Origin of the sequence: Cyanobium gracile PCC 6307, assembly GCF_000316515.1 — a bacterium.
Classification (GTDB): domain Bacteria; phylum Cyanobacteriota; class Cyanobacteriia; order PCC-6307; family Cyanobiaceae; genus Cyanobium; species Cyanobium gracile.
This window is the reverse complement of sequence record NC_019675.1, coordinates 2573046-2686033: the sequence shown is the minus strand read 5'-3', so window position 1 is coordinate 2686033 and position 112988 is coordinate 2573046. Positions and strand designations below refer to the sequence as shown.

General features: G+C 70.4%; 98 protein-coding genes and 2 pseudogenes (1 of these 100 only partly in view). 48 read left to right on the top strand and 52 right to left on the bottom strand.

Features of this window, described 5'->3' with window-relative positions:
- The 3 genes in view from CYAGR_RS12970 to CYAGR_RS12960 are tightly spaced (at most 57 nt apart) and all read right to left on the bottom strand, a layout consistent with a single transcriptional unit that may run on beyond the window.
- A protein-coding gene (locus tag CYAGR_RS12970; protein WP_043325868.1) for a type IV pilus biogenesis protein PilM crosses the window boundary here: on the bottom strand, nt 1-370 show its 5' portion. It extends 509 nt beyond the left edge of the window; 370 of the gene's 879 nt are visible here — the first part of the coding sequence; the start codon lies at nt 368-370; its stop codon lies beyond the left edge, outside the window.
- A 57-nt stretch (nt 371-427) separates the two neighbouring features.
- Complete coding sequence (locus CYAGR_RS12965) at nt 428-1615, bottom strand: quinone-dependent dihydroorotate dehydrogenase (RefSeq protein WP_015110287.1); 1188 nt, start codon at nt 1613-1615, stop codon at nt 428-430.
- A 10-nt stretch (nt 1616-1625) separates the two neighbouring features.
- Nucleotides 1626-2435, bottom strand: a complete 810-nt coding sequence (locus tag CYAGR_RS12960; protein WP_015110286.1) for a ribonuclease H family protein — start codon at nt 2433-2435, stop codon at nt 1626-1628.
- A 73-nt stretch (nt 2436-2508) separates the two neighbouring features.
- Here CYAGR_RS12960 and CYAGR_RS12955 point away from each other — a divergent pair, with 73 nt between their 5' ends.
- Nucleotides 2509-3261, top strand: coding sequence for a DUF3747 domain-containing protein (locus tag CYAGR_RS12955; protein WP_015110285.1), 753 nt, complete (start codon nt 2509-2511; stop codon nt 3259-3261).
- 288 nt (nt 3262-3549) lie between these two features.
- On the opposite strand, the gene rplL is transcribed toward CYAGR_RS12955, so the two are convergent.
- From rplL to gloA, 9 genes are all read right to left on the bottom strand, one after another.
- A complete protein-coding gene (gene rplL, locus CYAGR_RS12950; protein ID WP_015110284.1) occupies nt 3550-3936 on the bottom strand; it encodes a 50S ribosomal protein L7/L12 in 387 nt (128 codons plus the stop codon).
- 62 nt (nt 3937-3998) lie between these two features.
- Nucleotides 3999-4526, bottom strand: coding sequence for a 50S ribosomal protein L10 (rplJ, locus tag CYAGR_RS12945; RefSeq protein WP_015110283.1), 528 nt, complete (start codon nt 4524-4526; stop codon nt 3999-4001).
- A 261-nt stretch (nt 4527-4787) separates the two neighbouring features.
- Nucleotides 4788-5435, bottom strand: coding sequence for a GDSL-type esterase/lipase family protein (locus tag CYAGR_RS12940; RefSeq protein WP_015110282.1), 648 nt, complete (start codon nt 5433-5435; stop codon nt 4788-4790).
- 9 nt (nt 5436-5444) lie between these two features.
- Complete coding sequence (gene rplA / locus CYAGR_RS12935) at nt 5445-6152, bottom strand: 50S ribosomal protein L1 (RefSeq protein WP_015110281.1); 708 nt, start codon at nt 6150-6152, stop codon at nt 5445-5447.
- A 76-nt stretch (nt 6153-6228) separates the two neighbouring features.
- A complete protein-coding gene (gene rplK, locus CYAGR_RS12930; RefSeq protein ID WP_015110280.1) occupies nt 6229-6654 on the bottom strand; it encodes a 50S ribosomal protein L11 in 426 nt (141 codons plus the stop codon).
- 159 nt (nt 6655-6813) lie between these two features.
- Nucleotides 6814-7524: a transcription termination/antitermination protein NusG gene (gene nusG, locus CYAGR_RS12925; protein ID WP_015110279.1), complete on the bottom strand. Its 711-nt coding sequence runs from the start codon at nt 7522-7524 to the stop codon at nt 6814-6816.
- Nucleotides 7524-7856, bottom strand: coding sequence for a preprotein translocase subunit SecE (gene secE / locus CYAGR_RS12920; protein WP_015110278.1), 333 nt, complete (start codon nt 7854-7856; stop codon nt 7524-7526). Before secE ends, nusG begins: the two co-directional genes overlap by 1 nt.
- 10 nt (nt 7857-7866) lie before the next feature.
- Nucleotides 7867-10764 carry an ATP-dependent Clp protease ATP-binding subunit gene (locus CYAGR_RS12915; protein ID WP_015110277.1) on the bottom strand — a complete coding sequence of 966 codons (2898 nt, stop codon included), beginning with the start codon at nt 10762-10764 and terminating at the stop codon, nt 7867-7869.
- Nucleotides 10754-11155: a lactoylglutathione lyase gene (gene gloA, locus CYAGR_RS12910; RefSeq protein WP_015110276.1), complete on the bottom strand. Its 402-nt coding sequence runs from the start codon at nt 11153-11155 to the stop codon at nt 10754-10756. The genes CYAGR_RS12915 and gloA overlap by 11 nt, the downstream gene beginning before the upstream one ends.
- A 102-nt stretch (nt 11156-11257) precedes the next feature.
- On the opposite strand from gloA, the gene eno reads away from it, so the two are divergent.
- Nucleotides 11258-12553, top strand: a complete 1296-nt coding sequence (eno, locus tag CYAGR_RS12905; protein ID WP_015110275.1) for a phosphopyruvate hydratase — start codon at nt 11258-11260, stop codon at nt 12551-12553.
- 34 nt (nt 12554-12587) lie between these two features.
- Here eno and CYAGR_RS12900 read toward each other — a convergent pair whose 3' ends face one another.
- The 4 genes from CYAGR_RS12900 to argJ are packed head-to-tail and all read right to left on the bottom strand — an operon-like array spanning nt 12588 to nt 16542.
- Nucleotides 12588-14285: an ABC1 kinase family protein gene (locus CYAGR_RS12900; protein ID WP_015110274.1), complete on the bottom strand. Its 1698-nt coding sequence runs from the start codon at nt 14283-14285 to the stop codon at nt 12588-12590.
- Nucleotides 14285-14626, bottom strand: coding sequence for a hypothetical protein (locus CYAGR_RS12895; protein WP_015110273.1), 342 nt, complete (start codon nt 14624-14626; stop codon nt 14285-14287). Before CYAGR_RS12895 ends, CYAGR_RS12900 begins: the two co-directional genes overlap by 1 nt.
- A gap of 34 nt (nt 14627-14660) precedes the next feature.
- Complete coding sequence (locus CYAGR_RS12890) at nt 14661-15266, bottom strand: hypothetical protein (RefSeq protein ID WP_216593350.1); 606 nt, start codon at nt 15264-15266, stop codon at nt 14661-14663.
- Between the two features lie 46 nt (nt 15267-15312).
- Nucleotides 15313-16542 carry a bifunctional glutamate N-acetyltransferase/amino-acid acetyltransferase ArgJ gene (argJ, locus tag CYAGR_RS12885; protein ID WP_015110271.1) on the bottom strand — a complete coding sequence of 410 codons (1230 nt, stop codon included), beginning with the start codon at nt 16540-16542 and terminating at the stop codon, nt 15313-15315.
- Nucleotides 16543-16628: 86 nt separating this feature from the next.
- Between argJ and coaE the strand changes: the two genes are divergently transcribed.
- Nucleotides 16629-17243 (top strand): dephospho-CoA kinase, encoded by a 615-nt coding sequence (gene coaE, locus CYAGR_RS12880; RefSeq protein WP_015110270.1) that lies wholly within the window; start codon nt 16629-16631, stop codon nt 17241-17243.
- Here the strand turns inward: coaE and gatB are convergent.
- Nucleotides 17221-18717, bottom strand: a complete 1497-nt coding sequence (gene gatB / locus CYAGR_RS12875; protein WP_015110269.1) for an Asp-tRNA(Asn)/Glu-tRNA(Gln) amidotransferase subunit GatB — start codon at nt 18715-18717, stop codon at nt 17221-17223. The two genes, coaE and gatB, sit on opposite strands and share 23 nt — an antisense overlap.
- A 110-nt stretch (nt 18718-18827) precedes the next feature.
- Here gatB and CYAGR_RS12870 point away from each other — a divergent pair, with 110 nt between their 5' ends.
- Nucleotides 18828-19976, top strand: a complete 1149-nt coding sequence (locus tag CYAGR_RS12870; RefSeq protein ID WP_015110268.1) for an FAD-dependent oxidoreductase — start codon at nt 18828-18830, stop codon at nt 19974-19976.
- Here CYAGR_RS12870 and CYAGR_RS12865 read toward each other — a convergent pair.
- Genes CYAGR_RS12865 through ndk form a run of 3 tightly spaced genes read right to left on the bottom strand, consistent with a single transcriptional unit; the run spans nt 19973 to nt 23011 of the window.
- Nucleotides 19973-21814, bottom strand: coding sequence for an adenylate/guanylate cyclase domain-containing protein (locus CYAGR_RS12865; protein ID WP_015110267.1), 1842 nt, complete (start codon nt 21812-21814; stop codon nt 19973-19975). The genes CYAGR_RS12870 and CYAGR_RS12865 overlap by 4 nt on opposite strands.
- Nucleotides 21814-22518: a FecR domain-containing protein gene (locus tag CYAGR_RS12860; RefSeq protein WP_015110266.1), complete on the bottom strand. Its 705-nt coding sequence runs from the start codon at nt 22516-22518 to the stop codon at nt 21814-21816. The genes CYAGR_RS12865 and CYAGR_RS12860 overlap by 1 nt, the downstream gene beginning before the upstream one ends.
- Nucleotides 22519-22552: 34 nt before the next feature.
- The gene (gene ndk, locus CYAGR_RS12855) at nt 22553-23011 is read right to left on the bottom strand and encodes a nucleoside-diphosphate kinase (protein ID WP_015110265.1); all 459 of its coding nucleotides are present in this window, start codon (nt 23009-23011) and stop codon (nt 22553-22555) included.
- A gap of 263 nt (nt 23012-23274) precedes the next feature.
- On the opposite strand from ndk, the gene speA reads away from it, so the two are divergent.
- Nucleotides 23275-25287, top strand: a complete 2013-nt coding sequence (gene speA / locus CYAGR_RS12850) for a biosynthetic arginine decarboxylase (protein WP_015110264.1) — start codon at nt 23275-23277, stop codon at nt 25285-25287.
- Here speA and CYAGR_RS12845 read toward each other — a convergent pair.
- From CYAGR_RS12845 to CYAGR_RS12830, 4 genes are all read right to left on the bottom strand, one after another.
- The gene (locus CYAGR_RS12845) at nt 25272-27170 is read right to left on the bottom strand and encodes an adenylate/guanylate cyclase domain-containing protein (RefSeq protein WP_245552522.1); all 1899 of its coding nucleotides are present in this window, start codon (nt 27168-27170) and stop codon (nt 25272-25274) included. The genes speA and CYAGR_RS12845 overlap by 16 nt on opposite strands.
- The gene (locus tag CYAGR_RS18535) at nt 27170-28252 is read right to left on the bottom strand and encodes a hypothetical protein (protein ID WP_156818477.1); all 1083 of its coding nucleotides are present in this window, start codon (nt 28250-28252) and stop codon (nt 27170-27172) included. The genes CYAGR_RS12845 and CYAGR_RS18535 overlap by 1 nt, the downstream gene beginning before the upstream one ends.
- A gap of 7 nt (nt 28253-28259) precedes the next feature.
- A complete protein-coding gene (locus CYAGR_RS12835) occupies nt 28260-28979 on the bottom strand; it encodes a FecR family protein (RefSeq protein WP_015110261.1) in 720 nt (239 codons plus the stop codon).
- Nucleotides 28980-29054: 75 nt separating this feature from the next.
- Nucleotides 29055-29759, bottom strand: coding sequence for an SIMPL domain-containing protein (locus tag CYAGR_RS12830; RefSeq protein WP_015110260.1), 705 nt, complete (start codon nt 29757-29759; stop codon nt 29055-29057).
- A gap of 87 nt (nt 29760-29846) precedes the next feature.
- Here CYAGR_RS12830 and CYAGR_RS12825 point away from each other — a divergent pair, with 87 nt between their 5' ends.
- Together CYAGR_RS12825 and CYAGR_RS12820 are read left to right on the top strand one after the other, a co-directional pair.
- A complete protein-coding gene (locus tag CYAGR_RS12825; RefSeq protein ID WP_015110259.1) occupies nt 29847-31328 on the top strand; it encodes a mechanosensitive ion channel family protein in 1482 nt (493 codons plus the stop codon).
- Nucleotides 31328-33280, top strand: a complete 1953-nt coding sequence (locus CYAGR_RS12820) for a CHASE2 domain-containing protein (RefSeq protein ID WP_015110258.1) — start codon at nt 31328-31330, stop codon at nt 33278-33280. Before CYAGR_RS12825 ends, CYAGR_RS12820 begins: the two co-directional genes overlap by 1 nt.
- Here CYAGR_RS12820 and CYAGR_RS12815 read toward each other — a convergent pair.
- Genes CYAGR_RS12815 through CYAGR_RS12805 form a run of 3 tightly spaced genes read right to left on the bottom strand, consistent with a single transcriptional unit; the run spans nt 33234 to nt 38441 of the window.
- Nucleotides 33234-33929 carry a hypothetical protein gene (locus CYAGR_RS12815; protein ID WP_015110257.1) on the bottom strand — a complete coding sequence of 232 codons (696 nt, stop codon included), beginning with the start codon at nt 33927-33929 and terminating at the stop codon, nt 33234-33236. The two genes, CYAGR_RS12820 and CYAGR_RS12815, sit on opposite strands and share 47 nt — an antisense overlap.
- 42 nt (nt 33930-33971) lie before the next feature.
- Nucleotides 33972-34331 carry a DUF3307 domain-containing protein gene (locus tag CYAGR_RS12810; protein ID WP_043327214.1) on the bottom strand — a complete coding sequence of 120 codons (360 nt, stop codon included), beginning with the start codon at nt 34329-34331 and terminating at the stop codon, nt 33972-33974.
- 45 nt (nt 34332-34376) lie between these two features.
- On the bottom strand, nt 34377-38441 hold the full coding sequence (locus CYAGR_RS12805) for a CHAT domain-containing protein (protein ID WP_043325863.1): 4065 nt from the start codon (nt 38439-38441) through the stop codon (nt 34377-34379).
- Nucleotides 38442-38735: 294 nt separating this feature from the next.
- On the opposite strand from CYAGR_RS12805, the gene CYAGR_RS12800 reads away from it, so the two are divergent.
- A complete protein-coding gene (locus CYAGR_RS12800) occupies nt 38736-40463 on the top strand; it encodes a ShlB/FhaC/HecB family hemolysin secretion/activation protein (protein ID WP_015110254.1) in 1728 nt (575 codons plus the stop codon).
- A gap of 3 nt (nt 40464-40466) precedes the next feature.
- On the opposite strand, the gene alaS is transcribed toward CYAGR_RS12800, so the two are convergent.
- Both alaS and CYAGR_RS12790 read right to left on the bottom strand, forming a co-directional pair.
- Nucleotides 40467-43148 (bottom strand): alanine--tRNA ligase, encoded by a 2682-nt coding sequence (gene alaS / locus CYAGR_RS12795; protein WP_015110253.1) that lies wholly within the window; start codon nt 43146-43148, stop codon nt 40467-40469.
- A gap of 259 nt (nt 43149-43407) precedes the next feature.
- Nucleotides 43408-45216 carry an HD family phosphohydrolase gene (locus CYAGR_RS12790; RefSeq protein ID WP_015110252.1) on the bottom strand — a complete coding sequence of 603 codons (1809 nt, stop codon included), beginning with the start codon at nt 45214-45216 and terminating at the stop codon, nt 43408-43410.
- Between the two features lie 241 nt (nt 45217-45457).
- Between CYAGR_RS12790 and CYAGR_RS12785 the strand changes: the two genes are divergently transcribed.
- Nucleotides 45458-45907, top strand: a complete 450-nt coding sequence (locus CYAGR_RS12785) for a hypothetical protein (protein WP_015110251.1) — start codon at nt 45458-45460, stop codon at nt 45905-45907.
- Entirely contained in the window at nt 45904-49002 is a 3099-nt protein-coding gene (locus CYAGR_RS12780; RefSeq protein ID WP_015110250.1) for a DEAD/DEAH box helicase, read from the top strand. The genes CYAGR_RS12785 and CYAGR_RS12780 overlap by 4 nt, the downstream gene beginning before the upstream one ends.
- Nucleotides 49003-49024: 22 nt before the next feature.
- On the opposite strand, the gene CYAGR_RS12775 is transcribed toward CYAGR_RS12780, so the two are convergent.
- A complete protein-coding gene (locus CYAGR_RS12775) occupies nt 49025-50185 on the bottom strand; it encodes a fatty acid desaturase family protein (protein WP_425386783.1) in 1161 nt (386 codons plus the stop codon).
- Between the two features lie 70 nt (nt 50186-50255).
- Between CYAGR_RS12775 and CYAGR_RS12770 the strand changes: the two genes are divergently transcribed.
- The 3 genes from CYAGR_RS12770 (at nt 50256) to CYAGR_RS12760 (ending at nt 52217) form a co-directional block, all read left to right on the top strand.
- A complete protein-coding gene (locus CYAGR_RS12770; protein WP_015110248.1) occupies nt 50256-51122 on the top strand; it encodes an SWIM zinc finger family protein in 867 nt (288 codons plus the stop codon).
- On the top strand, nt 51109-51630 hold the full coding sequence (locus tag CYAGR_RS12765; RefSeq protein WP_015110247.1) for an MEKHLA domain-containing protein: 522 nt from the start codon (nt 51109-51111) through the stop codon (nt 51628-51630). The genes CYAGR_RS12770 and CYAGR_RS12765 overlap by 14 nt, the downstream gene beginning before the upstream one ends.
- Nucleotides 51631-51767: 137 nt before the next feature.
- Nucleotides 51768-52217, top strand: coding sequence for an Hsp20/alpha crystallin family protein (locus tag CYAGR_RS12760; protein WP_015110246.1), 450 nt, complete (start codon nt 51768-51770; stop codon nt 52215-52217).
- A gap of 14 nt (nt 52218-52231) precedes the next feature.
- Here the strand turns inward: CYAGR_RS12760 and CYAGR_RS12755 are convergent, their stop codons facing one another.
- Nucleotides 52232-52597: a PilZ domain-containing protein gene (locus tag CYAGR_RS12755; RefSeq protein ID WP_015110245.1), complete on the bottom strand. Its 366-nt coding sequence runs from the start codon at nt 52595-52597 to the stop codon at nt 52232-52234.
- Nucleotides 52598-52773: 176 nt separating this feature from the next.
- Here CYAGR_RS12755 and CYAGR_RS12750 point away from each other — a divergent pair, with 176 nt between their 5' ends.
- Both CYAGR_RS12750 and CYAGR_RS12745 read left to right on the top strand, forming a co-directional pair.
- Entirely contained in the window at nt 52774-54528 is a 1755-nt protein-coding gene (locus CYAGR_RS12750) for a diflavin flavoprotein (protein WP_015110244.1), read from the top strand.
- A pseudogene (locus tag CYAGR_RS12745) lies at nt 54528-56344 on the top strand (diflavin flavoprotein). The gene CYAGR_RS12750 and the pseudogene CYAGR_RS12745 overlap by 1 nt, the downstream one beginning before the upstream one ends.
- Nucleotides 56345-56352: 8 nt before the next feature.
- On the opposite strand, the gene CYAGR_RS12740 reads toward CYAGR_RS12745, so the two are convergent.
- The 4 genes from CYAGR_RS12740 to CYAGR_RS12725 form a co-directional block, all read right to left on the bottom strand.
- Entirely contained in the window at nt 56353-56586 is a 234-nt protein-coding gene (locus CYAGR_RS12740) for a hypothetical protein (RefSeq protein ID WP_015110242.1), read from the bottom strand.
- An 86-nt stretch (nt 56587-56672) separates the two neighbouring features.
- Nucleotides 56673-59564, bottom strand: coding sequence for an aminomethyl-transferring glycine dehydrogenase (gene gcvP / locus CYAGR_RS12735; RefSeq protein WP_245552676.1), 2892 nt, complete (start codon nt 59562-59564; stop codon nt 56673-56675).
- Between the two features lie 95 nt (nt 59565-59659).
- Nucleotides 59660-60049, bottom strand: a complete 390-nt coding sequence (gene gcvH, locus CYAGR_RS12730; RefSeq protein ID WP_015110240.1) for a glycine cleavage system protein GcvH — start codon at nt 60047-60049, stop codon at nt 59660-59662.
- Between the two features lie 27 nt (nt 60050-60076).
- Entirely contained in the window at nt 60077-61309 is a 1233-nt protein-coding gene (locus CYAGR_RS12725) for a methionine gamma-lyase family protein (RefSeq protein WP_245552675.1), read from the bottom strand.
- A 305-nt stretch (nt 61310-61614) separates the two neighbouring features.
- Here CYAGR_RS12725 and CYAGR_RS12720 point away from each other — a divergent pair, with 305 nt between their 5' ends.
- A complete protein-coding gene (locus tag CYAGR_RS12720) occupies nt 61615-62487 on the top strand; it encodes an acyl-CoA desaturase (protein WP_083891446.1) in 873 nt (290 codons plus the stop codon).
- 9 nt (nt 62488-62496) lie between these two features.
- Here CYAGR_RS12720 and CYAGR_RS12715 read toward each other — a convergent pair whose 3' ends face one another.
- Nucleotides 62497-63306: a hypothetical protein gene (locus tag CYAGR_RS12715; RefSeq protein ID WP_015110237.1), complete on the bottom strand. Its 810-nt coding sequence runs from the start codon at nt 63304-63306 to the stop codon at nt 62497-62499.
- A 56-nt stretch (nt 63307-63362) separates the two neighbouring features.
- On the opposite strand from CYAGR_RS12715, the gene CYAGR_RS12710 reads away from it, so the two are divergent.
- The 4 genes from CYAGR_RS12710 (at nt 63363) to CYAGR_RS19430 (ending at nt 67261) form a co-directional block, all read left to right on the top strand.
- Nucleotides 63363-64379 carry an acyl-CoA desaturase gene (locus CYAGR_RS12710; RefSeq protein WP_015110236.1) on the top strand — a complete coding sequence of 339 codons (1017 nt, stop codon included), beginning with the start codon at nt 63363-63365 and terminating at the stop codon, nt 64377-64379.
- A gap of 42 nt (nt 64380-64421) precedes the next feature.
- Nucleotides 64422-64883 (top strand): 50S ribosomal protein L9, encoded by a 462-nt coding sequence (gene rplI, locus CYAGR_RS12705; RefSeq protein WP_015110235.1) that lies wholly within the window; start codon nt 64422-64424, stop codon nt 64881-64883.
- Nucleotides 64884-65001: 118 nt separating this feature from the next.
- Nucleotides 65002-66411, top strand: a complete 1410-nt coding sequence (gene dnaB / locus CYAGR_RS12700; RefSeq protein WP_015110234.1) for a replicative DNA helicase — start codon at nt 65002-65004, stop codon at nt 66409-66411.
- 130 nt (nt 66412-66541) lie between these two features.
- Nucleotides 66542-67261, top strand: a complete 720-nt coding sequence (locus tag CYAGR_RS19430) for a sterol desaturase family protein (RefSeq protein ID WP_015110233.1) — start codon at nt 66542-66544, stop codon at nt 67259-67261.
- Here the strand turns inward: CYAGR_RS19430 and CYAGR_RS19425 are convergent.
- Nucleotides 67188-68225, bottom strand: coding sequence for an FUSC family protein (locus tag CYAGR_RS19425; protein WP_015110232.1), 1038 nt, complete (start codon nt 68223-68225; stop codon nt 67188-67190). The genes CYAGR_RS19430 and CYAGR_RS19425 overlap by 74 nt on opposite strands.
- Complete coding sequence (locus tag CYAGR_RS12685) at nt 68219-68803, bottom strand: cysteine hydrolase family protein (RefSeq protein ID WP_015110231.1); 585 nt, start codon at nt 68801-68803, stop codon at nt 68219-68221. The genes CYAGR_RS19425 and CYAGR_RS12685 overlap by 7 nt, the downstream gene beginning before the upstream one ends.
- A 91-nt stretch (nt 68804-68894) precedes the next feature.
- On the opposite strand from CYAGR_RS12685, the gene mnmG reads away from it, so the two are divergent.
- The 4 genes from mnmG to CYAGR_RS12665 all read left to right on the top strand — a co-directional run bounded on the left by mnmG (nt 68895) and on the right by CYAGR_RS12665 (nt 72936).
- Nucleotides 68895-70850: a tRNA uridine-5-carboxymethylaminomethyl(34) synthesis enzyme MnmG gene (gene mnmG / locus CYAGR_RS12680; protein WP_015110230.1), complete on the top strand. Its 1956-nt coding sequence runs from the start codon at nt 68895-68897 to the stop codon at nt 70848-70850.
- Between the two features lie 26 nt (nt 70851-70876).
- Entirely contained in the window at nt 70877-71710 is an 834-nt protein-coding gene (locus CYAGR_RS12675; protein ID WP_015110229.1) for a hypothetical protein, read from the top strand.
- A gap of 18 nt (nt 71711-71728) precedes the next feature.
- Nucleotides 71729-72340 carry a chorismate lyase gene (locus CYAGR_RS12670; RefSeq protein WP_015110228.1) on the top strand — a complete coding sequence of 204 codons (612 nt, stop codon included), beginning with the start codon at nt 71729-71731 and terminating at the stop codon, nt 72338-72340.
- 77 nt (nt 72341-72417) lie between these two features.
- Nucleotides 72418-72936 (top strand): hypothetical protein, encoded by a 519-nt coding sequence (locus CYAGR_RS12665; RefSeq protein ID WP_015110227.1) that lies wholly within the window; start codon nt 72418-72420, stop codon nt 72934-72936.
- Here the strand turns inward: CYAGR_RS12665 and CYAGR_RS12660 are convergent.
- The 3 genes from CYAGR_RS12660 to CYAGR_RS12650 form a co-directional block, all read right to left on the bottom strand.
- Nucleotides 72857-73378, bottom strand: coding sequence for a DUF1269 domain-containing protein (locus CYAGR_RS12660; RefSeq protein WP_015110226.1), 522 nt, complete (start codon nt 73376-73378; stop codon nt 72857-72859). The two genes, CYAGR_RS12665 and CYAGR_RS12660, sit on opposite strands and share 80 nt — an antisense overlap.
- 68 nt (nt 73379-73446) lie before the next feature.
- On the bottom strand, nt 73447-74181 hold the full coding sequence (locus CYAGR_RS12655) for a hypothetical protein (protein ID WP_051017141.1): 735 nt from the start codon (nt 74179-74181) through the stop codon (nt 73447-73449).
- Between the two features lie 138 nt (nt 74182-74319).
- Nucleotides 74320-74862 carry a SprT family zinc-dependent metalloprotease gene (locus CYAGR_RS12650; protein WP_015110223.1) on the bottom strand — a complete coding sequence of 181 codons (543 nt, stop codon included), beginning with the start codon at nt 74860-74862 and terminating at the stop codon, nt 74320-74322.
- A gap of 61 nt (nt 74863-74923) precedes the next feature.
- Between CYAGR_RS12650 and CYAGR_RS12645 the strand changes: the two genes are divergently transcribed.
- The 4 genes from CYAGR_RS12645 (at nt 74924) to CYAGR_RS12630 (ending at nt 80017) form a co-directional block, all read left to right on the top strand.
- A complete protein-coding gene (locus CYAGR_RS12645) occupies nt 74924-75346 on the top strand; it encodes a hypothetical protein (protein WP_015110222.1) in 423 nt (140 codons plus the stop codon).
- A gap of 3 nt (nt 75347-75349) precedes the next feature.
- Nucleotides 75350-77464, top strand: coding sequence for an NAD-dependent DNA ligase LigA (gene ligA, locus CYAGR_RS12640; RefSeq protein WP_015110221.1), 2115 nt, complete (start codon nt 75350-75352; stop codon nt 77462-77464).
- Nucleotides 77465-77532: 68 nt separating this feature from the next.
- Complete coding sequence (locus CYAGR_RS12635; protein ID WP_015110220.1) at nt 77533-78639, top strand: endo-1,4-beta-xylanase; 1107 nt, start codon at nt 77533-77535, stop codon at nt 78637-78639.
- Nucleotides 78640-78709: 70 nt separating this feature from the next.
- On the top strand, nt 78710-80017 hold the full coding sequence (locus tag CYAGR_RS12630; RefSeq protein WP_015110219.1) for an HlyD family secretion protein: 1308 nt from the start codon (nt 78710-78712) through the stop codon (nt 80015-80017).
- On the opposite strand, the gene CYAGR_RS19285 is transcribed toward CYAGR_RS12630, so the two are convergent.
- Nucleotides 79978-80502: a hypothetical protein gene (locus CYAGR_RS19285; RefSeq protein ID WP_245552521.1), complete on the bottom strand. Its 525-nt coding sequence runs from the start codon at nt 80500-80502 to the stop codon at nt 79978-79980. The two genes, CYAGR_RS12630 and CYAGR_RS19285, sit on opposite strands and share 40 nt — an antisense overlap.
- Before the next feature lie 15 nt (nt 80503-80517).
- On the opposite strand from CYAGR_RS19285, the gene CYAGR_RS12625 reads away from it, so the two are divergent.
- The 4 genes from CYAGR_RS12625 (at nt 80518) to CYAGR_RS12610 (ending at nt 87230) form a co-directional block, all read left to right on the top strand.
- Complete coding sequence (locus tag CYAGR_RS12625) at nt 80518-82200, top strand: glycosyltransferase (RefSeq protein ID WP_245552520.1); 1683 nt, start codon at nt 80518-80520, stop codon at nt 82198-82200.
- Between the two features lie 85 nt (nt 82201-82285).
- Nucleotides 82286-83095, top strand: coding sequence for a peptidylprolyl isomerase (locus CYAGR_RS12620; protein ID WP_245552519.1), 810 nt, complete (start codon nt 82286-82288; stop codon nt 83093-83095).
- The gene (locus CYAGR_RS12615; protein WP_015110216.1) at nt 83092-86061 is read left to right on the top strand and encodes an ABC transporter transmembrane domain-containing protein; all 2970 of its coding nucleotides are present in this window, start codon (nt 83092-83094) and stop codon (nt 86059-86061) included. Before CYAGR_RS12620 ends, CYAGR_RS12615 begins: the two co-directional genes overlap by 4 nt.
- The gene (locus CYAGR_RS12610; protein ID WP_015110215.1) at nt 86061-87230 is read left to right on the top strand and encodes an HlyD family secretion protein; all 1170 of its coding nucleotides are present in this window, start codon (nt 86061-86063) and stop codon (nt 87228-87230) included. Before CYAGR_RS12615 ends, CYAGR_RS12610 begins: the two co-directional genes overlap by 1 nt.
- Here the strand turns inward: CYAGR_RS12610 and CYAGR_RS12605 are convergent.
- A complete protein-coding gene (locus CYAGR_RS12605; protein WP_015110214.1) occupies nt 87196-88095 on the bottom strand; it encodes a class I SAM-dependent methyltransferase in 900 nt (299 codons plus the stop codon). The two genes, CYAGR_RS12610 and CYAGR_RS12605, sit on opposite strands and share 35 nt — an antisense overlap.
- A complete protein-coding gene (locus CYAGR_RS12600; RefSeq protein WP_015110213.1) occupies nt 88046-88732 on the bottom strand; it encodes a TVP38/TMEM64 family protein in 687 nt (228 codons plus the stop codon). The genes CYAGR_RS12605 and CYAGR_RS12600 overlap by 50 nt, the downstream gene beginning before the upstream one ends.
- A 51-nt stretch (nt 88733-88783) precedes the next feature.
- On the opposite strand from CYAGR_RS12600, the gene CYAGR_RS12595 reads away from it, so the two are divergent.
- The 4 genes from CYAGR_RS12595 to CYAGR_RS17405 all read left to right on the top strand — a co-directional run bounded on the left by CYAGR_RS12595 (nt 88784) and on the right by CYAGR_RS17405 (nt 92822).
- On the top strand, nt 88784-90334 hold the full coding sequence (locus CYAGR_RS12595) for a jacalin-like lectin (protein ID WP_015110212.1): 1551 nt from the start codon (nt 88784-88786) through the stop codon (nt 90332-90334).
- Between the two features lie 27 nt (nt 90335-90361).
- On the top strand, nt 90362-91219 hold the full coding sequence (locus CYAGR_RS12590) for an NAD(P)-dependent oxidoreductase (RefSeq protein WP_015110211.1): 858 nt from the start codon (nt 90362-90364) through the stop codon (nt 91217-91219).
- Nucleotides 91220-92407: 1188 nt separating this feature from the next.
- Nucleotides 92408-92530 carry a DUF4160 domain-containing protein gene (locus CYAGR_RS19280; protein ID WP_245552674.1) on the top strand — a complete coding sequence of 41 codons (123 nt, stop codon included), beginning with the start codon at nt 92408-92410 and terminating at the stop codon, nt 92528-92530.
- 31 nt (nt 92531-92561) lie between these two features.
- On the top strand, nt 92562-92822 hold the full coding sequence (locus tag CYAGR_RS17405; protein WP_015110209.1) for a DUF2442 domain-containing protein: 261 nt from the start codon (nt 92562-92564) through the stop codon (nt 92820-92822).
- Nucleotides 92823-92957: 135 nt separating this feature from the next.
- On the opposite strand, the gene CYAGR_RS18530 is transcribed toward CYAGR_RS17405, so the two are convergent.
- Nucleotides 92958-93719, bottom strand: a complete 762-nt coding sequence (locus CYAGR_RS18530) for a DUF5672 family protein (protein ID WP_156818476.1) — start codon at nt 93717-93719, stop codon at nt 92958-92960.
- A 514-nt stretch (nt 93720-94233) separates the two neighbouring features.
- Between CYAGR_RS18530 and CYAGR_RS17890 the strand changes: the two genes are divergently transcribed.
- Nucleotides 94234-94419, top strand: a complete 186-nt coding sequence (locus CYAGR_RS17890) for a hypothetical protein (protein ID WP_015110207.1) — start codon at nt 94234-94236, stop codon at nt 94417-94419.
- A gap of 63 nt (nt 94420-94482) precedes the next feature.
- Here CYAGR_RS17890 and CYAGR_RS12585 read toward each other — a convergent pair whose 3' ends face one another.
- The 5 genes from CYAGR_RS12585 to CYAGR_RS12565 form a co-directional block, all read right to left on the bottom strand.
- Nucleotides 94483-97302, bottom strand: coding sequence for a valine--tRNA ligase (locus tag CYAGR_RS12585; RefSeq protein WP_015110206.1), 2820 nt, complete (start codon nt 97300-97302; stop codon nt 94483-94485).
- Between the two features lie 104 nt (nt 97303-97406).
- Complete coding sequence (locus CYAGR_RS12580) at nt 97407-98135, bottom strand: inorganic phosphate transporter (protein WP_015110205.1); 729 nt, start codon at nt 98133-98135, stop codon at nt 97407-97409.
- An 89-nt stretch (nt 98136-98224) separates the two neighbouring features.
- Entirely contained in the window at nt 98225-98887 is a 663-nt protein-coding gene (locus CYAGR_RS12575) for a DUF47 domain-containing protein (RefSeq protein ID WP_043325854.1), read from the bottom strand.
- A 192-nt stretch (nt 98888-99079) separates the two neighbouring features.
- On the bottom strand, nt 99080-99748 hold the full coding sequence (locus CYAGR_RS12570; RefSeq protein WP_015110203.1) for a hypothetical protein: 669 nt from the start codon (nt 99746-99748) through the stop codon (nt 99080-99082).
- A 5-nt stretch (nt 99749-99753) separates the two neighbouring features.
- Complete coding sequence (locus tag CYAGR_RS12565) at nt 99754-102108, bottom strand: arylsulfatase (RefSeq protein ID WP_043325852.1); 2355 nt, start codon at nt 102106-102108, stop codon at nt 99754-99756.
- Between the two features lie 642 nt (nt 102109-102750).
- Between CYAGR_RS12565 and CYAGR_RS12560 the strand changes: the two genes are divergently transcribed.
- From CYAGR_RS12560 to CYAGR_RS12550, 3 genes are read left to right on the top strand one after another with little or no spacing between them, the layout of a single operon-like run.
- Nucleotides 102751-103914, top strand: coding sequence for a DUF2157 domain-containing protein (locus CYAGR_RS12560; RefSeq protein WP_015110201.1), 1164 nt, complete (start codon nt 102751-102753; stop codon nt 103912-103914).
- Nucleotides 103911-104420 carry a hypothetical protein gene (locus tag CYAGR_RS12555; protein WP_015110200.1) on the top strand — a complete coding sequence of 170 codons (510 nt, stop codon included), beginning with the start codon at nt 103911-103913 and terminating at the stop codon, nt 104418-104420. The genes CYAGR_RS12560 and CYAGR_RS12555 overlap by 4 nt, the downstream gene beginning before the upstream one ends.
- 50 nt (nt 104421-104470) lie before the next feature.
- Nucleotides 104471-105847 (top strand): lysophospholipid acyltransferase family protein, encoded by a 1377-nt coding sequence (locus CYAGR_RS12550; protein WP_015110199.1) that lies wholly within the window; start codon nt 104471-104473, stop codon nt 105845-105847.
- Nucleotides 105848-105863: 16 nt separating this feature from the next.
- Here the strand turns inward: CYAGR_RS12550 and CYAGR_RS12545 are convergent, their stop codons facing one another.
- Entirely contained in the window at nt 105864-106508 is a 645-nt protein-coding gene (locus tag CYAGR_RS12545) for a 2OG-Fe(II) oxygenase family protein (protein ID WP_015110198.1), read from the bottom strand.
- A gap of 131 nt (nt 106509-106639) precedes the next feature.
- Between CYAGR_RS12545 and CYAGR_RS12540 the strand changes: the two genes are divergently transcribed.
- Complete coding sequence (locus tag CYAGR_RS12540; RefSeq protein ID WP_015110197.1) at nt 106640-107977, top strand: ScyD/ScyE family protein; 1338 nt, start codon at nt 106640-106642, stop codon at nt 107975-107977.
- Here CYAGR_RS12540 and CYAGR_RS12535 read toward each other — a convergent pair.
- Complete coding sequence (locus CYAGR_RS12535) at nt 107892-108377, bottom strand: hypothetical protein (protein ID WP_015110196.1); 486 nt, start codon at nt 108375-108377, stop codon at nt 107892-107894. The genes CYAGR_RS12540 and CYAGR_RS12535 overlap by 86 nt on opposite strands.
- A 62-nt stretch (nt 108378-108439) precedes the next feature.
- Here CYAGR_RS12535 and CYAGR_RS12530 point away from each other — a divergent pair, with 62 nt between their 5' ends.
- From CYAGR_RS12530 to CYAGR_RS12505, 7 genes and pseudogenes are all read left to right on the top strand, one after another.
- Nucleotides 108440-108694, top strand: coding sequence for a hypothetical protein (locus tag CYAGR_RS12530; RefSeq protein WP_015110195.1), 255 nt, complete (start codon nt 108440-108442; stop codon nt 108692-108694).
- 14 nt (nt 108695-108708) lie between these two features.
- Nucleotides 108709-108969 (top strand): annotated as a pseudogene (locus tag CYAGR_RS19510) (SAM-dependent methyltransferase); the annotation flags it as partial.
- A 128-nt stretch (nt 108970-109097) separates the two neighbouring features.
- Nucleotides 109098-109493, top strand: a complete 396-nt coding sequence (locus tag CYAGR_RS19265) for a hypothetical protein (protein ID WP_083891397.1) — start codon at nt 109098-109100, stop codon at nt 109491-109493.
- 9 nt (nt 109494-109502) lie between these two features.
- Nucleotides 109503-110810: an extracellular solute-binding protein gene (locus tag CYAGR_RS12520; RefSeq protein ID WP_015110194.1), complete on the top strand. Its 1308-nt coding sequence runs from the start codon at nt 109503-109505 to the stop codon at nt 110808-110810.
- On the top strand, nt 110807-112039 hold the full coding sequence (locus CYAGR_RS12515) for a mechanosensitive ion channel family protein (RefSeq protein WP_015110193.1): 1233 nt from the start codon (nt 110807-110809) through the stop codon (nt 112037-112039). The genes CYAGR_RS12520 and CYAGR_RS12515 overlap by 4 nt, the downstream gene beginning before the upstream one ends.
- Before the next feature lie 68 nt (nt 112040-112107).
- Nucleotides 112108-112476 carry an AbrB family transcriptional regulator gene (locus tag CYAGR_RS12510; RefSeq protein WP_015110192.1) on the top strand — a complete coding sequence of 123 codons (369 nt, stop codon included), beginning with the start codon at nt 112108-112110 and terminating at the stop codon, nt 112474-112476.
- 279 nt (nt 112477-112755) lie between these two features.
- Nucleotides 112756-112968: a hypothetical protein gene (locus tag CYAGR_RS12505; RefSeq protein WP_015110191.1), complete on the top strand. Its 213-nt coding sequence runs from the start codon at nt 112756-112758 to the stop codon at nt 112966-112968.
- Nucleotides 112969-112988: the final 20 nt, after the last annotated feature.

Here is a 112988-nt window from a genome sequence, read left to right as displayed (position 1 = left end):
GAACCGCCAGATTCAGGGGCGGGTCGATGGTGCGCAGGGCCGCGATGGGATCGTCGGGGATGGCCTCGAAGGGCCAGTCGAGAACCCGCCATTGCGCCGCCCCCTCGGGAAGGGAGGCCAGGACGACGGCATCGAGCAGGCCGTCGCGCACCAGAAGATCGCCGATCAGATCACCGAGGGGCTCCTTTTCCAGGGGCTGGCCATCCAGGCAGGTGAGGGGCGGCAGGGGCAGATCGATACTCACGGCCTCCGGCTCCGATCCCCTCAGCACCTGCCCCTTCAGGGAATCGTCCTGAAGCTCCAGCAGCAACTGGCGCGGGAAGAGCTGAGCGCGGATGGGCCTCAGACGATCCTCCAGATCATCCTTCAAGCCGGCCAGGCCAGAAAAAACCAAGGCTCCGATCCGGTGCCTGCGAAAGTTACCGAATCAAGGGCGCCAAGGCATCCCCGAACCTACAACTTCCGAAAGCGTCCGGCATCCATGGGCGTCCAGCTGCCGCGACAATCCCTCCAGAATCGACGGCACAAGTACGGGGCCTTCGTAGATCCAACCCGTATAGATCTGGATCAGGGACGCTCCCGCGCTGATCCGCTCCCAGGCGGCCTCAGCCGAATCGATGCCCCCCACACCGATCAGGGGCAGGGCCGGGCCGGCGGTCGCCCGCAGCCGCCGCAGCACCTCGACCGCCCGCCGGCGCAGGGGGCGACCGCTCAGCCCACCGGTCTCCTCGGCCAGGGTCCGGCCCGTGGCCACCAGCCGGCGGCCATCCAGTCCGAGCCGATGGACCGAGGTGTTCACGGCGATCACACCGGCCAGCCCCTCCTCGTAGGCCAGCCGGGCGATGGTGTCGATGGCGTCGTCCTCCAGGTCGGGGGCGATCTTGACCAGCAGGGGCGGACAGGCGGGCAGGCGCCGCAGCCGCTCCACCAGACGCCGGAGCTGGGCCTCCTCCTGCAGGTCCCGCAGCCCCGGGGTGTTGGGCGAGCTGACGTTGACCACGGCGTAGTCGGCCAGGGGGGCCAGAAGCTCAAGGGAGGCCGCGTAATCGTCCGGGGCCATCTCCAGCGACACCGCCTTCGATTTGCCCAGGTTGATGCCGAGCACCGCGGGCCGCTGCCCGGGGGGTGGCAGGACCTGGCGTTCCAGGGTCCGGCGCACCCCCCGGGCCCCGTCGTTGTTGAACCCCATGCGGTTGAGGGCCGCCCGTTCCTCGGCCAGCCGGAACAGCCGCGGCCGCGGGTTGCCCTGCTGGGGCTGCCAGGTGATGGTGCCCAGCTCGGCGAAGCCGAAGCCGAAGCGGTGCCAGATGGCCGCCGCCACCCCGTTCTTGTCGAAGCCCGCGGCCAGCCCCACCGGATTGGCGAAGCGACAGCCGAACAGGGTCTGCTCCAGACGGGGATCCCGCCGCTGCAGCTCGGCCCCGAGGCCCTCCAGGCTGCCGCTCACCAGGGGCCAGTTGCGGCGCAGGGCCGCCTGGCCCAGGGCCAGGAGGGTGAGGCGGCTCAGCTGCTCGGCATCGGCGCCGTCGTCACGGCGCAGCAGGGGCCCGATGAACCGGGCATAGAGGGCGCCGGTCCCCACCTGGCCGCCGCTGGTCGTTGGCTCCTGCGGCATCCCTTTCTCCTCACTGCGGCCTGTCCAATCCTCCCGCGCCGCGCTCCAGGCGCCAGCACCCGTTGCCCAGGGGTCTGACGAGCCAGTCGCGCCAGAGCCAGGGCTCCACCTTCCCTTCGAGACCGGCCGTGGGCACCTCCAGCAGCCTGGCGAGTTCGACGGCCCTCAGGCTGTAGCCGCCCGCCGCCAGCCGGTCGGCCAGCTCCAGCCGGGAGAGCAGCTGCTGGAGCGACGGCGGGGCCGGATCGAGAGGGTCGGCGAGCGCCGGGGACTCCGCCGCGGGGACCTCGGCCTCCGGATCGGCGGCGTCAGGGGCTCCCGGCTCCGGCGACCGGCCGGGCCGGGCTTCGGTCGCCAGGGCCGGGGACTGGCCGCGGGAAAAGGCGACCGCGATCGTGTCACAGCGGTCGTTGTCCGGATCCCCGCTGTGGCCGCGCACATGGCGCAGGGCCAGACCGGGCAGCCGGGCGGCATCCAGCCGTTCCCAGAGGTCACGGTTGAGCACGGCGCCACCGGAGGCGGTGCGCCATCCCTTGCGCTTCCAGCCGGCCATCCACTTCTCGAAGCCGTCGATCAGATAGCGGCTGTCGGTGCGAAGCACCAGATCCGGGTGGCGCGGCAGCTCCCGCAGGGCCTCCAGCACCGCCAGGGCGGCGGTCAGCTCCATGCGGTTGTTGGTGGTGGCCGCGTCCGCCCCCCCCAGCTCCCGACGGGAGCCGTCCTCGAAGCGCAGCAGGGCGCCCCAGCCCCCCGGGCCGGGGTTGCCGCTGCAGGCCCCGTCACAGGCGGCAGCCACTACCCGCACCGGTCGATCACCCATGGAGTCGTCTTGACAGCATCGCTTGAATGGGTCCCTCTCTCCCGGAGAACGCCCGGGCCCTGGAGGTGTTCCCATGCAGCGAACCTACCTGGCCCTGGCGGGTCTGGCCCTGGCCGGAGCCGGCCTGCCGATGGTCCAGCCCCGGCTGGCCATGGCCGCCGGCCTTTTCCAGAGCGCCGACGTCGACGCCGAACGCTTCGCGGTGCTGGCCCGCCCGGTGGGCGACAACGACTGGACGCTCCTGGTGCTGGAGCAGCTGACCCCGCAGCCCGCCTGCTGGCAGGCCCGCCCGGACGGCCTGGTGGATCCGACCCTCAACCGGTTCGACTACACCGGCATCTGCAACCGCTACCTCGACAGCAACGGCTATTCCCTGCGGGTCGCCGAGCAGGACCTGGGCACCGCCTACCGGTTGCGGGTGCAGCAGGTGGGATCCCGCCTCGAGCTCCAGGCCATCACCCCCGGCACCTCGGCCATCCTCGTGGTGGGCAGGGCCGACATTCCCCTGCGGGATCGCGACGGCTTCGTGGCCCTCAGGCTCGAGCCGGGCTGGGATCTGAAGCGGCGCACCTACGGGGAACGGGCCCTGAGCCACCTCTACTTCGCCAGCGCCACCCCCCTCGAGCAGCTGATCGCCAACGCCGGCGGCTCCCCCACCTGGCGCCGGCCCCTCGGCCCCGGCCGGGCCCAGCCGCCGGCCCTCTCCCCCATCGAACCGGCCGCAGGTGAAGGTGAGGACACCATGGCGCTGGGCAACTCCGGCCGGGCCGTCGCCCTCCAGGTGATCCCCTACAGCGGCAGCAACAGCAGCGGCGAAGGTCTCTGAGCCACTGGCCGGTTCCGGGCTGTGGCCAGTTGAATCTCCGGACCTCCCAGCCGCCACCCCCCATTCCACCCGCTTATTCTGATCTGGTGAGGAGTGAAGGACGCTCTTCCAGGGTCGAAACGAGGACAGACTCCCGGAATCGTTCCATCTCCAGAGCCCTGCCTTCGGCGGGGCTCTTTTTTTATGCCTGGATCGTGCCGCCATCGCGTGGCCCATGAAAAAGCCGGCCCCGAAGGACCGGCTGAGAACAGAGGCGGTTGCCGGACCCGCAGGCCCGGCGACGGCGGGTCACTTGATGGAGACCTTGCCACCCACTTCTTCAATGCTCTTCTTGAGAGCTTCGGCATCGGCCTTGGAGATGCCTTCCTTGACGGCCTTGGGAGCGGCTTCAACCAGGGCCTTGGCTTCGCCCAGACCGAGGCCGGTGGCCTCGCGGACGGCCTTGAGCACCTTGATCTTGGCGGCCGGATCGAAGCCATCGAGGATGACGTCGAATTCGGTCTGCTCCTCGACCGCCTCAGCGGCAGCGCCGGGGGCGGCGGCGGCCACGACAACGCCGGCGGAAGCGGCGGCGGACACGCCGAAGGCCTCTTCGATCTGCTTGACGAGCTCGGAAGCCTCAAGCAGGGAGAGGGTTTTCAGTTGTTCGAGAATCTGGTCGGTGGTAGCGGACATGGGGGGGAATCAGCAACAGAACGGGAGGATCGGTGGAACCCAGGGGTTCGCGGGGTGCGAACTCAGCCTTCGCCGGATTCGGCGTGCTGCTTGAGCGCCCTGGCGAGACCGGACGGAACCTCGTTGATGCCCACAGCCAGCTTGGTGGCCAGGCCATTGATCGCACCGGCGATCTGGGCCATGAGCACCTCCTTGGAGGGCAGATCCCCGATGGCCTTGATGTCGTCTGGGGAAAGGAGCTTGCCTTCGAAAAGGCCTCCCTTCACATCCGACTTCTTGGTGTCCTTCTGGAAGGACTGCAGGGCCTTCACCGCACCGCCGACGTCGCCCTTGACCAGGACGAAGGCGTTGGTGCCGGTGAGCAGGGAATCGAGATCCGACCAGGCGCTGTCACCATCGATGGCACGGCGCATCAAGGTGTTTTTGGTCACCTTGCACACACCGTTGCTGGCCTGCAGACGGGTCCGCAGATCAGTCATCTCCTTGATGGTCAGGCCCTTGTAATCAAGGACCAGCGCCATTTCGGCTTCACCGAGGAGCCCCTTGAGCTCTTCGACGATCTGTTGCTTGTTCTCCAGCGTGCGGCCCATAGGAGGTGGATCGGATCGGGGGAACAAGCAGGGAACGCGGTCCGGACGGCCTCCCCTTGCGGGTGGGCTTCGAGGCCGCTCATCGCTCCGCTCCGATCTGAAGGACTCCGTTGGAGCCCCCAGCCCAGGCAAAAACCAATCGCGTGAACCTCGGCAGGACTTACGGCAGGGAACGACCGACCGGAATCGGCGACCCTGACGACCTGCTGTCTTGGGTGGGGCGCGTGCCCTTCTGGACGAATCCAGCCCGTTGACTTTACATCACGGCAGGCCCAGCTCCCGCAGCCGTGCCACCCAGCGGCCATAACCGGCGGCATTGAGGTGGACACCATCCACCGTGTAGGCGCGCCTGAGGCCATCGCCATCCGCCATCACCGGGGTGAGGTCAACGAAGTCCCGGGGGGGCGTCTGGCGGGCGAGCAGCGCGTTGAGCTCGGCCACCCGGCGGACCCCGTCGGCACCGCAGCGGAAGCTGGCGCAGGGAATCGTGGACTGGATGATCACCCGGGCCCCGGTGCCGATCTGGAGGCCGGTCCGCAGCCATTGGATCCTGCCGGCGATCCGGCCGGGGTCATAGCCCCAGACGATGTCGTTGATGCCCACCATCACCAGGTAGGTGCCGGCCCCGGTACGGCGGATCTGGGGCAGGCGGGCCATCAACTGGAAGCTGGTGTCACCGCTGATGCCCTGGTTGAACACCACCCGATCGGGGAAGGCCGCCTGCCAGTCGCCCTGGGCCGTGAGCGAATCACCGACGAAGGTGACCGGGGCCTCACGGCGCGGAGCCTGGGTCGGCTCCACAGCCATCGAAGAGGACGGGTGCCTGGAGAACAGGCCCCAGCCCAGCGCCAGCAGGGTGAGCGGCAGCGCCACCCAGCCGGCGATCCGCAGCCATGAGGAGGCAGGCACCGCGGACGCTCAACTCTCCTGCTTGATGTCCTGCAGAGCGGCGAAGTCGACCTGCACCGAGGGGCCCATGGTGGAGGCGAGGTAGAGGCTCCTCCAGTAGCGGCCCTTGGCACCGCTGGGCTTGTTGCGGTCGATGGTTTCCTGCAGGGCCTTGAGGTTCTCCAGCAGCTTGGCGGTGTCGAAGCTGGCCTTGCCGAAACGCACGTGGACGATGCCGGCCCGGTCGGCCCGGAACTCCAGCTTGCCGGCCTTGAACTCGCTGATGGCGCCACCCAGATCGGTGGTCACCGTGCCGGCCTTCGGGTTCGGCATCAGGCCGCGGGGACCGAGCACCCGGCCGAGCTTGGCCACCTTCGGCATCATGTCGGGGGTGGCGATCAGCAGATCGAAGTCGATGGCGCCACCGGCGATCTGGTCGACCAGCTCATCGTCGCCGGCCAGGTCGGCACCGGCGGCCTTGGCTTCGGCCACCTTCTCGCCCCGGGCGATCACGGCGATACGGATGGTCTGGCCGGTGCCGTGGGGCAGGGCCACGGTGGTGCGCAGCTGCTGGTCGGTGTACTTGGGGTCGATGCCCAGGCGCACATGGGCCTCGATCGTTTCGTCGAACTTGGCGGTGGCGTTGTCCTTGACCAGCTCGAGGGCCTCGAGCGGTTCGTAGGCGCGGTCCTCCACCTTGGCGGCGAGGGCGGTGAAGCGTTTGGAGACTTTTGTCATGGCGGTAAGGGGTGCGGACGACCGTGATCGGTCTCCCCCGGAGAGGTGAACGGAATGGAACGACGACCGCTGGCGGTCAGTCCTTGACGGCGACGCCCATGTTGCGGGCGGTGCCTTCGATGATGCGCATGGCCGACTCGACGCTGGTGCAGTTGAGGTCGGGCAGCTTGGTCTTGGCGATCTCCTCGAGCTGGGAGCGGCTGATGGCACCCACCGCTCCCTTGGCGGACGTGGCGGCACCCTTGTCGATGCCGGCCGCCTTGGAGATCAGCACCGAAGCGGGCGGGGTCTTGGTGATGAAGGTGAAGCTGCGGTCTTCGAAGACCGAGATCTCCACCGGGATCACATACCCGGCCTTCTCCTGGGTGCGGGCGTTGTACTCCTTGCAGAACGCCATGATGTTGACCCCGTGCTGACCGAGGGCAGGGCCCACCGGTGGTGCGGGGTTCGCTTTGCCGGCCTGGAGGGCCAGCTTGATCACAGCTACGACTTTCTTGGCCATCGGCTGGGCTGGGGGACGGAACTCCCTTGCGGGAGTGAGGGACGGAACTCCCTCGCGGGAGGCTTGCGGATCGCCGGGGCGGTGACCGGCCCGGCGGGATGGCGGCCCGGTGGGGGACCGCCCAGGGCCGCCCTCCGCAGGGAGGCGGCCGCCGCTCGATCAGCTCTGTTTGCTGATCTGGGAGAACTCGAGCTCCACCGGGGTCTCCCTGCCGAAGATCGACAGGAGGGCCTTCAGCTTGCTGCGTTCGCCGGAGACCTCGATCACCTCGCCCTGGAAGTCCTTGAACGGACCGGCCGTGACGAGGATCTGATCGCCCTCGGTGAGGTCGACCTTGAGGACGGGCTTCTTCTCGGCGGCACGCTTGAAGATGCGATCCACCTCCTGGCGGCTGAGGGGCCGGGGCCGGATGTGCCCCCGGGCCTTACCGGTGGCGCGGCGTTCCTCCTGGCCGACGAAATTGATGACGTTGGGGGTGCTGCGCACCGCCATCATCGTGTCCTCATCGAGGACCATGCGCACCAGCACGTAGCCGGGGAACACCTTCTCCTCGATCGACTGGCGGCTGCCGTCCTTCTTGAGCTTCACGCCGGGGGTCTGGGGGATCTCGATCTCGAGGATCCGGTTGCTCACCCCGAGGGTGACGGCCCGCTGCTCCAGGGTGGCCTTGACCTTCTTCTCGCAGCTGGAGGCCACCTGGACGGCGAACCAGCGGGCCACCTGGGGCTTGGCGGCTTCGGCGGCTTCGGCACCGCCCTCGGCGGCGGGGTCCGTGCCGTCCACAGTGGGGGCGGTGCCCTCAGCGGGGAGCTCCAGCACCTCGGGGGCGTCCGGTTCGATCTCAGGCACGGCAGACAGGGGAAGGGTCATCAACGGAAGATCTGGGTCGATCCCCAGTGATAGAAGCGGTCGATCGCGGCGATCGCGGCGGCCGAAAGGCTCACCATCAGGATCACCGCCACCGATTCGCTGAACAGCTGCTGACGGCTCGGCCAGACGACCTTGCGCAGCTCCGCGAGCGTCACCGCCACGAAGCCGGTGGGCTCCCTCTCCTCGGAGGGGAAGCCGTCCGGGGCCTCGTCCGGTTCGGACGTGCCGTTCCCCCGGGCCAGGGGCCCGTCGGGACTGCTCGTGGTGGTGGTGACGGGGGGAATGGGTTCCACGGTGTGGATTCCGATGGCTGCCCTGGTGTCGGCAGACATCGACAAACGATCACCCTACCGGACGTCCTTCCCCGCCGTCCCCCAGAGGGACAAAGCGGAAGCCCGCCTCGCCGGAGCCGGCGAGCTCCAGCCGCACCCCCCTGGCCGCCGTGAAGTGATCCTCGAGCAGTTCGGTGGCCAGGGGGTTCTCGATGCGACGCCGCAGCACCCGGCGCAGGGGCCGGGCCCCGTACTCCGGCTCGTAGCCCTGTTCGGCCAGGGCCACCACGACGGCCTCGTCGATCTCCAGTTCCAGGTGCTGCTCCCGCAGCAGCAGGGCCAGCTCCGCCAGCTGCAGCCGCACGATCCGCTCGAGATCGGCGCGGGCCAGTGGACGGAAACGGATCACCTCGTCGATGCGGTTGAGGAACTCCGGCCGGAACTGGCGCGCGAGGGCCTCCTCCACCGCCCGATCGAGGCTGCGGTCCCGGGCCTGCTCCCCCTCCTCGGGGCCGGGATCCCCCGGGTCGCCGGGGGAGGGGACAGCGCGGGCCCGCTCGAGGATGGCGCGGCTGGCCAGGTTGCTGGTCATGATCACCACCGTGTGGCGGAAGTCGACCGTGCGGCCCTGGGAATCGGTGAGGCGGCCGTCATCGAGCACCTGCAGCAGCAGGTTGAACACATCGGGGTGGGCCTTTTCCACCTCGTCGAGCAGCAGCACCGCATAGGGGCGGCGGCGCACCGCCTCGGTGAGCTGGCCCCCCTCCTCATACCCCACGTAGCCGGGAGGGGCCCCCACCAGGCGGGCAACGGCGTTGCGCTCCATGAATTCGCTCATGTCCAGCCGCACCAGCGCCTCCTCCTCATCGAACAGGGCCGCCGCCAGGGCCTTGGCCAGTTCCGTCTTGCCGACGCCCGTGGGCCCCAGGAACAGGAACGACCCCACCGGCCGGGTGGGGGCCTGCATGCCCGCCCGGGAACGGCGGATCGAGGCCGCCACCGCCGCCACCGCCTCCGGCTGGCCGATCACCCGCCCGGCGAGCCGCTGCTCCAGCTCCAGCAGCTTCTGCCGTTCGCCGGCCAGCAGCTGCTGCACGGGGATGCCGGTCGAGCGGGCCACCACGTCGGCGATGTCCCCCTCCTCCACCTGCTCCCGCAGCATCGGATCGCTCTGCAGTTCCGCCTCCAGGGCCGCCCGGCGCTGCTGCACCCCGTGCAGCTGGTCGTACTGGAGCCGGGCCGCCTCCTCCAGGTCCCCGTCCCGCTCGGCTTCGGCGATGGCGTGGCGCAGGTCCTCGTCCTGCTGCAGCAGCTCCCGCAGCTCGGCCAGGCGCTCCCTCTCCCCCGCCCAGCGCCGCTGCAGGCGGTCGAGCTGCTCGTGGGCGAGGCGCCGCTGCTCCTGCAGCTGCACCCGCTCCTCCAGGGGCGCCGCCTCGGCGGCCAGCAGCGCCAGTTCCACGCGCCGCAGCTCCGCCTCGGCCGCCTCCACCACCTGGGGCTTGGAGGTGGCCTCCATGCGCAGGTTGGCGGCCGCCTCATCGATCAGGTCGATGGCCGAATCCGGCAGGCAGCGGTCGCTGATGTAGCGGGAGGCCAGCCGGGACGCCGCCACCAGGGCCCCATCGGTGATGGTGACGCCATGGTGGAGCTCGTAGCGCTCCTTCAGCCCCCGCAGGATCTCAAGGCAGGTGGGGCCATCGGGTTCGCGGATCACCACCTGCTGGAAGCGGCGCTCCAGGGCCGGATCCTTCTCGATGCTGCGCCGGTAGTCCTCGGGGGTGGTGGCGCCGATGCAGCGCAGGTCGCCGCGGGCCAGCACCGGCTTGAGGATGCTGGCCGCATCGGCGCCGGAGCGGTCGCTGCCCACCACCGTGTGCAGTTCGTCGATGAACAGCACCACGCCGCCGGCCCGGCCGCCTTCCCCGTCCTCGCCGCGCACCCCGTCGTTGTCGCGGACCTCGGCCAGCACGCTGCGCAGGCGCTCCTCGAACTGGCCGCGGAACTTGGCCCCGGCGATCAGGGCCCCCAGATCCAGGGCCACCAGCCGCAGGCCCCGCAGGGCATCGGGCACCTCGCCGGCCACGATCCGCTGGGCCAGGGATTCGGCCACGGCCGTCTTGCCGACGCCGGGCTCACCGATCAGCACCGGGTTGTTCTTGCTGCGCCGGGATAGCACCTGGATCAGCCGGCGGATCTCGGTGTCGCGCCCCACCACCGGATCGAGTTCGCCGGCCCTGGCGGCGGCGGTGAGGTCGCGGCCGTAGCGGTCGAGGGCGCCGGGTTCAGGCTCCCCCTCCCGCTGCAGGGCCATGGCGGGCTCCTGCGCCGACGGTGGCCGCGGCGGGGCGGGGGCCGCGGCTGCCCGCGAGGGGACCGGCGGTGGCGGGGCCGGGGCCGGCCGGGCCGGGGTCGATGTCGGCGCCAGCGACGGGGCGGGGGCGGCCGACACCACGGCGGCCCCGGCGGAAGCGGCCTCGCCCGCAGCCGGCAGGGGGCGCCACTGGCGCAGCAGCAGGTCCTCGCTCAGCCCCTCCTCCGCCAGCAGCGACGCCCCGATGCGCGGCTCCACCAGCAGGGCCAGCAGCAGGTGGGGCACATCCAGCAGGCGGGATCCCCAGCCGGCCCGGCGCCGATCGGCCTCCTCCAGCAGATCCTCGAGGGCATCGCCGATGTAGAGGGTGCCGCCGCCGCCGTCCGGCTGCTCGGCGCAGAAGGTCTCGAGCCGGTCCAGCAGCCGGTCCTCGTCGAGGGGCAGGGGGTCCACCCAGCTGGCGAAGCGCCGGTTCAGCAGCAGGGTGAGCAGCAGGTGCTCCACGTCCATGGCGCCGTGTCGCCAGCGGCGGGCCTGGTCCTGGGAGGCGATCAGCAGATCCCAGGCGGCGTCGCTGAAGCGGTCGGGGTCGCTGGTGAGGCTGGCCGCAGCGCCCCCCGCGCCCCGGTCGTCACGCAGGCGGGAATCAGTGCGCATCGGAGGGGGACGACGTCTGGATCAGTTCCACCTTGTAGCCGTCGGGATCCTCCACGAAGGCGAGCACGGTGGTGCCGTGCTGCTTCGGGCCGGGCTCCCGGACCACCCGGCCGCCCTTGGCGGCGATCGCCGCGCAGGTGGCGTAGATGTCATCGACACCGATGGCCAGATGGCCGAACCCCGTGCCGATCTCGTAGGCGCTGGTGTCCCAGTTGTGGGTGAGCTCGAGCACGGTGGTGTCCGTCTCGTCGCCGTAGCCCACAAAGGCCAGGGTGTAGGCGCCGCCGGGATAGTCCTTGCGGCGCAGCAGCTTCATGCCCAGCACCTCGGTGTAGAAGCGCAGGGAGCGCTCCAGATCGCCCACCCGGAGCATGGTGTGGAGGAGTCGCATCGGCGGTGCACCAGTGGGGCCATTCTGACGAGAGGGGTGGCGCAGGGAACACAGGCAGGGGCGTGGGGCCCCCCATAGGATTCGCCCACCAGCACACCCCCTGTGTACGACTCCCTCGACCTCGTCATCGACTCCATCGTTGCCCGCGAAGTGCTCGACTCCCGCGGCACCCCCACGGTGGAAGCCGAGGTGTATCTGGAGGGGGGCGCCAGCGGCCGCGCCATCGTGCCCAGCGGCGCCAGCACCGGCGCCCATGAGGCCCACGAACTGCGCGACGGCGAGAAGGCTTACTTCGGCAAGGGCGTCAGCAAGGCGGTGGAGAACATCGAGGAACGCATCGCCCCGGCCCTCTGCGGCCTGAGCGCCCTTGACCAGGGCGCCGTCGACGAGGCCATGAACGAACTCGACGGCAGCGACAACAAATCCGCCCTCGGCGCCAACGCGATCCTGGCCGTGAGCCTGGCCACGGCCCACGCCGCCGCCAAGGCCCTCGGGCTGCCCCTCTACCGCTACCTGGGCGGCCCGATGGCCACCCTGCTGCCGGTGCCGCTGATGAACGTCATCAACGGCGGCGCCCACGCCTCCAACAACCTGGACTTCCAGGAGTTCATGCTGGTGCCCCACGGCGCCGGCAGCTTCCGCGAGGCCCTGCGCATGGGCGCCGAGGTGTTCCACACCCTCAAGGGGCTGCTCAAGGATCAGGGCCTCTCCACGGCCGTGGGCGATGAGGGCGGCTTCGCCCCCGACCTGGCCGGCAACGACGCCGCCGGGGAGCTGCTGATGCAGGCGATCGAGAAGGCCGGCTACCGGCCCGGCGACCAGATCTCCCTGGCCCTCGACGTGGCCAGCACCGAGTTCTATGCCGATGGCCGTTACGCCTTCGGCGGCGGCAGCTACAGCAGCGCCGAGATGGTCGACCAGCTGGCGGCCCTGGCGGGCCGCTTCCCGATCGTCTCGATCGAGGACGGCCTGGCCGAGGACGACTGGGAGGGCTGGCGCCTGCTGACCGAGCGCCTGGGGGGCACGGTGCAGCTGGTGGGCGACGACCTGTTCGTGACCAACACCACCCGGCTGCAGCAGGGGATCGAGCAAGGCATTGCCAACTCGATCCTGATCAAGGTGAACCAGATCGGCTCGCTGACCGAAACCCTGCAGGCCATCGACATGGCCACGCGGGCCGGCTACACCAGCGTGATCAGCCACCGCAGCGGCGAGACGGAGGATGTGACCATCGCCGATCTGGCGGTGGCCACCCGGGCCGGCCAGATCAAGACAGGCTCCCTCAGCCGCAGCGACCGGGTCGCCAAGTACAACCAGCTGCTGCGCATCGAGGACGAACTGGGCAGCCAGGCGGTGTATGCCGGCGTGGAGGACCGGGGGCCGCGGGGCAAGGGCTGAGTCGCAGCTTGCTTGGGTCCGCGCCCGGCCCGGCTCAGTCCGGCCGGGCCGGGGCCGCCACACCGGGCAGCTGATCCAGGCGGCCATCGCGCTGGAGGCGGGCCTGCATCTTCAGCCAGCCGGCGGTGAGGGGCACCGCCAGCACCAGGGGCACGGCGGTGAGCACGGGGCGACCGCTCACCGCCAGCACCGAGGCCGCCACCGCCAGGGCGCCGAGCAGGAACGACTGGCCGGCGCTCTGCTGGGCCAGGGCCAGGCGCCGCAGCAGGCGATCGGTTTCGCCGGCGCGGATCAGCACCTGGAGATCCCCCTGTTCGATGCGGGCCAGGCTCTCGTCCAGCCGCCGGGGGATCCCGAAGGCGCGGCTGCCCACTTCGGCCGCCTGGCGGGAGAGCTCGCTGAACAGTTCGTTGGGGCCGTTGCCGCTGGCGGTCATGAGGGGCAACAGGTAGGGACGGGCGATGGCGATCAGGCTAAAGCCCGGATCGAGGCTGCGGCCCACCCCCTCGAAGGTGGAGAGGGCCCGCATCACGAAGATCAGCTCGGGCGGCAGCCGGAACGGCTGGCCGTAGACGAGTTCGTAGAGGTCACCGGAGAGCTTGTCGATGACGTTGGCGCTGAAGGGTGGCGTGAGGGCTTCGGTGAGCATCACCCGCACCAGCCGCCGCACCGGCCCCTGGTCGATGCCCGCGGCGATCAGCCCGGCCTGCTGCAGCTCATCCACCAGGGAGGCGGCATCCCGGGCCGCCGCGGCCCGCACCATCCGCCCGAGCCTGCTGCGCAGCCGCTCGGAGATCTGGCCCATCATGCCGAAGTCGTAGTAGATCAGCGCCCCGTCGCTGGCGACCGCGAGGTTGCCGGGGTGGGGGTCGGCATGGAAGAAGCCGAAGCGGACCAGCTGCTGCAGGTAGCTGGCCGCCCCCTTCTCGGCAATGGCCGCCGGATCGATGCCGGCGCGCACCAGGGCCTCCCGGTCGTTGATCTTGATGCCGGGGACGTAGTCGAGGCAGAGCACCCGCCGGGAGCTCAGTTCCCAGACCACCGCCGGGATGCGGATGCCGGGGTCGTCGAGGAACTGCTGGCGGAACCGGGCGGCGTGCTCGGCCTCGAGGCGGAAATCGAGCTCCCGCAGCAGCACCCGCCGGCACTCCTTGGCGATGCCCACCCAGTCACGGCCGGCGCCCCAGCGGGGATGGCGCTGCACCGCGGCCGCCACCTGCTGCAGCACCTCCAGATCGAGGCGGAACAGGCGCTCCAGCCCCGGCCGCTGCACCTTGAACACCACCTGGCGGCCGCTGCGCAGGCTGGCCCGGTGCACCTGGGCCAGGCTGGCCGAGCCAAGAGGCATGACCTCCAGATCGATGATCTCGGCCCGCCGCTCCCCCAGCTCCTGCTCCAGCAGGGACTCCACGACGGGGAAGGGGAACGCCGGCACCCGGTCCTGCAGATGGGCCAGTTCCTCCACCACGTCGGCGGGGAGAACGTCGGGGCGGGCCGAGAGCAGCTGGCCGAGCTTGATGAAGGCGGAACCGAGCTCGAGGAACTGGGCCGTGAGCCAGCGGGCCCGACGGCGCTGGCGGATGGCCTGGCGTTCGGGGGTGCGTCCGCCCGGGTAGGTCCAGGGCCGGGCATCCCACCAGAGGCCGGCCAGCAGTTGGAGCACGAGGCGCCAGATGCGCAGCGAACGCCAGAGGCGGGACAGCAGGATCCCGGGGGTGGAGAGGGCCGCCATCAGGGCTGCCCCGGAGACCGCGGCGGACCATCGGGGGCGGCGGGCATCCGGTCGAGGCGCCGGGAGAGTTCGGCCACCTTGGCCCGAAGGGCATCGATGCGCTCCTGGGGATCCTCGGCGGCGCCGCCCCGGGACCCTGCGGCACCGGCGTCGCGGTCGTTCTCGATTCGTTGCGCTTCCATCGACACCTCCTCCCAGAACAGACTCAGCTCCTGCTGCACCCTGGCGGGGGCCTCCTGGGCGAGGGCCGCCAGGGTGGCGGCCACATCGGCCAGGCCGCTGCCCAGGCGGGCGGCCAGGCGGTTCATGGCCGCCTTGGCGAGGGACTGCGGCGCGCTCATGACTTGGCCGGACGGATCACCGAACTGTGGCAGATCAGGGCTGGCTTCCGGGGGCCGGTGGGGCGCTCAGCGGCGGCGGGGCGATCGGCGCCGGGCCGGCCTCCTCCCGCTCGCGGGCCGGTGGCGTGCGCGGCGGCGGCAGGACAGGGACCGCCGGGAGCCCGGCATCGGCGGCCCCGGGCGCGGCCGGCTGGTCGGTCGGGGGCGTCTCAGCGCCCTCGAGCAGGCGCTGGCGTTCCTGGGCGTCCCGCTCCTCCATCTGACGCCGGCGCTCCTCAATCGCGGCCGCCTCCTGCTTCTGCTCCTGCTCCAGCTCAAGCAGGTCGAGATCGCCGCGGATCTCGCGGGCGTCGCCGCCGAAGCGCTGGCGCAGGGAATCGAGCGTCGTCCCCGGGGCGGGCTGCACATCGAAGCGCTGGCTGGCGCCCCCCTCCTCGGGGCCGCCGAGGCTCAGCAGGCGCAGGCTGGCGGCGTAGCCAACCCCGAAGCAGAGCCCCACGATCGCCCACAGCCGCCAGTCCCAGGCGGGGCGGCCCCCCGCCCGCTGCTTGCCCGCGGGGGGCGCTCCCCGTGGAGGGGCACCGCCGGGACGGGAAGGGGGCCTGGCCGTGACCATCGACGTCAGCACATGCGCTGCCATCTTGCCCGGATGGGGCCGGCGCACCAGTCGGCGCGGGCCGGTCGACTCAGGTGGTGTAGTCGGCGTTGATGCGTACGTACTGATCCGAGAGGTCGCAGCCCCAGGCCAGGCCGCTGCCCGGGCCCTCGCCGACCCGCAGCCGGATCGCCACCGTGTCGTCGGCCAGATAGGCCCCGGCGGCCCGGGCCTTCAGGTAGGCGGAGGCGGCCGGGCGGTCGAAGGCCAGGGGCTGGCCCGCCGCCATCAGCTGGTGCTCCCCCAGCCACAGGGCCACGGCCTGCGGGTCAAAGGCCACCCCGGCCCGGCCCGCGGCGGCCACGATCCGGCCCCAGTTGGGGTCGCGGCCGTGGACGGCGCACTTCACCAGCGACGAGCCGGCCACGGTGCGGGCGATGGCGCGGGCGCCGGCGTCATCGGTGGCGCCCTCCACCTGCACCGCGATCAGGCAGGTGGCGCCCTCGCCGTCGCGAGCGATCGCCCGGGCCAGGTGCTGCGACACCGCCGTCAGGCCGGCCTCCAGTGCCGCGAAGTTCTCCGGGCCCAGGGGCTCGCCGGCGGCAAAAGCCAGGTACGTGTCGTTGGTGCTGGTGTCGCCGTCCACCGTGATGGCGTTGAAGGAGCGATCCACTGCCCGCTTCACCATGTCCTGCCAGACATCGGCCGGCACGCCGGCGTCGCAGGTGAGGTAGCCCAGCATCGTGGCCATATCGGGGTGGATCATCCCCGAGCCCTTGGCCATGCCGCCGATCCGCACCGTGCGGCCGCCGAGCTGGGCCTCCAGGGCGATCTCCTTGGCCACCAGGTCGGTGGTGAGGATCGCCTGGGCGGCGGCGCCGCCGCCATCGGGGCCCAGGGCCGCCACCAGGGGATCGAGCCCCGCCAGCAGCGTCTGCATCGGGATCGGCACGCCGATGACGCCGGTGGAGCAGATCAGCACCGCTTCGGGCGCCAGGCCCAGCCGTCCGGCCAGCTCGGCGGTGGCCCGCAGGCTGTCGGCCAGGCCGCGCTCACCGGTGCAGGCGTTGGCCTGCCCCGAGTTGGTGAGCACCGCCCGGGCGTGGCCGCCGCCGGACTCCAGGCGCTCGGCGCACAGATCCACGCAGGCGGCCCGCACCAGCGAGGTGGTGAAGGTGCCGGCGCAGACGGCGCCGGGCGGGGCCAGCAACAGGCTGAGATCCGGCTTGCCGGAGGCCTTGAGGCCGGCGGTGACGGCGGCGGCCAGGAAGCCCTGCGGGGCGGTGACGCCGCCGGGGATCGGGGTCCAGGGGTGGGTCAAGGCGGAGCGGCCACTGGCGCCATCCTGAAACGGCGAGGATCGTGCGCCGCCACCGGCGCCGGCACCGGCCGGCCCAGACTGGCCCGATGGCCCCTCCCCCCCAGCGCCGCATCGGCCTCACCGGCGGCATCGCCAGCGGCAAGAGCACGGTGGGGCGCCTGCTGGCCGAGCGCGGTCTGCCGGTGCTGGATGCGGATGTCTATGCCCGCGAGGCGCTGGAGCCGGGCAGCGCCGGGGCCAGGGCGGTGCTGGAGCGCTACGGGGAGCGGGTGGCGCTGGCGGGTGCGCCCGAACCGGCGCTGGACCGGGCGGCCCTCGGGCGGATCGTGTTCCACGACGCCGCCCAGCTGCGCTGGCTGGAGCAGCTGGTGCATCCGCTGGTGCGCCAGCGCTTCGCCGCGGAACTGGAGCGGCTGCAGCAGGCACCGGCGGTGGTGCTGATGATCCCGCTGCTGTTCGAGGCGGGGCTGGAGGGGCTGTGCAGCGAGACCTGGCTGGTGGACTGCGACGAGGACCAGCAGCTGCAGCGGCTGATGGGGCGCGATCAGCTCAGCGAAGCTGACGCCCGCGCCCGGCTGGCGGCCCAGTGGCCCCTTTCGCGCAAGCGGGCCCTGGCCATGCTGGTGCTCGACAACCGCGGCGGGCCGGACGCCCTGGCGGCGCAGGTGGAGCGGGCGCTCACCCCTTCAGCTGCTCGCTGAGGATCCGGTTGGCCAGCTTGGGGTCGGCGCGGCCGCCGGTGCGCTTCATCAGCTGGCCGACAAAGAAGCCCTGCAGCTTGGTCTTGCCGCCGCGGAAGGCCGCCACCTCCTCCGGGTGGGCCGCCAGCAGCTCGTCGACGATGGCGGTGATCGCCGCCGGGTCGCTGATCATGCCCAGGCCGCGGGCCTCCACGATCGCCGCCACCGAGCCGCCCTTCTCGAGCAGTTCGGGCAGCAGGTCCTTGGCGATCTTGCCGCTGATGGTGCCACCCTCGATCAGCTGCACCATCTCGGCCAGCTGCTCGGGCTTGAGCGGCAGCTCAGCGATCGACAGCCGGTTTGCGTTCACGTGGGCAGCGATGTCGCCGGTGACCCAGTTGGCCACCGCCTTGGGGTCGCCCCCGGCGGCGACGGCCGCCTCGAAGTACTCGGCCATGGGCCGCTCATCGGTGAGCACCCGGGCGTCGTAGATGGAGAGCCCCAGGCTCTCGGCATAGCGGTGGCGCTTGGCCGCCGGCAGTTCCGGCAGCTCGGCGCGCCAGCTTTCCCGCTGCTCGGGGCTCACCTCGATCGGCCCCAGATCCGGGTCCGGGAAGTAGCGGTAGTCGGAGGCCCCCTCCTTGCTGCGCATGCTCCTGGTGAGCTGCTTGGTCTCGTCCCAGAGGCGCGTCTCCTGCACCACCGGCTCACCGGCTTCGTAGGCCTTGATCTGGCGGGCGATCTCGAAATCGATGGCCTTCTGGATCGCCGAGAAGGAGTTCATGTTCTTGATCTCCACCTTCACGCCGAAGGGGGCGTCCGGGCCGCGGCGCACGGAGATGTTGACGTCACAGCGCAGGGACCCCTCCTGCATGTTGCCGTCGCTGACGCCCAGATACCGCATGATGCGGCGGATCTCCGAGGCGTACTCGGCGGCTTCCCGGCCCGTGCGCAGGTCCGGCTTGGAGACGATCTCGGCCAGGGCGACGCCGGCCCGGTTGTAATCCACCAGGGAGTGGGTGGAGCCCGCCAGGCGGTCGCTGCCGGCGTGGACGAGCTTGCCGGCGTCCTCCTCCATGTGCAGCCGCTCGATGCCCACCTTTTTCAGATACGTCTCCTTGCCCTTCTCGGCCACCTCCACCTCGATCCAGCCGTTCTCGGCGATCGGCTGGTCGTACTGGGAGATCTGGTAGTTCTTGGGCAGGTCGGGATAGAAGTACTGCTTGCGGTCGAACTTGCTGTGCTCGGCCACCTGCAGATTCAGGGCCAGCGACGCCTTGACCGCGTACTCGAGCACCTTCTGATTCAGCACCGGCAGGGTGCCCGGCAGACCGCACACCACTGGGTCGATGTGGGTGTTGGGGTCGTCGCCGAAGCTGGTGGAGGCGGCGGTGAAGATCTTGCTGGCGGTGCCCAGCTGCACGTGGGTCTCCAGGCCGATCACGGCCTCCCAGGCCCCGGTCCCGTTGCCTTCTGCCCTGTTCCCTTCAGCCATGGTCGCGAGTCCTGCCGGCGCTGTCGGCCCCCCGCGCTCGGCCGGAGGCACTGGGGGCGATCCTAGGCAGCGGCAGGCGGCCGCTTGAATGGGGGCCTTCCGAGCTGGAGATGAGCGCCCTGGCTGGCCCCCCTCCCGACGCCGAATCCGTGCTGATCCTCGGTGGCGGCCTGATGGGCCTGGCCATCGCCCACCAGCTGGCCCGCCTCGGCCGCCCCGCCACCGTGCTCAGCCGCCGCCGCAGCGAGGCGGCCGGCTTCGTGGCCGCCGGCATGCTGGCCCCCCACGCCGAGGGGCTCAGCGGGCCGATGCTGGCCCTGGGCCAGGCCAGCCTGGAGCGGGTGCCGGCCTGGGTGGCCCGCATCGAGGCCGACAGCGGCCTCCCCTGCGACCTGCGGCCCTGCGGCATCGTCGTCCCCTTCACCACAGCCGCCGAGCGTGATGCCTACCCCACGGCCCCCTTCGGCGAGCCCCTCGACCGGGCGGGCCTGGAGCGGCAGGTGCCGGGGCTCGGACCCGCCTGGCGGGCGGGTCTGCTGTTCGCCCAGGACGGGCAGATCGACAACCGCCGCCGCCTGATGCGCGCCCTGGAGCGGGCCTGCGTGGCCCTGGGGGTGCGCTTCGAGGAGGGCACCGAGGTGCTGGAGCTGCTCACCGGCGACGGCGGACGCCTACGGGGGGTGCGGCTGCGCCGGGCCGAGGGGGGCGAGCACGCCATCGCCGCCAGCACGGCCGTGCTCGCCTGCGGCGCCTGGAGTGGCCGGCTGCTGCCGTCGCTGCCGGTGCACCCGGTGAAGGGGCAGATGCTGTCACTGCAGGGCCCCAGAGCCAGCCTGGAGCGGGTCCTGTTCGGGCCCGGCACCTACCTGGTGCCGCGGGAGGACGGCCTCCTGGTGGTGGGCGCCACCAGCGAACCGCAGGCCGGCTTCGACGACGGCCTCACCCCCGAGGGCCAGAAGCAGCTGCAGGCCGGCATCGCCGCCCTGCTGCCGGAGGCGGCCCTGTGGCCGCCGATGGAGCGCTGGTGGGGCTTCCGCCCCGGCACCCCCGACGATGCGCCGCTGCTGGGCCCCGGACCGATCGAGGGGCTCTGGCTGGCCACGGGCCACCACCGCAACGGCGTGCTGCTGGCGGCCATCACCGCAGAGCGGATCGCGGCGGCGATCACCGCGGCCGCCCACGGCTCCGGGGCCGACGCGGCGGGCGACGCCCTGCTGGCGCCCTTCCGCTGGGACCGGCCGTTCCCGGCGGCGGCCTAGCCCGGACCGGCCCCCACCGGCCGCAGCCCCTTGAGGGCATACACCTCCAGGGGCACGGGCCAGCCCTTGATCCGGTGGCTCCCCAGCGGCAGCACCTCCAGCTCCTCCGGCAGCAGCGCCAGCAGGTCGCCGCTGATCAGGATCGGGTGCTCGGGGAACAGGCGCGTCAGCCCCTCCAGGCGGCTGGCCACGTTGACGCTGGCCCCCACGACGGTGAACTCCAGGCGCTGGGAGGAGCCCAGGTTGCCGGCGATCACCTCGCCGAAATGGAGCCCGATCCCATGCCGCAGCGGCGGGGTACCCGCCGCGGCCAGCTCGACGTTGAGCGCCTCCAGCCGCTCCTGCATGGCCAGGGCGGCCCGCACCGCGGCCCGGGCCTCCTCGGCATCCCCCCGGCTGCGGGGCACCCCGAACTCCGCCATCACCGCATCACCGATGAACTTGTCGAGCAGGCCCTCCTGCTCCAGCACCGCCGCGGCCATGGCCTCGAAGTAGCGGTTGAGCAGGGCGAACAGCTCGGCGGGCTCCAGCACCGCACTCAGGGGCGTGAACCCCACCAGGTCGCTGAACAACACAGCGCAGCGGGCCCGGCTGCCCACCGCCTGGTTCCACAGCGGCCCGGGGCTGCGCAGGATGTCGCGCAGCAGGGTGGGGGAGACGCGCCGGCTCAGCACCTGGTGCAGGTAGGCCCGCTCCCGGCTCTCCGCCAGCCCCTGGCCCACGGCCCGCACCCCGCCCCCGGCCACGGGGGCCAGCAGCAGGGCGGCCAGGGGCAGGCGCAGGAGGGCCAGGGCCCACACCGCCCAGCCGGCGAGCAGGACCCCGCCGGCCAGGGCCAGCGCCAGCTGCAGGGTGCCGCCGGCACTGGCGGGACGCCGCAGCAGCAGCCCCGCCAGGGCGCCCCAGCCCAGCAGCAGCAGCCCGTCCCCCGCCAGGGGCAGCCGCCCCAGCCCCCGGCCCTGGAGCACGTTGGCGACGGCCACCGCCTGGATCTCGGTGCCGGCCATAGGGCCGAAGGGCGTCTCCTGCAGATCCCCCAGGCCCGGGGCCGTGACGCCGATCAGCACCGTGCGCCCCCGCCAGGTGGACGGCGGTGCCTCCAGCAGCTTCCAGGCCGGCACGCGGGGCATGGTGCCGGCGGGACCGGGAAAGTCGAGCCCCATCGGCGCCGGCGGCGGCGGCGCCGGGCGCACCAGGAAGGCCATCGGCCGGGGCAGGGGCGGCGGGAAATCGCCCAGCCGCGCCTCGATCCAGTCCTGCCCCGGCACCGCCTCCACCACCCCCCGCGGCGACTGGAGCAGGGTGGTGAGGCCGGGGGCACCCATGGCGTGGATGGGCAGCCGCAGCCGGCTCTGCACCAGCCCCCCCTCCTCCTGTACGCCGTACACCGCCGCCAGGTGCACGCGCTGGCGCCAGGGGGCCAGGGTGGTGGCGAAGGCCCGGTCGTCGGCGGGGCCGAAGCGGCTGGGCTGGCTGTACTCGATGTTGAACAGCACCCGGGCCGCCCCCTGCTCCAGCACATGGGCCGCCAGCCGGGCCTGCAGGGCCCGGGGCCAGGGCCAGGGCCCCATCTGGCGCCACAGGGACGACGCCTGGCGTTCCCCGGGGGCCAGCAGGTCCCCCAGCTCCAGGGAGTCGGCGTCGATGGCCAGGATCACCGGGTCGGCCGGGGCGGGGCGGGCCCCCCGCAGCTGGAAGAAGGTCTGGCCGAGCTGGTCGTCGAGCAGCCGCGGACCCTGGCCCAGGGGGGTGAGGGGCGCCCGGTCGAGGCCCGCCAGCAGGGGGGCGGCCAGGGCCAGCCACCAGAGCCGGCGCCCCAACCCGGGCCAGGGGGGCATCAGGGGGTGAGTCCGAGTTCGCGCTCGAGCACCGGCAGGGTCTCCATCGGCGCCCCGAAGCCGTTCAGCAGCTCGCTGTTGCGCCGTCGCAGCCGCGCCTCGGTGGCGTCGATCCGGCGCGGGCCCTTCCAGCCTTCGGGGGTGGCCTCCAGGCGCTGGCCGCTGCTCAGCCGGTAGACGCTGCCGTCATCGGCGCGCACCTCCACCTCCCCCTCCCAGCTCAGGAACAGCACGGAATCGGCGGTGTCCTCGATGAAGACCGTGGTGCCCTGGATGGAGGCCGTCCCCACCCGGGTCTTGATCCGCAGGGGGGTGGGACGCTTCGCCCCTGGAGCGATCCAGGCGATGATCCGGCCGCGCACCAGATCAAGCAGGGTCGGCTCGATCCGCAGCAGGGCGTTGCCCCCGAGCCGGAAGCTGCGGCCATCGGCCAGCAGGATCTGCAGCCGGCCGGGATTCTCGGTGCGCAGCACGGTGGACGGCTGCAGCACCTGGCCCACCAGGGCCGGCCGCTCCGGCGCCGCCGGCGGCATCACATAGGCCGGCCGGGAGGGAACATCCACCACCCGGGGCACCCGGGGGGCCGCCGTGGCGCCGGCAAGGGGGCCGGCGGCGGGCAGACCAACCACCAGGCCGGCGACCAGCACGGCGGCGGCCGCCTGCTTCAGCGGCCTGGGAGGCCGGAGGCTCCTGCGCAGCACCATGGCCCGGGGACCCGACGGTCCCCAGGATGGCCGCTCAGGGTTCGACCCGCCACACCTGGTCGGCCGGGGTCCAGTCGCACAGTTCGGAGGGCTGGAACCAGAGGCCGATCTCGAACTCGGCGGTTTCCGGTGCATCGGAGCCGTGGATGACGTTGCGGCCGATGTTCACCGCCAGGTCGCCGCGGATGGTGCCGGGCTCGGCCTCCAGGGGCTTGGTGGCGCCGATCAGCTTGCGGGCGGCGGCGATCACGCCGTCCCCTTCCCACACCATGGCCACCACCGGACCGCTGGTGATGAACTCCACCAGGCCGGCGAAGAAGGGGCGCTCCCGGTGCACGCCGTAATGGCTCTCGGCCAGCTCCCGGCTGGGCACCAACTGCTTGAGGCCCACCAGCTTGAAGCCCTTGGTTTCGAAGCGGCCGAGGATCTCGCCCACCAGGCCCCGCTGCACCCCATCGGGCTTGATGGCGAGGAAGGTGCGTTCGGTGGCCATGGGGAAAGGAGAGGTGTTCGGGCCATCGTCCGCGCTGGGCCTGCCGCTTGGCAAGCAACCCCGGCACGGCCGACCGGGCGCCCGGTCGGCCGTGCCGGGGTTGCGTGTCCTGCGGCGGCGCGACTCGGGATCTGTACAGCCTGTACAGGTCCATGGATCGGCAGCCGCCGGTGACCCGAAGGTGCCGCAAGGCCCAGGCCAGGGCGGCCGCCACAAGGCCACGCCTAGATTCGCTCCGACCGGCTTCCCTCCTCCCAGGCGCCATGGTGCTCGCCGACCCGTCCAGCCCGCCGGGCGCGCCCGCCGCACCTGCCGGGCGATCCGACGCCTGGAGCGCCGCCGACGGGGCGGCCCTCTACGGGCTCGACCGCTGGGGAGATCCCTACTTCGGGGTGGGCGCCCGGGGCCAGGTGATCGTGCAGCCCCGCGGCGACCGCGGCGGCTCCCTCGATCTGGTGGAGCTGGTGCGGGAGCTGCAGGGGCGCGACCTGTCCCTGCCGCTGCTGATCCGCTTCGACGACATCCTCGAGGACCGGCTCGAGCGGCTCCACGGCGCCTTCGAGCGGGCCATCGCCCAGTACGGCTACGAGGGCCGCTACCAGGGGGTGTTCCCGGTCAAGTGCAACCAGCAGCGCCACGTGGTGGAGCAGCTGGTGGAGAGCGGCCGCCGCTGGCACTTCGGGCTGGAGGCGGGCAGCAAGGCCGAGCTGCTGATCGCCCTCTCCCTGCTCGACGATCCCGACGCCCTGCTGATCTGCAACGGCTACAAGGACCGGCGCTACATCGAGACGGCGATCCTGGCCCGGCGCCTGGGCCGCCAGCCGGTGGTGGTGATCGAGCAGGCCGATGAGCTGGAGCGGATCATCGCCGCCAGCAGCGCCCTGGGCGGGGCCCCGTTCATCGGCATCCGCGCCAAGCTCTCGGCCCGCAGCACCGGCCGCTGGGGCAGCTCGGTGGGGGAACGGGCCAAGTTCGGCCTCTCGATCCCCGACGTGCTCACCACCGTGGAGCGCCTGCGGGAGGCGGGCCTGCTCGACGACCTGCGGCTGCTGCACTTCCACATCGGCAGCCAGATCAACGACATCGCCGTCCTCAAGGACGCCCTGCAGGAGGCGGGCCAGATCTATGCCGAGCTCACCCGGCTGGGGGCCCCGATGGGCTTCCTCGATGTGGGCGGCGGCCTGGGCATCGACTACGACGGCAGCCGGACCGCCACTGCCGCCTCCACCAACTACTCGCTGCAGAACTACGCCAACGACGTCGTCGCCACCGTGCGGGAGTGCTGCGAACCCCACGGCATCCGCCCCCCGACGCTGGTGAGCGAGAGCGGCCGGGCGCTGGCCAGCCACTTCAGCGTGCTCGTCTTCGACGTGCTCGGGGCCGGCGGCCACAGCGAATCGGTGCCTCCGGCGGCCGACGACGAGGCCCTGATCCTGCGCAACCTGCGCGACACCCACGCCCTGATCACGGCCATCGCCGCTGAGGGGGGCCTCGAAGGCGACGACGCCGGCGATCGGGCGGTGGTGGAACGGCTGCAGGAGGCCTGGAACGATGCCCTCAAGTTCAAGGAGGACGCCCTCACCGCCTTCCGGCTGGGCTACCTGAGCCTGCCGGAGAGGGCCACGGCCGAGCGCCTCACCTGGGCGAGCTGCCAGGCGATCGCCCGCCAGCTCGAAGGCCTGCCCACCGGCACCGTGATCCCCCAGGAGCTGCAGGCCCTGCCGGCGGCGCTGGCCGGCACGTACTACGCCAACCTCTCGGTTTTCCGCTCGGCGCCGGACACCTGGGCGATCGACCAGTTGTTCCCGGTGCTGCCGATCCACCGGCTCGACGAGCGCCCCACCCGGCTGGGCAGCTTCGCCGACCTCACCTGCGATTCCGACGGCAAGATCGCCCGCTTCATCGACCGGGGCCAGGTCAAGCCGCTGCTGGAACTGCACGGCCTGCGGCCCGGTGAGCCCTACTGGATCGGGCTGTTCCTCGGCGGGGCCTACCAGGAGGTGATGGGCAACCTCCACAACCTGTTCGGCAGCACCAACGCGGTGCACATCCGGCTGGCGGCCGGCGGCGGCTATCGGGTCGACCACGTGGTGCGGGGCAACACCAACGCCGAGGTGCTCGAGGCGATGGAGCACGATCCCGACCTGCTGCTGGAGCGGCTGCGGCTGGCCAGCGAGCAGGCGATCGGCCGGGGCGACCTGGCCATCAGCGACGCCCGCCGCCTCATGGCCCACCTGCGGGCCAGCCTGGAGCAGACGACTTACCTCGAAGCCTGACCTTCCCTGGAGGCCTGATCCGCGAGCGCCACGGTGAAGATCTCCACCTCCCCGAGGCTCTTCACCGCCTGGGGGCCCAGGGAGCGGCTCGAGAGGCCGGGGTCGGCCGCGATCAGGCTGGCGGTCTGGGCGTCACACACCACCGCCGCATCCACCTGGCGGGTGGCCGATTCGAGCCGGGCCGACAGGTTCACCGTGTCGCCGATGACGGTGAACTCCATCCGTTTGGGGCTGCCGATCTGGCCCACCATCACCTGGCCGCTGGCCAGGCCGATGCCGTTGTCGAGGGTGGCGATGCCCCGACGCGCCCAGTCCTCGTTGAGGCCCGCCAGGGCCGCCCGCATGGCCAGGGCGCAGCGCACCGCCTGGCTGGCCTCCTGGGCCACCCCCCGGCTCACCGGTGAGCCGAAGACCGCCATCACCGCATCGCCGATGAACTTGTCGACGGTGCCGCCATGGGCCATCACCACCTCCACCATGGCGCCGAGGTACTCGTTGAGCTGGCGCACGTGCAGCTCGCTCTGGCCTTCGCCACTGCGTTGCTTGGTGAGCACCGTGAAGCCCTTGATGTCGGTCATCAGCACGGTCACCTCCAGCAGGCGGCCCCGCAGGATGCCCTGGGCCGATTCCGGGTCGGAGAGGATCTCCGCCACCACCCCGGGCGCCACGTAGCGCTCGAAGGTGCGGCGCAGCCGCCGCCGCTCCTGCCCCTCCCGCAGGTAGGCGTCTCCGCCGTAGAGCAGGCCCAGCAGGACCAGGCCCGAGGAGGGCGCCAGCAGCGGCAGCCAGCGGTGGGCCTGCTGCAGCGCCACGACGACAAGGCCCCCCTGGAGGACCAGCACCAGAACCACCAGGGCGAGCCGCCAGCGCAGGTCGCTCCAGCGGCGGGCCGCCGCCAGCACGAGCAGCAGCGGCAGCAGAGCCAGCAGGGCCCGTCCCGGCGCACTGCGGGGCCAGGGCTGCAGCCCGTCCCCCTGCAGCGAGTTGGCGGTGGCGGTGGCCAGCACCTCCAGTCCCGACAGGGTGCCGAAGGGGGTGGGGTAGCCATCGGTCCCCTGGGCGACCACCGGGCCGAGCAGCACCAGGGCCCCCTTCACGTCCTTGCGCAGGGGATGGGTCTTCCAGCGCGCGGGGTCGAGCACCTCCCAGGCCGGCAGGCGCCGGAAGCTGCCCTCCGGGCCATAGAAGTTAAGCGCGCTGGCCCGGTCGTCCTGGCGGCTGCGCTGGCCCCCCAGCCGCAGCAGGGTGGAGGAGAGGGCGCTGTGGCCCTCGGCGCCGCGGGCGGGGAGCACGCCGCTGGCATAGGCCTCCGGGTGGCGGCTGGGCTCACTGGAGATGCCGGCGAGGATGTTGGTGAGCCCCAGGGCCCCGGTGCCGCCGATGGCCTCCAGAAAGCGCTCCGGCCGCACGAACGTGAGGGCTCCGGCTCCCTGGGAGTCGTTGGATTCGAGCATCTCGGCCGCCAGGGCGACCCGGCCGGGGTAGCGCCGCAGCCGCAGCTCCAGGGCATCGTCATCGGCGGGCCCCTTGCCGCTGGGCCCCTCGAAGACCACATTCATGGCCACGGCCCTGGCACCGGCCTGCAGCAGCTTCTCCGCCACCATCCCGTAGGTGGCCCGGGGCCAGGGCAGGCTGCCGACACCCTTCGCCCATTCCGGGATCCGGCCCTCCTCCTCGAACCAGTCCCCCTGCTGCAGGGTGGCGTCATCGACGGTGACCAGCACCACCTGCGGCGGCGGTTGGCGCGGTCCCCGCAGCAGCAGCAACTGCTGCTCCACGCCCCGCTCCCACACCCGCATCCGGGGTCCCGGCCAGCCGGCGCTGACCCCCACCCAGGCCAGCACGGCCACCACCAGGACGCGGAAGGTGCGGCGTCGCGGCATCATCGTGGCAGCGGGCTCCAGAGCGTGCAGATCGCGGCGGCCCGGCCGGAGCGCTCCAGGCGCACGCAGTCGATGGCCCAGGCCTTCGGTCGGTTGATCAGGATCTGGGTGTGCAGGGCTGAGCCCATCCAGCGCGAGACGATCCGCTCCGGGTTCCAGGCGCCGGCCGGCATCGGGCAGGCGATCACCTCACTGGTGGGCATCAGCGGGCCGGAGGCGGCCATGCGGTTCTGGAACGCCCCCCAGCGGGAACGGTCGTGGTCGCAGTCGCGGCTGGCCAGCAACCCCTCCAGCACCGGGGCCAGATAGGCGGCGTTGCGGGCCGCCAGGTCCGCCGGCAGGGGTTGCAGGGAGGGGCGGCCGGCCTGGGCCCGGTAGCGGTTGATGGTCTCCACCAGGGGATCACGGCTGAGCGACGGCCTGGGCGGGGCGGCGCTCACCCCGGGGAAGCGGCGCTGCACGAAGGCCTCCAGCGCCTTCATGCCGGGCAGGGGGGCCGTGAACCCCTGGAACAGGGGCCCCCGGAGGATGGCGGCGTAGTCGTCCGCCGTGAGGGGTCGCTGGAAGAGCAGGGCCCCCTGGCTGGAGAGCCGCACCCGGTTCCCTCCGGCCACCAGGAGCGGTGCCCCAGGCAGGGGCCGTCCATCGGCGAGGGGCTGAAGCTCCACCGACCCCTCCAGCACCGCCACCTCCTGCTCGCCGCCATCCAGCAGGGTGATCAGGTAATTGGTCCCCCGGGTGCTCAGCCGCGAGGAGCGGGTGCAACCGTTCTGCTGGCCGGACACCAGGATCTGGCCGCTGCTGAGCAGGAAGCAGGTGCTGCCGAGGCGCAGCTGGGTGAAGCGGTTGAGGCGGCCGGCGGCCCCGCTGGCGAAGCCCAGCTGGCCGCGGCTGTTCTGGGTGCGGACCAGCTCAGGGCGGAACGCCCGATCCTGCACATGGGCCTGGCGGCGCTCGATGAACAGCTCCGGGCCATCGAGGATCTCCTGCACGAGCGCCGATCCCGCCGGGCTGGCTGCCGTCGCGGCGGGCCAGGTCAGGCCCGAGGCCAACGCCGCCAGCAGCATCGGGAGGGGTCGCATCACCGGATCAGAAGAAGCGCGGCAGACCGAAGGGCAGCGACGGCGGACTGATCGGCACCGGCAGGTTCACCCCCGGCACCCGGGAGCGGATGTAGCTCTCCAGGGAGCCGTAGGCCGGCAGCGGCACCCGGAACCCCTGGAACAGGGGGCCGCCCAGGATGCTGTTGTAGTCGCTGACGCTCAGCCCCAGGATCGCCAGGACCACCCCGGCGGGCGAGAGCCGCAGCTTCTGCCCCGCCTCCACGGTGGTGGCCGGTTGGCCGGTGGGCTCCCCGTCGGCCAGCGGCTCCACCTCCACCGACCCCTCCAGCACGGAGATCTCCGCCTCCCCCGACTCGTTGACGTCGAGGAGGTAATTGGTGCCCCGCACGCTGAGGCGGGCGGAACGGGTGCAGCCGCTCTGCTTGCCCGACACCAGGATCTGGCCCTTTTCGATCAGGAAGCAGCCCTGGCCCAGCTTGAGCAAAGCAAAACGGTTGAGGCGGCCGGCAGCGCCGCTGTCGAAGCGGATCTGGCCGCGGCTGTTCTGGGTGCTGACCTTCTGGGGGGCGACGGCCTTCTGCTTCACCTTGGCCGTCTTGTCGTCGATGAAGAGCTCGTTGCCATCAAGGATCTCCTGCACCACCGCGCTCTCGGAGGCCCGCACGGGCAGGGGGCCGAGGGCGGGACCGACCAGGAGCACCAGGATCGGCACCATCGAGAGGCTCGGCAGGTGGCGGCGGCGCATGGGCTCAGGGCTCCGGTGCGGATGGCCCATTCTGCTCAACAGGGCCGGAAACGCATCGACGCCGCCGGAATCGCCTCAGCGGGCGCAGAACCGCACCATCAGCCCCAGGCGGTCCTTCGGCTGGGCCAGTTCGGCCGGATCGAAGGGTGGGGCGGCGTCGGCCGCAGCCGCCCGCATCATCACCGGCCGGAACTCGTTGCCCTCCAGCTGCACCTCCAGGGGGGCCAGCCGGCTGAGGCCCACCGCCGCGGCCACGTCGCGGGCCTGGGTGAGGGCATCCTGGTAGGCCGCCCGCAGCAGCTGGCGCCGCACCGCCGCGTCCTGGGCGCGATCGGCTTCGGTGCCCACCGGCGCCAGCCGCACCCCGCTCAGGGCCCCCACCTCCCGGATCAGGGGCTGCAGCCGCTCCGGAGCCAGCCGGCCACTCACCTGCAGGCTGGCCGTCACCGCCGCCGGCCGGCGGCGATCGGCCTCGCGCTGCCAGGTGGTCGGTGAGGTGACCCGCAGCTCCTCCACCTGCAGCTGCTGCAGGGCCCGGCGCACCGCCGCCAGCCGCTCCTGCAGGCCCTGGAGGGCGGCGTCGGCCGTGGGTGCCTCCGCCTCCAGCGCCAGGGAGAAGGACAGCCGGCGGGTGGGCCGTTCCTGTTCGGCGCTGCCCCTGGCCTCCAGCAGGGTGCCGTCGCAGCGCAGCTGCACCTGGGCGACCGCAGCGCCCGGCCAGGCACCGAATGCCGTCAGGCCCAGCAGGGCAGCGAGGGGACGCAGGACGATCGGGCGCATGGCAGAGCAACGGCTGGGGCCAGCCTGCTCGCCCACGGGGCCGAACGCCAGGATCGGCGGCAGGATGGGGCGATCGAAGCGTGCGCCTTGGCCCTGCTGCAGATCTGGATCGGCGCCCTGGCCGCCACGGCCGGGCTGCTGGTGCTGGCCCGTCTCTGCCGCCACCGGGCCCTTCCGGCGGTGCCGCTGCGGCTGCCGCTGCTGGCCATCGGCGCCTGGGCCCTGCTGCGTTCGCTGCCGCTGCAGGGGCTGCCGCCGGCCTACCGGGTGTGGCTGCTGCTCACCGACGACCTGCTGCTCACCTACGCCGCCATCCTGGTGGCCCTGTGGGCGGTCCTGCAGGTGCCCGCCCACCTGGGGCTGTGGCGCCCGCCGCCGCAGCTGCTGCTGCAGTTGCTCACCGTCGGCAGCGGTGCCCTGGCCACGGTGGTGCTGGTGCGCCAGTCGGCGCGGCTGGATCTGGTGGGTCTGGTGACCACCTCCGCCGTGCTCACCGCCGTGATCGGCCTGGCCGCCCAGGAGTCCCTCAAGGACCTGTTCGCGGGCCTGGAGCTGCAGTTGGGGGACGAGTTCGCCGAGGGGGACTTCCTGGAGCTGGACGAGGGCGTACGCGGCGTGGTGGTGCAGGTGAACTGGCGGGACACCATGCTCCGCAACATGGACGGCCAACTGGTGGTCGTCCCCAACAGCCTCGTCACCGAGCGGGTGCTGCGCAACCTGGGCCGCTCCGGGGCCGTCAGCAACCGCTTCACGGTCGGCCTCGACTACGACCTGCCGCCCGCCCAGGCCAGGGCCCTGCTGGAGAAGGTGGTGCTGCAGCATCCCCGGGTGCTGCGGGAGCCCGCCCCCCGCATCCGCGTCAAGGAGTTTCAGGACAGCGCCATCGCCTACGAGCTGCAGGTGTGGCAGCGGGAGATGGGGGACGGCGCCATCGGCGACCTGCGCAGCGACCTGCTCGAGCAGATCTGGTACGCCCTGGCCCGGGACGGCCAGAGCATCCCCTTCCCGGTGCGGGAGCTGCAACCCCGCCGCTCCCGGGACCGGCCCCAGCGGGCCGCCCGGCCCTCCCCCCAGCTGTGCTGCCAGACCCTGGCCAGCGTGGGCCTCTTCACCGACCTGAGCGCCGAGCAGCTGGAGACCCTGGTGGAGGGCAGCCACCTGGTGGCCTACGGCCCCGGCGAGGCGGTGGTGCAGGAGGGGGCCGAGGGACGCTCCATGTTCCATGTGCTGCGGGGCGCCGTGGAGATCCTCAAGGAACTGGAGCCGGGCCACACCGTGGCCGTGCGCCAGCTGGGGCCGGGCGAGGTGTTCGGCGAGATGACCCTGTTCCTCGACGCCCCCCGCAGCGCCACGGTGCGGGCCACCGAGGAATGCCTGCTGCTGGAGGTGGACCGGGACAGCATCAAGGGCCTGCTGGACGAGAATCCGGACCTGCTGGAGCGCTTCGCCGCCATGGTCCAGGACCGGCAGGCGGAGCTGCGGAACCTCGACCGCGAGCAGCACTCGGAACGCTCCAACGCGCTGCTGGACACGATGAAGCGGCTCTTCTACGCCTTCAAGGGCAGCTGATGGACAACGGAACCCCGCCCGGCTCCAAGGCGACGTCCTGGCTGGCACGGCTGCGGGCGCTCCACATCGACGACGGCCTGCGCTCCCTCGTCCCCTACGCCGCCGCCGCACTGCTGCTGCTGGCCCTGCAGCGCAGCCCCGTCAATGAAACCCTCAACCTGCTGCTCTACGACCTGATCACGAGCCTGCGTCCGGCGCCGCCGGGCACGGACAAGCCGATCACGATCATCGGCATCGACGAATCGGACCTCGCCACCTACGGCTTTCCCATCGACGACCGGGTGCTGTGCGAGGCGATCGACCGGCTGAGTGCCGGAGGGGCGGTGGCGATCGGCCTCGACATCTACCGCGATCAGGGGGTGGGCCCCGACCAGGCCTGCCTGCGGCAGCGCTTCCGCACCAACCCCCGCCTCGTCTCGATCATCAACGTGGCCGAGGCCATCGGCCCGGTGCCGGGCACGCCGCCTGATCGGCAGGGGTTCAACGATCTGGTGCTCGATGCCGACGGGGTGATCCGCCGCGATCTGGTGCATGTGGCCGGGCAGGACGAGGCCATCGTCTCCCTGCCCCTGCGGCTCCTGGAGCTGGGCAGGGGCCAGCGCAGCCTGCGGCAGCGGCTGGACGCGGGTCGGGAACCGGGCCCGTGGCTGGAGCCGGCCTCGGGGGGCTACGACCAGCTCGATGCCGCAGGCTTCCAGCAGATGCTGTCCTTCCACCGGATCGGCAGCTTCCACCTCTGGAACCTCCAGGATGTGCTCGGCCGCCGGCCGATCCCCGCCGACCAGATCCGCGGCCACATCGTGCTGATCGGCAGCACGGCGCCGAGCCTGCGGGACCTGTTCCCGGTGCCCCACACCCGCTCCGCCCTCGGGGCGAGACAGCTGCTGGTGCCGGGGGTGGAGATCCACGCCCATCGGCTGGCCGGTCTGATGGAACGCTACGTGGCCGGCGACCCGCGGCGGCTGCGGACGCTGCCCGGCTGGGTGGAGCGGCTCGCCGAGGTGGTGGCGGTGGTGCTGGGGATCGTGCTGGGGGAGGCCTTCGTGCTGCTGCGCCGCAGCGTGATCGTGGTGGGTCTGGTGGCGGTGGTGATGGTGGGTGGCGCCGTGCTGCTGCTGTACCAGTACGTCTGGATCGGGCTGAGCCTGCCCCTGATGGGGCTGATCGCCATGGCCGGGGCGGGATGGGTGCGCCGGGGCGCCTCCAGCCAGAAGCAGCGGCAGCAGATCGAGCGGCTGCTCGGCCAGACCACCTCCCCGGCCGTGGCGCGCCAGCTCTGGAACCAGCGCGATGGCCTGCTCAGCGACGGCCGCTTCGAGGGGCGCCAGCTGCCGGTCACGGTGCTGATGCTGGACACCTGCCAGTTCACGAGCGTCTCGGAACGGCTTAGTCCCGGGGAGCTGCTCGCCTGGCTGAACCGGGGCATGGCCCTGTTCGTCCCTGCCATCACGCGCCGGGGGGGCATGGTCAACAAGTTCACCGGGGATGGCCTGCTGGCAGTCTTCGGGGCCCCCCTGAGCAGCGGCGAAGAGGCGGATGCGAAAGCGGCCATCGATGCGGCCCTGGCCATCCAGCGGGCCGTGGCCAGCCTCAACGAGGAGCTCCAGCAGGAAGGGCTGCCGGCGATGGGGCTGCGCATCGGCGTCCATTCCGGCCCGGTCCTGGCGGGATCGATGGGCAGCAGCGAACGGCTGGAGTACGCCGTGATCGGCGATGCGGTGAACTGCGCCGCCCGGCTGGAGAGCCTCGACAAGGAGCGTCAGACCAATCTCTGCCGCGTGCTGGTCTCGTCCAGCACGGAGGAACTGCTGCCCAAGGGCCTGCCGCTGGAGTGGCTCGACTGGGGGGCGATCAACCTCAAGGGGCGCACCGAACCGCTGCGCATCTGGGAACTGCGGGGTGGCCTCAGGCGGGACAGCGCACTGGAATCCGCTCGGGCCACTGGGCCGTGATCAGGTCGGACAGGCCGAAGGCGGTGCCGACCTCCTCCCGGGTCACGCTGGCGCCGCACGAGCGTTGCAGCATCACCAGGGACGCCTGGACAGCCCCATCCTCCTTGGAGGCATCGGCCACCAGCAGGCTGAGGGCCGGCGGTGAGTCGGCGGCCACGAAGTTCAGCGGGTCGGCGGGGGTAGGGGTCGCCGCGGCCCCGGGGCAGAGGTAGCTCGACTCCCAGATCGTCGGGACCTTCACTGCCGGCAGGGTGATCAGGGTGATGCCCGAGCCGGAAGCCGGCAGCACCCGGCGCTGGCCCGAGGCCATCGCAGCATCGGCGGTGCCGCGGCCGCTCAGGGGGCGGAAGGTGATCTCCAGGGGGCTGGGGGAGGCGCTGGGGCCTTCGAGCAGGCCGAGGTAGCGCTCCTTGCCGGGGGCGAAGACGCTGCTGGCCGGCACCAGGTGGGCCAGCAGGCGGCTGGAGCAGTCACCGCGGGTGCCTCCTCCGACCCGGCGCCCCGGGAAGCTCTTGCGCAGATCGCTCTGGGCCTGCGCCGCCGGCGGTTCCAGCGCCGCCAGCGGGGCCAGGGTGAGGAAACCAGCCGCCAGGGCCGTGCCGGAGGCCCATCGCTTGATGATCGATTGGTGCGGAAACACTGTCCTCATGACCACGGCTGACGGCAAGGGTTCATGACAAGTCTCGGCAACTCATGACAACCAGAAGCCCGGCGATGCCTGACGGATCGCCAGCCAGGCCCAGAGGAGCTTGGTGATGATGTGCAGCGCCTGATCAAACGACAGGCTCCAGAGACGTCGGCATTTGCCGAAGTCAATCAACAGATGCACTATCCATTCTGCCACACCTAACAGGGGGGACTGGGTGATCGCTCCCACCAGAGATCCATGGATGGCGGCGTGGGAGGTGAGCCACCAACCCCAGCCGAGGGTCACTCCGCAGCCGGGGCATTTCTCCCGGGCCATGCGATCGCTCTGGAGACCGAAATCCCCGACGAAATGGGCCATCGCCAGCATCAGAAAGACGTTGAAGACAGCTGACAGATCAGGCACAGAGTGAAGAACCGGGATGACCGCAGACACTCGTCAGGGGAGGCCTCACCAGGGAGTGCCGATCAACTGAACCCCCGCCCAGAAGTAGGGATGGGTCACGCCTGCCGCAATCCGACGCCGCTGGGATGGGCTCAGCTCCGTGAGAAGGGGAACGCCATCGGATCCGATGACCTTATCGCCTTCCAGCCGCAGCTTGCCAGTGGCCATGGCCTGGCGGGTGGCCCGCAGGGCTTCGGCTTTCTGCATTCCCTGGTCGAGGAAGCGATAGAGCTGCAGGAAGTAGGCGGAGGTGGCGACATCGTCGACATACCAGAGCGTGCCGATGGCACTGCGGGATCCCGCCTGCAGGGCCAGGCCGGCGAATCCGAGCTCACTGTCGCTGTCGCCAAGGGCCGTGCGACAGGCGCTGAGCACGAACAGCTCCAGCGGGCTGCCGCTGCGCTGCTGGCGCAGGCGGGCGAACTCCTGCAGGCTCACCGAGCCGGTGCCGGTGTAGATGCGCGCCTGGGAGGGGCCACCGGGCAGGAATTCGGCATGGGTGGCCACGTGCAGGCGCTCATAGCGCGGGTCGGCCGCACGGCTCAGCAGCACCTCCGGGGAAAAGCTCCTGTTCAGGAACCGGTCGACCCCCACCCCCTCCGGGATGCCGGCCAGTTCCTCGGGCACCAGGGGCAGGGGGCTGAGACCCTCGAACTCCGAGGCGCCCGCCGCCAGCACCCGCCCCCGGGTCTGGCGCGGAGGGCCGAAGGAGGTGAGGTTGAGGGACGGGGTGATCGAGAAGCCGTAGCGATCCCCGAAATAGCTGGTGCCGTCGTGGAGGGCCGCGAAGGGGAGACCCTGCAGGCCCCGGTCGGCGACGATCACCAGCGTGGTGATCCCCTTGGCCCGCAGTTCCGCAGCGAAGGGCTCGATGACGGCCCGGTGGATCTGCCTGGACGGGGAGTCCGGGTTGTCCACCTGGAGGGGCTCGAGGCGGGCCAGCTGCCGGTACAGCGCCCGCAGCTGGTCACCGAAGCGCTCCCTGGAGAGCTCGACACGCTTGCCGAGGGGCTCCCCCCGGCGGCTGAGCAGGATCAGATCGAGGAACGAATTGGCCGGCTTCGGCCCGGTGCTGCCGGCGGCCCCGGGCTCCTGGCCCGCCACGGGCTGCTGTTCCTGGCCCGCCAGGGGCTTCTGTTCGGTGAAGGACACCATCAGCACCGCCGGATTGAAGCGCTCGTCCTCCCTGTCGCCCTTCTGGGACGCCTTGCTGAGCAGCTGCTGCAGTTCCTCGAGGCGCAGGGTTCCGCCGGACTCCCCCGCCGTTCCCACATCCCCCAGGGTCCGGCGCACGTCCTCGCTGCGCTGCTGATCGCCGTCGGTGATCGCCGCGGCCACCAGGGCCGGGGAGAGGGTGGTGGTGGTGACACTCAGGGGGCCGGGCGCCGGCATCGAGCCGCCGGTGAGGCTGAAATCGGCCTCCGAAAGGTTCACCGCCAGGGCATCGGAGCCCACCCCGCGCCGGTTGCTGGTGAGGGTGGAGCCGAAGGGTGTCGTCTGGGTCGACGGAAAGATGCGGTAGCCGAGATCGGGCAGGACGAACGACGGGCTCGACGGGGAGAACGGTGAGGAGGCCACCGGGACCGTGGCGGTCAGGGGAGGAGTCGGCGTGACGGGCGGGGTGGGGCTGACGGGTGGGATGGGGGTGACGGGCGGGTCGGGCGGCGCCGGGGGCGGCGGCGGTGTCGCCGCCAGATCGCCGCCGAAGCTGAATGGCAGCTGGGGATCGCCGGTCGTGACGACGCCCTGCAGCGTGAAGCCGGTCGGCAGGGTGATCTGGCCGGGGTCGAAGGCGCCGGAGATGCCGCGGGCCCGGATCAGCTCGAAGGGGGTGATGACCCCCACGACCGGCGGCGACACCACCTCCAGCTCCCCGCCGAGGCGGGTGTCGCCGAAGACGGAGAGCTGGTCGGGGGTGGAGAGATCGAACAGGAGCCGGCTGTTGGGCTCCAGCGTGAGGCTGCGGGCAAGAATCTGCAGCGAGCCGATCGGATCGAGCAACGCCTCCGGTGCCCCCGGCAGCAGGGAACTTCCGTTGGTGAACGTCCCCAGACCGGAGCCCACCTCGATCAAACCGGATCCCTGGATCATTCCTTCATTCCGGAAGACGGCGCCATTGATGCGCAGGCGCGACGAACCGCCCTGCAGCACGATCGAGCCGCCAGGCGCGACGGCCGCGCTCTGCAGGTCGAGGCTGGCGCCGGGGGCGATCAGGATGGAGCCGGCGTTGTCGAGGGCCGCCAGCCGGTTGTCCCTCCTCAGCTCCAGCCTGGCCCCGCTCTGCACGGCCAGAGTCGGGCCATTCACCGTGGCCTGGTTGAGCGCGAGTGTCGCCCCCGTGGCGACATTGATCAGGGTGGTCTTGACGGGCGTCGGGTCCGTGACCGTGCCGCCGTCGATGCCGCTGCTCACGGCGGAAGGGCCGATCTGCAGCAGCGCCGTCGCGAAGGCCGTGACATTGCGGCCGGGCCCCTGGACGTAACGCCTGGAGACATCCAGAACGGCCGGCCTGGAATCATTTAACTGCGACAGTTGAATGGCCCCGAAACTGGTGGGGCTCCAGGTGAATTCACCGGTGCGAACGGTGCCCGACAGGAGCTTGAACGGCTCGAAGGCTCCCGTCAGCTCGATGTTGCCATCGATCCGCGACGCCCCCTGGAAGGTGCGCAGGGTTCCGGTGTTGATGTCCACCGCGCCCTTCTGCCAGCTGATCGCTCCCGCGGGGAGGGAAGGATCGGCTCCTTTCTGATACCAGAGATTGACATCCAGTTGGCCCAGCGCGGAGGTGTTCGCGAAGGCCGTGGGATCCGCGCCCGGAACGTTGATCAAGATGTCGCCGTCGGCCCGCAGCTCCAGGGTGGCGTTCGGCCCCGCCGTCTTCTGGACGGGGGCCAGCAGGGAGATGGTGCCCGACTGGGTCCCGGCGGGATCGGTCGTGTCCACGATCACCGTCTGGCCACCGTTAAGGGCGGTGTTGATCAGTCCCACATCGATGAGCGACGCGGAGCCCGGCACTCCCCCAGCGGAACCGCCGGGGGGAGAGCCGCCGCCGGATCCGCTGGGAACGATGGCGATGTCGCGGGGATCGATCAGCCAGGTGCCGCCCCGCCCCGACGCTGCCGACAGATCCGGGGCGGTGGAGAGCGCCAGGCGGCTGGCCGAGGTTTCGACGAAGCCGCCATCGCCCCCCTGGGGGCCGCCCCGGGCGCTGATGACCCCATGGACCTCGGCCCGTTCCCTGCCCAGGATCTCGATGGTCCCGCCCCGACCCGCGCCGCTGGCATCCGCCCGCAGGCTGGAGCCGGCCATGGAGACCCGTTCCCCGGAGAGCCGGATGCTGCCGCCAGCCGGACCGGACACCTCCACCGTGCTGTCCTGGAGCGACACCGTCTGCCCCTGCAGGGCCACGGTCCCCCCGGGCGCCTGCAGCCGGGCTCCCCCCAACAGCACATGGCCGCCCTGGGCATCCAGCAGCAGGCCCCCATCGACGGTGAGCAGGCCGCCGTCGATGGCCAGATCCCCCTGGGCGGAGAGGCCCAGCTGCGCCAGGGTGGCCGGATCGGTGCTCAAGCCGGCCGCACCCAGGGCCGGGAGGCCCGCCAGGGAAGCGGCCCCGGCGGCCGTGGTGCCGAGCACGTCGAAGCGCCCCTCGCCCACCTGCAGGCTGGTGGCGGTGGTCAGGTTGAGCTGCTGGACATTGCTGAACGTGCCGGCGCCGCTGAGCCGGAGCCCCCCCGGTGAGAGCCAGACCAGGTTGGCCCGTTCGCTCAGGGTGACGGCCTTGTCGATGAAGCTGCCCAGGGGGTGGGTGACCCCCACCATCACGTTGCGATGCCCACCCACGTCCAACGTGACGCCGGTGATCGCGCCGCGGGTATCGAAGGCGGAGAAGCGGTGAAAGAGGTTGGCCCCGGCGGAGGTGCCCCCCCGGATCGCACAGGCACCGCTGAAGCAGCTGCCGCCGATCTGGCCATTGACCACACTGCCGAGTCCAAGGATCCCGCCGGTGGCGGTGATCTCACCGGCGGCAGCCGGGGAGCCCAGCAGGCCCAGCACAACCGTGAGACCCACCGGAGAGAGGCTGCGCCGCCGCTGTGTCAGCCATGCCGGACAAAAGGAGCCGATCCTGCCCAACTCACTGGCGAAAAGGTAGTCGTTGCTACTCAAGATTCGGCCCGCTCGCCGATGTGGCGGGTAAGTTCCCTAGGCGCCGATGGCTGAACCACTTGCAGGGTCACTTGCGGGGTCATCACTCACGCCTCAGAGCGTGTCAGGTGTTGCGCCAGGTGGTACTCAGCCTGATCTCATCGATCCATCAGCAAGCTACCAGCCTGTCTTTCTGAGCGGGAACTCGGCCCACCCTGCATGCTCCTCCTTCTCGCCCAGCTGGTGGCCCCGCCCCTGCAGGATGGCCCGATCCGCCTTCCTGGCCCGCCCCAACCGCTGGATCGGCCCGCTCCCGCCGAACTCCAGCCGGCCCCTCCGATCGACGTCCGCCCCCTGGAGACTCCCGCCCCCCAGCCGGCCGGCGGCGGAGCGCCGCCGGCCGGTTCCGCCGCCCCGGAACCAGCCCCCCAGCTCCCCAGCCCCCAGGCGCAGGCCCCCCTGCCGGGGATCCGCGGGCTGACGCTCTACAGCCCCGAGCAGGTGCGCACGATCCTGGCCGAGTGCAGCAGGATCGCCGCCGCCGCTGAGCGGCTCAAGGCCTGCGCCGTGGCCCTCAGCACCCGGCTCGTCTTCGACGGGTACGTCAGCAGCCGGGTCTATGTGGTGAGCGACCCGGCGCCGGGCTATCTCGATGTGGTGGAAGGCCGTGTGGTCGGCATCCAGGTCACGGGCAGCGATCCCTGGCTGAACCGCCGCGTCGGCCGGCTGCTGCGGCCCCTGCGGGGCCAGATCCTGCGGCTGTCCACGGTGGAGCTGCAGCTGCAACTGCTCAAGAGCCAGCCGGGCATCGGCAGTGTGCGGGGCACCCTGGCGCGGCTGGGCAGCGATCCCTCCGAAGGGGTGTTCCGCGTCGCCGTGGAGCCGTCCAGGGAGCCCTGGCAGGGGGATCTGGCCCTGCGCAATGACGGCAACAGCGGCTCGGGGGAGTTCCGCGCCGTGACCACGCTGCTGAAGCCAAGCCTGCTGCGGCGCGGGGACACCCTGCTGATCTACAGCGAGCTCAATGCCACCGACACCCCCGAACTGGGCGCCGCCATCGCCTCCCTCAGCTACACCTACCCCCTGGGCGACAGCGTCAGCCTCACCGGCGGCATCGGCTTCAGTCGCCGCAACCTGGTGGAACTGCCCGCCCCGGCCGACGGGTTCTCCACCAGCCAGTACCAGGCCCTGGCCCAGCTCGAGTGGGTGTTCCGCGAATCCCTCAGCCAGCGCTGGAGCGTCTTCGCCGGCTACAGCAACAGCCGCAGCAACATCTACGAGCAGGGCAGCGCCCTGCCAGCCTCCGTGCCCGCCAGCATCCGCGCCCCCGCCGGCGGCTACCTGCGGGTCGGGGTCAACGGCAGCGGCGCCGGCCGCCACAGCAGCTGGAGCGGCAGCGCCTACCTGCTGCAGGGCATCGCCGCGGCGACCCCTGCCGTCCAGCGCCAGGAACTGGCCGAGGCCGGGATCGCGGCGGGCCGGGCCACCGCCATCGGCGGCTTCCTCTCCGCCTCCTGGACGGTCTCGCCCCGCTGGCAGGTCAACCTGCGGACCGCCGCCCAGCTGGCCTTCGCCCCGCTGACCTCCTCGATGCAGTTCACCCTCGGCTCCGATGTGGGCCTGCGCGGGCTGCCCGGCCAGCTGATCAGCGGCGACAGCGGCTGGCTGGCCAGCACCGAGGCGGTCTGGACCTTCTGGGACAGCAGGACCAGCGCCCTCCAGCTGGTCCCCTTCATCGGGGCCGGCGGCGTCCGCACCAGCTTCAGCGGTGGCTCCTTCGGCGACACGGTGGGCTCCGGCGGGCTGCTGCTGCGCTGGCTGGCCAGCAACCACTGGTCGGTGGAGCTGGGCTGGGCCCAGCCTTTCTCCACCACCGACAACCTGGGCCCCTGGAACGACTGGCTGCTGGGCCAGGGCCTCTACACCCGGGTCAACTACCGCTTCTGAACCTCAGGCGCTGCCCAGCTGGGCCGCCAGCTGCCGGCGGGCCTCAGCCAGAGCCCCATCGAGGGCGGCGCCGTCCCGTCCCCCCGCCTGGGCCAGCTGGGGCCGGCCGCCGCCGCCACCGCCGCAGAGCCGGGCGATGCCGCCGATGAAGGGCCCCGCCTTGACGCCGGCGGCCACCACCGCGGGGCCGAAGGCCGCCACCAGGATCACCTTGCCAAGATCCGCCGGGTCCGGCAGGCCGCCGAGCACCACCGCCGCCCCCTCCCCGAGCTGCTGCTGCAGGCGCTGGGCGGCCTCCTGGAGGCCGGCGCCATCCACGCCATCGAGGCGCTCCACCAGCAGCCGATGGGGCCCGATCGCCTCGGCCCGCTCCGCCAGAGCACCGGCCTTGGCCGCCGCCAGGGCCCCCCGCGCCGCCGCCAGCTCCTTGAGGGTGGCCCGCAGCTCCTCGCCCTGGAGGGCCACACGCTCGAGGATCTCGCCGGGCTGGGCCTTGAAGCGGTCGGCCAGCTCCCGCACCACCCGGTCACGCTCCCGCAGGTAGGGGAGCAGGGCGGGACCCGCCACGGCCTCGATGCGGCGGATGCCCGCCGCCACCCCCGTCTCGGTGACGATCCGGAACAGACCGATCTCGGCGGTGTTGGCCACGTGGGTGCCACCGCAGAGCTCCATCGAGACGCCGGGCACGTCCACCACCCGCACGACCTCGCCGTACTTCTCACCGAACATGGCCACGGCGCCGGCGGCCCGGGCCCGCTCCAGGGCCATCTCCGCCACCTCCAGGGGGTGGGCCTCGGCGATCCAGCCGTTGACCAGGTCCTCGATCTGCTCCAGCTCGTCCGGGGTCAGGGCCCGGGGGCAGTGGAAGTCGAAGCGCAGCCGGTCGAAGTCCACCAGGGAACCCGCCTGGGAGACCCCGTCATCCACCACCTGCTTCAGGGCCGCCTGCAGCAGGTGGGTGGCGGTGTGGTGGGCCTGGGCGCGGCGGCGGCAGCTGCGATCCACCCGGGCCTGCACCACATCGCCCACCGTCAGACGGCCGCGCTCGATCCGGCCGCTGTGCACGAACACACTGCGGTTGCGGCTCACCGCCTCGATGGCCACGATCAGGCCGGCCCCGACCCCCGCGGCCGCCTCCCCGGCCAGCAGCACGCCCCGATCACCCACCTGGCCGCCCGATTCCCCGTAGAAGGGGGTGCTGTCGAGAACGATCTGCACCGCATCGCCGGCGGCGGCCGCGGTGGCCGGTTCGCCGTTCACCACCAGGGCCAGCACGCAGGCCGCCTGGTCGAGGGCCTCGTAGCCGCGGAAGTCAGTGGGCGCAAGGGCGCCGGCCACCTGCTCGATCGCCCCCTGCAGGGTGAGGTCGATGCTCACGGCGGCCGCCTTGGCCCGCTGCCGCTGGCGCTCCATGGCCGCCTCGAAGCCGTCCAGATCCACCGTCAGGCCGTGCTCCTCGGCGATCTCCGCGGTGAGCTCCAGCGGGAAGCCGTAGGTGTCGTAGAGCTCGAAGGCCGCGTCGCCGCTGATGCGCTCTGGGCGGGCGGCGAGCACCTCGGCCAGCAGCTTCTCGCCCCGCTCCAGGGTGTCCAGGAAGCGGGCCTCCTCCCGCTCCAGCTCGGCCAAGATCACCTCGCGGCGCTCCGGCAGCCGGGGGTGGGCCGGGGCCATCAGCTCGATCGCCGCTTCCCCCATCGCCGCCAGGAAGGGACGGTCGATGCCCAGCAGCCGGCCGTGGCGCACCACCCGGCGCAGCAGGCGGCGCAGCACGTAGCCCCGGCCCAGGTTGGAGGCGGTGACGCCGTCGGCGATCAGCTGGGTGATGGCCCGGCTGTGGTCGCCGATCACCTTGAGGGAGGTCTGGGCGCGGGCGTCGAGGGCGCGGTAATCGAGCCCCGCCAGGGCGGCGGCGGCTTCCAGCAGCGGATAGATGAGGTCGGTCTCGTAGTTGTTCGGCACCTGCTGCAGGATCTGGGCCATGCGCTCCAGGCCCATGCCGGTGTCGATGCTGCGCCGGGCCAGGGGCGTGAGCGTGCCGGCCGCGTCGCGGTTGTACTGCATGAACACCAGGTTGTAGAACTCGATGAAGCGGCCGTCGTCCTCCAGGTCGATGCCGTCGTCGCCCCGTTCCGGGTGGAAGTCGTAGTAGATCTCCGAGCAGGGGCCACAGGGGCCGGTGGGGCCGGAGGCCCAGAAGTTGTCGGCCTCGTCCATGCGGATGATCCGCTTCGGATCCACCCCCACGGCGTCACGCCAGATGGCGGCGGCCTCGTCGTCCTCCCGGAAGACGCTGACCACCAGGTGGGCGGGGTCGAGGCCGAACACTTCCGTGGTGAGCTCCCAGGCCCAGGCGATCGCCTCCTCCTTGAAGTAGTCGCCGAAGGAGAAGTTCCCCAGCATCTCGAAGAAGGTGTGGTGCCGGGCGGTGCGGCCCACGTTCTCGATGTCGTTGGTGCGGATGCACTTCTGGCTGCTGGTGGCCCGGGGCCCCGGCGGCGGGGCCTGGCCGAGGAACACCGGCTTGAACGGCAGCATGCCGGCGATGGTGAGCAGCACCGTGGGGTCGTCGGGCACCAGGGAGGCGCTGGCCATCCGCCGGTGCCCCCGCTGCTCATAGAACGCCAGGAAGGCCTCCCGGATCTCGGCCCCGCTGCGGGGCCTGGGGCGGGTGGAATCGGCAGCCATCACGACAACGCAGGGAAAGGTCCTGGGACAGGCATGATCGCCCAGCGCGGGGGCCCGGGGTCGCCCCGCCGGCCTCAGTCGTGCTCCATCAGCGTCAGCTGGACGCTGATCTGGCTGAACTTGGCGCCGATGTCGCAGGTGAGGCCTGGTGCAGGCCGATCACCATGTCGGAGTCGCCGCCCGCCCGACCCCCCGAACCCCCGCGAAGCAGGAGCGCAGCTCGCCCAGCAGGTCCTGGATGACGTTGGGATGGGGTTGATCAGGCCTGGGGCCCCAGCAGGGCGTCCAGATCCACCGCATCGATCTGGTCGGCGGCCATGAAGCGCTCCGCATAGGTGAGGTAGACCCCGGAACGCAGGAAGAGATCGAACAGGTCCGCATCGATGCGGCCACGGTCCCGCAGATTGGCCAGGATCCCCAGCGACTGGGACAGGGGCATGCCTTGCTTGTAGGGGCGATCAGCCGCGGTGAGCGCTTCGAAGATGTCGGTAATCGCCAGAATCCGGGCCGGGATCGACAGTTGCTCCGCCGTCAGTCCCCTCGGGTAGCCGCGGCCGTCGAGGGTTTCGTGGTGCCCCCCCGCGATCTCCGCGACGCGGGCCAGGGAGGGCGGAAAGGCCATGCTCTCCAGCATCACGATCGTGTGGATCATGTGCTCGCGGATCTTGTAGATCTCCTCCGCGGTGAGGGTGCCCCTGGCCACCGAGAGGTTGTGGAGCTCGCCGCGGTTGTAGAGCAGCTCCGGCACCGCCAGGTTGAAGCCCCAGCGGGCTTCCGGCACCTCCTCGGCCGGCCGGGGGATGCGGTGGTGGGGGGCGTCGCTGAGCAGGGTTTCCCGGGCGGGCAGGGGCGGCGGCGGCCCGCCATACCGGGTCTGCTCCTCCCAGCCCAGGCCGATCCTGTCGTCGAAGTGGCGCCACCACGTGCGTTCCGCCAGCCGGCGGAGCTGGGCGAGTTCCTCCAGGTCGGTGCCTTCGCTGCCCAGGTTGCAGCGGGCCACGCAGGCGAAATCCGCCTGCAGCTCCTGCTCCAGCCGGGCGTAGTCCCGCTGCAGGGCGTCCGGATCACCGCCCGCCAGCAGACCCTCCAGCAGGGCGATGCGCCCGTCCCGGAGCAGCACCTCGAAGCGGGTGCGGATCTCGTGCAGCCGGTTGACGGGGGCGTCCAGCTTGGTGGCCTTCTCCACCACCGCCTCGGGGGTCACGATCTTGCCGCAGTCGTGCAGCCAGGCCGCCGTGCGGAACTCCCGCCGCTCCGCCTCCCCCTGGAAGCGGAAGGGGGCCAGCGGCCCCTCCTCGGTGGCCTCCGCCGCTTCCGCCAGCAGCAGCGCCAGCTGCGGCACCCGGGAACAGTGGCGGCCGGTGTGGGAACTGCGGGCATCGATCGCTCCCGCCAGCAGGGCGATCATCGAATCGATCTGCCGCTGCTGACCCTCCAGGGCCTGGGTGCGCTCGACGCAGACGGCCGCCAGGGCCGCCAGAGCCTCGATCAGCTGCTGGTCGCCGGCGTCGTAGGGGCGCACCAGCGAGGGGGCCGACTCGGGGGTGAGCACCGAGCCCGCCTCCCGTTTGCGGTTGATCAGCTGCATCACCCCCACCACCTCCCCGGCCATGGTCCGCAGCGGGACCACCAGCATCGACACCGCCCGGTAGCCCATGCGGCGATCCAGTTCGGCGTCGAAGCAGTAGGGACGGTCGGCGGGGATCGCGTAGACGTCGGGCAGGTTGAGCACCTCGCCATGCAGCGCCGTCCAGCCCACCAGTCGCTCGGGGGTGATCGGGAAGCGCTCATCGAGCAGGCTGGCGTCGATGCCGGTGTCGCCGGCGGCCAGGGAGCTGTTCTGGAAAGCGGTGAACCAGAGCCGCTTCTCCCCCTTCGCCTCCTCCACCAGGTAGATGCTGCCGGCGTCGCTCAAGGTGAGATCCCTTGAGCTGGAAAGGATCTGCCGCAGCAGGGCCGGCAGGTTGACCGCACCGCTGATGGCGGTGGCGATCTGCAGCATCTCCGGCAGCGCGCGCCGGGCCTGGTGGGCATCGGAGGCGTGCGGTGGCGGATGGGCGGCGCTCAAGGGGTGGCCAACCGTGGGGGGGTCCGTTCCCTGCCCGGCAGCAGTGAAGCGTGACTGGAATCAGACAAACACCGGAAGGCCGTGACGGCAACAGCGGTCGGTGGCCGTGGCTGAGCGGCAGGGCTGGAGAGGCGTTCTGGAGAGCTGCTGGAGAGGCGATGGGCTGCCTGACCCTCTGCACTGGTCAGCGCACCTGAATAATGTAAGCCTGCCGGTGGCCAGGCATGATCGGGCCATCGCCATGGCCTTGCCGTTGACCCAGGCGTCCGACGATTCCCGTGCCCGTCTGCGGCTGCAGTCCCTGTCGTGGGCGCTGCTGGGCGGACTCGCCGCCTCCCTGATCGGCCTGCCGGCCGGCCTGGAGAGTGGGCTGCGATCGGCGGGCTGCGGCTTCTTCTACGGCCTGCTGGCCTTCCACCTCCAGCGCGTCGATCCGGATGACGACCACCTGGCCGCCGGCCTGGTGGGGGCGGTCTGCGGCATCCGCAGCCTCGGGGGGCCCGTGGCGGTCACCCCCCTGGGCCTGCCGGTCCCGGCGATCCATTCCCTTCTGCACCAGCCCCTGGCCAGTGGGGCGGTCGGCGGAATCCTCGAGCTGCTGCGCGGCTGGCTGCCGCTCTGGCTGCCCCTGATCGGCAGCGCCCTGCTGCTGCAGGCCGCCCAGCGGCTCCTGCCGGCCCTGCGGCCATGAGCCTGCTGCATGCCACCTGGCTGTTTCCGCCGGAAGGGCCCGGGGGCCGGCTGCTGCTCTGGGCCGACACCTGGAGGGTCGCCACTCCGGTGGCGCCCCTGCGCACCGTTCCCGACCATCCCCTGTCCCTCAGCGTCGACGATCTGGGCGCCTGGCTGGATGACCATGGCCTCTGGTCGGAGGCCTTCCGGCCGGCGGAGGCCCAGCTCACCCTGCCCAGCCGCAGCCAGGGGGCCCGGGGCCGCCGCAAGGCGGCCAGCGAGGGCCTGGCGGCCTGGAGCGGTCTGCCGCTGCAGGCGGGTGAGCCGATCCCGAAGGAGGTGCAGTGGTGGCCCTGGCGGGTCGAAGGCCTGGCCCTCGATCCGGCGGGGGCGGGCGAGTGGCTCGCCGGCCTGCCCCTCTCCGGCGACGATCCCGGCCTGGCCGACGATCTGCGCTGGTGGAGCCATCTGGAGCGCTGGGCCCTGAGCCTGATCGCCCGCGGCCGCTGGCTGCCCCAGGTGGAGGAGGAGCGGGCCCGCTGGCTGCCCCTGCTCAACCGGGAGGGGGACCGGCGGCGGCTGGAGGAACTGGCCATCCGGCTGCCCCAGGTGGCCACCTGCGCCATGGCCCCCGGAGCGCCGGGGGAGGGGGGACTGGCCTGCCGCCGGCCCGGCAGCGGCCGGCTGCGGGTGGCCAGCCTGCTGGAGGCCTTGCTCGATGGCCAGCTGCGCACCGGCTTCCGACCCCCCACCGAGGGCCTCGATCCCCTGCTGGTGGCCTGGCAGAAGGCGCTCGGCCCCGGCCCCGGCCGGCTCGAACTGGACGAGGAGGAACGGGAGCGGCTGGCGGTCGCCACCCACCACTGGCGCGAGGCGGTGGCGGGGCGGGTGGCCCCGGCCCGGGCCTGCCTGGAGCTGTTCACCCCCGAGGAGGGCGAGGAGCTCTGGGAGCTGCGCTTCTCCCTGCAGGCGGAGGCCGATCCCAGCCTGCGGGTGCCGGCGCGCACGGTCTGGAATGCGGGCGACGGCCGGCTCCAGCTCGGGGAAGTGGAGGTGGCCGAGCCGGGCCAGCTGCTGCTGGAGGGGATGGGCCGGGCCCTGCAGGTGTTCGAACCGATCGGCCGGGGCCTCGATGCGGCGGCGCCGGAAACGATGCAGCTCACCCCGGCCGAGGCCTTCGTGCTGGTGCGAACCGCCGCCACCCAGCTGCGCGACGTGGGGGTGGGCGTGGTGCTGCCGGCCAGCCTCAGCGGCGGACTGGCCAGCCGGCTGGGGCTGGCGATCGAGGCCGAGCTGCCGGACCGTTCCCGCGGCTTCTCCCTGGGGGAAAGCCTCCAATGGAAATGGGAGCTGATGATCGGCGGAGTCACGCTCAACCTCAAGGACCTGGAGCGCCTCTCCTCCAAGCGCAGTCCGCTGGTGCAGCACAAGGGGGCCTGGATCGAGCTGCGGCCCAGCGATCTCAGGAACGCCGAGCGCTTCTGCGCCGCCGACCCCAACCTCAGCCTCGACGATGCCCTGCGGCTGACGGCCAGCGACGGCGACACCCTGATGCGGCTGCCGGTGCATCGCTTCAACGCCGGGCCCCGCCTGAGCGCTGTTCTGGAGCAGTACCACCAGCAGAAGGCCCCGGATCCCCTGCCGGCGCCGGAGGGCTTCGCCGGCCAGCTGCGGCCCTACCAGGAGCGGGGCCTGGGCTGGCTGGCCTTCCTGCACCGCTTCGACCAGGGGGCCTGCCTGGCGGACGACATGGGCCTGGGCAAGACGGTCCAGCTGCTGGCCTTCCTGCAGCACCTCAAGGTGGAGCAGGAACTGAAGCGGCCCGTCCTGCTGGTGGCCCCCACCTCGGTGCTCACCAACTGGAAGCGGGAGGCGGCGGCCTTCACGCCGGACCTGGAGGTGCGGGAGCACTACGGTCCCCGCCGGCCCTCCACCCCCGAAAAGCTGGCCAAGGCCCTGGACGGGGTGGATCTGGTGCTCACCAGTTACGGGCTGCTGCAGCGCGACAGCGAACTGCTGGAGAGCATCGACTGGCAGGGCGTGGTGATCGACGAGGCCCAGGCGATCAAGAATCCGGCGGCCAAGCAGAGCCAGGCGGCCCGCGACCTGGGCCGTCCCGGCAAGCTGGGCCGCTTCCGCATCGCCCTCACCGGCACCCCGGTCGAGAACCGGGTGAGCGAGCTCTGGGCCCTGATGGACTTCCTCAATCCGCGGGTGCTGGGGGAGGAGGGCTTCTTTCGCCAGCGCTACCGGCTGCCGATCGAACGCTACGGCGACATGAGTTCCCTGCGCGACCTCAAGGCCCGTGTCGGGCCGTTCATCCTGCGGCGCCTCAAGACCGACCGCTCGATCATCTCCGACCTGCCCGAAAAGGTGGAGCTGCGCGAATGGGTGGGCCTGTCGGCGGAGCAGGCGAAGCTTTACCGCAAGACCGTCGACGAGAGCCTCGAGGCCATCGCCCGCGCCCCCCTCGGCCAGCGTCACGGCCAGGTGCTCGCCCTGCTCACCCGGCTCAAGCAGATCTGCAACCACCCGGCCCTGGCCCTCAAGGAGAGCGCGGTCGACAACGGCTTCGCCGGCCGCAGCGCCAAGCTGCTGCGGCTGGAGGAGATCCTCGAGGAGGTGATCGAGGCGGGCGACCGGGCCCTGCTGTTCACCCAGTTCGCCGAATGGGGCCACCTGCTCAAGGCCTACCTGGAGCAGCGCTGGCGCCAGGACGTGCCCTTCCTGCACGGCGGCAGCAGCAAGACCGACCGGCAGGCGATGGTGGACCGCTTCCAGGAGGATCCCCGCGGCCCCCAGTTGTTCCTGCTCTCACTCAAGGCCGGGGGTGTGGGCCTCAACCTCACCCGGGCCAGCCACGTGTTCCACATCGACCGCTGGTGGAACCCCGCCGTGGAGAACCAGGCCACCGACCGGGCCTACCGGATCGGCCAGACCAACCGGGTGCTGGTGCACAAGTTCATCACCAGCGGCTCGGTGGAGGAGAAGATCGACCGCATGATCGAGGAGAAATCCAGACTGGCCGCCGACATCGTCGGCAGCGGTGAGGAATGGCTCGGTGGCCTGGAGGTGAGCCAGCTGCGGGATCTGGTGGCCCTGGAGGAGAGCTGAGCGGGCGACGCGGCGTGGGGCCTCAGCGGCGGGCCAGGGTGACGTCGGAGGGGTGGGCGCGCCCCACGCTCTCCCCGATCACCGGCAGCAGCAAGGGCAGGGCCGGCACGGCAGGGGGCTGGCCCATGCGGCGCAGCCAGCGGTAGTGGGAGGCCACACCGGCCAGGAAGGACGGGTGGGTGCGGAAGGGAACCTGGCAGTCGCGGCAGGTCTGCTCGACGATGGCGGAGATCTGCGGGTAGTGCACGTGGCAGATCTGGGGGAACAGGTGATGCTCCACCTGGAAGTTGAGGCCCCCCAGCAGCCAGCTCAGCAGGCCGTTGGAGCGGCTGAAGTCCACGGTGGTGGCCAGCTGATGGTCGGCCCAGGGCCCCATGGCCGGGCTGGAGGGATCGGCCATGGGGAAATCGGCCTCCTCCACGCAGTGGGCCAGCTGGAACACCACGCTGAGCACGAGGCCCTGCACCATCGCCGTCACCACGTAGCAGGCGATCACCGCGCCGATGGGGTGGAACTGCAGGGGGATGGCGAACGCCAGGGAGAAGAAGATCGCCTTGCCGGCCAGAAACACCAGCCAGTCGTCGGGGCCCAGGCGGGGCAGGGAATGGTCACCGCGGCCGCGGGCGGCCAGATCGGCGAAGTCATCGAAGAACTGCCACTTGATGGGCAGCATTCCGTACAGGGGCCAGAGATAGAGGTGCTGCCAGCGGTGCCACCAGCGGTGGGGCTGATGGGGGGAGAGCCGGCCGATCTGCCCGAGGTTGATGTCGTCGTCGTGGCCGGCGATGTTGGTGAAGGTGTGATGCAGGCCGTTGTGCTTGTGGGCCCAGATCAGGGAACTGCCGCCGAGGAGATCGAGGGTCATGGCGGCGGCCCGGTTGATCCAGCGGCGGCGGGAGTAGGCGCCGTGGCCCCCGTCGTGCTGGATGTTGAAGCCGATGGCGGCGATCGCCAGGCCCAGAACGGCCGACAGCAGGATCGCCGCCGGGGCGTTGTTGGCCCGAAAGACGAGCAGGACGTAGGCGAGGGCGAACCAGGCCAGGATGACGGCCGATTTCACCACCATGGCCAGCGAATCGCGCCGCTCCTGCCCGGTGGCCTCGAAGTGATCCTGAACCCTTGCCCTCAGAAGACTTTGAAAACCGTCGCCGGCGCCGAACGTGATGCGATTCAAGGACTCCACGCCCTGCGTCGGGACAACCTAGGCCAGTGGGTCCGGCAGGCGTCAGGATGGGCCGCGTGAGGCCGGCGGCATGACCAGCTCCTTCCCCGGCGCCTCCGGCGCCATCACCACGCAACTGGGCCAGCAGGGCCTGGGGCAGCAGCCCTGGTGGGTGGAGCAGTGGATGGAGCTCATCCACTCCTACCGGTTCAAGAAGCGCCTGGAGCGCGCCTGGACCTACGCCCGGGAGGGCAACGTCGTCTCGATCCGCTTCGAGGGGCGCCGGGTTCACGCCCGGGTGCAGGGCACCGACCCGGATCCCTACAAGGTGAAGCTCTGGCTCGACGTGCTCAACGACGAGGACTGGGGCTATGTGCTGGAGGCCCTGAGCCAGAAGGCCCGCTGGTCGGCCCAGCTGCTCGCGGGGATCATGCCCGCCGACATCGAGCGCGCCTTCGCCGCCAGCGGCAAGCGCCTGTTCCCGTTCAAGCTCCAGGAGGTGCGCAGCGAGTGCAGCTGCCCCGACAAGGCCAACCCCTGCAAGCACATCAGCGCCGTCTACTACCTGATGGGGGACCGCTTCAGCGAGGACCCCTTCGTGCTGTTCCAGCTGCGGGGTCGCACCCGCAGCCAGCTGCTGGGCGACCTGGCCAAGCGCCGCCGGGAGGGGGTGGCAGCCCCCCTGGAGCACGCCCCCCATCCGATCCATCCCGCCATCGCCGACCCCGCCCGCTGGTGGCGTTATGGCGCCCCCCTCGACCCCGATCTGGTGGTGATTACCCCGGCCATGGACGGGGAATCGGGCCTCGATGGCGCCGGCCCCCTGCCCCTGGCGGAGGAGCCCCGCTTCCCGGAGGCCAACCGGCTCTTCCTCGACCGACTCAAGGCCCACGGGACGGCCATGGCCCAGCAGGCGATGCTGCGGGCCATGGCCACCGGGGCGGATGCCGAGCCCTGAGCCACCCCCCTGGCTGAGCCAGGACGCCATCGCCACCGCCGGCCGGCTCATCGAAGGCCACCGGCTGGCGTTCGGCCGGCCTCTGCTCGCCGGCGTCGCGGCCGACCGCTCGCCGCTGCAGGCGGCCCAGGAACTGTTCGTGGCCGCCACCGTCGTTCTGGCCCATGACGGCGGCGCCGATCCCCGGCTGATCTACGCCAACCGGGCCGCCCTGGTGCTGTGGCGCCGCTCCTGGGGCGCGATGGTGGGCCTGCCCTCGCGGCTCACGGCGGAGCCGGCCGAACGGCAGAGCCGCGCCCTGGCCCTGGAGCGGGCCCGGCGCTGCCAGGCCCTCGAGGGCTATGGCGGCATCCGCATCGACAGCGGCGGGCGCCGGTTCCGGATCGAGAACGCCCGGTTGTGGACCCTGCGGGAGTCCGGTGGCCTGCCCTGCGGCCAGGCGGCCGCCTTCGGCCACTGGTGGTGGCTGGAACCACCCCGTTCCGGTTCTCCGCCCCCGCTGGCGTAGGGGCCGAACCCGGTCCGGGGGACCGAACCTGGGCCGTCGGTTCTCCCCCTCGATGTCCCCGGGCAAGGCGGGCACATTGAGCGGGCGGGTGGTTCCTCACCCGACCATCCCCGTCGCTCCCTTCGGAAGCACCAACCATGCGCACGCTTCATCCCTCCCCCTTCGATCTGTTCGACCGGCTGGAGCAACAGCTGCAGACGGCTGAGCGTGTTCCCGCCGCCGAGATCCACGAAACCGAGGACACCTACACCATCGCCCTGGAGCTCCCCGGCGTCGACCGCGCCTCCATCGACGTCAAAGCCACGGACCGCTCCCTGATCATCAGTGCCGAGCGCCGCTCCCAGCCGTCGGCCGCCACCGCCGCCACCACCCCGGAGGGCGGCAACGGCGAAACCCCGGCCGCGGAAGCCCGCCGTCGTGCCCCGCTGCTGAGCGAGTTCCGCTACGGCACCTGGAGCCGCAGCTTCCGCTTCCCCGGCGGCATTCAGCGGGACGCCCTCGAAGCCCACTACCGCGATGGTCTACTGACGGTGACGGCACCCAAGGCCCAGTCCCTGACCACCGTCAGCGTGAAGGTGGCCGACTGAACCGCCCAGGCCCCTCAGGCCTCGAGGCGCTCCGCGGAGTCGAGGGAGAGGCCGATCACCGAGATGTAGCTGGTGGCCTCGATCCACCGGATCGTGCCCCTCAGGTCGTAGGTCTCTCCCTCCCCATCCCCCACCACCACGTTGCAGGAATGGCCCACGGCCGCCCGGTGGCCGGCCTCGATGGCGATCTTCAGGCCATCGGCGCTCAGGTCCAGCACCTCGGCGAACACCCCTTCGGAGGGTTGCCGCGATTCGAGGTGGAGTCGGGCCGTGGCCAGTCCCGTCGGAGGCTTGAAACGGTCGGAACGGGAAGCCTCCTCCAGCCGCCTCTCCAGACGCCGAAAGCCCTCCCGGAACCGTTCCAGGTCTCCGGTGGCCACTTACCCTCTCGACCGCGGACTATTGGTGACCATTGTTCCAGGGTTCTGCCGGATACCCGCAGTTGGTCTAACAGACCGAAAAGCCTTCTGCCCTGCCTACAGTCACATGTCTGCGGAAGGAGTCTGACCCCATGAGCAGCAGCACCGCCAGCGCCCCGAGCACCCTGCCGTCGCCGATGCCGTCGCCGACGGAGGCCGCGTCTTCCCGGCTCAGCCTGCAGTGTGCACCGATCGCGGCTGACACCACGGCGATCCGCTCCCTCGACTGGGACCGCAGCCGCTTCGACATCGAGTTCGGCCTGCGCAACGGCACCACCTACAACGCCTTCCTGGTGCGCGGCGAGCACACGGCCCTGGTGGACACCAGCCACGCCAAGTTCCGCGACACCTGGCTGCCCCTGCTGGAGGGTCTGATCGAACCCACCGCCATCGATCACCTGATCGTCTCCCACACCGAGCCGGACCATTCCGGCCTGATCGGTGACCTGATCGACCGCCATCCGGACATCGAGATCGTCGGCTCCAAGGTGGCGATCCAGTTCCTCCAGGACCAGGTGCACCGGCCGTTCCGCAGCCGGGCGGTGAAGAGCGGCGACGAGCTCGACCTGGGCGTGCATCCCCAGAGCGGCGTGGCCCATCGCTTCAGCTTCCTCAGTGCCCCCAACCTGCACTGGCCCGACACGATCTTCTCCTTCGACCACGGCACCGGCATCCTCTACACCTGCGATGCCTTCGGCCTCCACTACTGCTCCGACGACCTGTTCGATGTCGACCCCGGCGCCATCGCCCCGGACTTCCGCTTCTACTACGACTGCCTGATGGCCCCCAACGCCCGCAGCGTGCTGCAGGCCCTCAAGCGCATGGACGGGCTGCCGGAGATCCACACGATCGCCGTGGGCCACGGCCCCTTGCTGCGGGAGCACCTGCCCCTCTGGCTGGGCGACTACCGCGAGTGGAGCGGCCAGCGCAGCGCCGGCGAGGCCTACGCGGCCGTTTGCTACCTGAGCCAGTACGGCTTCTGTGACCGGCTCAGCCAGGCGATCGCCCGGGGGGTGGGCAAGGCCTCCGGCCAGGTGCAGCTCGTCGACCTGCGCGCCACCGATCCCCAGGAGCTCGCCGCCCTGATCGGTGAAGCCAGTGCCGTGGTGGTTCCCACCTGGCCCGCCGCCCCCGACGCCGAGCTGCAGACGGCCATCGGCACCCTGCTGGCCGCCCTCCAGCCCAAGCAGTGGGTGGCCTGCTACGACGCCTTCGGCGGCAACGACGAACCGATCGACACCCTGGCCGGCCAGCTGCGCAACCTGGGCCAGAAATGGGCCTTCGAGCCCCTGCGCATCCGCCAGGTTCCCGGGGGCGCCGACTACCAGCGCTGCGAGGAGGCCGGCACCGACCTGGGTCAGCTGCTCACCAAGGAGAAGACCATCGCCGCCATGAAGGCCATCGACGGCGACCTGGACAAGGCCCTGGGGCGCCTCAGCGGCGGCCTTTACATCGTCACGGCCCGGCAGGACGACGCGGCCGGAAGCCGCAGCGGCGCCATGGTGGCCAGCTGGGTGAGCCAGGCGAGCTTCGATCCGCCGGGGCTCACCGTGGCGGTCGCCAAGGACCGGGCCATCGAGGCCCTGATGCAGGTGGACGACCGCTTCGTGCTCAACGTCCTGCGGGAGGACAACCACCAGCCCCTGCTGCGCCACTTCCTGCGCCGCTTCCCGCCGGGGGCCGACCGCTTCGCCGGCGTGAACGTGCTCGAAGGCGTGGCGTCCGGCGGTCCCGTCCTCGGGGATGCCCTGGCCTACCTCGGCTGCCGGGTGACCCAGCGCATGGAGGGCCCGGATCACTGGATCATCTACGCGGTGGTCGAGGAGGGCAACGTGGCCGACACCACCGCCGCCACGCCGGTGCATCACCGCAAGGTGGGCAACCACTACTGATGACCACCTCCCCATCCGCGTCCGATCGGCGCGTCATCACCTTGCCGGTGGAACCCGGCCTGCTCTGCCTGCGCGGCCTCAGCCCAAGGCGCCTGCGCTTCGAAGTCGAATATGGCCTTGAGCGGGGCACCACCGCCAACAGCTTCCTCTTCCAGCAGGGTGCCTCCGGTGGCGCCCCGGTGCTGGTGCACCCGCCGGGGGCCTCCTTCGCCGCCCCTTTCCTGGAACAGCTGGCCCTGCTGGTGCCGGCCGACGCCCCCCTCAAGGTGGTCGTGAGCCACGTCAACCCCAACCGGGTCGCCCTGCTCAAGCAGCTGGCGACGGGCTGGCCGGCCACGGTGCTGGTGGCCTCCAACCCAGGCGCCCAGGTGCTCGCCGAACTCTGGGAGCAGCAGCGACCGGGGGCGGGGGGTGAGGCCGCCGCCCCAGCCGAACCGGTGCCCCTGCCGACGATCGAGGTGGTCAAGCAGGAGACGAGCCGCACCCTCGCCGACGGCCATGTCCTGACCCTGCTTCCCACCCCCACCCCCCGCTGGCCCGGCGGCCTGATCGCCTTCGAGGCCACCACGGGGCTGCTGATGAGCAGCAAGTTCTTCGCCGCCCACCTCTGCACCGAGGACTTCGCCGAGGCGAACCGCAGCAGCACCGAGGAGGACCGCCGCTACTACTACGACTGCCTGATGGCGCCGATGGCCCGGCAGGTGGAGACGGTGGTCGACCGGCTGGACGAACTGCCGATCCGCACGATCGCACCGGGTCACGGGCCGGCCATCGCCCAGAGCTGGCGCAGCCTCCTGGCCGACTACCGCCGCTGGGGGGAGAGCCAGGAGCGGGCCAGCCTGTCGGTGGCGCTGCTGTATGCAAGCGCCTACGGCAACACCGCGGCCATCGCCGACGCCCTCTCCCAGGGGGTGGCGCGCAGCGGCGTGCGGGTGGAGAGCATCAACTGCGAATTCGCGCCCTCCGAGCAGCTGCTGGAGGCCATCCACTCCTGCGACGCCCTGCTGATCGGCTCCCCCACCCTCGGCGGCCATGCCCCCACGCCGATCGTCTCAGCGCTTGGCACGGTGCTGGCCGAAGGGGACAGGGCCAAGCCGGTGGGGGTGTTCGGCAGTTTCGGCTGGAGCGGCGAAGCCATCGACCTGCTCGAAGCCAAGCTCCGTGACGGTGGCTTCCAGTTCGCCTTCAAGCCGATCCGGGTGAAGTTCAGCCCCGATCTGGCCACCCTGCGGACCCTGGAGGAAACGGGCACCGCCCTGGGCCGGCGCCTGCGCCAGCAGCATCGCCAGGCCCAGCGGCGCAGCAGCATCGGCGGCCTCAGCGAGAGCCGTACCAACCCGGCGATCCAGGCCCTCGGCCGGGTGGTGGGGTCCCTGTGCGTGGTGCTGGCCCGCAAGGGGGACGGCGCCGACGCGATCGGTGGAGCGATGGTGGCCAGCTGGGTGAGCCAGGCCAGCTTCAGCCCCCCCGGCTTCACCGTGGCCGTGGCCAAGGACCGGGCGATCGAGAGCCTGCTGCACGTGGGGGACGCCTTCTCCCTCAACGTGCTGGCGTCAGGGCGCGAAAGCGGCCCGATGAAGCGGTTTCTGCAGCCCTTCCCCCCGGGGCCGATCGGCTGGCGGGGCTGGAGCTGGAGACCAGTCCCGGCGGCCAGCCCCTGCTGCCGGAAGCCCTGGCCTGGCTGGAGGCCCGGGTGAGCCAGCGGATGGAATGCGGCGACCACTGGCTGCTCTACGCCGAAGCCCTCAGCGGCGACCTGCTGGATGCGGCCGCCACGACGGCCGTGCACCAGCGGCGCAGCGGCGCCGCCTACTGAGTGCGGGCCTAGGCCGCGTGGGGCGGCGTGGGCGATCCTCCGCCGCCCGCCTGGAAAGGAAGCACGAGGGTGGCCCAGTGGTCGGGCCGCTCCGGGCGGCGGCGCCGGGCCCGGCGCACCCCGAAGGGCACCCGCACCACATTGGTGCCGTCCACCCGCTGGCTTGCCTCCGGCAGATCCGGGGAAAGGATCCCCGTGCCCGGCTCACCGCCTGAACTGTCGTTGCCGTTCATGAACCCCATGACAATGAAAGGCGGTTGCCATCGCCGTGTGGGGATGGCACAGCAATGATGCGGCATCCCGGGGAGAAAAGGTACCGCCGGAACACTCAGGCGGCCAGTTCGGCGATTGCCACTTCCTCGACGCTCGGGCAGGTGCAGACGAGGTTCCGATCACCGAAGGCGTTGTCGATGCGGGCGACGGCCGGCCAGAACTTGGCCTGCCGCTGGCTCTCCCCGGCGGGGAAGGCCGCCTCGCTGCGGCTGTAGGCCCGATCCCAGTGGTCGGCGGTGACCGCCGCCAGGGTGTGGGGCGCCTGTTTGAGCGGGTTGTCGAGGGGGTCGGCGGCGCCGGTCTCGATGGCCCAGGCCTCACGGCGGATCCCCTCCATGGCCGCGCAGAAGCGGTCGATCTCCGGCAGCGATTCGCTCTCGGTGGGCTCCACCATCACCGTGCCGGCCACGGGCCAGCTGACGGTGGGGGCATGGAAGCCGTAGTCCATCAGCCGCTTGGCCAGATCGTCCACCTCCAGGCCGCAGCTGCGCTTGAGGGGCCGCAGGTCGAGGATGCATTCGTGGGCCACGCGGCCGCCCCGGCCCCGGTAGAGCACGGGGAAGTGGGGCTCGAGACGTTCGGCGATCAGGTTGGCCGCCAGCAGGGCCACCTGGCTGGCGGTGCGCAGGCCCGCGCCGCCCATCATGCGGATGTACATCCAGCTGATCGGCAGGATGCCTGCACTGCCCAGGGGGGCCGCCGACACCGGACCGATGGCCTCATCCGCCGCCCCTGCAGCGCTCGCCGCGGCCAGTGGGTGGGAAGGCAGGAACGGCACCAGGTGGGCCGCCACCCCGATCGGTCCCACCCCGGGGCCGCCGCCGCCGTGGGGAATGCAGAAGGTCTTGTGCAGGTTGAGGTGGCAGACGTCGGCGCCGTAGAGGCCGGGCTTGCAGAGGCCCACCTGGGCGTTGAGGTTGGCGCCGTCCAGGTACACCTGGCCGCCATGGTCATGGACCACCTGGCAGATGCGGCGGATGCCGGTCTCGAACACCCCGTGGGTGGAGGGGTAGGTGACCATCAGGGCCGCCAGGTCGGCGGCGTGGGTGGCGGCCTTGGCCTCCAGGTCGGCGATGTCGATGTTGCCCTGGGCGTCGCAGGCCACCGCCACCACCCGCATCCCCGCCATCACGGCGCTGGCCGGATTGGTGCCGTGGGCGCTGGTGGGGATCAGGCACACCTGGCGATGGCCCTCGCCCCGGCTGCGGTGCCAAGCCCGGATCACCATCAGCCCGGCGTACTCGCCCTGGGAGCCGGCGTTCGGCTGCAGGGACACCCCCGCGAAACCGGTGATCGCCCCCAGCCAGGCCTCCAGATCCGCCACCAGGGCGCCGTAGCCGGCGGTCTGGTCGGCGGGGGCGAAGGGATGGATCTGGGCGAAGGCCGGCCAGCTCACCGGGGCCAGCTCGGCCGCGGCATTCAGCTTCATGGTGCAGCTGCCCAGGGGGATCATGCCGTGGACGAGCGACAGGTCCTTGCTCACCAGGCGCTGGATGTAGCGCAGCAGTTCGGTCTCGCTGCGATAGCGGTGGAACACCTCCTGGCGCAGCCAGGGGACCTGCCGCAGGGGAACGCCCTCGAGCAGCTCCGCCAGGGGCCGGGCCTCCAGGGTGGTCAGGCCGGCCCGCAGGGCCGCCTGGGCCGCTGCGGCGGTGGCCGGGTCCGGCGCCAGGGCGCTCAGCAGGGCGGCCAGCTCCTCGGGCGTGGAGAGTTCATCGAGGCTGATGGCCAGGGCGGCCGCGCCGTCATCGCCCCGGACGCCGCAGCGGAGGTTGAAGCCGGCGGCCACGGCCCGCTGGCGCAGGGCGGGGGCCGCGGCAGTACGCACCACCACGGTGTCGAAGGCGGCGCCCGGATCGGCCGGCAGCCCCAGGGCGTCCAGGGCGAGCACCAGGCCCTGGCGCAGGACAAGCAGGCGGCGGGCGATGGCCTCGAGGCCATCGGGGCCGTGGTGGACGGCATAGAAGCTCGCCATCACGGCGAGCAGCACCTGGGCGGTGCAGATGTTGCTGGTGGCCTTGTCGCGCCGGATGTGCTGCTCCCGGGTCTGGAGGGCCAGCCGCAGGGCCGGGTTCCCCTCCGCATCCTTCGACTGCCCCACCAGGCGGCCGGGGATCTGGCGCTTGAACGCCTCCCGGGTGGCGAAGAAGGCGGCGTGGGGCCCCCCGAACCCCATCGGCACCCCGTAGCGCTGCAGGCTGCCGACGGCGATGTCGGCGCCCAGCGCACCCACCGGGGCCAGCAGGGCCTGGGCCAGGGGATCCACGGCCACCGTGCTGATCACGGCGCCGGAGCGGGCCGCCGCCAGCAGCGGAGCGGGATCCCACAGCCGCCCCTCGACCCCGGGCAGCTGCAGCAGCAGGCCGAAGACGTCCTCGCCAAGCGCCGGATCGGCAGCGGCGCTGAGGGCCTCGGCCTCGAACGTCTCGATCACGATCCCCAGGGGTTCGGCCCGGGTCTGGAGCACGGCCAGGGTCTGGGGCAGGACGGCCCGGTCGACCAGGAAGCGGCGGGCGCCGCGGCGCGTCGTGACCGCCGCCGCCATCGCCATCGCTTCGGCGGCGGCGGTGGCCTCATCCAGCAGGGAGGCGTTGGCGATCGGCAGCCCCGTCAGCTCGCTGACCAGGGTCTGGAAATTGAGCAGGGCCTCCAGGCGCCCCTGGGCGATCTCCGCCTGGTAGGGGGTGTAGGCGGTGTACCAGCAGGGGTTTTCCAGCACGTGGCGCTGGATCAGGGCCGGGGTCGCCGTGCCGTGGTAGCCGAGGCCGATCAGGCTGCGCAGCACCTGGTTGCGTGAGGCCAGCGCCCCCAGCTCCGCCAGGGCCTGGGCCTCCGGGCAGGGCTGCGGCAGGCCGGCCTCGGCCTCCTGCGCGGTCAGCAGGATGTCGGCGGGAACGACCTCGGCCGCCAGCTGATCGAGGGAAGCGAGGCCGAGCTCCGCCAGCATCCGCTGCTGATCCTCGGGATCCGGACCCAGATGCCGGACCAGGAAGGAGGCGGACACGGGCGTTCGGCGGGGAAGTGGCGGGATCCTAAGGACAATCAGCCCGCCTGCACCTTGGCCCCGTAGGTGGCGGCATCCATCAGGTCGTCGAGCTCAGCGGGGGCCCCCAGGCGCACCAGTAGCAGCCAGCCCTCCCCGTAAGGATCGTTCTGGAGCTCCTCGGGGCTGGCCAGGACCGCCTCGTTGCGGGCCTCCACGGTGCCGCTCACCGGAGCCATCAGGTCCTCCACCGCCTTGACCGACTCGACGCTGCCGAAGCTCGTGCCGCGCGCCAGGGCGGCCCCCACCGCCGGCAGCTCGACGAAGACGATGTCCCCCAGCTGATCGACGGCGAAGGAACTGATCCCGAGCCGCGCCAGGTCACCCTCCGGGCGCACGTATTCGTGGCTCTCGGAGTAGCGGCAGTCGTCGGGGAAGGAGTGCGCCAAGGCCGGTGAGATGCGGAGAAGCGGCCCTCAGTCTGACCGAGCGGTGCAGACCGGAGCCACCCCGATGTCACCAAGAGACGCCAGGGCGGCCAGGGCGCGCTCCAGGGCCAGGGCCACGTGGCCGTGGTGGGTGCCGCCCTGGGCATAGAGCACCCAGGGCTCCCGCAGCGGCGCGTCGGCGGAGAACTCGCTGGTGCTGCCGTCGATGAACGTGCCCCCCGCCATGACCAGATCGCTGGCGTAGCCGGGCATGGGGGCCGGCACCGGATCCAGGTAGGCCCCCACCGGAGACACCCGCTGGAAGGCCCGGCAGACGGCGATCAGCCGTTCGGGGCCGCCGAGCCGCACCGCCTGGATCACGTCGCTGCGCTCGGCCCCGGCGGCGGGGTTCACCGCATAGCCCAGGCCCGCGAACACCTCGGCCACCAGATCGGCGCCGATCAGGGCCTCCGCCACCATCTGGGGGGCCAGGAACAACCCCTGGAACAGCAGGCGGTACTGGTCGAAGCCGGTGCCGCCCTCGCTGCCGATGCCCGGCGCGGTGAGCCGGCAGCAGGCCATCTCCACCAGCTCCCGGCGGCCGGCGACATACCCCCCTGTCGGCGCGATGGTGCCGCCGAGGTTCTTGATCAGGGAGCCGGCGATCAGGTCGGCCCCGACAGCGGTGGGCTCCAGCTCCTGCACCAGTTCCCCGTAGCAGTTGTCGACGAAGCAGATGCAATCGGGCCGCAGCGCCTTGACCCGTTCACAGAGGCGCCCGATGGTGGCCACCGACAGCGAGGGGCGCCAGCTGTAGCCGCAGCTGCGCTGGATCAGCACCATCCGCGTCTCAGGGGCCAGAGCGTCCTCCAGGCTCGCCTCGTCCACCCGGCCGTCGGCGCTGAGGGGCAGCTCGTCGTAGGTGATGCCGAACTCGGCCAGGGACCCCTGGCCCCGGCCCCGCAGCCCGATCACCTCCTCGAGGGTGTCGTAGGGGCGGCCGGTGAGTGCCAGCAGCCGGTCCCCGGGCCGCAGCACCCCGAACAGGGCGGCGGTGATGGCGTGGGTGCCGCTGACGAACTGGAGCCGCACGGCGGCGGCCTCCGCCTGCAGCACCCGGGCGAAGACCCGATCGAGCACCTCCCGGCCCAGGTCGCCGTGGCCGTAGCCGCTCACCGAGGCGAAGTGATGCACCCCCAGGCGCTCGGCCGCGAAGGCGTCCAGCACCCGCCCCAGGCGGGGCCGCACGGCGGCGGTGCGGCGGGCAGCCGCCGGGGCCAGCCGCTCGAGGGCGGCGGCGACGGTGTCAGCGGCGACGGTGTCAGCGGCAACCGTGTCAGGGGCAACCGTGTCAGCGGGGCCGGGACAGACCTGCTCCAAAGCCCTGGGGCCAGCAGGGGTCACTCTGGCATCGCTGCCGTGGGTCAGGATGGGAGGACGAGCCCCAGAGCCCACCCGCCCTTCCACCGGAGAACCGCTTGGTCGCACGATCCGAAGCCTCCCGATCAGGCCAGAGCGCCCGGACCGTGCGCGTACCCCTGCAGGACACCAGCCACTCTCGCAAGAAGGCCCAGCTGCTGGCGGCCATGGAACGGCCCCGGCCGCCCCTGCCGGCGAACCAGCGCAAGTTCAAGACCGGCACCACCGGCTTCATGCTGGCCATCCACGTGGGGGCGGTCTTCGCCCTGCTGCCGCGCTTCTGGAGCTTCCAGGGGGTGATCGTGCTGGCGGTCCTCTACTGGGCCACGGTGCTGGGGGTGACCCTGGGGCTGCATCGCCTGGTGGCCCACCGGGGCTTCGAGGCACCCCGCTGGGTGGAGCGGCTGCTGGTTCTGATGGGCACCCTGGCCTGCCAGAGCGGACCGATCGAATGGGTGGGCCTGCACCGCCACCACCACCTCTTCTCCGACCAGCCCAACGACCACCACGACGCCGCCCGCGGCCTCTGGTGGGCCCACAGCGAGTGGATGCTGCACAGGATCCCGGCCCTCACCGAGATCCACCGCTTCACCGGCGACATGGAGAAGGACCCCTTCTACCGCTGGCTGGACCGCTGGTTCCTGTTGCTGCAGCTGCCCCTGGGGGCCGCCCTCTACTGGTACGGCAACTGGGCGGGGGTCCATGGCGGCGGCCTGGGGCTGGTGCTCTGGGGCATCCCCCTGCGCCTGGTGCTCGTCTATCACGTCACCTGGCTGGTGAACTCCGCCACCCATGCCTTCGGGTACCGCAACTTCGACTGCCCCGACCGCTCCCGCAACTGCTGGTGGGTGGCCCTGCTGACCTTCGGCGAGGGCTGGCACAACAACCACCACGCCTATCCCCATTCGGCCCGCCACGGGCTGCGCTGGTTCGAGTTCGACATCACCTGGCAGCACATCCGCGCCCTGCGGGCCCTCGGCCTGGCCAGGAAGGTGCGCATCGCCCCGGTCTTCGGCCGTCGCGCCGACGCCGCCGCCTGAATCCCTGAATCAGAGCTCGGCCGGGGTGGCCGGGATCGCCGTGCCGATCTCGCGACGGATGGCGGCCGCCAGGTCGTCCGGCCCCTGGCCGGAGGCGTCCCCCTGCAGGCGCCGGGCCCGCTGCCGCAGCAGCTCCAGGAAGCGGTCCGGGCCCAGCTCCTCCTCCCCCGCCGCCCCCAGGGCCGCCAGGGTGCGCCGCAGCTCGGGCAGCTCGGCGTCAAGTTCCACCGCCGTGTAGTCGCGCTGGCCGGCGATCACCTCGGCGAAGCGCTCCCGCCGCTGGCGCTTGGCCCCCGGATAGGCCGCCATCAGCCGGTCGCGGCAGTCCCGCCAGGGCCGGCCGGCGGTGAGCAGCTGGGCCAGGGCGGCACTGAGCCCTGCGGCCTCCGCCTCGCTGATGCGCAGATCGAAGCTGGCCGGCGGCTGGCGGAAACCCACGAACACCTCGAGCAGGGCCCCGGGCCCCAGCACCCGCTGCTGCTCGTCGCGCACCGGCAGGGCCGAGCTGCAGAGGGCTTCGAAGAGCTCGGGGTGGGCCGCCAGCAGGGTGCGGGCCGGGAGCGGCTCCAGCCGGCCCCCGGGGGCCTGGGCATCGAGCCAGAGATTGACGCTGCCCAGGGCCAGGAACACCTCCGGACCGGGGGAGGCGAGCTTGCCGTTACGCAGCATCGAGAGCTGGGAGTTGTGCACCCGGCCCAGGTCGAGGGCCTCGGCCAGCATCGGCAGAACCCTGTGGGACCAGCCGTTGCGCTCATGCCAGACGCGGATCAGGTGGGCGAAGGCGACGCGGCCAGATACGAGTTCGTCTCGATACCCCACTCGATCAGGATTCGTATTGCTACCATCTTAATCACTCATCAGGAGCCCGGTCCTTCATGGCCGTCACCCCCCTCTCCCGCCCCGGCACCCAGCCAGGCGCCCCATCCGGCGACCGCCGCGATGCCGGCACCAAAGCCCGCCACACCCGCCGCCCCGCCGCCATCAACCGGGGGCCCGATTCCCTGGTCAGGGCCAGGGCCCTGCACGAACCGCGCCGCGGCGAACCCCGGGGCGTCTCCCCCAAGGGCACCCGCTGGGGCACGATCGGCTTCATGGTCGTGATCCACATCCTGGCGGTCGTGGCCCTGCTGCCCCGCTTCTGGAGCCTGGAGGCTGCCTGTGCCCTGCTGGTGATGTACTGGGTCACCGCCTGCCTGGGCGTCACGATCGGCTACCACCGCCTGCTCAGCCACCGCTCCTTCCGCGTTCCCCAGTGGCTGGAGCGCTTCTTCGCCACCTGCGGCGCCCTCAGCTGCCAGCACGGCCCCATCGACTGGGTGGGCCTGCACCGCCACCACCACAAATTTTCCGATACGGAAGCGGATCACCACGACAGCAACAAGGGCTTCTGGTGGTCCCACATGGCCTGGATGTTCGAGGAGATTCCCGCCATGGCCGCCGTGCCCCGGCTCACGGGCGACCTGGCCGCCGACCCCTACTACCGCTGGCTGAACCACAGCTTCCTGCTGCTCCAGGTGCCCCTGGGCCTGCTGCTCTTCTGGATCGGCACCGTCACCGGTGACGGCGGCTGGGCCCTGGTGCTGTGGGGCATCCCCCTGCGCCTGGTGATCGTCTACCAGTGCACCTGGCTGGTGAACTCGGCCACCCACATGTGGGGCGAGGCCGTCCACGACAGCGGCGACAAGTCGAAGAACAACCCCTGGGTGGCGGCGCTGACCTTCGGTGAGGGCTGGCACAACAACCACCACGCCTACCCCCATTCGGCCCGCCACGGCTTCGGCCCCCGCCAGTTCGACCTCACCTGGCAGCACATCCGCCTGATGCGCGCCCTGGGCCTGGCCACCCGGGTCCGCCTGCCCCGGGCCGCTGCCCCCACCAGGGCCATGTCGTAGGCTTGCCGATCGGATTTCAGAAGGCTCAGCCGGGGCGTTGTCATGGTCAAGAAGCGTGTGCAGGTGGTCCTGAGCGAGGACATCCTTTCCCTGGGCAAAGACGGGGACCTGGTGGATGTCGCTCCCGGCTACGCCCGTAACTACCTCCTGCCCACCGGCAAAGCCCTGGCCGTCACCGCCGCGGTGCTGCGCCAGGTGGAGCACCGCCGGGCCAAGGAGGCGGAGCGCCAGGCGGCCCTGAAGGCCGAGGCGGTCGCCTTCCGGACCGCCCTCGACACCATCGGCCGCTTCACCGTCAAGAAGCAGACCGGCGGTGACGACGTCCTCTTCGGCACCGTCACCAACGGGGATGTGGCCGAGGCGATCGAAGCGGCTACCAAGAAGGAGGTCGACCGCCGCGCCATCACGGTTCCCGAGATCCACCGCACCGGCTCCTACAAGGTGCAGGTCAAGCTGCACCCCGAGGTCGTCGCCGACGTCAACCTGGAAGTGGTCAGCTACTGATCAGGCAGCCACGAACCGATTTTTTTCGCGCCGGTCTCCACACTGAGGGGTCTCACCGGCGCACGGCCCCGTCCGATCCGGCTCCCCTCCACTTGAGTCGCGTTCTGGAGTCCCGTCCATGGTGAGCGTGCCCCTGGCTGGTTCCGACCCGCCCCGGCCCGACGGCCCGCGGCCGACGTCCCGGCGCGACGAGCAGGCCGGCTTCGAAGCCCTGCCCGATTCGGTTCCGCCCCAGAACCTGGAGGCGGAGGAGTCGGTGCTCGGCGGCATCCTCCTCGATCCCGATGCCATCGGCCGGGTCGCCGACGTGCTGCGACCCGAGGCCTTCTATCTCGGCGCCCACCGCGAGATCTACCGCACCGCCCTGATGCTGCACAGCCAGGGCAAGCCCACCGATCTCACGGCCATGGCCGCCTGGCTCGCCGACACCGGCCAGCTGGAGAAGGTGGGCGGCAGCTCCCGGCTGGTGGAACTGGTGGAACGCACCCTCTCCACCGCCTCCATCGACCAGGTGGCGCGGCTGGTGATGGACAAGCACCTGCGGCGCCAGCTGATCCGCTCCGCCAACGAGGTGATCCGGCTCGGCTTCGACCAGAGCCTGCCCATGGAGCAGGTGCTCGATGAGGCCGAGCAGAAGATCTTCGCCATCAGCCAGGAGAAGCCCACCGCCGGCCTCACCCCCACCGCGGAGATCCTCACCAGCACCTTCAACGAGATCGAGAGCCGCTCCCTCGGCACCGCCGTCGCCGGCATCCCGGTCAATTTCTACGACCTGGACGCCATCACCCAGGGCCTGCAGCGCAGCGACCTGATCATCGTCGCCGGACGGCCCGCCATGGGCAAGACCTCGATCGTGCTCAACATCGCCAAGAACGTCGCCCAGCTGCACCAGCTGCCGGTCTGCGTGTTCAGCCTGGAGATGAGCAAGGAGCAGCTCACCTACCGCCTGCTGTCGATGGAGGTGGGCATCGAGAGCGGCCGCCTGCGCACAGGCCGCCTGCAGCAGGAGGAGTGGCCCCTGCTCGGCAACGGTATTCACAGCCTCGGCCAGCTGCCCCTGTTCATCGACGACAAGCCCAATTCCGGCGTGCTCGAGATGCGTTCCCTCTGCCGGCGCCTGATGGCCGAAACCGGCAAGGAACTCGGCCTGATCGTGATCGATTACCTCCAGCTGATGGAGGGCAGCACCCCGGACAACCGCGTCCAGGAACTCTCTCGCATCACCCGGGGCCTCAAGGGCATGGCCCGCGAACTGCACGTGCCCGTGATCGCCCTGTCCCAGCTCAGCCGCGGTGTCGAGTCCCGCACCAACAAGCGCCCCATGCTCAGCGACCTGCGGGAATCGGGCTCGATCGAGCAGGACGCCGACCTGGTGCTGATGATCTACCGCGACGAGTACTACAACCCGGAAACCGCCGACCGCGGCATCACCGAAGTGATCGTCACCAAGCACCGCAACGGCCCCGTCGGCACCGTGAAGCTCCTGTTTGAGCCCCAGTTCACCCGCTTCCGCAATCTCGCTGCCTAGATCCGCTGCAGGGTGGCGCTGCATTGATCCGCTGCAGCGCGGCCCCGCATAGGGATATCCGCCGTATCCGGCCAGGGGAAGGGCCCCTAGGGTTGATGGGGATGTTGGAGATGGTCTGGTGGATCTATCAGTGCAGCATCATTCCTTCTGGTTTTACGTTTTCGCCTTTTTCGCCATCATCCTGGCGCGCTATCTCGCCATGGCCGGCTTCGCCCACTGGTTGCTCTATCAGCGCCAGGAGGCCAGGGTCTCCGTTTTCAATGACATCCAGCTGTCCATCATCTCCGCCGCCATCTTCTCCCTGGCCACCGCCCTGGTGATGACGTTGCAGGAGCAGGGTCTGACCCGTCTGCATGGCCAGATCCATGCCGCGAGCTGGTGGACCCTGCCACTCAGTTATCTGGCCGTACTGGTGCTGCAGGATGCCTATTTCTATGCCACCCACCGTCTGTTTCACCAGCCGAAACTGTTCCCCTGGTTTCACCGGGGCCACCACCGATCACGGCAGCCCACACCCTGGACCTCCTTCGCCTTCGACCCCCTGGAAGCCGTTGTTCAGGCCCTGTTCCTGATCGGCATCGTGATGCTGATTCCCCTGCATTTCGCCACCCTGCTGGCGGTGCTCACCACGATGACGGTGTGGGCCGTGGTCAACCACCTGGGCCTGGAGGTGCTGCCCCTGCGCTTCCCCCACCACTGGCTGGGGCGCTGGCTGATCGGCCCCGCCCACCACTCCCTGCACCACCGCCGCCACGGCCACCATTTCGGGCTCTATTTCACCTTCTGGGATCGGGTGTTCGGCACCGAGGATCCCACCTACGCCGCCTCGCTGCAGCCACCGGGGCCCTGAGCGCCCCTGGCCCCTCCATCACCAGCCACACCAGGGCCAGACCCACCGCCCCACCCGCCACCACCAGCACGAACCGATCGACACCGATACCCACACCCTCCCCAGCCGCCGCGGCCGTGAGCACGATCAGGGCACAGCGGCTGGCGAAGCCGGTCCGGTAGTCGCGGAAGGCCACCAGGGTGAGCAGGGTGAGGCCGATCCCCAGGGCATGGAGAGGGGGGCTGGGGGGCAGCAGGAGGGCCAGCAGGGCCCCGGCCGGCAGGCCTACCAGGGCACCCACCAGCCGATTGAGCCCCTTGTGGCGGGCGGCCACAACCTCACCGGTGGCCACGCTGGCCGACGACCAGATCACCCACTGCCCGAAGGGCGGATGCCACAGGCTCACCGCCACCGCCGTGACCAGCACCGCCAGGGCACGCCCGAGGGCCTGGCGCCCCAGCCGTCGGCGCTGGTCCGGCTCCAGGGGCCAGCGGCGCCATCCGAACCGCCAGCCCCGGGGCGGCAGCACCACCGTGGCCAGCAGCACCGAGCCCACCGCCAGGGGCAGACCCACGGCCAGCACCACCAGGCCCTGGGCGAGGGTGCTGCCGGCGGCATGGAGCTCAAAGGAGAAGTAGAGGGCGGGGATGAAGGTGAAGCTGCCCACCGAGGCCCAGCGAGCCCCGAGGCGGGCGATCCAGAGGCTGAGAAAGCCGTAGAGCGAACAGAGCAGCACGAACAGGGGGGCCGAAGTCTCGACGGCGAAGAAGGCCGCAATGGACAGCCCCAGCAGCAGGGCATGGACCAGCAGCAGCAGCAGCGAGCGCTGGCAGCGCTCCACGCCGATCAGCAGCGCGATGGTCAGAAGGCCGCCGCTGAGCAGCAGCGCCCGGCCGGTGAGGACGTAGAGCAACCAGCCGGGCGCCAGGGCCACGCTGCCGCGCAGCAGGGCAGGGCCGTCGAGCCAGGCCGGAGCCCTCAGCAAGGGTCGCCCAGCCCGGCCAGGTCCGCCGCCCGCACCACGGCGGACAGGCGGGACAGCTGCCCGATGGATTGGTCGTGCTCCTGGGGGGTCGCCGCGGCGCAGGCGTCCTCCACCAGCACCACCTGGAAGTCGCGGTCGTGGGCCTCCCGGGCCGCCGCCTGCAGCGCCCAGGCGGTGCTGACACCCCCCAGCAGCAGCCGCTCGATCCCGCCGGCCCGCAGCAGCGTGGCCAGGGCGGTGCCATGGAAGGGGCTCAACCGGTGCTTGACCAGCACCGGATCGCCGGGCTCCACCGCCAGGTCGGCGTGGAACTCGGTGCCCCACTGACCCAGCCGCAGGGCCCCCAGCTCCCGCGCGCGGCCCAGGAGCGGCGCGTGGGCGGGCAGCTCCGGGTAGCCGGCTCGGAAGCCCACCTTCACCAGGAGCGTGGGCCAGCCCCGGGCGCGGGCCCCTGCCAGCGCCTGGTTGGCCGCCGCCAGCACGCCGCGCCGTTGCACTTCGACGGCGCAGGTGGGCATAACCCCGTCGGGGTGGATGAGGTCGTTGATCAGATCAATCAGCACCAGGGCGCTGCGCATGGGCGGGCGCCTCGGGCGCGGGGCCCCATCATCGGACGCCGGACCCAGGCCTGCAGCCCCACCGGCCCCTGCAGCGCCATACATTCAACGAATGGCACTGAGCGCAGCCCCCACCGAATCGTTCGACCTGATCGTGGTCGGCGGCGGCCATGCCGGCTGCGAGGCGGCCCTCACCGCCGCCCGGTTGGGGGTGTCCACAGCCCTGTTCACGCTCAACCTCGACCGCATCGCCTGGCAGCCCTGCAACCCCGCCGTGGGCGGTCCGGCCAAGAGCCAGCTGGTGCACGAGGTGGATGCCCTCGGGGGCGTCATCGGCCGGCTGGCGGATGCCACCGCCCTGCAGAAACGGCTGCTGAACGCCAGCCGCGGCCCGGCCGTCTGGGCGCTGCGGGCCCAGACCGACAAACGCCAGTACGCCCGCCAGATGCTGCAGCTGTTGCAGCACACCCCCAACCTGGCCCTGCGCGAAGCGATGGTCACGGGGCTGGAGCTGGAGGGCGATCCCCGCGACCCGGCCGGTCCGCCGGCCCGGGTGATCGGGGTGCGCACCTACTTCGGCAGCGTCTACGGCGCCGGCGCCGTGATCCTCACCACCGGCACCTTCCTGGGGGGCCGCATCTGGGTGGGCAACCGCTCGATGGCGGCGGGCCGGGCCGGCGAGCAGCCCGCCGAGGGCCTCACCGAGGCGCTGCAGGCCCTGGGCTTCCGCACCGACCGCCTCAAGACCGGCACCCCCGCCCGCGTCGACCGGCGCAGCGTGGCCCTCGACCAGCTGGAGGAGCAGCCAAGCGACGCCGCCGACCGCTTCTTCAGCTTCGATCCCACCGCCCGGGTGAGCGGCGAGCAGATGGCCTGCCACATCACCCGCACCACGGCGGCCACCCATGAGCTGATCCGCGACAACCTCCACCTCACGCCGATCTACGGCGGTTTCATCGACAGCAAGGGGCCCCGCTACTGCCCCTCGATCGAGGACAAGATCGTGCGCTTCGCAGGCAAGGACAGCCACCAGATCTTCCTCGAGCCGGAGGGGCGCGACACGCCCGAGCTGTACGTCCAGGGCTTCTCCACCGGCCTGCCCGAGTCCCTGCAGCTGGCCCTGCTGCGGACGCTTCCGGGTCTGGAGGCCTGCGTGATGCTGCGCCCCGCCTACGCCGTCGACTACGACATCCTGCCGGCCACCCAGCTGCAGCCCTCCCTGGAAACCAAACGGTTGCGGGGCCTGTTCTCGGCGGGCCAGCTCAACGGCACCACCGGCTACGAGGAGGCTGCCGCCCAGGGGCTGGTGGCCGGCCTGAACGCCGCCCGGCTGCTGGGGGGCCAGGACCCGGTCCATTTCCCCCGGGAAGGCAGCTACATCGGCACCCTCATCGACGACCTGGTCACCCAGGACCTCAAGGAGCCCTACCGGGTGCTCACCAGCCGCAGCGAGTACCGCCTGGTACTGCGCGGCGACAACGCCGACCGGCGGCTCACGCCCCTGGGCCGCCGGCTGGGCCTGATCGACGAGCGGCGCTGGCGCCTGTTCGAGCAGAAGCAGGCCGCCATCGACGCCGAGAAACAGCGGCTGGAGACGGTGCGGCTCAAGGCCTCCGATCCCGCCGCCACCGCCGTGGCCGCCGCCACCGGCGGCGGCATCAACGGCTCGATCACCCTGGCCGATCTGCTGCGCCGGCCGGGCCTGCACAGCGAGGATCTGATGCGGCTGGGTCTGACCGATCCGGATCTGCCGATCGACGTGCGCGACGGCGCCGAGATCGACATCAAGTACAGCGGCTACCTGGCCCGCCAGGAACAGCAGATCGAGAGGGTGCGGCGCCAGCTCGAGCGGGCCATCCCCGCCGGTGTGGACTACGCCGCCATCGGCACCCTCTCGGCGGAGGCCCGCGAGAAGCTGGCCGCGATCCAGCCCCGCAGCCTGGGCCAGGCCTCCCGCATTCCCGGGGTCAGCCCCGCCGATGTCAACGCCCTGCTGCTCTGGCTGGAGCTGCAGCGGCGCCGGGGACAGCCGGGCCCTCGTCAGACCCTGGAAGCATCGTTACAGTGACGCACGCCTGACGCCGAGGACTGCAGATGAGCCCCTCCCCTCGGCGTCCCCTGCGCGGCATCCCCACCTCCCGCGCCTACTGGGAGCTGAAGGCCGAGCAGATGATGAACCGGGTCTTCGACCCGGAGGCCACCATCGATCTCGACGTGGCCTCCCAGGTCGAGCCGCCCCCGGCCCTGCCCCTGGCCCCCCCGGTGCGGCGGCTGCGGGGACGACCGGCCGCCCCGGCCCCGTCGCGGACCGACCGCAACACCCTGCTGCTCACGGCCATGGGCGGGGTCTGCATGGTCAGCGTCGCCAGTTCGGTGCTGTATCTCACCCACTCCAGCCGCATGCAGCAGGCCCTCAGCCAGGAGCGCAGCCTGCTGCTGGTGGAGCGGCTGCGCAGCCTCGGCCCGGCCAACCCCGCCCCGCTCGGAGCCGGCGTCGGCGCCACCCTGGCCGGCGGCCCGTCCGTCCTGCCGCTCGCCAGCGACCAGCTGCCACCGCCGCCGGAAGAACCTTGGATCGAGCAGCTCGCCCAGCTGCCCCAGCCCGAGGGCTCGAGGGCTCCGGTCCTGCGGGTCCCTGTGAGTCCGAAACTGGCCGCCGCCGCGCCTCCCGCCACCGGTGGGGATGGGGGCTACGCCCAACGCAGCGCCGCCCCGGCCGCTGGGCCCGTGCCTGAACTGGTGGGGGTGGTGGGCTCGGCGGGCCGGCCCGCCTCGGCGATCTTCCAGATGGGGGGGAGCTCCACCAGCGTCAGCGTCGGCGAAGCGATCGGATCCAGCGGCTGGCGGCTTCGCTCCGCCGATGGCGACACCGCCATGATCGAACGCGGCGGCGAGGTGCGGCGCATCTCGATCAGCAACGGCTACTGACCTGCCCTCCGGCCCGCCATGAACCAAGCCACCGGCGGCCTGCTGCCGTCCCCCGCGTGCCTGTGGCAGGCCAGGGCCGCCGAGCGCCCGCAGCCACCGGTCGGCGGTGAGCTCAGCGGCCCGTGGACGCTGCTGCTGCTGGGGGACGGCAGCCCGACGCGCCATCTGCAGCTCCTCACCGGCCATCCGGTGGAGGTGGAGCTGATCGCCATGGCCTCCGAACCGGGGGTCTCCGCCGGCGCGCCCGCTGAGGTGGCCGGGCTGGCCGAGCCCCTGCTGCGACGCCAGGTGTGGCTCACCTGCGGGCCCCAGACCCTGGGCTGGGCCGAGAGCTGGTGGAACCAGGCCGAGGCGGAGGCCCATCTGCAGGATCGCCGGCTGCCGATCTGGCGCAGCCTCTCGGCGGGACGGGCGGAGCTGTACCGCGAGGTGGATGGCCTTGGCCAGGTGCAGGAACCCTGGCTGGCGGAGCGTTTCGGCTGCGACGGCCCCTTCTGGAGCCGGCATTACCGCTTCTTTCGCCACGGGCGGGAGCTCACCGTGATCCGGGAGGTGTTCTCCCCGGCGCTGGAGCGGTGGCTGGGACCGGCCCAGGTGGGATCTGTTCGTAAAGACTCATCAATTCAGTAACGCCATGTGGCGGTTTGCTGTTGACGAATTGACGCTCCAGGCTCCCTGGCCAGGATTCGGTCATTCGAAACCGGACCATGGCCACCCGCCACAGCGCCCAGACCCCGCCGGCAGGGGACTGGCTCACCCTCACCGAACTGGGCCGCCGCTACGGCGTCTCCGCCGTCCACACCGGAAAGCTGCTGGTGGCCTCCGGCCTGCGCCGCAGCAGCGGCGAACCGACCGCCGAAGCCCTGGCGGCCGGACTGGCCATGCGGCCCCAGCCGGGCCATCATCACTCCAGCCTCTGGCTGCACCAGGGGTGCGCGCCCTACCTTGAGCGCCTGGGGCTGGTTCCCCAGGCCCAGCGCACCATGGTGAGCCTGTGGGCCGATCTGCTCAGCGCCCTGCAGAACGGCTCCCCGTCGATCAGCATCTCGGCCGAGGAGATGGCCGTTGACGTGCCCCGCGACCTGGTGAAGCCGGTGAACAGGGAACTGCGTCAGCGGGGCTGCAGCTTCCGGGTCAACACGAAACTCAGGACAGCCGCAGGGCCTGGGCCTGCTTGCTCGCCTGCTCGAGCATCTGACGCAGCCGGTCCTCGTCGGTATGGCTGAGGTTGGTGCGCAGCAGCTTGGCGTGGGGCGCATGAACCCGCAGCCTCTCGATCAGCCGGTCGGGGGTGGCGTCGCGCAGCAGCAGGCAGAGGGCCGCGCTGCCGGGGGGGAGGGTTTCTCCCACCTCGCGCATGAAGTTGTCGTTGATGCCCAGATCCGACAGGGAACCTGAAGCGGCCCCCAGGCCGGCGCCGACGGCCGCCCCGAGCAGGGGGTTGAGGAACAGCAGGCCCACGAGCGTGCCCCAGAAGCCGCCGCCGAGGGCGCCGGCCTTGGTGAGGTTGACCGACTGGTGCAGGCGCACCTTGCCGTCCGGTTCGGCCTCGACGACCACCGCGTCCTCGAGGGCGATCAGTTCCTCCTTCTGGATCTCCACCAGCTGACGCCGCACCTGGTCGGCCTCCTCAACGGACGGAAACCCAACCACCACCAGGCTGCTCATGGCCGAGATCCCTTCAGGTACGACGTCAGTCCTAACCCACAACCTGCCGAAATGGAGGTATCGGCGGCTCAGGCACGGCGACGGCTGGAGCGGGGCAGCGGCCGGCCGGAGGCCGCAGGGGTGAAGGCCGCGTCCGGCTCGCCCGAGCCCGGGACGCGCTCGCCGCTGCCGTCGCGCCGGGCCGCCTCGGGGCGTTGCCAGCGGGGCAGGGTGAAGCTGTCGTCATCGGGCCAGTCATCGTCGGCCCCGGCGGCGGGAGCCGAGGCAGAGATGGGAGCGGAGGCCGAGGCGGAACGGGCCTCGGCGACGGGGGGACGGGACGGCGAAGCCGGGCGGACGCGCCGGGACACCGCCTCAAGCATCGGCCGGCGGGACCGGAGGGGAGCTGGTGGCGGCTCCGGGGCCCCTGGGGCGCCGCGGTCGCTCTCCTGCCAGGGTTCCCTCCAGTCGTCGCCGTCGTCGAGCAGCCAGTCGAGGCGGCCTTCCACCCAGCGGCCGAGTTCGTCGATCCGGGGCCGGAGCTGGGGGCGGCGCTCGCCCCCCCGCCCGGCGGGACGGCCACCGGGCCGGGACCCCGCCACCCCCTCGACGAACTGCCGGCCGGCCGTCACCCAGCGATCCACGCGCTGATCGAGGGGATCGCCGCCGCCACGGGGGCGCCGGGCCAGCTCACGCTCGCGTCCATCGCGCTGCAGGAGGTCGCGATCGCGGGATTCGCGTTCTCTGGGGTCGCGATCGCGGGATTCGCGGTCGGGGGGGTCGCGGTCCCAGGGATCCCGCACGCGGCCGTCGCCCTGATCCATCGGATGCATCAGGCCAGTTTAACGGCGCCGACCGGACAACCAGTGCTCCCGCCCCATCCCCACCAGGGCAATGGTGAAGCCGCCCCATTCCAGGGTCCACAGAAATGTCGCCATCGGCCCCAACACCTGCGCCAGAACCTAGGCGGTGTTGGGCTCGAACACCAGCAGGCAGCTCGCATCCCAGCGCCCGCCATGGAGACGCTCGCAGCAGTGGCGGCAGGCCAGGCCCTGGCGGCGGCGCTGGTAGGGCGTGCGGCTGTCGCAGCGCGGGCAGCGGGCGATCCAGCGGCTGGCCGCCACCGGCAGGGGGTAACGATGCCGCAGGCTCACCTGAAAGTCGTCCTGGGCCCGGTTGATCTGCTCCATCCGGGTTCGGAAGCGGGGGCCATGGACCTCCTGCACCGCCAGCACCCGGTCCACCCAGGCGTGGATCATCTCGTGGCACAGGGTGCCCAGGGTGGCCTGCCGCGGCAGCGGCTCCAGCAGAGGGCGGGAGAGGACGATCTCGCACAGGTCACGCCCGTCGGCCAGACGCCCCCGCCGGTAGAGCCCGGCGGTGCGGGTGAGGCGGCCGTCGCTCCAGCGCACATCCACCAGGGGCCGGTTCTCCCGGGTGAGCTGGCCGTCGAAGTGCTCGCGGTTGAGCCGGTGGAACAGGGGCAGCAGCGGTTCCAGGGGCATCGGCCCATTCTGGTGGGGTCGTCCGTCAGACTCTGCAACGCTGCGAACGGATGGGATCACCATGGACTGGGGACTGGCCCGCGACATCGGCACCAAGCTCCTGCTCGCGGGAGCCGGTGGCTTGCTTCTGTACTGGACCATCTCGGCGGTCAGGCTGGTGCTCAGTGCCCGGGGCATCAATCCGCTGATCAAGCAGTTCTTCACCCAGGTGGCCTCCGGCCAGGTGGACGGGGCCTACCTGCTCACCACCCGCAACTACCGCTCCCACGTCAACCGCCAGCAGTTCATCCGCTTCCTGGCCGGGCTGCAGCTCAACAAGTACCGCAACCTCAAGTCCGGCCGGCCCCGGCTGCAGGAGGGCCAGGTGATCCTGACGGTCAAGCTCAAGAGCGACGGCAAGGAGGAACTCCCCCTCGACTTCACCTTCGTGAAGGTGGAGGAGGCCTGGCGGGTGGATCGCATCACCAAGCTGGCGGCCGCCTGAGCCGTGGCCCAAGCCCGGGCGGAGGAACTGCGGCGGCTGCTCCACCGCGCTGCCCACGCCTACTACGTGCTCGATGCTCCGGTGATGGAGGACCCGGTCTATGACCGGCTTTACCGGGAGCTCGTGGCACTGGAGGAGGCCGATCCGGAGCTGATCCGACCCGACAGCCCCACCCGCCGGGTGGGCGGTGCCCCGGCCGAGGCCTTCACCAGCGTGGCCCACCGGATCGGCCTGCTGAGCCTCGACAACGCCTTCTCCCACGACGAGCTCGACGGCTGGTACACCCGGCTGCTGCGGGTGCTCGACCGGGAGGCCCAGGAGGGCGCACCAGCGCCGGCCCTGCCAATGGTGGGCGAACTCAAGATCGACGGCAATGCCCTCGCCCTCAGCTACGAGCAGGGGGTGCTGGTGCGGGCCGCCACCCGGGGGGACGGGGAGCGGGGCGAGGAGATCACCGCCAACGTGCGCACGATCCGCAGCGTGCCCCTGCGCCTCGACCTGGAGCTGCCCCCCGCGTGGGTGGAGGTGCGCGGTGAGGCCTTCATCCCCGAGGGGACCTTCGCGGCCATCAACGCTGAGCGCGCTGAGCGGGGCGAGGCCCCCTTCGCCAATCCGCGCAACGCCTGTGCCGGCACCCTGCGGCAGCTGGATCCAAAGGTGGTGGCGTCCCGCGGCCTGTCGTTCTTCGCCTACACCCTGCACCTGCCCGAGGGCTGGAAAGCCGGCCCTGGAGACCCTGCCGGGCCCCGCAGCCAGTGGCAGGCCCTGGCGTGGCTGAAGGCGGCCGGGTTCCGCGTCAATCCCCACTGCGCCCTCTGCCCCGATCTGGCGGCGGTGAAGGCCTTCTGCGACCGCTGGGAGCAGGAGCGCCGCGGCCTGCCCTACGCCACCGATGGGGTGGTGGTGAAACTCGACGACCTGCGCCTGCAGGAGGAGGCGGGCTTCACCCAGAAGGCGCCCCGCTGGGCGATCGCCCTCAAGTACGCCGCCGAGGAGGCCCCCAGCCGCCTGCTGCGCCTCACCTGCCAGGTGGGCCGCACGGGGGTCGTGACGCCGGTGGCGGAGTTCGAACCGGTGCCCCTGGCCGGCACCACCGTGAGCCGCGCCACCCTCCACAACGCCGATCGCCTGGCGGAGCTGGATCTCTGCGCCGGCGACACGATCGTGGTGCGCAAGGCGGGCGAGATCATCCCCGAGGTGGTGCGGGTGCTGGTCGAGCTTCGCCCGGCGGGGGCCAGGCGGCTGGAGCTGCCCCCCACCTGCCCGGAGTGCGGTTCGGCGCTGGTGCGGGAGGAGGGGGAGGCCGCCACCCGCTGCGTCAACAACGGCTGCCCCGCCATCCTGCGGGGCTCCCTGCGCCACTGGGTGAGCAAGGGGGCCCTCGATGTGGACGGCCTGGGCATCAAGCTGATCGAGCAGCTGGTGGACCGGGGCCTGGTGGCCTCGATCCCCGACCTCTACCGGCTCGATGCCGCCCTGCTGGCCAGCCTGGAGCGCATGGGGGAGACCTCGGCCGCCAAGCTGGTGGCCGCCCTGGAGACGTCGAAGCAACAGCCCTGGCACCGCCAGCTCTATGGCCTCGGCATCCACCACGTGGGGGAGGTGAATGCCAAGGCCCTGGCCCGGGCCTTCCCCAGCGCCGCGGCCCTGGAGGACGCCGCCCTCGCCGACGAAGCAAACGAAGCCGGCGAGGCCAGCGAGCCCGCCGATCGGCTCACGGCAGTCTTCGGCATCGGCCCTGAGATCGCCCAGTCCCTGCGGCAGTGGTTCGCCACGCCGGCCAATCGGTTGTTGCTGGAGCACCTGGGGGCGCTGGGCTTCTCCCTGGCCGCCCCCCCGGAGCCGGATGGCAGCGGCGATGGGGGGGCACCGGCGGGGATGCCCCTGGCGGGGCTCACCTTCGTGCTCACCGGCACCCTCCCCTCCCTGAGTCGCGCCGCGGCCCAGGCCCTGATCGAGGCGGCCGGAGGGAAGGTGAGCGGCTCGGTGAGCCGGAAGACCAGCTACGTGGTGGCCGGCGAGGAAGCCGGCAGCAAGCTCACCAAGGCCCAGTCCCTGGGTGTTGCCGTGCTGGACGAGGACGGCCTGCGGGCGCTGCTGGCGGCGGATCCGGCCTGAGCCTCCCGCGTGGATGACGGCGCCGGGACGGACGGCCAGAGTGACGGGGGTGCCCCTGTCCCCGGTCCATGCGACGACGGCAACTGATCGTGATCGCCGTGGTGGCCGCCCTGGGCTGGAGCGTGGCCCGGGCCCTGCCGCCGGAGGCGGCCCCGACCCTGCAGGGGCTGGCGGCGGCGCGCGGGCTGCGCTGGGGCACCGCCGTCACCAATGACCAGCTGCGGGATCCGGGCCTGCGCCGCCTGGTGAGCGAGCAGAGCGGCCTGATCGTGCCCGAATCGGAACTGAAGTGGGATGGGGTGGAGGCCACGCCCGGGCGCTTCGATTTCAACGCCCCGGACCGGCTGCTGGCCTTCGCCCGTGCACAGGGCCTGGCGATGCGGGGCCACACCCTGGTGTGGCACGAGCAGCTGCCGGCCTGGGTGAAGGCCCTGCCGCCGGCGGAGCTGGATCGGGCCATGGCGACCTACATCGGCACCGTCGTGGGCCACTACCGCGGCCAGCTGCCGTCGTGGGACGTGGTGAACGAGCCGATCGCCGACGACGGCACGGGCCTGCGCCGCAGCCTCTGGCTGGAGCGGCTGGGCCCCGGCTACATCGCCCGGGCGCTGACCCTCGCGCACCGGGCCGATCCGCAGGCGGCCCTGGTGATCAACGAGTACGGGCTGGAGGGCGATGACGCCAAGACGCAACGCAAGCGGCAGGCCTTCCTGACGCTCCTGCGGCAGCTGCGGCAGCGCGGCGTTCCCCTCCATGCCGTGGGCCTGCAGGCCCATCTCTACGCCAACGGCAGCGGACCGACCACCTTCCGCACCCTGCCCGCCTTCCTGCGGGAGCTGGCAGCCCTGGACCTGGACATCCTCGTGACCGAACTGGACGTGAACGACCGGGAACTGCCGGCGGCCATCCCGGAGCGGGACCGGGCCGTGGCGGCGGTGTATGGCGCCTTCCTGGCAGCGGTTTTGCCGGAACCGCGGCTGAAACTGATCACCACCTGGGGATTGAGTGATCGCACCACCTGGCTGAATGCGTTCATGCCCCGGGCAGATGGCCTGCCCCAGCGGCCTCTGCCCTTCGATGACAACAACCGACCGAAAGCGGCCAGCGCAGCCATCCAGGCCGCCCTCAAGCCACCAGGGGCAAAGTCATCAGGATCACCAGCCATTAACAGGTAATCAAAAGGATACTTTCACCCGATAAATCCTGACGCCTATAGAATCAACCACCATTCCATATGCCACCTGGATGTTATCAGCCATCAGCGGTCTTCTCCACCTCGACCCGCTCAGAGCTGGCGATCCACCCCAGGCTCCCGGTCCACCCTTCCTCCCCGAGGCACCGATCGAAGGCCCCGACCCGGAAGAGGACGATGCGATTCCCCGCTCCCGGAGAGCCGATCTCACCATCCTGGTGATTTCGGCCGGTCTGCTGATCACAGCCCTCGCCATCGTGATCAACTTTTTCACCGCACGTTCCCGCGACGCGGTCATCAACGCCACCCCGATCGTCCTGCGCAGTCCCGTCAGTGGCACGCTTGAGAATCTCTCGGTGGGAACGGGCATGGAGGTTCGCGCCGGACAGACCCTGGCCATCGTGGTGAACCCGATGGCACGGCGCGACAGCCTCGCCGCCCTCGAGACCGACCTGCGGACCGCCCGCGCCCGGCTGCAGGATCTGCAGACCCGCAGGGATCTCCGGCAGCAGCTCGTGAACCGTCTGCAGCAGGATGCCCGCCAGCAGCGGACCCTGGAGATCTCCCGCGACCGCAGCGACCGCGACGGTCTTGGGTTCGCCCTGGATCGGGCCCGAAAGGAACTGGCCTTCGCCCGCCGAGAGACCCGGCGGCAGGAGGAGCTCTTCCGGGCCGGCGCCGTGGCTGCGAACGTGGTCGACCGGGCCCGCACCACCGAACTGCAGCGGGATCGCGAGGTGCGGGGGCTTGCCGCCCAGCTGGCGGGTCAGACGGCGATCCTGCAGGCCTCCCGGGACGACCTCACCCTGCGCAACAACCGCAGCAGCTCCGATCCGGTGGTCCGCCTGCAGGAGGCGACCATCGCCCTGGAGAACGCGGAAGGGGATGTGCGCACCCAGAGCCTCCAGGTCAAAGGGTTGGAGGAGCAGCTGAAGGTGGCCCGTCAGGAATGGCAGGAACGCAGCCGGGCGCGGCTCGTGAGCCCCCGTCAGGCGGTGGTCTGGCAGCTCGGGGCGCAGAAGGGAGATTCGGTGGACGCCATGCAGTCGGTGATCCAGCTGATCGACTGCAGCCAGCGCTGGCTGACGACCACGGTGGCGGAGAATGATCTCAATCGGATCCGCCTGGGCAGCAACGCCAGAATCCAGCTGGTGGGCAACCGCGACCGACTGCGTGGTGAAGTGATCGGCATCCGCTCCGGCATCGGCCGGACGCAGCTGGGGGATGAAGCACCCCAGCCGGTGCCCATCAACCTTGCCAGGGAAAGTGAGGTGAAGATCCGCATCCTCAACGATTTTCCTGCACCTCCCGGAGAATTCTGCTACGTGGGTTTCTCGGCGAGAGTCAGCTTCGAATCATGAAAGTCCTGCATTCCTTTTCGGATCCTGCAGGCAATACGAGGATCTCGCCCTGGGTATGGGTGGTATTGCTGATCTCCGCCGGCAGCCTCGTCGCGGCCCTTCTGCTGGCCAATCTGCAGTTCTCCGTTGTGGCCATCGGGCTGCTCAACCCGCTCCATGGGCGGACGCTGCCGGAAGCCTGGCAGGTGCAGGATCCCTGGATCGATGCGGTCCTGCCCCTGTGCCTTGCCGTGGGTCTCTGCCTGGGGGTGAATCTCCTGCCGCGACGTCCGTCCGCCTACCTGGTGGCCTCGCTGGTGCTGGTGCTGTTCGCCGTCCGCTACTTCCTGTGGCGAGCCACCACCATCAACACCGCCCACCCGGTCAGCTTCTTCTTCAGCCTGGTCTTCTTTCTCTGCGAGTCCACGTACCTGCTGACATTCGCCCTCCAGCTCTACCCATCGCTGCTGTTCAGCCCCCAGCAGCGGCGGCGTCAGGCCGATCACCTGATCGACTGGACGATGGAGCATCAGCCCAGCGTGGACATCTGGATCCCGACCTACAACGAGTCCGACCGGATGGTGCGCCGATGCGTTCTTGCCTGCAGCAATATTCAGTACCCGAACAAGAAAATCTACATCCTTGACGATGGCCATCGCCGCAGCATCGCCGACCTGGCGCACGAACTCGGCGTGGGGTATCTGAGCAGGCCTGACAACCTGCACCGAAAGGCAGGCAACCTGAACTACGCACTTGCCCACACCCACGGTGACCTGATTGCCGTGTTCGATTGTGATTTCATCCCCTTCAGCCGGTTCCTGGATCGAACGGTCGGTTTTTTCAAGGACGCCAAGGTCGCCCTCGTACAGACACCGCAGCATTACTTCAATGCCGACTTTCACAATCGCAATCTAGGTCTTGAAATCCTTGTTCCTGACGATATGGATTACTTCTTCCATTACGTTCAGGTGATTCGTGACCGCTTCAATGCGGTGGTCTGCTGCGGCACTTCGTACCTGGCCAGGCGATCGGCACTGGAAGCCATCGGTGGTTACGTCACACACTGCATCATTGAGGACAACCAGACCGGCACCCGACTGCTCACCCGTGGCTGGCGCATGGTGTATCTGGATGAGGTGCTGAGCCTGGGGGAGGTGCCTCGCACCTTCCACGACTATCTCGAGCAGCGGCTGCGCTGGATGCAGGGAAATTTCCAGGTGTTCACATCCCCCCGGGAACTGCCCATCTGGACAAGCCTTGATTTCTGGCAGAAAGTCTTTTACCTCCACCTCTTTCTCAGTGTCTGGACACCCCTGTTCCGCGCTGTATACATTCTGTTTCCCCTGCTGTCGATGCTGATCGGCTTCACGCTGATCGCCGCTCCTGCCATGGAATATCTGGCCTATGGCCTGCCATTCATTCTGCTGCTGTATTTCCTCCCCTCCTGGCAGACAAACGGTCACTATTTTCACTTCTGGAACGAAGTCTACGAGTCCCTGTTCTGCTTTCCCGCCCTCAGGAGGCTCTCCCAGATCCTCCTCCGACCCTTCCGGTCGATGGGAAGTCTCGTCACCAATAAGGATGTCCACCACCCCAGCCAGACCCTGGATCTACGTTTCGCCTGGCCCTTCATCGCCTACCTGTGCGTCTTCGTGGGCGGGCTGGTGATGAACTTCGGCCTGCCATTGCTCGACATCCGCTGGTTCCGGCCAGTGTTCGAGGGGGAGAGCCTGATGATCGGCTGGAACCTCTACAACGCCCTGTTGATGTTCATCTGCCTGCTTGCCTGCATCGACAGACCCATCCGCCGCCAGGCCGACCGATTCCCTCTCGAACTGGTGGCCTGCCTGGAGATGGATGGGAAGCAGTACTGGGGTGTCACCCACGATGTTTCCGAGCAGGGCGCCAGCCTCAGACTCAGCGCCCCTGGCCCGCGGAACGGCGAGCGTAGCGGCGTGCTGCGCGTCCCCCAGTACCAGCTGGAGTTTCCGGTCCGGTTGATGCGGGTCACCCGCGGCCGGCAGCGTCCACTGCTGGGCCTCACCTTCCAGATGCCCGCCCTCCAGACGGAAGCCGCCCTGATCCAGCTGATCTACGGGGAGAATGCCTGGTTCCAGAAACTGAAACGGGTCGGCAGCGTCGACGCCCTGCTCCTGTTCCTCGGCAGCGTCGTGCGGGCCGCGCCGATCCTGCGCCGCTCCTGAATCCCCGGCCGCCCGGCCTCCGGGCGAAGCGGCCGCGCTGCCTCCGATACCGGCCGAATCGACGTTGGCCCCCCAGAATGCTCCCGTGCATGCCGATCCTGTGGCCGTCGCCCTTTCCTTGGACCACGACATCAGCCTCGATCCGCCCGCGCGACCCTCCGGACCACCGCTGGTGGTGCCGGCGGAACCGCTGCCCGAGATCCCCGGGGAGCTGCGCCGCCAGCTGGCCCGCCACCAGCTGCTGTTACCCCTGCTGCGACAGTCGGTGATCGCCACGGCGGTGGCCGCGGTGACCCTGACGGAGGAGGAGCGGCAGAAGGCCCAGCAGGAGTGGGGGGCCAGCCACGGCATCCGCTCCGCCGACGACCTGCGGGCCCACCTGCAGCGCCATGAGCTGTCGGAGGCCGATGTGCTCTGGCAGGCGGAGCTGCCGGCCAGGATCGAGCGCCACTGCCAGGAGCATTTCCTGCACCGGGCCGAGCAGCGTTATCTGTCGCGCAAGAACCAGCTCGACCAGGTGATCTACAGCCTGCTCCGGGTGGAGGACGGGGCCCTGGCCCGGGAGCTCTACCTGCGCATCGCCGAGGGGGAAGCCGATTTCGCCGAACTGGCGGCCACCTACGCCAAGGGGCCCGAGCGCTCCACTCGGGGGGTGGTGGGTCCGGTGCCGCTGCTGCAGGCCCATCCCTCCCTGGCCGAACTGCTGCGCACCAGCCGCCCGGGCCAGCTGCACCCACCCTTGCGCATCGACCGCTGGTGGCTGGTGGTGCGGCTGGAGACGCTGCGCTCCGCCAGCTTCGACGACACCATGCAGAGGCGGATGGCGCGGGAGCTGTTCGACGAGTGGGTGGATCAGGAGGTGGCCCTGCAGCTGTGTCCGGGGCAGGGGCGATGACCTCCACCGTCCCGGGCCGCACCGACTGGCTCACCCTCCCCCCCTTCGACGGCCTCTCCGCCGCCGGCCGGGAGCGCCTGCTGGCGGAGGCCCGGCCGTGCCGTTTCCGCGTCGGCGAGGAGCTGAGCAACGCCGGCAGCATCGGCGACCGGGTGCTGGTGATCCTCGAGGGGGAGGCCCGCCTGCTGGCGGAACGGGACGGCCGGCCCTTCACCCTGGAGCGGCTCGGACCCGGCGCTGTCGTGGGTCTGGTGTCGCTGCTGCGGGCGGAAGGCATCGAGCCGGTGAGTGCCGCCTCCGACCTGCTGGCGACGGCGATCCCCGATTCGGTGATCCTCGAGCTGCTTCTGGCCGAAGACGGCCTGCGCCGGTGGTGTGGCCACCACCTCTGGACGGCAGAGCTGCATCAGCTGCTGCTGCAGCGGGAGGGGGCCGCGGCGGGCCGCTTCGATCCAGCCCTGTGGCGGGAGAAGCTCGAACGCCTGCGCCCGCTGGCACGGGCGGTGGCGCCGGCCGCCGACGGGGCCATCGCCCTGTCCGAGGGGGAGGAACTGGTGCTGGCCAGCGCCAATGTTCCCGGCCTGGCGATCGGCTCGCTGCTCAACCCGGCGGAGCCCCTGCCCCAGCCCCGTCCCCCCCTGCCGCTGCGCCTGGTGGCCCTCGCCGAGCCGGCCCCCGCCTCCGGAGACCGGGCCGCCGACACCGCCTCCAGCGGCGCCACCGGTGCCATCGCGGGCGCTGCCGGCCCGCTGGCGTCCGAAGCCGGCCCGGCCGGCAGCCTCCAGATCAGCAGCCTCGATCTGGGCCAGGACCGCAGTGACCGGGGCCTCACCCTGGTGCGGGGCAATGGTCCGCTGGAGGAGACGCTGGCCTGCTTCCAGATGCTGGGCAAGCTGCTGGAACTGCCCTACCGCCGCGATGCGGTGGACAAGATCCTGCGCGACAAGATGCGCCGCGGCCAGCCTCCGGATCTGCAGCTCTGCGGCCAGATCGCCGCCATGCTCGGCCTGCTGGTCACCGGCGCCAAGGTTCCCACGGCCTCCGCCACCCGGCTGATCACCCCCTGCCTGGTGCCGTGGAAGGAGGGCTTCGCCATCGCCACCGCCAGCAACGCCGCCGGCCTGCGGCTGGCCTCGCCGGCGGAGGGCTGGGTGCAGCTGAGCCCCGCCCAGATCGCCGAGCAGTACCCGGAGGGGCTGGAGCTGCTGCTGCTGGAGCGCAGCATCGACACCCCGGAGCAGACTTTCGGTCCGGGCTGGTTCTGGCCGGCCCTGAAGCGCTACCGGGGCATGTTGCTCCAGGTGCTGCTGGCCTCCTTCGTGGTCCAGCTGTTCAGCCTGGCCAACCCCCTGCTGATCCAGGTGATCATCGACAAGGTGATCTCCCAGCGCAGCCTCGACACGCTGCAGATCCTGGGCATGGCCCTTGTGGTGGTCACCCTGATGGAGGGGGTGATCGGCTCGCTGCGCACCTTCCTGTTCACCGACACCACCAACCGCATCGACCTGCGCCTCGGTGCCGAGGTGATCGACCACCTGCTGCGGCTGCCCCTCGGCTACTTCGACAAGCGCCCTGTCGGCGAGCTGGGCACCCGCATCGCCGAGCTGGAGAAGATCCGCAACTTCCTCACGGGCCAGGCCCTGATCACGCTGCTGGATGCCGCCTTCTCGGTGATCTACATCATCGTGATGGCGATCTACAGCTGGCTGCTGACCCTGATCGCCCTGGCGGTGCTGCCGATCCAGGTGGGGCTCACCCTGCTGGGGGCCCCCCTGTTCCGGCGCCAGTACCGCCAGGCGGCCGAGGAGAACGCCCGCACCCAGAGCCACCTGGTGGAGGTGCTCACCGGCATCCAGACGGTGAAGGCCCAGAACGTGGAGATGGTGAGCCGCTGGAAATGGCAGGAGCTCTACGCCAAATACATCTCCCGCACCTTCGAGAAGACGATCACCGGCACCTTCCTCAACGAGACCAGCTCGGTGCTCCAGAAGCTCTCCCAGCTGCTGGTGCTCTGGGTGGGGGCCACCCTGGTGCTCAAGGGGGAGCTGACCCTGGGCCAGCTGATCGCCTTCCGGATCATCAGCGGCTACGTCACCCAGCCCCTGCTGCGGCTCTCCTCCATCTGGCAGAACATCCAGGAGCTGCGGGTCTCGTTCGAGCGCCTGGCCGACGTGGTCGACACCCCGGAGGAATCGAGCGAAGCCGACCGCGGCCACATCCCATTGCCGCCGGTGAAGGGCGATGTGGTGTTCGAGAACCTCAGCTTCCGCTTCAACCCCGGCGGTCCGGAGGTGCTCAGCAACGTCAGCCTGCACGTTCCGCCCGGCACCTTCACCGGGATCGTGGGCCAGAGCGGCAGCGGCAAGAGCACCCTGATGAAGCTGCTGCCGCGGCTCTATGCCCCCACGAAGGGCCGCATCCTCGTGGACGGCTACGACATCGACAAGGTGGAGCTGTATTCCCTGCGTCGCCAGGTGGGCATCGTGCCCCAGGATCCCCTGCTCTTCTCCGGCACCATCAGCGAGAACATCGCCCTCACCAACCCGGAGGCCCCCAGCGACGCCATCGTCGAGGCCGCCCGCATCGCCGGCGCCCATGACTTCATCATGGAGCTCTCCGCCGGCTACAGCACCCAGCTGGGGGAGCGGGGCGCCTCCCTCTCCGGCGGCCAGCGCCAGCGCATCGCCATCGCCCGCACCCTGCTGAGCCAGCCCCAGCTGCTGGTGATGGACGAGGCCACCAGCGCCCTCGACTACGACACCGAGCGCCAGGTGTGCGACAACCTGCGCGAGGCGATGAGCCAGAGCACCGTGTTCTTCATCACCCACCGCCTGTCCACCATCCGCCGCGCCGACCTGATCGTGATGATGCACCAGGGCGCCATCGTCGAGACCGGCACCCATGAGGAACTGATGGCCCTGAAGGGACGCTATTTCGCGCTGTATCGCCAGCAGGAGGCGGGCTGATGGCACGTCCCCCCCTGCCCACCCCGGCCGGCCTCCTGCGCCGCGCCCAGAACGGCCTCGAGCGCAGCATCCACACCGACAGCGACGACGTGGTGCTGCAGCAGTCCCGCTTCTGGGCCCGCTCGATCACCTGGACCCTGATGGGGGTCACCCTGTTCGGCCTCGGCTGGCTGGCGTTCGCCCAGACCGAGGAGATCGTCACCGCCCCGGGCAAGCTCGAACCCCTGGGGGTGGTCAAGGACATCCAGATGCCGGTCGGCGGCGTGGTGGACGAGGTGATGGTGAAGGAGGGCGAGCGGGTGGAGAAGGGCCAGGTGCTGCTGCGTCTCGACACCGAGGCCACCCTCGACCGCCGCCGCAGCCTTCTGCAGACGATCCGGTACAAAGAGCAGCAGCTGCGGCTCAAGCAGGTGGAGCTCGACCGCTACCTGCAGTTCAACGACACCGAGCAGCGGGTGCTGCGCCAGAGCCTGATCCTGGAGAAGGACGTCCTCGGCCGCCTCGAGACCCTCAACAAGGAGGGCGCCACCGCCGAACTCCAGTACCTCTCCCAGCGCAACAAGGTGCAGGAGGTGCAGGGCAAGCTGGAGGAAACCCGGGTCGACCGGCTGCGCCAGCAGGCGATCCTGCAGCAGGGCGTCCGCGAGATCCAGAGCGAGCTGGCCGATCTGCGCAGCAAGCTCACCGAGCTCAACGTCAACATCCGCTACCAGGCGATCACGGCCCCCGAGGCGGGGGTGGTGTTCGAGCTCAAGCCCCGCTCCCGTGGCTTCGTCGCCCAGACCAGCGAACCGGTGATGAAGGTGGTGCCCTTCGACAAGCTGGAGGCGCGGGTGGAGGTGCCCAGCCGGGAGATCGGTTTCGTCTCGGTGGGCAAGGCCGCCGACATCAGTATCGATTCGTTCCCGGCCACCGATTTCGGCGTGCTGCAGGGCACCGTGCGGCGGATCGGCTCCGATGCCCTGCCGCCGGATCAGATGAACAACTTCTACCGCTTTCCGGTGGACATCCGGCTCAATTCCCAGCAGCTGAAGCTCAAGAGCGGCAAGGTGCTGCCGCTGCAGGTGGGCATGTCCCTCACCGCCAACGTCAAGCTGCGCAAGGTGACCTACCTGCAGTTGCTGCTCAGCGACTTCAAGGACAAGGCGGACGCTCTGCGGCAGATCTGAGCCGCTCCATGGCCACGTAGTGGTCCGGGATGATGCGCGGCCGCAACCCCACCAGGGGCTCCAGCCACGGCAGCAGCAGGCCGTCGAGGCCCCGGTTCACCAGAGCGCCAGCCACCCGGAAGGCCCGCCGCCAGCGGGCCGAAGGGGCGATCAGATGCAGGGCCCGGGCGTGCACGGGGCCGTCGATGCAGACCAGCCAGGCCGGATCCATCCCCGCCCGCCCCATGGCCACTTCGAAGCTGCGGCGGCTGTGGAAGCTGATGTGCTGGCCGTTGCCGAAGGCGTAATACCACCAGTCCGGCCCGGGGATCTCCCCCACCGGGCGCATCAGGGTGGAGAAGACGAACAGGGGTGTGGCCCCCACCTCACGGCGCAGGAATTCGGGGGTGCAGGGCACATGCTCGATCACCTCAAAGGCGGTCTTGCAGCCGATCGCCCCATCGCCGGGGGGGCCGCAGAAGGGGCGGATCAGCTCCATGGCCGCATAGGCGTCGGTGCCGTGGAAATCGAAGCCGTGGTCGCGCAGCAGCCGCGGCAGCATGCCCAGGCCGGTACCCAGGTCGCAACCCGGCTCGCTGGCACCGAAGCGGCCCAGCCGGCCGATCACCAGCAGCAGCCGCAGCAGACGCGAGGCGTGCAGGTTGCGGTCGACATAGCCCGTGTCGCCGTAGAAGGACTCCTCATAGGCCACATCCAGCCAGGTGGGATCGGCCAGGAAGAGGAAGTCGCAGCTGGTGCAGTGGGCGAGGTCAGCCGCCACCCGGGCCTTGCTCACCCGCACCCGCCGCACCGGGGTGAGGCGTTCGCCGCCGCAGTTAGGGCAGGCGCCGGTGGTGGGGCGTGGGGGAGTCTCGGCCGTCACCATCGCTGGCCTGCATCGCAACGTGGGAGGCTACCCCGCGTTCCTCCAGGGCCAGACGCACCTGGCGGCCCACCAGCAGCACCGCCGCCAGGGTGGCCGCCACCCCCACCAGCCGCAGGGCCCAGGTGACCCCATCGGCCGGGCCGGCCAGCAGCGCCGAAAAGCGGCGCGGATCCCCGGCCGCCGCCCCCAGGGCGCAGAACAGCACGGTGCCGGGGAGGATGCCGATCAGGCCGATCGCGTAGTCCCGCTGGCTCACCTCGCTGAGGCCGTAGGCCAGGTTCAGCAGGCTGAAGGGAAAGGCCGGCGACAGGCGGGTGAGCAGCACCAGCACCAGACCCTGGCGGCACACCGCCCGCTCCACCGCCTGCAGCCGCGGCGCTCCGGCCAGACGGCGGCGGGCCCAGCCCCGCCAGCGGCTGCGGCCCAACAGGAACACCGCCTGGGCCCCCAGGCAGGCCCCGGCGAACACCAGCACGCTGCCCCCCACGGGGCCGTAGAGCACCCCGGCCAGCATCGAGGCCCAGACCCCCGGCAGCAGCAGGGTGACCCAGAGCGCGTACAGGGGCACGAAGGCCACGGCCCCCATCGGGGATCGGAGCCAGGGCAGCAGGTGATCCGACAGCCAGAGCGGGTCCATCAGGTCACCGTATCGACCCTGCCTACGCTTGGGTCTGCTGACTGTGTCGCCATGGCTGACCCGTCGGAGCTGGCGCAGCAGGTCGCCCGGGGGGCCCTGTTCCGGGGGCGCCACAGCGTCGCCGACTCCGGCGAGCCCATCGAGGCGGCCGTGGGCGGCACGTTGCTGGCGGCGGGCGGCGGCAGCACGGTGGGCTGGCAGCTCTGCCGCAGCAGCGAGGAGCTGGTGCGTTCTCTGCACAACGACACCTCCCTGGGGGTCGGCCTGGGACCCCTGAGCCTGCTGGGGGCCAAGCGGTCGTTCCGCGACTCCCTGAAGACCACCGCCTTCAGCCTGTCGCTGGTGGTCTGGGCCCGCCAGGTGAGCGTGGCGCTGGAGGCGGGCCAGACCCGGCCGCTGGAGGGGGTGGCGGTGCCGGCCGGCGCCGCCGAGCTCGAGGCCTTCGTGGCCCTGCACGGCGATGGCTTCGTGGCGGCGGCGGAGGTGGGCGGCGAGTGCCATGGGGTGTTCACCTTCTACGCCCAGTCGCGGGAGCAGGCCCGGCTGGTGGAGCGGCAAATCGGCGCCGAGCTGGGCCTCGGCGGCCTGAGCCTCAACCCCACCGTGGTGGAGACCGTGACGGCGGTCGCCCGCAGCGCCTCCGTGAACCTCGGCTTCCGGATGCAGGTGATCGGCACCAGGGCCCAGCCGCCGGCCGACGCCGCCTCCCTGATCCCCTTCGCCCACGACTTCGCCCGCCTGCCGCTGGATCAGCCGGCGCTGATCGGGGTGCGGACCCGGGGCTACGAGACGGTGCCGGCCATCGGCGCCGCCTTCGAGCCGGTGGCCGCCAACCGGCGGCTGTTCAGTGGCGACGCCTCGGGTGCCGGCCTGCTGGAGCGTCGCGAGCAGGTGGTGGGACTGATCCGCCAGATGGACTGGGTGGCGGAAACGTACCGGCTCTACGGCGTGCCGCCGGACCCGCTGCTGGCCGACCGGCGCGCCGCCGCCGCCGTCGATCGCCGCGCCATCGACGCCTGCCGGGCCGCCTACAGGGACGCCGCCGCTACCCCCCTGGAGGCCCCGGCGCTGCCATCCCTGGCGGCGGGCAGCCCCGAACTGAACGTGACCCTGACCGAGGAGCTGCCGATGGGGGGCAACGGCGGCGCCCCCTTCGCCTTCCCCGGGAGGGCCGACGCGATCCGCCGGCGGCAGCGGCTGGTGGAGGTGGGCCTGCGCACCGGCTCGCGGGTGGATCAGATCCGGCTGCGCTATGCAGGCGAGGGCGATCCCCTCGAGCCGGAGCTCCATGGCGGCGGCGGCGGCGGCGACCGGGGCGTCCTGCAGCTGCCGGAGGGCGTGACGATCCGGCGTATCGAAGGCCTCAGTGGCACCCGCGTCGACCGGCTGTTCCTCAGCAGCAGCGACGGCCAGCGCATCGGCGGCGGCGGCGATGCCGGCGACCGCCCGGTCGACTGGACGGTGCCCGAGGACGCGGTGGTGCTGGGCTTCAGCGGCCGCAGCGGCCGCGAACTGGATGGCCTGCGGGCCGCGGTGGCACGCTTCGGGCCCCTGATCTGGCAGCCGCTGGAGGAGGACGGGGCGGGGTCAGAGCCCCGTTAGGTTGACGGGCCCCGATGGGCCGCGCCGATGGAGATCAGCCTGCTGGGCACCGGCCTGCTGGGGGCGGCCATCGGCGAGCGGCTGCTGGCCAGCGGGCACCGGCTCACGGTCTGGAACCGCCACCCGCAGCGCTGCGCGCCGCTACAGGCCCTGGGCGCGACGCTGGCCGCCACGCCGGCCGAGGCCGTGGCCGCCTCAGACGTGGTGATCACGGTGCTGAGCGACGGCCCCACCACGCGGGCCGTGCTGCTGGAGCAGGCCGGTGTGGCACTGGCGGGCCGGCTGGTGCTGCAGGTGGCCACGATCGCGCCGCAGGAGAGCTGGGAGCTGGTCGCCGCGCTGGCGGAGCGGGGCGCCGAACTGCTGGAGGTGCCGGTGCTGGGCAGCCGGCCGGAGGCCCTGGCCGGCACGCTGCAACTGATGGTGGGCGGCAACGCGGCGGCCCTGGAGCGGGCCCGGCCGGTGCTGGCGGCCCTGGGCGCTGAACCGCGGCTGCTGGGCCCGGTGGGGGCGGCGCTCAGCACCAAGCTGGCCCTCAATCAGCTGATCGCCAGCCTCACCCACAGCTTCAGCCTGAGCCTGCATCTGGTGCAGCGGGCCGGGGTGGACGTGGAGGCCTTCATGGCGATCCTGCACGCCAGCGCCTTGTACGCCCCCACCTTCGACAAGAAGCTGGCCAAGGAACTGGCCGACGACTACGCCAACCCCAACTTCCCCACCGGCCACCTGCGCAAAGACCTGCTGCTGTTCCTGCAAACGGCGCGCGGGCTGGGGCTGGAGACGGAGGGACTTGATGGGCTGGCGGCGCTGCTGGAGAGGGCGACGGATGCGGGGCTGGATGAACTGGACTACAGCGCGCTGCACAGGCTGACGGCGGGGATGTAGCGGCTTGATCCACGATGGTTCGGCCTGCCAGCGGCACCCGAACCGGACGGATGGATCAGAGTGAACAAGTGGTTCACCGGTCCGAGAACCACTTGGTCATAGTGGACAACCCGATGTGAAACACACTGCCCTGCGGAGATGGTCAACCGACACCCACCCGAAGACTCGTGGTGGTTCTCGGAAGGGAAGCGCAGCTCGGCCGTGGTTCACGGAAACCATCCAATAAGCGTTGGGCTTACGGTGGTTGACTGATTACATTGTCACTTGAATCCAACATTGCCTTGCATTAACGTCAGTGTAGTGAAGAGACCCACAGCCATACACTCATCCATAATGTCATTTCTATTGACAGCTTATCCATGTTGGGCATTGGAGTAATGCAACAAGATGAGTCAGCCCAATCTGGTAGGATTGAAATTGAGACTATACGTTCCGAGGCACTGCGTAAGGTTGGTCGCAATGTTGTCAACTTTGCAAGACTCGAGTCTGGCCTCAAGATCTTACTCTCGTTGTGTATATCTGGTTCTCCTAAGGACCTAAAGAGAAAGAAGCGACGCAGAATTCGAGAGAATCACAGGAAGACCCTTGGGAATCTTACGATGCAAATTGTTAGTTCACTGGAAAAGGGACACGATAATCTGGAAGACATTCCCGAGAACCTAGACGACATTCACATTTCACTTTCCTTTTCAGTCGGAGATGACAAGGGCTCCCGGAAGTTCCGAGAATCCCTGCTAGAACTTGTAAAAGATCGCAATAACTTGATACATCACAGGCTGGCCGAGCTAGATAGTACATCAGTTGATAGCTATAGAATGCTAATTGAGTACTTGGATGAGCAGCAAAAAAGAATAATTGAAAAGCTTGATTCGATTGGGATTCTACTTGATCTTCTTGATCGGGCCCGCAACGTGATTGTTAGTGATCCTCAGGGCCAGCTGTCTAAATTCTTATTGACTTGCGATTCGTGCGAAGCCCAACAACAAGATCCACCTGACCCGCCACCGATGTCTCAGTAGTTATACCAATGCGATGCTTGCGGGCAGGTGATCTTGAGCGTTAGCTTTACAGAAAGGCCGCGGTGGCTAGCATTGATCTGGCGGTGACCATCTGGGATGCCGACAATCCTCAGAAGAGGCCCGTACAGGATTCTAGTTCTACAGTCACGAGCCAAATGAACCTCCCCACATTCACGTTGACCGAGATTGGGACTCCTGCAAGGTATGGCTCACACCAGTCGCACTTTCTTCTGGTCTTGGCTTTAAGGCCAGGAAACTCCTAGGCATTGAACGGCTGGTCAGCATGAACTGATCTATCCTGTTAAAAGCATGGGAGGAGTTTCATGGCTAATTCTGGCGAGCCTGTGACAGATGTTGCCTGTACGGAGGACAAGCTGGTTGTCGACCTTGCAGACGGCCGCACTATCTCTGTGCCTTTAGCTTGGTACCCGCGCCTTCTGCATGCCACTCCTCGGGAGCGTGACAACTGGGAAATTGCTGCCGCTGGCTTTGGAATCCACTGGCCGGAAATTGACGAAGACCTCATTGTGGAGGGCCTTCTTCGTGGAGCACCATCTCCGCAGGCAAAGGCGCAGAGCAGTTAACGCAGCCATTCACCTGATCCGCCCTTGATCATTTTCATCGCCCTGGCGCGTTCGTTGCACATACTCACTGGGCCATAAGATGGCCAGCGTCATCTGGAGCTGTCTGTGTCAAAGGTTCAGCGCCAATACGTGACGTCAACTTGCAGTCTCATAACCGCTGCAGTCAACGCCCATGGACTGCATCAATTCCAGCATCAGCGCGGGTTCATATTTCGTCCAGGCGTGCAGGCCGAACGGTGGATCGCCGTTGTTGTAAAGCTTGCAGGCGTATGTGCCGGTTTCCCAGCCAAATCTCACACAGACATTGGGGGGAGCCACTCGGAATTCAGGCAACAATGAAGGCACAAGAGAAGTGAAGAAGATGTCCCATCCTGTGTTGTAGAGGCGATAAGCTCCTCGTAGCAGGCCCCCGGGATAGGCGGCAACGAGGCCCCTTCTGAGCTTCGGCAGATTGCGCTCCACCAGCCCGCAGTAAAGGTCTCCGAAGACGTGCCGCCATGAATGCCAGCGAAGCCAGGATGACGTCACCCATCGCATCGCCGCAAGGTTGGTGAGCGACAGCCCGCCGTTGGCACCTTGGCAAAGGGCAACCCCGGCCAGAGCATCGGCATCCACTCGCGTCCAGGGGGAGCCGATGAAATCGTATGGTTCTGTTGACCAGTGATCCAGCTCATCCTTCAGAAGGACGGCATCAGGCTCATGAAGCAGCATATGACTATAGCCGCGGAGGAGACGGTGGTTATAGATCATGGGCGATATCATCATGCGGTTGTAAGCCCTGATGCTTTCCATCCACCGAGGCGGCACTTTGAGATCGCAGGCATTCGGCAGCAGTCTCCTATAGGCATGTGTCTCGATCGTCTGCGGTGAAACAAGAAGGATGGGTCGTTCAGCCATCAACCTGCCGAGGTGACGGAGCCCAATCCGTTCGTTCGGTGTAGGGCGCGATCGATGGACGGGAACAACGATGATGGCTCGATTCACCATGTGGCGCAGTCCCGCTGACCTGGGGATCGGGCAGATTTGATCACGATACACGAAGCGGCATGTCCACTTTTCCAGCACAACGGGAATGTCGTCGAATCCCCTGGGGGCGCCACGTTGCGTTGACTGGCTGAAATGAATAATTCCCGGCTGCTTACTCCTGACCGTGACTCTCGATCCCATTGCTGTCCTGGCAGGCAAGCGATTCCGCTGGTGATTCCTGGACGGTCATGGACATGGCGGTTCACGTGCCGCTTCCCGGATGGCGCCAGTGGGGAAGCGACACATCGGCCATGTTCCGCTCCGCCAATTCCCGAAGGGCCTGATGGAGCTGTGGCTGGAGCCATGGAGCCAGCTCGCCCGGTGCCAACGGCGCCGACAACAGCCTCAGTCCCCCCTCGTGAGTGACCCGCTCGATCCACCTGCGATGACCCGCTACCTCCCTACCGAAGAGCAGTGCTGGACCTCCCTCGATGTCCGGGCGATCCCGATGCAGGCCTGCCGCCTGTGGGAAGGGGACCACAACGTGGAATCGGGGCTCTACCGGCTGCCCGCCGGCCTCACGATTCCCTCCCATCGCCACAGGTGGCATTTACGTCGTAGAGCCGGTTGACACCCACCGGGAAACCGCCGTCGAAGACAGCCTGCTGGTGGAGATCTGCGAGGAAAACCGGCCTCAGCCCAGATCTGCCAGCCGCTGCCGCGCCAGCGCCGCCTGGGCCTCGGCTTCGGCCAGGTTGGTCTGGCACTCGGCCACCACCTCCGGCGGCGCCTTGCCGGCGAAGTTGGGATTGGCGAGGCGGCCGGCCAGGCCGCTGATCTCCTTTGTGGCCTTGGCGATGTCCTTCTCCAGACGGGCGCGCAGGGCATCGAGGTCGACCAGGCCCTCCAGGGGCAGCAGCACCTGCAGCTCGCCGCTCACCGCGGCCAGGGCCCGGGCTGCGGGCCGCTCTGCCGCCGCCGCCGGATCCAGCACGGTCACACTCTCCGCCTTGGTGAGGGTGGTGATGTCGGGGCTGCCCTCCCGCAGCACCGCCGCCAGCTCCTGGCGGCCGGTGATGAACAGCACCGGCGCCCCCTGGGCGGGCTTGAGGCCCGCCACGGCGCGCAGGTTGCGCACCACCCGGATCGCCTCGATCAGCTCGGCGAACGAAGCCTCCAGGCCTTCATCGAGGGCGGCACTGTTAGCCGCCGGCCAGGGCTGCAGGGCCAGGAAGGAGCCCTCGGGGGCGCCGGTGAGCCCATGCCAGAGCTCCTCGCTCAGGTGGGGCATCAGCGGATGCAGCAGCACCAGCAGCTCCGCCAGCACCTTGGCCAGCACCTGCCGGGCCACACGCTGGTCGGCCAGCACCTCGGCGGTGAGGGGCTCCCCTTCGGCGGCGGGCCGAGGGTTGAGGCGGCGTTTGAGCAACTCGATCGTCCAGTCGCAGACCTCGTTCCAGGCGAACTCGTAGAGCCCCTTGGCGGCTTCCCCCAGGCCGTAGCTGGCGTAGCGCTCGGCCGTCTCGCGCTTCACCCGCTCCAGCCGCGAGAGGATCCAGCGGTCGGCGAGCTGCAGGTGCGCGGGGTCCGGCGCACCCAGGCTGGCGGGCGTCTCACCGCCCAGGTTCATCAGGGCAAAACGGGTGGCGTTCCAGAGCTTGTTGGCGAAGTTGCGCGCCGCCTCCACCGTGGCGGAGCTGCCATCGCTGCGGTCGTAGTCGAGGCGGATGTCCTGGCCGGCGCCGGCCACCTCCCGCACCAGGGCAAAGCGCAGGGCATCGGCGCCGTAGCGCTCGATCAGCGGCAGCGGATCGATGCCGTTGCCGGCGCTCTTGCTCATCTTGCGGTTGTTCTCGTCCCGCACCAGGCCGTGGATCATCACGTCGGCGAAGGGCATCCAGGCCTTGCCGGCGCCGAGGGGCTGCATCGCGCCCGCCAGCATCGTCATGCGGGCCACCCAGAAGAAGATGATGTCGAAGCCCGTCACCAGCACGCTGGTGGGGTACCAGCGGGCCAGATCGGCGGCCTCGCTCTCGGGCCAGCCCAGGGTGGAGAAGGGCCACAGGCCGCTGGAGAACCAGGTGTCGAGCACGTCCGGGTCCTGCTCCAGCTGCACGTCACCAAACTGCGCTTCCGCCTTGGCGGCGGCCTCCGCGGCATCCCGGGCCACCACGTAGGGCGTGGCCTCGGTGATCACGCCGCCGGTCTCGCTGACCACGAACCAGGCGGGGATGCGGTGGCCCCACCAGAGCTGGCGGCTGATGCACCAGTCGCGGATGTCGGTGAGCCAGTCGCGGTAGACCTTCTCCCAGCGCTCCGGCACGAAGCGGGGCGCGCCGCCGTCGAGGGCCTCGCGGCAACGGGCAGCGAGGGGCTCGGCACGTGCGAACCACTGGGTGGAGAGCAGCGGCTCCACCGGCACCTTGCCCCGGTCGGAGAAGGGCACGCTGTGGCGGTGGGGCTCCACCTTCACCAGGAACCCCTCGGCCTCCATCGCCGCCACCACCGCCTTGCGGGCCTCGAAGCGGTCGAGGCCGGCGAAGCGGCCCGCCGCCGCGTTCATGCTGCCGTCCTTGGCCATCACCGTGATCAGGGGCAGGCCGTGGCGGCTGCCAATGGCGAAGTCGTTGGGGTCGTGGGCGGGGGTCACCTTGACGCACCCCGTTCCGAAGGCCGGGTCCACGTGCTCATCCGCCACGATCGGGATCTCCCGTCCCACCAGGGGCAGGGTGATCGTCTTCCCCACCAGGGCGGCGTAGCGGGGGTCGGTGGGGTGCACGGCCACGCCGGTGTCGCCCAGCAACGTTTCGGGGCGGGTGGTGGCCACCACCAGATGGTCGGTGCCATCGGCGGCCGGGCCGCCGCTGAGCGGATAGCGGAAGTGCCAGAGGTGGCCGTCGAGCTCCTTCATCTCCACCTCCAGATCGCTCACCGCCGATCCTGAGGCCGGGCACCAGTTGACGAGGTATTCGCCGCGGTAGATCAGCCCCTGCTCGTGCAGGCGCACGAAGGCCTCCACCACCGCCGCGCTCAGGCCGGGATCGAGGGTGAAGCGCTCCCGGAGCCAGTCCACCGAGTAGCCCAGCCGCCGCAGCTGGCCCACGATCGTGCCGCCGCTCTCCCCCTTCCAGGCCCAGGCCCGCTCCAGGAAGGCGTCGCGGCCCAGGTCGTCCTTGCTGCCGCCTTCGGCCTTGATCTGCTTCTCCAGCAGTGTCTGCACCGCGATCGAGGCGTGGTCGGTGCCGGGCAGACACAGCACGTTCTTCCCCTGCAGGCGCTGGAAGCGCACGATCGTGTCGATCAGGGCCGTCTCGAAGCCGTGGCCCATGTGCAGGCTGCCGGTCACGTTCGGCGGCGGGATGACGATGCTGAACGGTTCCCCGGGCGCCGTGGGATCGGGGTGGAAGGCGCCGGCCGCCTCCCAGGCCGCCTGCCAGCGCGCCTCGGTGGCGGCCGGGTCGTAGGTCTTGGGGAGGACGCCGTCGGGGCTGGGGGCGGCTGAGGCCTCGGTCACGGCAGGCGGGGGAAGATCTGCCCATGCTCGCAAAGAGGGCGGGTTCACCCTGCCTCCAGCTCCCCCCCAGTCCTTGGAGCGGATGCCGCCGAACAAGAGGCCATTCAGGGCGGCGTGAGGCCCGAAGTCATTCCTGCCACAGGGAGCAAGGCGGCACCACTGCTGGACTCGATCGCCGATGGCGTCAGTCCAGGGTCGTGGGGGAGGAAGACCTCCTGGCCAAAGACGTTCTGCACCACGAACAACAGCACGAAGCCGATCACCGCCGCGATCAGTGGCGTGGTGACCCAGCCGGAGGCGATCCCTCCAAGAACCCCCCAGCGAATCTGGCGCACCCCCTTGAGACCCTGCAGCAGGCCGATGCCGAGCACCGAACCGACCACTGCCTGCGATCCCGACACTGGCAACAGCGGAATCGTTGGCAGGCCCAGGCTCGCCAGCAGGCTCTCCAGCGCCGTGGAGGAGAAGAGGAACAGCACTAACGAATGGGACACGACCACCACGAAGGCAGCCAGCGGCGAGAGGGCCAACAGGCCGTCGCCCACAGTCATCATCACGCGTCGTGAGTAGGTATACACGCCCACGGCCACGGCGATGGCGCCGATCAGAAACAGCTGCTCCACTGACGAAACACTGAAGCGTCCAACGGTGAGGTCACGGAAGGGTGAGGCCTCCACGAAGAAGCCCATCACGTTGCCGATGCCGTTGGCGCCGATCGCATAGGAGCCGAAGATGCCCGCCAGGATCAGACCGGTGCGGGTGTTGCGATCGAGGGAGAGCAGGTGGGGCTGACTGAGGCGGATCCACTCCACCAGCAGCTTGTAAAGCAGCATCGCGAAGATCGCCCCATCGACCAGCCGAGGAACAGACCGCTGGAGAGGAAAATCAGGGTGACGATCAGGGACACCGTGGAAGCTCCTGCTCAGAGCGAGCGCTTGATCGCGAAGATCGAGAGGTCGTCGCCGATGTTCTCCGCCTTGTCAGCCAGGGAGTCGATCATGGCCACAGCCTCCCGCAGCTGGGAACGTTGCTCAAAGCTGAGTTCGGTGGCAAAAATCCTGCGCTTGGTCCGCCAGGCGAGCTTGTCGGTTTCATCCTCGAACACCCGCACTTCGTTGATGTGGTCACGCACAGCAGCCGGCATACGGAAGAACATGCGGGCCGCCACCACCACGGCCTGCACGCAGCGAATCGCCATGGCGGTGAGATCGGCGAAATCCTGACCGAATTTCGGCAGGCCGCGCGGCTGAACGATCATCAGCTCCTGGAAGTTGTCGCCCATCTCGTCGAGCAGTTCGAACAGGCTGCCGAGCAAGCTCAGCACGTCGCCGCGGGCATCGGGCAGCAGCATCTCGGTGTAGAGCATCGTGACAATCGTGCGCCTCAGTTCACTGCAACTGCGCTTGATCTCAATGATCTGATTCAGCTTCTCCAGGCAGATCTCCGGCCCTTCACTGGTGGTGAGATAGGCCTTGATCCCGATCTCGACGACGATCACACCCTCGGAGATCTTGTCGAGAAACTCATCGATCAGCCCAACCAGAAACCTGGTTTTACCGAATAGCGGTGGGGTTTCGCTGGACACTTGCCTCACCCTCAAACGCGTCATGCGCCCTTGCAGAGTAGGGGGCGTGGCTCACCGCCTGCACGCCTGCTGAAGGTTCGTTGCAACCTCAGCCTGCGGCACCGCAGCCGCCGGGTGACGGCGGACAAGCCAATCCCGAACCGGCAGTTGCCCTATGGGCTCAAATCGGGATCGATCTTCGTGGCCCTGGGCTCACGTGCCGAGGATGTTGATGGCCCTCGCCGCGATCACGGCGATGGTCAGCAGGGAGATGGAGCTTTCCAGCATCATCAGCAGCATGGCCCGGGCGCTGAGTGGGATGGCCCCGGTGGGGCTGAAGGCCGTCGCCGTCGAAAAGCCCAGGAACAGGTAGTCGATGAAGGTGGGGCGCCAGTCCGGGCGGACGGCATCGGGCACCCCCTCCTGGGGAAAGAACCAGTCGGCACGAATGGGCAGACAATTGAGCCTCGCCTCGGGGCCACCTCGATCGACATGCCAGAACGCCAGAGAGAACGTGACCACGTTGGAGACCCAGATCGCGATGCCGGAGGCGAGCAGCTCGATGGCATCGAGCTGTCCTCGGCCGAACAGCATCTCCTGAATCAGTACAGCCAGATTCGCCAGCGTGATGCCGCCCACGACAGCAACGAAGAGCCAGGTGGTGACGCGCTCGATGCGCAACCAGCTGCGGCGACCGGCCGTCAGTCCGACGGCCAGCATCGGGATCAGAACGGTGGCGAAGATGATGAAGTCGAAGCCGACAGGAAGGAGCCGGAACCGGCTCGGCAGCCCCCTCTCCAGCGCCCAGAGGACGACCACCGCGAGCGCAGCGGACCAGCGCAGTTCGATGCGCAGGGATTTGACTGGCTTGCTCTGGGTCATGCCGACTACTGCCGCGCCAGGATCATGCGCATCTTCTCTTCCTGCGACTCCACCGATGTGCCAGTCACATCCACCATCGCCCGCGTCACCGTGCCGGTGAAAGCGAAGGGTGGCTTGTAATCGGGCATGGTGGGTGAGCCGGGATCGGCGCCCACCGCCGCCCCCGCCGCCAAGCCCAGGCTCAGGGGAATCGTGACCGGCAGATGGCCCTCACCCACGGTCTGGCCATCCACGAACAGCTTGATCGCCGCCGGGGTGCCCTTGCCGTTGGCGATGTCGGCCGGACCCGTGGGGGTGAACTCCACGCTGAAGATGTGATGGCCGCTGGGAATCGACGCCGTGGACGTGATGCGGAAGTGGCTGTCGGCCACATAGTTGTAGCCGTAGGTGAGCAGGCCGTTCTGCACGTAGAACGCAAAACCACCGTCGTTGCCCCCCATGCTGAACAACACCCCATCGGCTCCGCCTTCGGGCACCACGGCCTCCACCGAGATCGAGTGGGGCCGGTTCATCACCCTGGGGGCCGCGTTGGTCGGCACCACCTGGGTTCCTGGGTAATAGATGTAGCGCTGTCGATCGGCGGCGATCTGAGGGCGCTCCACCCCGAAACGCTGAGTACCGCGACTATCGATCGGCAGCACGTTGTACTTGCCGGCCTCCACGTACCACATGCCGATCATGGCGATCAGGCGGTCTCGCTCCGTGGCGGCCAGGTTGTTGGTTTCGGCGAAATCCTCCTCGAGGTTGTAGAGCTCCCAGCCGTGGGCGTCGAGCTGGATCAGCTGGTCGTAGGAGATGGGATCGCCGAACCTGCGGCCCGATTCGCTGAAGGAGGGTCCGGGCCAGGGGCAGACCGCACGCCAGCCCTGGTGATACAGGGAGCGATGGCCGAACATCTCGAAGTACTGGGTGAGATGCAGGCTCGGCGCGGTGGCATCGTTGAAGCAGGAGGCCAGGCTGAAGCCCTCGATCGGGCTCTGGGTCACCCCCCGGATGGTGGTGGGCGCCTCAATTCCCAGGGCATCGAGCACGGTGGGCACCATGTCGATCGCATGGGCGTACTGGCTGCGGATCTCCCCCCTGGCATTGATGCCTTTCGGCCAGCTCACGATGAAGGGATCGCTGGTGCCGCCCCGGTAGGTCTCCCGCTTCCAGCGGCGGAAGGGGGTGTTGCCGGCATGGGTCCAGCCCCAGGGGTAGTGGTTGAAGTACTTCGGTCCGCCGATGTCGTCGATGGCGGCCAGGTTCTGCTCCAGGTTTTCCGGCACGTTGTTGAAGAACTTGCCCTCGTTCACCGATCCGGTAGGTCCGCCCTCGGAGCTGGCGCCATTGTCGGAGATCACCATGATCAGGGTGTTGTCGTATTCGCCCAGATCCTTGAGGAACGCGATCAGCTCGCCGATGTAGTGGTCGGTGTGCTCCAGGAAGCCGGCGAACACCTCCATCATGCGGGCATACAACCGGCGCTCATCGTCCGAGAGAGAGGCCCAGTCCTGCACGTCGGGATCGTGGCGGGAGAGAGTGGTGTTCGGGGGAATGAGTCCCAGCGCCTTCTGGCGGGCGAACGTCTTCTCGCGGTAGGCGTCCCAGCCGTCGTCGAATTGACCCTTGTATTTGTCGGCCCATTCCTTCGGCACATGGTGGGGCGCATGCATGGCGCCGGTGCAGAAGTACATGAAGAAGGGCTTGTTCGGCGCCACCTGCTTGGCATCGGCGATCATCGCCTTCGCCTTCTCCACCAGATCCGGCGTGAGATGATAGCCCTGCTCCGGAGTTTTCTCAGGTTCCACCTGAGTGTTGTCGCGCACCAGCTCGGGGTAGTACTGGTGCGTGTCGCCGCCGAGGAAGCCGTAGAAGCGCTCAAAACCTCGTCCAAGGGGCCAGCGGTCGTAGGGTCCGGCGGCGGAGGTGGCCTCCGCAGGGGTGAGGTGCCACTTGCCCACGGCATAGGTGTTGTAGCCCTTCTGCAGCAGAATCTCGGAGAGGAAGCCGTTCTCGAACGGGATGTAGCCGTTGGAGCCTGGGTAGCCCATCGACCCTTCGGTGATGCAGGCCAGCCCGTTGGAATGGTGGTTGCGCCCTGTGAGCATGCAGGAGCGTGACGGCGAGCAGAGCGCCGTGGTGTGCATGTTGCTGTAGCGCAGCCCATCGGCCGCCAGTGCATCCAGATGCGGCGTGGCGATCGGACTGCCGTAGCAGCCGAGCTGCCCGAAGCCTGTGTCGTCCAGAACGATGTACAGCACGTTCGGCGCACCCTCCTTCGCTCGGTTGGGCTCGGGCCAGGCCGGGGTCGACACATCGGCGGTGCGGCCGATCACACCGGGGAAGGCGGTGCCGGGCTTGTATTCGTTGAGGGGCATCGGGGACGTCTCAGCGGCAGTGGTCTTGTTCAGAACGCTAATCAGAGCCTCCTGGGCAGCTAGCCCATGGCCCGCGAAATCGTTGTAAACATCCTCCCGCGCTGCCATCTCAGCCGGCCCCTTGTCTCGTCACCTTGTCGGAAGGGGGCGTGAGGCATGCGAATGGCACAGCAAGAAGCCTGCGGATCGATGCTGTGGTCATCGCCAGGTTGACCCTGGTGTTGGTGATCAGAATACGGATCCGATTGCGAGCATTTCGTGGCTTGCACAAGGATTCGGGCCTGGAATGATCTGAACTTCTGGCTGCGGACTTCAGTGTTTTCCGCAGTGGATCGTTGTGTGCTCACCCTGAGTCACCAGGAGGCTGGGGGAGAGTTCGATGGCTACGGAATGGGGTGACAGGCCATGCATCTGAACAAGCCCGATTGACCCATGGCTCTCAGGAGGCAGCGAGCAGGGCGAGGTCGACCTCCCGCCTGCCCGCGTTGCTCCAGCCAATGGCGATGGTGTGGGTGTGAGTGTGAGTGTGAGTGTGAGTGTGAGTGTGAGTGTGAGTGTGGGCGAGGTTCTTGGCAAGCACAGGGGGGAGGCGCGGGTCGTGGGCCCGTGGTCGCAAAACGCCACTCCTCCTAGCCTCAACCCATGGCTGACGGCTGGGAATCACGGCTGGAGCGCTGGCGGCAGGCGGGCCTGATCGACCCCACCGGCGCCGAGGCCATCCGGGCCTGGGAGAGGGCCCAGCCCGGCCCCCGGCGGCTGCGGGTGCCGGTGCTGGTGGCCGTCGCTCTGGGCGGCGTGCTGGTGGCCGCCGGGCTGCTGCTGTTCGTCACCACCCACTGGGCGGCCCTCGGGCCCGGCCAGCGCTTCGGCCTGTTGCTGGCGCTGGTGGTGGGCCTGCACGGGGGCGCCGCCGCCGTGGAGCGCCGATTCCCGCCCCTGGCGGTGAGCCTGCACGGCGTCGGCACGGTGACGCTCGGGGCGGGCCTGTTCCTGGCGGGCCAGCTGTTCCACCTCGAGGCCCACTGGCCCCTGGGGCTGCTGCTCTGGGCCATCGGCGCGGGCCTCGGCTGGGGCCTGCTGCGCCAGTGGCCCCAGCTGGCGCTGCTGGCCCTGCTGGGGCCGGCCTGGCTGGTCGGTGAATGGCAGCGGGCCGTCGACGCCGCCAGCGAGGGACTGCAGCGGGGATCCGAGGATCCGACGGCCGGGCTGGCACCGGCAGCGGGCCTGCTGCTGCTCAGCCTCTGTTATCTGGCGGCGCCGACCGGGGCAGGCGCCGCCCCGGCGCCGCGGCGGGTGCTGCTCTGGCTCGGCGGGCTGGGCCTGCTGCCAACGGGTCTGCTCTGGCAGCTGGTCAGCCACGGCGCTCCCCGCACCGAGCCCTTGCCTTTGCCCCTGGCGCTCGTCGGCTGGGCCGTCGCCCTCGGGACCCCCCTGCTGCTGGGCCTGCGCCTGCGGGGCCGGCGCGCCTGGCCCCTGGCGGTGGCGATCGGCTGGCTGCTGCCGGGGGTGGCTCTGGCCTGGTCCACCCACCAGGACGCCGGCGTCTTCACCTATCTGTGGTGGGCGGTCGGCGGCCTGCTGCTGGTGGCCTGGGGCGTGATGGAGGGCCGCTCCGAGCGGGTCAACCTCGGCGCCGCCCTGATCGCCATCGACGTGCTGGCCTTCTACGTGTCCCAGGTGATGGACAGCCTGGGGCGCTCCGCCAGCCTCATCGGCCTGGGGGTGCTGTTCCTCGGCGGCGGCTGGGGCCTGGAGCTGCTGCGCCGCCGGCTCGTGGCCCGGGCCATCGGCAGGGGGGCCCCATGATTCCCGCGCCGGCGCGCGGCCTGCTGGTGGCCCTGCTGCAGGGCGGACTGCTGCTGAGCCTGGGGGGCCAGCTGCTGCTGGATCGGGCCACCCGGCCCCGGGGCTGGATCCTGAGCGAGCCGGTGGATCCCTACCTGCCGATCCGGGGGCGCTACGTGAACCTGGCCCTGCTGGTGCCGGCCCCCGAGGTGCCGGCCGGCCAGCCCAGGCCCTGGTCGGGGGAGCGGCTGGTGCTGCGCAGCGAGGCCGCCCGGGTGCGGGCCGAGCTGGCCGGACCCGCCACCCCCCGCTTCCGGAGCCTGCCGGCGACGCCGCAGGGCGAACGCTGGCGCCTCGGACCGTCGGTGGCCTACTTCATCCCGCCCGGGGTGGCGGATCCCTCCCGCCGGCCGGCCGGCGAGCAGCTCTGGGTGGAGGTGACCCTGCCGGGGCAGGGTCCGCCCCGGCCGATCCGGCTGGGGGTGCAGCGCGGCCATGGGCCGATCACCCCCCTGGAGCTGCGCTGAGGCTGGCCCTGGACACAGCCTGACCCGGGCAGCCCGCCTAACGTCCGCCGATGGCCACCGCCCCGCCGCTGGAGTTTCTGCCCCCTCGCCTGGATGGTCGGGTGCTGGCACTCGGCCGGCTGGTGCTGCCGCTCTGGCTGCGCTGGCGTTGCCGGATCGCGGCGGTGGAGGTGGAGGGCATGGCCACGCTGGTGGAGGCGATGCGCTCCTTCCAGGCCGGGGAGAGCCGGCTGCTGCTCGCCTTCCGGCACCCGAGTCTCGACGATCCCCTGAGCATGGCCCGGCTGCTGTGGGTGGAGCTGGCCCGGGCCGGCCGGCGGCAGGGCCTGCGCTTCGATCCGGCCCCCACCGGCCAGTTCCTGTTCGACCGCGGCATCCCCCTCTGGGCCGGGCCGACCATGGGGTGGCTGTTCACCCACCTGGGGGGCGCCTCGATCCAGCGCAGCAAGCTGGATCTGCCCGCCCTGCGCACGGCCCGGAAGCTGCTGCTGGAGGGACCCCACCCCTTCGCCCTGGCGCCGGAGGGGGCCACCAACGGCCACAACGAACGCCTCAGCCCCCTGGAGCCCGGCACCGCCCAGCTCGCCTTCTGGACGGCGGCCGACCTGGCGGACGCCGGACGCCACGAACGCATGGATCTGCTGCCGATCGGCCTGCAGTACACCTTCATCAAGCCGGTCTGGGGGGCGATCGAGGCCCTGCTCTGCCGGCTGGAGGAGGGGGCCGGCCTGGCCCCCGATCCCGGCCACGACCTTGACCCCTCCCGGCTGCATGGGCGACTGGTGCGCCTCGGGGAGCGGATGCTCGAGCAGATGGAGGCCTTCTACCGCGACAAGGTGCACCTGGCCCTGCCCGAGGAGTGGGTTCCCGCCGCGGCCACCGCTGAGCCGGAGCCCGCCTTCGGACCCCGGCTGCAGCGGCTGATGGATCTGGCCCTGCGGCGGGTGGAGCAGTCCTTCGGCATGCAGCCCTGTGGCAGCCTCACCGACCGCTGCCGGCGCCTGGAGCAGGCCGGCTGGGACCGGCTCTACCCCGCCCGGCCCCCGGGCAGTGAGCCCCCCAGCCCCCTGGCCGGGGCCCTGGCCGACCGGCTGGCGGAGGAGACCGGGGCCCAGCTGTGGCACATGCGCGTGGTGGAGTCCTTTGTCGCCGTGAGCGGCAGCTATGTGCGGGAGCGGCCGAGCCAGGAGCGCTTCGCCGACACCCTGCTGCTGCTCTGGGACACCCAGTGCCGGATCCAGGGCCACACCGCCAACCAGCGCCCCCGGCTCGGCCGGCGGAAGGTGCGGATCAGCATCGACCGGCCGATCGTGGTGGATGGGCGCCTCGCCGACTACCGCCGGGATCGGCGCCGGGCGGTGCAGGCCCTCACCGATGAGCTGCAGCTGCGGCTGGAGCGGCTGATCGTGCCGTCGCCCCTGGACTGACCGCTGGAACGGGGCCTCAGCCGGCGGCGAGGCGCGTCACGTAGGCATCGAGCGTGCCGGCATTGATCCAGCCGGTGGCGATGGTCTTGGTGTGGGTCTGGCTGACGCGGCCCCGGTGCAGATGGGAGAGGCCGGCGGGGAAGATCGCCAGCTTGCCCTTGACGGCCTCCTCGTGGTGATCCTGCCAGTGGAATTCGGTGCCGCCGTCGGGGACGGTGTTGAGGTAAAGGATCCAGGCCAGGACGCGGCGGATCGGCTCGGTGGCCTCATCGCTGGTGTTCCAGTCGCAGTGCCAGCTGTAGAACCCCTCCCCCGGCGCGTAACGCTGCAGGTTGAAGATCGGGTTGACGAACAGGGAGCGCTCCGGACAGCAGGAGAGGAACAGGGGCCGCTCGGCCAAGTAACGCTTCAGACCGGCGGAGACGCCGCGCATGATCACGTCCGCCAGGCCCTGGGCTTCCGGGTCGGAGCGGTCGATCCACACCAGGCTGATGTCGGTGGAGATCTTGCCGGGATCCGCCTCTGCGCCGTCGCCCGGTTCGCCGCCGAAGGAGAAGGCGACCCCGCGGCGCTGCAGGTCGGTGCGGCGGTCAAAGAAGGCCATCGCCGCATCGGCCAGGGCCCCATAGCCGGGATCCTCGAAGCTGGCGATCAGCCGCATCCGCGCCCAGACCCTCTCGGACAAGAAACCTAGAACGCTGGCCCGACGTCCATCGGGGGTGTCCTCGGCGTCTTGACGGGGCCTACAGGATCGGCAGAGTGCCGCCTGACGTCTCTCAGACCGTCTTGCCGATGACGCCGTCGCCGCGGACCACCGCCTCCCGCCAACGCCCGCTCCGACCTGGCCATGGGCTGTCGGGCCAAGGGCTGCTTGGCCTGGCCCTGGGGGCCTGGGCCGGCGCCGGCCTGCTGGCGGCGGGCGCCGCCGCCGACGCCGCCCCGTACCGGGCCCGGACCCTGGTGACGGGGCTGGAGAATCCGCGGGGACTGACGATCGCGCCGAACGGCAACCTCGTGCTCAGCGAGGCGGGCCGGGGCGGCGACGGCCCTTGCCTCGTCGCCGGCAGCGGCAACACCCTCTGCTACGACACCACCGGGGCCGTCGGTCTGTTCGATCGCTCCACCAACATCTATTCCAGGGCCCTCACCAACCTGCCCTCCCTGGCGGTCCAGTCCTCCCCCCTGTTCCCTGAGGGAACGGGCCTGGCGGACCTCGCCTTCAACGGCTCCGGCCAGCTGTTCGGGGTCTTCGGCTTCGGTGCCAACCCCACCCTGATTCCCGCCGCCGGCAGCCCCCTCTTCGGCAAGACGGTCGCCATCGACCTGACCGCCGGCAGCCTCACCCCCCTGGCCGACATCGCCGGTTTCGAAGCGACCCAGAACCCCGACGGCAAGGATCTCAACAGCAATCCCTTCGCCCTGGTGGTGCGCGGGGATGACACCTACGTCACTGATTCCGGCGGCAACAGCCTGGTGAAGGCCGACGCTGCCAACCAGGTCTCGCTGGTGAACGTGTTCCCGGAGGAGCTCGTCAGCACCCCGCCGCTGCCCTTCCCCTTGCCCCCCGAGTTCCCTGCCCAGGCCGTGCCCACCGGCATGACCATCGGCCCCGACGGGGCGCTGTACATCACCCAGCTCTCCGGCTTTCCCTTTGCCCCCGGGAGCGCCGATGTGTTCCGCTACGACTTCATCAACCCGGTGACCAAGTTCGCGGGGGGCTTCAGCAACCTGATCGACATCGCGGCCGGTCCGGATGATGCGCTTTACCTGCTGCAGTACAGCGATGATTTTTTTGGCCCCCCGTCGGGCAGCGTCCTGAAGCTGGGCCTTGATGGCAGCGTCCGCACGATCTTCGATGACCTGGTCAGCCCCACGGGCCTGGCCGTCGGCCGCGACGGCACGATCTACGTGGCCAACGATGGCGACGGGGTGAACGGCGAGCTGCTCGCCCTCACCCCGGTGCCGGCGCCCGGCCCCCTGCCCCTGCTCGGTGTCGGCGTCGCCTTCGCCCAGGCCCGGCGGCTGCGCCGCCGCTGCGGTGGCCTCAACCAGGCCCGTTCCGCCAGGGCACAGCGACCAGCGCCTCCAGCGGCTGCCAGCGGAGGCGATCGGGCGACACCAGGGGGCTGAGGCCCACGGCCTCGAGGGCGGCGGCCACCCGCTCCGGAGCGATGGCCTGCGGGGCGCCGGCGCCGGGCACAGGCCCGACCTCCAGCGGCAGCAGCAGCACCTGCTGCTCGGCCGGATCCGCCATCACCCGCAGGTTGAGGTCGGGGAGCTCGCGCTCGAAGAACAGCCGCCGCATCCGCGCGGTGAGCGCCGGGCCAAGGGCGACCGCGAAGGCCTCCAGGGCGCGGGCGTCGCCGGAGCAGCCGCAGCTCAGGGCCAGCCAGATGAGCAGTTTGGCCCAGCTCTCCGCCGTCCACAGGGGCGGGAAGCTCTGCCGGTGCTGGCGCACCAGCTCGGCGATGGCGAAGTCGAACAGGGTGCCCTGCAGGGAGGCCACCGATGGCAGGGGTTCCTGATCCATCCGGCCATCCTGGCGGCCAGGCGGCAAACTGCAGGGGCAACGACCGTCCCTGGAGACGCCCGATGGCCCTCGATCTGAACGATCCTGAGCTCGAGTTCGCCGATCTCGTCACCGCTTACCAGAGCTGGGTGATGGCCGTGATCAACGACGAGAAGCTGGGGGGCGACAAGGTCCTCACGGACGACATCGCCGACGACGCCCTGAACGCGATGCGCTTCCTGCCGGACGTGGTGACCAGCGCCATCGAAACCACCCTGGCCCGCGTCTACGACGTGGATCCCGACGAACTCGCCGAACTGCTCTACCCCGAAGACTGAGCGGCGCCCGGCCGATGAGCTCAGGCGACACGGCAGCGGACACCTACGTCCTGGGGACCGAACCGGAGGAGCAGGAGCGGCTGAGGCGGCAGCACACGCTGTGGCGACCGGCCGCCATGGCCGCCCGGGAGCGGGCCGGCCACGGACCGGGCCAGCGGGTGCTCGATCTCGGGGCGGGGCCAGGCTTCTGCGCCCTCGATCTGGCCCGCCTCGTCGGCCCCGGCGGCCGGGTGCTGGCCCTCGAGCGCAGTGGGGCCTATGTGGCGGCGGCCCGGGGGGCGGCGGCACGGGAGGGGTTGCGCCAGCTGGAGGTGCTGGCGGTGGACCTCGGGGATCCCGCGGTCACGGCTGCGCCCGGCCAGGGCGCTCCCGGGCTCGGAACCGGCGACTTCGATCTGGCCTGGTGGCCCACGAATACGTCCACTGGAACACCTTCGGCCTCCATCCCGATGGCGCCGCGATCGTCCGCTTCCGCGACGCCGCCATCGCCAGCTTCCGAGGCGCCGGCGGCGACCCGGACGTCAACCGGCGCCTGCCCGGACTGCTGGCGGCGCGGGGCTTCGGGATCGAGGAACTGCAGCCCCTGCCGGTGCTGGGGCGGGGGGGTGACCCCTGGGCCCAGTGGCTGGAGCACTTCGTGACCCTCTACGGGCGGGAGCTGATCCGCCAGGGTCGCTGGTCGACCGAGGAGGCCGCCGATGCGGCCGCGGCCATGGCCAGGGCGCGCCTGGATCCAGGGGCCTACTGGGTGGGCCCCACCGTCCTGGCCCTGCGGGCCCGCCGCGGGGAAGGCCCCTAACCTCCGCCTGTGATTCCCCAACTCCACCACTCCCCCACCCCGCCCGGCCAGGGCCGGCGGCGGGCCGTCATCCGGGTGCTGGCGACGGGCCTCGCCATCCCCTTGCTGGCCTCCCTGGCGGCCTGCCACGGGCGGCCACTGCAGCCGATCCTGCGCCCCCTCGAGGGCACCCTCTACATCGCGGTCGGTGTCAGTGGAGATGCCATCGACGGCGAACTGCAGAAGGAGATCCGCTCACGTACGGCCATGTTGCAGAGCACGTTCCGCACCCTGCAGCCCAAGGTCCGGCTCCAGGTGGAGGTGTTCCCCGAGGAGAGCCTGCCCACCGAACTGCGACTGCGCAACAGCACCGGTCTGAGCCCGGATCTGCTGCTGGTGAACGAATCCACCGCCCGTGATCTGGCCAGGGAGAGGCTCATCGACACCGTGTCCTTCCCGCCCGCCCTGCTGAACCAGCTGGATGCGGGTTCGGTGGTGCGGGTACGGCGCTCCGATGGGACGCTGAACGGCCTCCCCATGGAGCTGCAGCCCCAGGTGGCCTGTTTCGATCGGCGGCGCGTCCGGCGCAGCCCCGGCACCCTGAGTGAGCTGCTGGCCCTCAGTGCCAAGGGGATGGAGGTGGGGCTCTCCCTCGATGCGGTCAGCCTGACCTGGACCCTGGGCCCCCTCGGGGCCATCGATGCCCTCAGCAGTCTGCTGGCCAGGGAGCCGGTGACGCCCGCGACCCGGCAGGACCTGGCGCGCTGGCTGCGGTGGCTACGCCAGGCGGATCAGCAGCAGCACGTCACCTTCTTCCCCACCGAGGCGGAACTGCTCAAGGAACTGACCGCCGGGACCCTCGACTGGATTCCCTGCCGCAGCATCAACCTGACCCGCGTCAAGGCAAGCCTGGGCCAGAACCTGGGCGTGACCCCCCTGCCCTCCGGGCCCTTCGGCGGCGCCAGCCCGATCACCCGGGAGCGGGTGCTGGCCTTCGGGGTCAACTCGAGTCCGGTCCAGCGCAAGCTGGCGATGGCCCTGGCCCGCTTCGCGGTCAGCCCCCTGCACCAGCGGGACATCGTCCTGCGCAGCCAGTACGTGCTGCCGGTGAACCGGGAGGTGGCGCCGCCGGTGCGCAGTTCCTCCGTGGTGGCGTCCATGGTGGAGGGCCGGCAGCAGTCGCTGCAGCGCTCGACGATCCGGCTGATCGAGGGAAGCAGCAAGGAACAGCGAGAGGCCTGGCAGGCCCTGCTCACCCGCTTCCTCTTCGACGACCTCAGCCAGCAGGAGGCCCTCAAGGGGCTGATCGAGCTCCTCAGCGGCGGGAGATCCCGATGAACCTGCTGCTGATGGAGATCGCCGGCTGGTTCGGCTACCTGCAGCGCATCGAGGTGCGCGTGCAGGTGATTCTGCTGCTGCTGGTGTTCCTGGGCCAGGGGGTCTTTCGCCGGTGGCTGGCCCCCCGCTTTCCCCTGGCGCGACGATCCGACGTCGTGGTCCCCCTCCTGCTGGGCCTGTTTTCGCTGCTCCTGGGGTTGGGTGGCCTTCCCAACGGCCTGGTGCTGCTGGGACTGCTCCTCTACCTGGGCTGGCTGGGTCTGGGGGGCGTGCGCCAGCTGCTGGGCCGTTTCATCCAGCCGCAGCAGTTGCAGCTGCTGGAGACCCGCCTGATCCGCCCGGCGTACCTGCTGGTCGCCGCCCTGCTGGTGATCCGGGTGTTCGATAACCCGCAGGATCTGGCCCTGATTCCCCTGGGCGAATGGTTCGGCTCCGAGGTGACCCTGGGGAGCTTCTTCATGGCGGTGGTGATCGTCTATGTGCTGGCCATGGGCACAGGCCCCCCGGCCCAGGGGTTGGCCTGGCTGGTGCAGCGCGGCTTGGGCATCAGCAACGGCAGCCGCCGGGCCCTGGCCCTGATGATTCGCTATGTGGTGGTGTCCATCGGCATCGTCTGGGCCCTCGATCATGTGGGGTTCAATCGCACCGCGATCCTGGCGGTGGCCGGTGGCCTCTCGGTGGGCCTCGGATTCGGCATCAAGGAAGTCTTCTCCAATTTCGTCAGCGGCCTCTGGCTGCTGTGTGAGGGATCGGTGCGGCCCGGCGAAGTTCTGGTCATTGATGGCGATCCCTGCGAGGTGCGCAGCCTCGGCCTGCGGGCCGCCGTGCTCTGGCGCAATCGGGACAACGCCGAACTGGTGATCCCCAATCAGATGTTCTTCACCACCACCACCGTGACCTACACGGGCAGCGACACCCTGCGCCGCACCCAGGTGCTGGTGAGCGCGGCCTACCACCACGATCCCAATGACGTGATCGCCCTACTGGAGGACATCGCCCGCAGCCAGCCTCGCGTTCTGCCCACCCCGGCACCGAAGGCACTGCTGCTCGGATACGGAGAATCCTCGATCAGCTACGCCCTGCGCTTCTGGATCGCCAACCCGATGGATAACGTGTCGATCTGCAGCGAAGTCCAGGCGGCTGTCTGGAAGGCTTTCCAGCAAAGGGGCATCGAGATCCCCTTCCCCCAGCAGGTGCAGTATCGGGTGGAGGGTCCCCCGAAGAGCTGAACCTGGCCCGACTGGCGATCGCAGGCCCGAGTTGTAGAATTTCGGACAATACCAACCGCCATTGCATCATGCTCAAAGGTGCCGATCTGCTCGCCAAGGTAAAAGAGCTGGGCGATGCTTCGAAGTCCGATCTGGTGCGCAGCTGCGGCTACGTGAGCACCAAGAAGGACGGCAACGAGCGCCTGAACTTCACGGCCTTCTACGAGGCCCTTCTCGATGCCAAGGGAATCAACCTCGGCGACGGCGTCGGCAAGGCGGCCACCAAGGCCGGCCGCAAGCTCGGCTATACCGCCAAGGTCCAGTTCAATGGCAACCTGTTGGTGGGCAAGGCCTACACCGCGATGCTGGGCCTCGAGCCGGGCGATGAATTCGAGATCAAGCTCGGTCGCAAGGCGATCCGACTGGTTCCCGTGGGCGGCTCCGACGACGACGAGTGAGCCGACGACGCCTGACCAGCGCTCGGCGGCAGCCGGCACGTGAAGCTATGTGCGGCTCAGCGCTGTAGCCGTCGCTTCCGATCTAAAACAAAGGTGCGGGGCCGGGGAGATTGATCAACTCCCCATCGCTTCGCAAAGTAGCCCCCCTCGGGTCATGCTCGAGGGGGGCTACGTGTCTTCGGGGCCCGTGCCCTGTGCTTTGGAATGCACACGACGGGGCAAATCGTCAACCAATCCGCAACCTTCTGTTACGTTGAAGGCTGCTGCGTGGTTCGAACCATGCCTCACCCCCCATCCCACCCGGCAGCGGCCCTGCACCCCGGCAGTTTCGTGGCGCTGAGCAGCCGCCAGGGCGGCACCTACCAGGTGATCAGCATCGACGAGGAGACCGACAGCTGCTGGGTGCGGCGCTGGCCCCTCACCCGCCACGGATCCCCCGCCTTCTCCGTCGCCCTGCCCGATCTGCGTCCCCTGCACCGCCCCAGCATCTGAGTCCGTCCCCTTTGCCCTGC

Bases quoted from the DNA above. Each gene is read 5' to 3' on its own strand.
- CYAGR_RS12965 (WP_015110287.1), bottom strand. From the start codon at position 1,615: ATGCCGCAGGAGCCAACGACCAGCGGCGGCCAGGTGGGGACCGGCGCC.
- CYAGR_RS12960 (WP_015110286.1), bottom strand. From the start codon at position 2,435: ATGGGTGATCGACCGGTGCGGGTAGTGGCTGCCGCCTGTGACGGGGCC.
- CYAGR_RS12955 (WP_015110285.1), top strand. From the start codon at position 2,509: ATGCAGCGAACCTACCTGGCCCTGGCGGGTCTGGCCCTGGCCGGAGCC.
- rplL (WP_015110284.1), bottom strand. From the start codon at position 3,936: ATGTCCGCTACCACCGACCAGATTCTCGAACAACTGAAAACCCTCTCC.
- rplJ (WP_015110283.1), bottom strand. From the start codon at position 4,526: ATGGGCCGCACGCTGGAGAACAAGCAACAGATCGTCGAAGAGCTCAAG.
- rplA (WP_015110281.1), bottom strand. From the start codon at position 6,152: ATGACAAAAGTCTCCAAACGCTTCACCGCCCTCGCCGCCAAGGTGGAG.
- rplK (WP_015110280.1), bottom strand. From the start codon at position 6,654: ATGGCCAAGAAAGTCGTAGCTGTGATCAAGCTGGCCCTCCAGGCCGGC.
- nusG (WP_015110279.1), bottom strand. From the start codon at position 7,524: ATGACCCTTCCCCTGTCTGCCGTGCCTGAGATCGAACCGGACGCCCCC.
- secE (WP_015110278.1), bottom strand. From the start codon at position 7,856: ATGTCTGCCGACACCAGGGCAGCCATCGGAATCCACACCGTGGAACCC.
- CYAGR_RS12915 (WP_015110277.1), bottom strand. From the start codon at position 10,764: ATGCGCACTGATTCCCGCCTGCGTGACGACCGGGGCGCGGGGGGCGCT.
- gloA (WP_015110276.1), bottom strand. From the start codon at position 11,155: ATGCGACTCCTCCACACCATGCTCCGGGTGGGCGATCTGGAGCGCTCC.
- CYAGR_RS12900 (WP_015110274.1), bottom strand. From the start codon at position 14,285: ATGGCGGCCCTCTCCACCCCCGGGATCCTGCTGTCCCGCCTCTGGCGT.
- CYAGR_RS12895 (WP_015110273.1), bottom strand. From the start codon at position 14,626: ATGAGCGCGCCGCAGTCCCTCGCCAAGGCGGCCATGAACCGCCTGGCC.
- CYAGR_RS12890 (WP_216593350.1), bottom strand. From the start codon at position 15,266: ATGGCAGCGCATGTGCTGACGTCGATGGTCACGGCCAGGCCCCCTTCC.
- coaE (WP_015110270.1), top strand. From the start codon at position 16,629: ATGGCCCCTCCCCCCCAGCGCCGCATCGGCCTCACCGGCGGCATCGCC.
- gatB (WP_015110269.1), bottom strand. From the start codon at position 18,717: ATGGCTGAAGGGAACAGGGCAGAAGGCAACGGGACCGGGGCCTGGGAG.
- CYAGR_RS12870 (WP_015110268.1), top strand. From the start codon at position 18,828: ATGAGCGCCCTGGCTGGCCCCCCTCCCGACGCCGAATCCGTGCTGATC.
- CYAGR_RS12865 (WP_015110267.1), bottom strand. From the start codon at position 21,814: ATGCCCCCCTGGCCCGGGTTGGGGCGCCGGCTCTGGTGGCTGGCCCTG.
- CYAGR_RS12860 (WP_015110266.1), bottom strand. From the start codon at position 22,518: ATGGTGCTGCGCAGGAGCCTCCGGCCTCCCAGGCCGCTGAAGCAGGCG.
- ndk (WP_015110265.1), bottom strand. From the start codon at position 23,011: ATGGCCACCGAACGCACCTTCCTCGCCATCAAGCCCGATGGGGTGCAG.
- speA (WP_015110264.1), top strand. From the start codon at position 23,275: ATGGTGCTCGCCGACCCGTCCAGCCCGCCGGGCGCGCCCGCCGCACCT.
- CYAGR_RS12845 (WP_245552522.1), bottom strand. From the start codon at position 27,170: ATGCCGCGACGCCGCACCTTCCGCGTCCTGGTGGTGGCCGTGCTGGCC.
- CYAGR_RS18535 (WP_156818477.1), bottom strand. From the start codon at position 28,252: ATGCGACCCCTCCCGATGCTGCTGGCGGCGTTGGCCTCGGGCCTGACC.
- CYAGR_RS12835 (WP_015110261.1), bottom strand. From the start codon at position 28,979: ATGCGCCGCCGCCACCTGCCGAGCCTCTCGATGGTGCCGATCCTGGTG.
- CYAGR_RS12830 (WP_015110260.1), bottom strand. From the start codon at position 29,759: ATGCGCCCGATCGTCCTGCGTCCCCTCGCTGCCCTGCTGGGCCTGACG.
- CYAGR_RS12820 (WP_015110258.1), top strand. From the start codon at position 31,328: ATGGACAACGGAACCCCGCCCGGCTCCAAGGCGACGTCCTGGCTGGCA.
- CYAGR_RS12815 (WP_015110257.1), bottom strand. From the start codon at position 33,929: ATGAGGACAGTGTTTCCGCACCAATCGATCATCAAGCGATGGGCCTCC.
- CYAGR_RS12800 (WP_015110254.1), top strand. From the start codon at position 38,736: ATGCTCCTCCTTCTCGCCCAGCTGGTGGCCCCGCCCCTGCAGGATGGC.
- alaS (WP_015110253.1), bottom strand. From the start codon at position 43,148: ATGGCTGCCGATTCCACCCGCCCCAGGCCCCGCAGCGGGGCCGAGATC.
- CYAGR_RS12785 (WP_015110251.1), top strand. From the start codon at position 45,458: ATGGCCTTGCCGTTGACCCAGGCGTCCGACGATTCCCGTGCCCGTCTG.
- CYAGR_RS12780 (WP_015110250.1), top strand. From the start codon at position 45,904: ATGAGCCTGCTGCATGCCACCTGGCTGTTTCCGCCGGAAGGGCCCGGG.
- CYAGR_RS12770 (WP_015110248.1), top strand. From the start codon at position 50,256: ATGACCAGCTCCTTCCCCGGCGCCTCCGGCGCCATCACCACGCAACTG.
- CYAGR_RS12765 (WP_015110247.1), top strand. From the start codon at position 51,109: ATGCCGAGCCCTGAGCCACCCCCCTGGCTGAGCCAGGACGCCATCGCC.
- CYAGR_RS12760 (WP_015110246.1), top strand. From the start codon at position 51,768: ATGCGCACGCTTCATCCCTCCCCCTTCGATCTGTTCGACCGGCTGGAG.
- CYAGR_RS12750 (WP_015110244.1), top strand. From the start codon at position 52,774: ATGCCGTCGCCGACGGAGGCCGCGTCTTCCCGGCTCAGCCTGCAGTGT.
- CYAGR_RS12740 (WP_015110242.1), bottom strand. From the start codon at position 56,586: ATGGGGTTCATGAACGGCAACGACAGTTCAGGCGGTGAGCCGGGCACG.
- gcvP (WP_245552676.1), bottom strand. From the start codon at position 59,564: ATGCTGGCGGAGCTCGGCCTCGCTTCCCTCGATCAGCTGGCGGCCGAG.
- CYAGR_RS12720 (WP_083891446.1), top strand. From the start codon at position 61,615: ATGGAACGGCCCCGGCCGCCCCTGCCGGCGAACCAGCGCAAGTTCAAG.
- CYAGR_RS12710 (WP_015110236.1), top strand. From the start codon at position 63,363: ATGGCCGTCACCCCCCTCTCCCGCCCCGGCACCCAGCCAGGCGCCCCA.
- rplI (WP_015110235.1), top strand. From the start codon at position 64,422: ATGGTCAAGAAGCGTGTGCAGGTGGTCCTGAGCGAGGACATCCTTTCC.
- dnaB (WP_015110234.1), top strand. From the start codon at position 65,002: ATGGTGAGCGTGCCCCTGGCTGGTTCCGACCCGCCCCGGCCCGACGGC.
- CYAGR_RS12685 (WP_015110231.1), bottom strand. From the start codon at position 68,803: ATGCGCAGCGCCCTGGTGCTGATTGATCTGATCAACGACCTCATCCAC.
- mnmG (WP_015110230.1), top strand. From the start codon at position 68,895: ATGGCACTGAGCGCAGCCCCCACCGAATCGTTCGACCTGATCGTGGTC.
- CYAGR_RS12675 (WP_015110229.1), top strand. From the start codon at position 70,877: ATGAGCCCCTCCCCTCGGCGTCCCCTGCGCGGCATCCCCACCTCCCGC.
- CYAGR_RS12670 (WP_015110228.1), top strand. From the start codon at position 71,729: ATGAACCAAGCCACCGGCGGCCTGCTGCCGTCCCCCGCGTGCCTGTGG.
- CYAGR_RS12665 (WP_015110227.1), top strand. From the start codon at position 72,418: ATGGCCACCCGCCACAGCGCCCAGACCCCGCCGGCAGGGGACTGGCTC.
- CYAGR_RS12660 (WP_015110226.1), bottom strand. From the start codon at position 73,378: ATGAGCAGCCTGGTGGTGGTTGGGTTTCCGTCCGTTGAGGAGGCCGAC.
- CYAGR_RS12655 (WP_051017141.1), bottom strand. From the start codon at position 74,181: ATGGATCAGGGCGACGGCCGCGTGCGGGATCCCTGGGACCGCGACCCC.
- CYAGR_RS12650 (WP_015110223.1), bottom strand. From the start codon at position 74,862: ATGCCCCTGGAACCGCTGCTGCCCCTGTTCCACCGGCTCAACCGCGAG.
- CYAGR_RS12645 (WP_015110222.1), top strand. From the start codon at position 74,924: ATGGACTGGGGACTGGCCCGCGACATCGGCACCAAGCTCCTGCTCGCG.
- CYAGR_RS12635 (WP_015110220.1), top strand. From the start codon at position 77,533: ATGCGACGACGGCAACTGATCGTGATCGCCGTGGTGGCCGCCCTGGGC.
- CYAGR_RS12630 (WP_015110219.1), top strand. From the start codon at position 78,710: ATGTTATCAGCCATCAGCGGTCTTCTCCACCTCGACCCGCTCAGAGCT.
- CYAGR_RS12625 (WP_245552520.1), top strand. From the start codon at position 80,518: ATGGAGCATCAGCCCAGCGTGGACATCTGGATCCCGACCTACAACGAG.
- CYAGR_RS12615 (WP_015110216.1), top strand. From the start codon at position 83,092: ATGACCTCCACCGTCCCGGGCCGCACCGACTGGCTCACCCTCCCCCCC.
- CYAGR_RS12610 (WP_015110215.1), top strand. From the start codon at position 86,061: ATGGCACGTCCCCCCCTGCCCACCCCGGCCGGCCTCCTGCGCCGCGCC.
- CYAGR_RS12605 (WP_015110214.1), bottom strand. From the start codon at position 88,095: ATGGTGACGGCCGAGACTCCCCCACGCCCCACCACCGGCGCCTGCCCT.
- CYAGR_RS12600 (WP_015110213.1), bottom strand. From the start codon at position 88,732: ATGGACCCGCTCTGGCTGTCGGATCACCTGCTGCCCTGGCTCCGATCC.
- CYAGR_RS12595 (WP_015110212.1), top strand. From the start codon at position 88,784: ATGGCTGACCCGTCGGAGCTGGCGCAGCAGGTCGCCCGGGGGGCCCTG.
- CYAGR_RS12590 (WP_015110211.1), top strand. From the start codon at position 90,362: ATGGAGATCAGCCTGCTGGGCACCGGCCTGCTGGGGGCGGCCATCGGC.
- CYAGR_RS17405 (WP_015110209.1), top strand. From the start codon at position 92,562: ATGGCTAATTCTGGCGAGCCTGTGACAGATGTTGCCTGTACGGAGGAC.
- CYAGR_RS18530 (WP_156818476.1), bottom strand. From the start codon at position 93,719: ATGGCTGAACGACCCATCCTTCTTGTTTCACCGCAGACGATCGAGACA.
- CYAGR_RS17890 (WP_015110207.1), top strand. From the start codon at position 94,234: ATGACCCGCTACCTCCCTACCGAAGAGCAGTGCTGGACCTCCCTCGAT.
- CYAGR_RS12580 (WP_015110205.1), bottom strand. From the start codon at position 98,135: ATGCTGCTTTACAAGCTGCTGGTGGAGTGGATCCGCCTCAGTCAGCCC.
- CYAGR_RS12570 (WP_015110203.1), bottom strand. From the start codon at position 99,748: ATGACCCAGAGCAAGCCAGTCAAATCCCTGCGCATCGAACTGCGCTGG.
- CYAGR_RS12565 (WP_043325852.1), bottom strand. From the start codon at position 102,108: ATGCCCCTCAACGAATACAAGCCCGGCACCGCCTTCCCCGGTGTGATC.
- CYAGR_RS12560 (WP_015110201.1), top strand. From the start codon at position 102,751: ATGGCTGACGGCTGGGAATCACGGCTGGAGCGCTGGCGGCAGGCGGGC.
- CYAGR_RS12555 (WP_015110200.1), top strand. From the start codon at position 103,911: ATGATTCCCGCGCCGGCGCGCGGCCTGCTGGTGGCCCTGCTGCAGGGC.
- CYAGR_RS12550 (WP_015110199.1), top strand. From the start codon at position 104,471: ATGGCCACCGCCCCGCCGCTGGAGTTTCTGCCCCCTCGCCTGGATGGT.
- CYAGR_RS12545 (WP_015110198.1), bottom strand. From the start codon at position 106,508: ATGCGGCTGATCGCCAGCTTCGAGGATCCCGGCTATGGGGCCCTGGCC.
- CYAGR_RS12540 (WP_015110197.1), top strand. From the start codon at position 106,640: ATGACGCCGTCGCCGCGGACCACCGCCTCCCGCCAACGCCCGCTCCGA.
- CYAGR_RS12535 (WP_015110196.1), bottom strand. From the start codon at position 108,377: ATGGATCAGGAACCCCTGCCATCGGTGGCCTCCCTGCAGGGCACCCTG.
- CYAGR_RS12530 (WP_015110195.1), top strand. From the start codon at position 108,440: ATGGCCCTCGATCTGAACGATCCTGAGCTCGAGTTCGCCGATCTCGTC.
- CYAGR_RS12515 (WP_015110193.1), top strand. From the start codon at position 110,807: ATGAACCTGCTGCTGATGGAGATCGCCGGCTGGTTCGGCTACCTGCAG.
- CYAGR_RS12510 (WP_015110192.1), top strand. From the start codon at position 112,108: ATGCTCAAAGGTGCCGATCTGCTCGCCAAGGTAAAAGAGCTGGGCGAT.
- CYAGR_RS12505 (WP_015110191.1), top strand. From the start codon at position 112,756: ATGCCTCACCCCCCATCCCACCCGGCAGCGGCCCTGCACCCCGGCAGT.